Origin of the sequence: Legionella fallonii LLAP-10, assembly GCF_000953135.1 — a bacterium.
Taxonomy (GTDB): domain Bacteria; phylum Pseudomonadota; class Gammaproteobacteria; order Legionellales; family Legionellaceae; genus Legionella; species Legionella fallonii.
This window is the reverse complement of sequence record NZ_LN614827.1, coordinates 1-115,343: the sequence shown is the minus strand read 5'-3', so window position 1 is coordinate 115,343 and position 115,343 is coordinate 1. Positions and strand designations below refer to the sequence as shown.

Sequence of the window (115,343 nt, the reverse complement as noted above, 5' to 3'; positions counted from 1 at the left end):
CTCATTCAATCGTATGACGGAAGAAATTGATACGTTAGAATTAGATGAGCCTGTGAGAGAGATTCATTCAGATCACCAGGAAACTCCTTCATTTTTTCTACTCACTGAAAGCGGTAAACTTTATGCTTTCGGCTGTAATTATGACGGGGAATTAGGGATAGGAAAAAAGGAGCCCTTTGTAACAACACCTCAATTAATCGATGGTGAATCCATAGGTAAAATCATACAAGTGAAATCAGGTAGAGTGCATAGCGTTCTCTTGAATGAACAAGGGGATGTATATGTTGCTGGTAGTAATATGCTTTCCCAATTAGGACGAGCAGGAGATGATACACCTACCTTTGAAAAACTGAATTTAACGAAATTTGGTCGAGTAAAACTCTTGGCGTGTGGTTCTTTTTTTACTATGGCAGTGACTGAGCAAGATCTATTAATTGCATGGGGCCATAGTGGATATGACGTATTCGGATTGGACTCTGTCTATGATCTTGCTACGCCATCTCCTCTGAATTTGCCCCAAGATGCTGATTCAATTTTAGATGTTGTTGCCTCCGATCATGCAACTTATGTCATTACACCAACTCAGGTTTATGGTACGTATGTTGGTGAATTAGGTTCGAATGCCCCTAATACTGGAACAGCGGGATTGCACTCCATACCCCAATTGATGAATCAAAATATTACTAGAATTATGCAAGGGGAAAACTTCTGCATTGCTCAAAATAACCAAGGTCGGTTATTTGGCTGGGATAAACTTAGCCAAACTGTTGAAGAGATGGAGGATATAAAACAATTGCCTCTGCAGTCCAGGGTAATAAAATGTGCAGGAAATGAAATGATGGTACTAACCCAAGATTATCAACTTAAATTCTATGAAGTAGATAGAATAGGAACGATAAACGAGCTTAGTCTACCCAATAATCAAATGAAATTACTCTTGGAACAAGCTGTTATAGACGACTATAGAAAGTCATGCGCACCATTATTAAGAACTCAGTTATATCACTCATTTAAGACAAAGCAATTCGTTGATTTGCTCTTTACGCCATCAACAAAGCGAGAAGAAACAACACCATGTGACACAACCTTGACTCCTTAACCGCGCGGTGCGGCCATTAAGTTAAGGGATTCGAAATCTCTTAACTTAATGGCCGTGACTAGCCACCCAAGTAATGATAAAAAACTATCATTTATTGCTCTAGCATAGATTCATAGACAAACTTTAAGGTAAACTAGGCGACTTGTTGTTTTGCAGGATAAGTCATGCCTTCTATAATAAATCCCTTAACTATTACTACACTACACAGCCAATGTATCATCCAATGGAAAACCGCTGGCATTAAATACCAATATCAAGAATTTCTCCAATTAGTAGAAGAAAACCATGCGTTTAATTTCCAATTGTGGCATGCAGAAGATAGGGCGCGCCGTGAAGATATGGGATATGAATTTGTCTATCATGCTAAGCGTGAAATCGACTCTTGCAATCAACAAAGAAATAATCGTATGGAAGCGATGGATGCATGGCTGTTCAATAGATTAAACCCAGCATCTCCTGAATGCTGTCCGGTGAATTCTGAATCACCAGGGATGATAATAGATCGACTCTCCATTTTATCACTTAAAGCCTACCATATGGCATTACAAACCGAACGTCAGGATGTCACTGAAGAACATAGAAAAACGTGTACCTCCAAATTACACGTTATTCATCAACAGTTAGAGCAATTGACTCTTTGTTTAGAGCAATTCCTTAATGAAATTGAGAATAAAAACCGAACATTTAGAATCTATCATCAGTTTAAAATGTATAATGATCCTAGCCTAAACCCAGAATTGTATTGTCAGAAATAACACGTGATGACAAATCGACATCGCTTGCGGAATGGTGAAGAGGGCGTTTTTTTATAGTATTGTTTTTTGTTTCAAAAAAACCAACTAAGGAACGATTAGAAAATGTATTTGAAGTAGATCGGGAATCAGTCGCTGTTTTCTCCGCAGAAATTGATTCCCCTTCTGCTCTGGTTTGGAATTCAGCCTTATCCGTATCCTCAAGATTAACAGGAGCAGGTTTAGCGTCCTTTTCTAATGGGTTTGGACTAACCGCTAAAGTATTTGCGCCACTTAATGTATCTTTTTCGGCATTAAGATTAGAAGTATCCGCTTTTTTTAATTCCTCTTTTGTAGCACTAGGTTCCTGTCCTGGCGCTGCTCGTCCCAATCCTCGCGCTAGCGCTCTAAAGGCTAAGACACCACCAAAAAAGAGCGCGCTAAATAGGGACAACACATACATTAACGGGGTATCATGATAGTGCCCGGCCTCATCAGCTTCTTGCAAACAATTTCCAGCAAAATCGACAAATTTTTGCCCCTTACCAAAACCAGAAAATAATGATCGCAATACCTCACACCATTCTTGAATGAAGAATTGAGGAGAAGAATCTACTGCCAAACCATCATTTAATGATTCATGAAAAGAGTCTTTTTCCAGAAGCTCATCTACATCGAGACTCAAGCTCATCTTGTTTTTTAAATCAACTAATTGATTGTAAGGACGAGCCTCATTGATGTTTTCTTTTTCTAAATGACAATAATTCATTACTAGAGAATGAATTACAAAATAACCGATAAGCAGTATGCCTAGAATAGCAGTTGCCATTAATAAGGCAGGGGGAAATGCGACACCGCATAAGGCTAATAAGGTGCTGAATAAAAATAAACCACTAGCCAGTGCCCCATAAGCATATAAACCATTTTTTAAACCCAATAGGGCGGCAGACAAATAAGTTCGATTAGATTGTTGACTTAATATTTCTCGGTTAGCATCAAATTGCCCCAGTAAGTTGAATATTTTGGCTTTTAAAAGCTTGATTTCATATACATCATCAAGATTCTTATTTTCTTGCTCTTGCAGGGAAAGTAATTTGGCATAAGTCGTTTCAATTTGCTTGGCAAGAATTTCTAACTTGCATTTAGTTTGCGTAACAAACAATCGGACTTGGAAATCATATTCCTCATAGATGCGAGTAACAATACAAGCTACAGTATAAAAAACACTCATTGCAGCAAGAACAGACAGCATAGGAGAAGAAAGTACCGCCAGGCCTATCACCCCAACATAAAGGTATAAACCATCAATAAATCCTCCGATACCTACAGATAAATAAGAAAGAATACGAGTTGTATCGGTTTGGTACTTAATTTGCCCAAGGTAGTATTTACTTTCCTCTTCCGTCATTGTAAATAATTTCTTTATTTCACTCCTTAATTCTGCATTGGCCGTCATCATGACTTTACGTTCTTCGATCATGCTACGCAGCCAATACCTATTAGCTGCGGCTAAAATCCCTAATACGAATCCAACGGGAGCAATAAGGAAATTAACATCGGCTATGCCCAATAAGTGGAGAGCAACTACCGCGCTACGCCATCCCTTATAAGCGTTTTTCAGACCTTTAATTATGTCACGAAAATAGGGCCAGGCATCGGCTATACGCTTCTTATAATTATCTTCCTTTTCACCATCAAATTTTACCGCTAAAACAGAGAAGCCAACTAGAAATAAGGTTTCTGCGGCGGCGGCAATCATACCGCCGGGCGTCATCATGAAGTCATGCATCGTATCGCTGTTGCTATTGGGGATAAATACGTCAAAGAAATACTTGAACATACTGTAAGAAGAACTGAGAGAATCTAAAACAGCATAAGCGTAATAAACGGAGCGATCTTTATCGAGGTGTTGGGCGACAATACGACATTGCGCGTCTATACGGCCAGCGATTGCTAGAATGAAGACTAATTCTGTCTGCGTTAAAGCTTGATTATCATCACTCTTAAGAGACATGCGGGCACAGATGACTATCAGATAAGATTGGTCGACATTGTATATATATTTGCCCTTGATGTCAATTAAACTTTCAGCCTGAGCCAAAAAAATACAATAAACCTCGCGGATCTACAATTTTAACACACTCGATTCAAAAAAATAGAACGATCCCTTAAAATTTATTTGACTAAAACCTCTCTCAGACTGTGACTTGAGGAGTAAACCTGATACGATACTGCACCAAAATATATAACTCAGGCAAGAGGATTAAATGAGATCAATAATTGCTCTCTTTCTTTTTACATCATTGTTCACTGGATCTCTTATGGCAAAAAACGAAGCTCAGATCTATGGTTATGTTGAAAAAGCTACTTTAGTTGATAAAGACCTTACTTTATCAGCAAAGCTGGATACAGGAGCCAAGTCTGCGTCGTTAAATGCAACGAATATCACTGAAATTAATGTCAAAGGCGTCCCTTATTTGCGCTTTACGGTCCCAACTAAAACTGGGGATTATGTTTTTGAATGCGAATACATTGGCAAAGTTAAAATTAAAGTCCGAGCAGGAGAACATAATGTGGGTACGCAAAAACCAGCCCCATTAAGACGCCCTGTTGTTTTGCTTAATGTTAAATTAGGTGACAAAGTTAGAGCGATTCAGGTTAATTTAACGAATAGAAAGCGATTTATTTATCCTCTACTTTTAGGCCGTGATGCTATTATTGATTTTAATGGAGCAGTAAACCCTGCCCTTACTTTTACCGTAAAATCAGTGGGTCCTAGTAAACAATGAAAAACAATAAACGCCATGTTTATGGTCTGATTCTCACACTATTTTTTGTGGGTTCAAGCATTTTCTTATACAGACATTTCGCTTTAGATGTCCCGTTAACAGATACGGAAACGATCAATAGCTGGATGGTTGAAGCCAATTTGCGTTTTGTTGCTGATAGCAGTACGCCTATTAAAGCGAGTTTTACTATCCCCTACTTACCACCACACTTCGCTATTCTCGATGAATATTTTGTATCGCGAAGTTATGGAGTCACTACAAATTTAAATGGGTATAATAGAGAAACAGTTTGGTCTATAAGACGAAGCCATGGGCCGCAATCGCTCTATTATAGAGCTATTTTCCGTCAGTCAGACAGCGATGAATCGTCCCTACCTAAGCCATCAGGTGTTAAGCTGCAAAATCTTGATGAAAGTCAGAAATCGGCAGTAGAAACAATTACCAACCAAGTAAGGCAATCTTCAGCAGACATTCAAACTTTTGCTCAAAGTACGGTGAAAGAGTTGAATAAAAAAGATGGCAATGCCAAATTATTAGTAGGCAATAAGTTCGATGATGAAGGAATTATCAACGCCACCATTTTAATTCTTAATCAAGCAAAAATTTTTGCTACACCAGTTAAGGGCATCTACCTCAATCAACAAAGTAAAGCTGATTTAAAATCATTCTTGGCCGTTTTTAATGGTAAAAACTGGATCTACATCAATCCTCGTACTGGTGGTGCCGGCTTGCCTAAAGAATTTCTAATATGGCAATACGGTAATGAGTCTTTGTTTGATGTAACTGGCGGTAGTAAGTCGCAATTCTATTTAACAGTGTCTCCTACACCTATTAATGCATTAAGTGTTGCGAAATCCAGAGGACTACAATCTGACTCGCAACTGTTGCGCTTCTCTTTGCTACAGCTACCAGTTAACGTTCAAGCCACCTATAAGATTCTACTCACAGTACCCATTGGGGCATTTATCATTTTGATATTGCGCAATTTCATAGGAATTAAAACGTTCGGCACCTTTATGCCGGTGCTTATTGCCTTAGCATTTAGAGAAACTCATGTCATTTGGGGTATCACTCTATTTGTCATTATTGTATCTTTTGGCTTATTGGCTCGTTTTTATCTGGATCAGTTACGCTTGCTCCTCGTGCCAAGGCTAGCAGCAATTCTAACGGTAGTGATAGTCTTAATGATCTTTATCAGTGTCTTGTGCCAAAACCTCGGATTGGAAGCGGGTATGTCTGTTGCCTTGTTCCCCATGGTTATCTTAACAATGACTATCGAGCGAATGTGTATAACCTGGGATGAGCGCGGTGCCTCAGAAGCCATTAAATCGGGGGTTGGTAGTCTTTTTGCCGCGGTAATCTCATATTGGGCGATGAGTTATGAACCGCTACAATACCTCATTTTTGCCTTCCCAGAACTTCTTTTAGTGCTTTTAGCATTAATCTTATGGTTTGGCCAATATAGAGGCTATCGCTTACTTGAGTTGAAGCGATTTAAAGCATTGGCGAGAAATATAGAATGATTAATCTTTTTCGTCGTCTAAAAAGTCATGGGGTTTTGAGTATTAATCAACGGAACACTGATTTCGTACTCCGTTACAATCCAAGGAAATTATTTCCTTTAGTTGATGACAAACTAAAAACAAAAAAACTGGCATTAAAAGCCGGGATTGCTGTGCCACCTTTATATGACATTATAGAAACAGAACAACAAATAAAAAACATAGAAGAGCACCTTGCTCCTTATGATGATTTTGTAGTTAAACCAGCTCGTGGTTCAGGGGGCGATGGTATTTTAGTTTTTAAAGATAAGGTATATGGTCGTTATCGCCAAATCAATGGCAAACTGACCACCGCCAATGAATTAAGCTATCACTTGTCCTGCTTATTATCTGGAGCTTATAGCCTCGGAGGCTCATCAGATTATGCCATTATTGAAAAAAGAGTCGTTGTGGATCCGGTATTCGCTGAAGTAAGTTATGAAGGAATTCCAGATATCCGCATCATTTCCTTATTAGGCTATCCCGCCATGGCCATGGTCAGACTACCTACCCGCTTATCCGGAGGCAAAGCAAACCTGCATCAAGGAGCAATAGGCGTTGGTGTTGATATGGCCACAGGAAAGACCTTAGGCGGGGTATTTCATAACGACACTATTGATTACCACCCAGATACATTAAATCCCATAGTGGGTATAGAAGTACCCTATTGGAATACTATCCTAGAAATTGCATCCAGTTGTTACGAATTAACCGGTTTGGGTTACCTTGGTGTCGATATTGTCCTTGATAAAGATCATGGGCCTTTAATGCTTGAACTTAATGCTCGCCCTGGTTTGAACATCCAAATCGCTAATAGAGAAGGGGGTTTAAAAAGATATAGAATTATAGAAGCCCATTTTAAAGATCATCCTAATGAATCAACCGCAGAGAAAGTAGCGTTCAGCCGTCACGCTTTTGCTCGTTGATAACATGAAAAAGGCTATACCAATGGCTCGTCCACTCGATTTTATCGCCAAAATACTTAAAGAAAATGGTAGAAACATGACTTTTGAGTGCTCTGTGAGCCGTTAGATGTACAGTCAGGACAGCATGTGAAACTATTTAGGGATGATAATGAAATTTTTTACGCAATTGGCTTAAAAACCCCCAATACAACTAATATGCTCAATTCCTTCTGGTGGATTTTGAATAGACAAGTGTTAGCCTCCCACTATTGGTAATGCTAGAGGTCTAATTACGAATGTTTTAAAAATTGACCTAGTTGCTTTAGTTGAAAAAATAAATCCTGTTTGGGATGATTGATGCAAAGTAATTGCCCTTAATTTGAGCCAATTTCAAACTAATTGCAAGGGCGTAAAAACTCACCTTTTTCACTAACAGAACCTACGCAATTACCGTCATCCACCTGAAGCATGTTGAATAAATAAACGTTTAAGTGGGGTAAGATTATTGCAAATGCTTAAGCCCAAACCACGTATGGCAGTAATTGGAGTAAAGGAATAACCAAATAAGCGCTTAAACCCCTCCATCAGCAAAATAATCCGCCATACCTCATTCTTGCGTTCCCGTTGATAGGCACCCAGGGCTTTCTTGGATACTAGTGCATCATTCGACCTATCCAGGCAGTTAAGCCAACTACGTACATCTGCTAGCCCCACATTCAACCCTAAACCAGCTAAGGGGTGAATAGTATGCGCAGCATCGCCAAGTAATAACCAGCGCTCACCAGTGTAGTTCTTTACATGCCTCATCTGCAATGGAAATTGATGACGCGCGCTCACCAGGCTGACTTGACCTAAGCGATTAGCAAAAGCTTCTGTCAGCTGGGCATTAAATTCTTCGTGCTCAAGAGCCATAAGACATTGAGCCTTTTTAGGATCAGTGGACCAAACAATAGAACAATGGTTGGGATTCGATAAAGGCAAAAAGGCTAAAGGACCTTCCGGATTAAACACTTGATATGCTGTACGCTGATGTTCCTTTTCTGTTGCTACTGTGGCTACGAGCGCGTTCTGATTATATGGCCAAGTTATTAGTTCAACATTTAACTTTTTTCGTATGGGCGAGTTGGCACCATCAGCAATCATTAAAAGTTGACCTTGCCACATTCGCTCGTGACTGCTCAGCTTAATCCCATCTTCCAGGACAGCTACGTCATCAACAAGGCGATGAGGAAATAAACTAATAGTAGGCTCGTCAAATATCTGTTGGAGCAGCGCTTGTTTTAATACCGACTCTTCTATAATGCTACCTAAATTAGGGGCTGCAATAGCTCGCGAATCAAAATCGATATGAGCCCCATTAACCCCATCCCAAACATACATTTTCTCATAGGGGGAAACACGAGCAGCATCTAAATGCGACCACACTCCAAGCTCTAGCAATAAATTTTGTGATGCCTTATTAATTGCATAAACACGTTGGTTAGCTATGGAACTATCTATTTTTAAAGAGCCATTATCAATTAACGCAACAGCATAATCACGCTGTGCCATAGCAAGGGCTGCGGTTAAACCAACAATACCCCCCCCAACTATCAGGACATCAAAATGTTGACTCATTTTATCTCCATTGTACTTAAGCCTTTAAGGTTCATCGCCATTCTTAATTAAGAGCCCGATTACTTCTTTGAAGTTAAAGCAATATCACATACTAAATCGGGAATAATACCGCCAAACCCTTGTGTATAACGAGCCAGGCAATTTTTTAACATCGGAAGAGAGTCAAATGTAACCAACCCAATAGTACGAGCTATCCCCATACCCGGTAGAGTGCTTGTAAAAATTTCAATTAAACCATCAGTTAATTGAGTAATGACTTGTTGATCCTGTCGCCTTAACTGAGAATAATGCTGCAACATCTCCTTATTTAGGCCATATTCACCAATACACTGCGCCAAAGTTGCCGCATCTCTAAGACCCAGATTAAATCCCTGCCCCGCCACTGGATGCAAGGTATGGGCAGCATTGCCCAAAAAAACGACTGGCCATTTTGTTTGTTGAGGCATAAGCACTTGTTTTAAAGGATAGCAATGTCGTTTCCCAACTTTAGCCAATCGTCCTAAGCGATAGCCAAAAGCATATTGTAGTTCTTTTAGAAACACCGTATCAGATACTGCGAGTAATTGTTCCGCTTTTTTGGGGGGCATAGCCCAAACCAAAGACATGCGATTATCCGTCATGGGTAACAGTGCCAAAGGGCCATGAGCAGTAAAGCGTTCATAGGCTCTATGTTCATGGGATTTAACTAAACCAACATTAGCCACTATAGCATGTTGATTGTAGCATTTTATTTTTGCGGGCAACCGGCATAAGCGACGAATGGCAGATTCAGCGCCATCTGCAGCAACGATTAATTGCGCGGCGATACGTAGGTCACCAGCGCTGGTGGTCACCGTTACTGTTTTAGCAGCCAAATCCAGTGCGGTTACTGTTGCAGGAGCTATCAGCTGCTTCGCCGTCAATAACTGTTGCAAAGCCAAATTGATGTGTTGCATTTCAACCACATAACCTAAAGGCTCCTGTTCGCCGCCTTGTAAACGTGATGTACCAAAGCGATGCTGCTCAGAAACATGAATCAGGTTAATTGCCGTTGCATATTGATTAAGAATCGCCCACATTCCCAACTGATTTAAAATGCGCTGGCTTGCTGGCGACAAGGCCAAGGAGCGCGCATCAAAATCAGGATTCACTTTGTCAGTAAACGGTTTTGCTTCAACTAATAGAGTGCTAAACCCTAAGCCCTGCAAAGCAAGCATTAGGGTTGCGCCAGTTAAACCACCACCAATAATTAATATATCAACTTGTTGTTCAGCCACGCATTAACGCCTCAATATCATCAACATGTACAGGTAAAGCCGATGTTAAGACTTCATTTGCCGTTTGAGTCACTAAAACATCATCTTCAATCCGTACACCAATACCCCACCAACGCTTATCCACATCTTCCATACCAGAACTGATATATAACCCAGGTTCTACCGTTAATACCATACCGGGCTGTAAAAGACGCCACTCGCCATCTATCCTATAACTGCCGGCATCATGCACATCCAAACCTAGCCAATGCCCCGAATTATGCATGTAAAATGGCCTGTACGCCTCTTTTGCAATAAGGTCAGCGACAGCTCCTTTTAAAATACCTAATTCGCACAAACCTTCCGTTAAGATTTGAATCATAATTTGTTGCACGCTATTCCACGGAAGTCCAGGTTTAATCGCCGCAATTCCTGCTCTTTGTGCTTTAAGAACCAACTCATAAATAGATTTTTGTTCTGGGCTAAATGTGCCATTAACCGGGAAAGTCCTGGTGATATCTGCAGCATAATTACCAAACTCCCCCCCTGCATCAATAAGAACTAAGTCACCTCGACGCAAAGGTTGGTTATTCTCAGTATAATGAAGAATACAGGCATTTTCCCCACTGCCCACGATGGGATCGTAAGCGACGCTCCGACAGCCTTGGCGGCTAAACTCATAAACCAACTCCGCTTCGAGTTGATGCTCATACTCCATATTCTGACACAGTTGCATGGCACGTTTATGGGCTTCAACAGAGATACGAGCGGCCTGGCGCAGTAAGTCTATTTCTGCCTCACTTTTAAATAGACGCATTTCACCTAAAATAGGCTCCAAATCACTTAAAGACTCAGGAGCTTTAACTCCTCTTCGCACTTGGGCTTTTAACACATTTAAACTATCAATAATCTGTTTTTCTAATTGATTACTGCACCCCAAAGCATAATAGATTGTTGATTTTCCAGCGAATAACTTGGGCAACTCTTCAGCAATAGCCGCCAAAGGAAAAGCGTGATCCATTTGTAATTCTTTTATTGCACCCTCTTGTCCCAAACGTTTACCGGTCCATTGTTCTTCAGTTGGATTCCGTGGACGATTAAACAAAATGCTTTGCACTTCGTTACCATTAATGAGGACCAATAAAGCATCAGGCTCGTTAAAACCAGTTAAATAATAAAAGTTACTATCCTGACGAAAACGATAATGTGAATCGCCATTACGTAACCGTTCACGTCCAGCAGGGATAAGTGCCACACTATTTGCAGGCAATTGTTCCGCCAATTTTTGCCGTCTTGTTTGAAATTCTTTTTGCGTAATCATGTCAACATCCTTTTAGATCAATGGGTCGTTTCAGAACCGCCGAGTTTTCTTTCATTCATTACTAAGTCACTATGCAAGCGAATTACAGCCATGCGGGCGTACTCACTGACTTCCATTAATGCTCGCTCATCTTCCTCATCTACATCCAAAGAATCGCAATCTAATTCAGCAAACTCTGTAAGGTGTTGCAATGCATCTTGCGCCTCTTCCTCATAGAATTGCTCAATCCCTATACCTAGTAAAGATAAACCCTGAGTAAATCCCTTGCACCATTCACTAAATGCCCGCGCTCTATCAATTAAGGGTAGTTCATCCTCAGGCACTAACAGTTCAAATTCAAAATCAAAATTAGCAATTTGCTGTTGGCTAATAGAAAACACCGCAAACATCGCTAAAGTCGCAGTACGACTTAATTGATCTTTTTTATTGCCAGATAAAGCGCGCAAATAGGCCTCTCCCTGACTACCTGCCCCTGCACAAAGATAACCACACATTATCCCATGCAATTCGCTGGCTGAAATATCTAGGGCTAAAGTGGCTATAGATTCATTAAATTCATCATAATCAGGTAGGTGTAAGCGGTGATCTTCTACGGACATAATTAACTCATATATAAAAATAAATTATAATAACCGATTTATAGCCAGTGTTCACCTAATGACGTCAACTTAAGCTCGTGTAACGTGGATTAGACGACATCGTAATCAAGGATTGAAGCTACATTCTCGTATTACGCTGCTAATACGGGCTACGGATAAAAAAGAATCTATCACTATTTGCTGACATCCGGCAAAATTGTTACTATCTTTGCAATGCACCGAGCTAATGCAAAGGATAATAATGACTAACCTAAAATCCTGTAAAGTTAAAATATTAAATAAAACCTATGAACTTAAGTGTCCTGAAGGCGAGGAAGCTAACTTGTTTCAGGCAGCACAAAAGCTTAGTGACCAAATGCAAAGTACTAAAAGTAAGTTCAAAAAGCTTGATGACTATAAAGTACTTTTACTCGCGGCGTTGGATATCAGTCATGAATTAATAATCTGTAAAAATGCTCAAGAGCATCAACGTTTTCAAGTCACTCAGTTTATCACCTCTTTAGAAAGCAAAATAAATAAGACGGTAGGCGGTAGCGAAGGGGACACTATTCCACAAACGGATTAATTAACGAATTTAAACTTTATTAGAGCTCCTGCATAACCAGTGGATGTTGCTTGAGGGGGCGAGGCATAAGTGTTTCGATGAGCGGAGTTTACATCCGAGTAAATGAGCGCCAGAAAAACACTTATAACGCTGCAATCAGGCAAAAGTCGCGATGATGCAAAAGGTCTATTCTTTCAAAAGGAATTATTAATGAGACGCCAATGGTATCTTGGTTTTGCTGTAATGCTAGCCGTATTGCTAGCCCTATTTATAATGCTTCATGATGTGAAATGGTTTGGTTTTTTTCTCATCCCTATTATCGTCTTATGGATTTATGACGTCTTACAAAGAAAGCATACTCTTTTACGTAATTTCCCTGTTATAGGGCATCTACGCTTCTTCCTTGAGTTTATTCGCCCGGAAATTCAACAATATTTTATTGCTACTGACGAAAGCGAGCTTCCCTTCAACAGAGAAATTCGTTCGTTGATATATCAACGAGCCAAAAACGAACGCGATACTATTCCTTTTGGTACAGAGCGCGACATTCTAAGTATTGGTTATACTTGGGCGTTACATTCTTTAGCCCCTAAACATGCATCCGAAGTAGATCGTAGAATTATCGTGGGGGGGCCTGATTGTACAAAACCTTACTCCGCTTCTCGTTTAAATATTTCCGCTATGAGTTTTGGTTCTTTATCAGGCAAAGCCATTATGGCACTAAATAAAGGCGCGCAGATTGGTGGCTTTGCGCATAATACGGGGGAGGGAGGGTTAAGTCCTTATCATTTACAAGGCGGAGACATTATTTTCCAAATTGGTACCGCCTATTTTGGTTGCCGCGATAGTGAAGGTAATTTTAGTGAGCATGAATTTCAAATTGAGTCGGCTCGTGAAGAAGTAAAAATGATAGAAATTAAGCTTTCACAAGGAGCGAAGCCTTCGCACGGAGGTATTTTGCCCGCGGCTAAATTAACCGAAGAAATAGCACGAGTGAGAAAAGTACCCATGGGTAAAGATGTATTGTCCCCCATAGCTCATAGCACTTTTGATACTCCTGTAGGCTTATTGTATTTTGTAAAAAGGTTACGTGAGCTTTCCGGAGGCAAACCTGTAGGCTTTAAATTATGTCTTGGTCGTAGAGACGAATTCCTTGCTATTTGTAAGGCCATGCTGAAGACCAATATTTTACCTGACTTTATCACCGTAGATGGAGCTGAAGGTGGTACCGGCGCAGCTCCTGAAGAGTATACCAATTTTATTGGTACCCCTTTGGAAGCCGGATTAGTGTTCGTTCATAATGCACTAGTTGGTATTAATGTACGCGATAAAATACGCGTGATTTGCAGCGGCAAAATCACTAATGGTTTTGATATACTCAGAAATATTGCCCTCGGTGCTGATATGTGTAATGCCGCCAGAGCGATGATGATGGCAACAGGCTGTGTTCAATCGAAACAGTGTAATGCCAATACCTGCCCCACCGGGATCGCGACACAAAATAAGCGTTTGCAATATGGCTTAGTTGTTGACGAGAAAAAAGTCCGAGTCGCTAATTTTCATAAGAACACAATAAAGAGTTTTTATGAAATGGTCGGTGCCCTGGGATTGAGTAATCCTAGCGATTTAAGGCCATATCATATCATGAGACGTGTAGCCATTGGTGAAGTAAAAACCTTAGACAAAATCTATACTTACTGTACTCCCGGCCAATTTTTAGAAAATAATATCCCTGAGAAATATAAAATCTACTGGGAATTAGCTGATGCAGATAAATTTTAGCGCCAGGGGTCGTAAATCGTTAAGTTTGGTTCATAGCCATCAGACCACTGCCATTAAGTTTAAGTTAAGAAACAACGTCATCCCTCTCGATGCTCGGGATGACGGTTAAAGTGCTTAACTTAATGGTAATGAGCGTCCTGTCCCGCTCTAAATAATCCACTAAAGCTCCTCAGCAATGCCTAATTAAGCGGCTTTTTTTCTACTCAATAAAACCTTAAATTGTGCTGCATCAACAGGGCGAGAAAAATAAGCCCCCTGTCCATAGCAACAACCCAACTCGCTCAAGTGTTTTAAGGTCTCTTCGTCAGTAATCCCCTCTGCTATGATAGCTAATCCTAAGGTTTCTGCTATTTTAGTAATAGCTTTGACAATTTTGGCCTTCTTGACGTCGCCCATCATGTTAAGAATAAATGATTTTTCAATCTTGACCTCATCAATAGGAAAGTTGAGAAGATAGACAAAAGAAGAATATCCACTACAAAAATCGTCTATAGATAATTTAATCCCAATAGCAGACAATTGCTCCAGTACCTCTTTAGTGATCGTCTGCTCTGTCATACAGGCCTTTTCCGTAAACTCCAGTTTTAAATATTCAGGGGATATTTCATAATCATCTAACAATTTGCTTATAAAAATGGGAAGCTCTCTATTAGAAAGATCTTGTGTTGATAAATTCACCGCGGCATAAATTTTAAAGCCCTCATCATGCCAGTTAGTTAATTGTTTTATCACGCTTTTTAGCATCACTGTGGTTAAATTATGAATTAGCGTGGTGCTTGCAATTAAGGGAATGAATTTTTCTGCATTCAATAAACCAAATTGTGGATGCTCAAAACGTACAAAAGACTCTGCACCAATAATAGTCCTTGTTGCTAAATTCACTATGGGCTGAAAATAAACGTTTACTTCATTATTTTCTATAGCGTGCTTCAACGCACTCATAATCATATGATTCTGCGTAAAGTCTTCCTTCATCTCTGTTTGATACACCATATAGGGTAGCCCTTGTTGTCGTGCATGATGCAGAGCTATATTGGCTTGGCTTATCAATATATCGACCTCCTCCCCTTGCGTGGGGTACATAGCAAGCCCTGAGGTGGTGGCTATATTCACATCCATACCATCGATTATCACTTGAGTAGTTGTTGACCGATGTAAGGCCGACAATAGCTCATTGGCATTAAAATCAGGCTTTAATCGAGGAATCAATAAAGCAAACTCTTCTCCATGAAAACGGGCCGCACTACATAAGCCCATGCAGGATTCTAAGAGATAGGGTTCCATTAATATCAATTTCAGCTTATCTGCAAATTGCTTTAACACATTATTTGCGTTAGAAGTACCAAAGTTATAACTGATATTCTTGAACTCATTAATTTCTATAATAATAACCGCTAACTGCCCTTTTGTTCCCAATTGCTCCATTGCCGTAGTGACTAATTCGCTAAACATTCGGCTATTAGATAAGGTCGTTACATTGTCGTGATTACTCTCGTATTTGAGCTCTGACTCCAAATTACCACTTATTTTTAAAAACTGCTCTTTGGTATCTGTTAAAATGGATTGCGCCTTATTGACAACTCCTGCACAAAAAGCTTGCCCCCAATAAACAAACATTAAAGGAGTTAAATCTAAAATCCAAATGGCTGGATTTGACATTTGAGCAGCAACAAAACCATCTAAGTCAACACGCCCGGTTAATTGATAAGAAACAATGAAACTAGCGATCATAATGCTACCAACCGCAATAGCTAATCCCAGAAAGGTATATCTGTGCACATGTTGCTTTAAAATGATAGTACTAGGTATGATTTTATTTTTTATGCCCATTAAGCTATACCGATTCCATTACTGTATTAGCCATGAAGTTAAATTGATTAACTTCCCTTCTTCTATATGATTGCGCACAAAAAGCAAATAAAATGCGGCAGTTAACTTGAGTATAGTCTATGAATATAAGATTGTATGATTTTTGCAAAAGTAGACAATTAGAGTTAATCAATATTGTACAAGGGATAATTAGCAGTACGATGGCCTTTTATTACATCTATTTTGCTATTTCAAATAGCTTTAAGACACAGGTCAATGCTATAATTGAACTAACCCGATAGCGAGTGATTTTCGAACCAACACTCACAATCAGGGGAGCATCCTGAAATTGGTGTTGTGCAAGACCACCCTGTAGTGGGAAGCCTGAACCGATTCATTCGCCCCCCCACTTGAACCTCAGGGTTCCAAATCTGTGTCTGTCGGGTTATGTATTCAGTAATTGCTCTTTCAATAAGAGATACTCATCACGTACTTTAGCCGCCAATTCAAATTCCATATTTTTTGCGTGTAGATACATTTGTTTCTCTAAGGTATTAATCTGTTTCACTAATTCCTGAGGAGACCAATGGGTGTATTCGGGAGTCTTTTCTGCCACAGCCGCTTTGCGTTTACCGAGGTGAGAACCTTCCATGATATCGGCCACCGATTTATTAATGCCTAAGGGTATAATATTGTGCTCCAGATTAAATGCTCTTTGTTTTTCTCGTCGTCTATCCGTTTCATCTAAAGCTCTTTTCATTGAGCCGGTGATTTTATCAGCATAAAGAATAGCGCGGCCTTTTACATTGCGTGCGGCCCGTCCTATAGTCTGGATTAAGGAGCGATCTGAACGTAAGAAACCTTCCTTATCTGCATCAAGAATGGCAACCAGAGCAACCTCTGGCATATCTAACCCTTCACGTAATAAGTTAATACCCACCAAAACATCAAACTCACCCAAACGTAAATCACGAATGATCTCTACTCGCTCGACAGTATCCACGTCAGAATGTAAATAACGCACTTTAATTTTATGTTCCATCAAATAATCAGTTAGGTCTTCCGCCATCCGTTTGGTTAAAGTGGTCACCAGAACTCGTCCACCCTCCTTAATTACCAGATGAATTTCAGACATTAAATCATCAACCTGAGTTCTGACCGGTCTAATTTCTACCTCAGGATCAACCAAACCTGTGGGACGTACGACCTGTTCGGCAACATTATCTGAATTAGCCTGCTCATAAGCCCCAGGGGTCGCAGAAATGTATATCGTTTGTGGCGAGCGCTCTTCGAACTCTTCAAAGCGTAACGGTCTATTATCCAAAGCTGAAGGCAACCTAAAGCCATAATGAACTAAAGTTTCTTTACGTGACCGATCCCCGCGATACATGCCACCAATTTGCGGCACCGTCACATGAGACTCATCGATAACTAATAAGGCTTCCGGGGGCAAATAATCAAATAAAGTCGGTGGCGGCTCTCCTGGTCCTCTCCCCGATAAATAGCGAGAATAATTTTCAATCCCAGAGCAATAACCAAGCTCGAGCATCATCTCAACATCAAAAGAAGTCCGTTGTTCTAGGCGCTGGGCTTCAACCAGCTTATTTTGCGCATTAAACTCAGCCAACCGCCCCTGTAGCTCTTCTTTAACCAGATCGACGGTTTCTAAAATACGCTCACGTGGGGTCACGTAATGCGTTTTAGGAAAAATGGTAACACGAGGAAGGCGCTGAATAACTTCTCCTGTTAAGGGGTCAAAACGAGCAATATTTTCAATTTCTTCATCAAATAGTTCAACGCGTATGGCTTCTTTTTCTGAGTCCGCAGGAAAAATATCCACCACATCACCATGTACTCTAAATTGACCGCGCTCCAATGACATAGTGGTACGAGTGTACTGCATTTCCGCAAGACGTTTTAAAATTTTCCGTTGTCCGCATTGTTCTCCACGGGAAAGATGTAATACCATACGAAGGTAGGAATCGGGATCGCCCAAACCATAAATGGCAGATACTGTTGCAACTATAATCGCGTCTTTGCGCTCAATTAATGCTTTAGTCGCTGATAAACGCATCTGCTCTATGTGCTCGTTAATGGATGAGTCTTTTTCTATAAAGGTATCTGAGGAAGGAACGTAAGCTTCAGGCTGATAATAGTCGTAGTAAGAAACAAAATACTCTACCGCATTATCTGGAAAATAGGTTTTAAATTCACCATACAATTGCGCGGCAAGTGTTTTATTTGGCGCCATAATTAAGGTGGGCCTTTTCATCGCCTGAATGACATGAGCAATAGTAAATGTTTTACCCGAACCAGTAACACCTAGAAGGGTCTGTTTGGCCAATCCAGATTCCAAGCCATCAATTAATGAGGCTATTGCAGTAGGCTGATCACCGGCAGGTTGATAGTTTGCGTAAATTTTAAATAAATCTTTCATAGTTTATATTATAAGCCAAGACGCTTATAAATCACAGGAGCTAACAGATGGACATCGCATTAGCGAGGCGTGTAAAAAAGGTGAAACCTTCCCCCACTTTGGCTGTGGCCGCCAAAGCGGCTCAAATGCAAGCTCAAGGGCTTGATATCATTAACCTAGGAGTCGGTGAACCGGATTTTGATACACCACAAAATATTAAATTTGCAGCCATGTCGGCAATTGAAGCTGGTTTTACCAAATATACTGCTGTTGATGGGATGGTTGAATTAAAAGAAGCCGTTAGAAATAAATTCAAAAAAGATAATGGCCTGGATTATCAATTGAATCAAATTTTGATTTCAGTGGGTGGAAAACAAAGTTGCTATAACCTGTGCCAAGCATTTATCGATGCGGGCGATGAGGTGATTATTCCGGCGCCTTATTGGGTTTCTTATCCTGATATGGTATTGCTGGCCGATGGCGTGCCTGTGATTATCTCTACAACTCCTGCCCAGCGTTATAAAATTAATGCCGAGCAATTAGAAAAGGCTATCACTCCCAAGACTAAAATGATATTCCTCAATAGCCCATCTAACCCATCAGGAGTCGCTTATACCCTAGATGAATTAAAAGCCCTTGGCGAGGTATTAAAAAAACACCCGCAAATACTTATTGCTACAGACGATATGTACGAACACATTGTATGGAGCCAACCCTTTGCTAACATTCTTAATGCCTGCCCAGAGCTCTATGACCAAACCATAGTACTCAATGGTGTTTCCAAGGCCTATGCCATGACCGGATGGCGCATAGGTTATGCAGCAGGCCCTGCCCCTTTAATCAATGCGATGAAAACCATTCAATCACAATCCACCTCTAACCCTTGCTCCATAGCTCAAAGTGCTGCCGTAGAAGCGCTATCAGGTAGCCAAGAAAGTGTACTGGAAATGGTTAATGCCTTCCACCAAAGACATGACTATGTCGTTGATAGATTACATCATATTCCTGGGATAGAGGTAATTCCTGCCGATGGCACGTTTTATATTTTCCCAAGTGTGCAAGCGATTATAGAACGACGCGGCTATGCCAATGACATCGAGTTTTCAGAAAAATTATTACACGAAGTAGGGGTGGCTCTAGTACCAGGCTCCGCATTCGGCAACGAAGGCTGTATCCGCCTATCCTTTGCTACTGGAATAGATACTCTGAAAGACGCACTCAACCGATTACAACGTTTTTGTAATTAATTAAAAAAAATATCATTAAACACTTGACGATTGCGCGGAATCACTTTAAGATTCCGCCTCATTCCCTGGTAGCTCAGTCGGTAGAGCGGATGACTGTTAATCATTAGGTCGGCGGTTCGAGCCCGTCCCAGGGAGCCACTCCCATCAAGCTCGAAGTAAATTTTTAGGCTCTTCCCCGTTTCCCGGGGCACTAATCAAGAACACAAAACTTTAACTCTTAACCTGTAATTTTCAAAGTTTCTAAATCCATAAGCACGTCGTTGAATCAGTTTCATCATCAACATGCGGTTTAATGCTATAAACTGTCATTTATCAACTCTTATTTTTGCGAAAGTTAATGCACAAGAATATATGGGTGTTGCGCCTTATCGAGCCAATGAAGCATCATTAATAAGTGCTTCTTTTCTAAAGCAATACATCCAGCCGTGGGTGAATTTGGCGAACGCCACAAGTGTATAAAAATGGCGCTACCTTTTCCTGCGATTGTGGGATTCATATTGTAGTTTATGACAGCACCATAGATATAGGGCTCAATTAACATCGATTCATAACTTTTCGCATCGGTTGAGCCAGACACCCACGTGTTATAACGTTTATTGTTAATATCATCGATAAATTTGTCATCTGCAGTGATGTATTTATAATCCATTTTAAGTGCCAATGGCTGTGTTCCAAATACCTCTCCGATGGAATATAAGCCTGCGGGTGTTTTTAAATCACCCTCTTTCTTTTTCCCAATCGACGCTATCCCATTCTTTCCAATAACAGCACGAAAGGCGGGTGTAAACATTGGTTTCCATATTGCTCCGTGGCGTTGACATAGGGTCATATGGGCCTTAATGCCACCCAATGACTTAACAATAATAATTTGTGAAGGATAGGGCAGTATTTTTTTTACCTGTTCGGATGTGTTCAGAACTTGGCAAGCGTCCTTAGCCTTATCCGCTGCCATTGAAACAGAGTTTGTTGACATCAATATAGCAAAGATTACTAACGATACATGGCATTTATAACTCATTTACAATCGCCCAAAACTGGCTAATAAATTGACACAATACGCATTTATCGGTATCATGTAACCCTTCTGTTGTGAAGCAGAGTCTTATGAATTATACCATATGTGATAAGCGGCATTTAACGAAATTCATCATTGCACCATTCTTATTCCTCTATTTTTCCGCATGTTTTGCAATGGAAGTACCCATTTATGATTTTCCTATCATATATTCTCAAAATGCAAATGACTATTTGTCTCCAGATGGAGAGGATTACAATAAAAATTTATTAGGCCCTGAATATCAAAACTTACAATTAAAGCAATTTTACAATCATTATTATTCTACTGATGCTCAAGGATTATCACCTTGGAGCGCACAAATGGTAACGTCCGCCTTGCCGTTAATGAAAAAAATTGAGATCGAAATATTAGAAGACTTTAACAATCAAAAAAAATCGAATGAAGACAAACATTATGCAGAGAATTTCAAGGAACACGACCAAACTTGGTGGAGCAGAATAAGAGATAATATGGATTTATATGCACTTGCCTCCAGTGAGTTCAAGGAAGAAAATAGAGCTATTTCAGTTGCAAATACCTATGCACGGGGGTTACCTGATAATGCACCTGATTTTTTTCATGCCAGTCTACCTGGCCAAGGATTCCCTTTTGATAATTTGCAAGAATCGGCAATTTGGGCAGGAACGCCACTCTATATCTTTAGTGTGTCAAAGGACAAAGCTTGGTCATTGGTCTTAACACCTGATGGTTATTTTGCGTGGGTTAAAAGTAATGATATTGCCTATGTTTCATCTGGGTTCATAAACCAGTGGCAAACAGCAGCACAACACAGCCTTATTGCAGTTACTCAAACAGAAGCAAGCATTATCGATGATCAACAGCAATTTCAATTCACTGGATATGTTGGATCTGTATTTCCAATGATTGAGCGTAATAGTCAACAAACCTCCATCTTAATACCCGCTAAAAATAGCCATAATCAAGCTATGATAAAAACTGGCATTATCAATACAAACGCATCGGATATAATGCCTTTAACTGCCTCGCCCAAAAGCCTGGTCAAAATTATTAACCAATTAAAAAATCGACCTTATGGCTGGGGTGGAGCATTCTTCTTTAATGATTGCTCTCAAGAGATGAAAAGTATATTCACACCATTTGGAATTTGGCTCCCCAGAAATTCGGCTCAACAAGCACAGCTAAGTTCAACACTGGACTTATCAAAAAATAATGTTGACGAACGCATAAGCTTGTTAAAAGAAAAAGGCCATCCATTGATGACCATTATTTATATCGGTGGCCATGTAATGTTGTATGTAGGCAAGAAGGATATAAACAATAATAAAGAGGCTGCTATTACCTATCAAAATGTCTGGGGCATGTCTCCTGAGAACAATGACAAACGCTATGTAATTGGTCAATCCTTATTTTTCCCTCTTCTCAAGCACTATCCAGAAAATCCAGATGTTAGCTCACTCGCGGACGAACCTAATTTTAAACTGATCTATCTTGATGAATTAAATTTAAAAGCAGACTCTCCTCACGGTTTTGCTAATAGGTTTTTAGAGCAACGTAATATCCAAAATTAATCATTCAAGTTTATTGAAAGCTGATTAATTTGTAAGTTGTACTCTATTTGCGGGAGTGATTGCTGAATAGCATTGACCAAAATTTATCACTTCCTCTCGCCGTTGAGTTCGGAATATACTTACTAAGGGGAGCCACTCCCATAAGGCATTCAAGCTCGCTCATCTAAATATTAAATTTTCCGGGCTCTACCCAACATGATATTATTTGCCTATGCATTATCGACGTGATTACACTCCAGGCGCGACTTATTTTTTTAGTGTTGTGACCTTTGGGCGCCGCAAACTATTTAACCATCCCGATAGTTGGCATTTTCCGATGACTCGTAGGGGCTCTGATTTAATGCTAAATGTAGTCAATCGTTGGGTTGCAAAAAAACGCAACCCAACCTACGGAGCTAGACTAACTTGATTAAAATGCCCCCTTAATTGCTCTCTTTGCATACGTGTTAAAATTATTGTGTTTAATTTATATTTGGACTGACATCATTAGTGGAAGAGACGGGATCACATTTTTTAAGACTACCGACTGCAAATAAGCCTACTCCCGCAAGGGTAACTGCGGCTCCAATTCCTGCCACCACTAATCCAGCAATACCAAAGGTTGCGGCATTAAGTACAGTAAAGGCAACTGCGACTGCTGCAGCTCCAAGAACAGCCATAAAACCACCTAATATTTGCATGCTTAAATTACAAGAAGAGCTATTGTTTTTCGGAGTAATTGTATTTGCTTTTATAGGAAAAGCTTTTTCTAGGCGTTGAATCTCTTCTAAAACACCCTTCTTATCATTCTCACTCAAATAATCAATATATTGTTCTGCAAGTACTTTTGCATTTGTTGAACATTCCTGTTGTGCTCCATCTTTATAATGAAGTGTAACCTCGTATTGAGCTGGAAAGGATTCTGAAATGGAATCTACACTCACCGATTGGATTTCTTTTTCTATTTTCATTTTCATAATAAAATTCCCTGGTTAACTAAAAAGAACTATTATAAAGACCGTCATTTAAAAGATCAAATTGACAGCAATAAGATCAGAAAGGCATGTGCTTGCGTTGACCTAATTTTTATCACCTGGAGAGTTATGATGAAGAGGTTTCTATTTGTAGCTGCGTAGGTTGGGTTGCATCTTTTCGCAACCCAACATGATATTATTTGCCTATGCATTATCGACGTGATTACACTCCAGGCGCGACTTATTTTTTTACTGTTGTGACCTTTGGGCGCCGCAAACTATTTAACCATCCCGATAAAATTGCTCAATTACGGTTGGCATTTTCCGATGAAATGGCTCGTCGCCCTTTTCATATCGATGCCATCGTCATTATGCCCGACCATCTCCATACCATTTGGACGTTACCGACTGATGACCTGGATTACTCAATTCGGTGGCGTAATATTAAACGCTCATTTACTACAACCGTTCCCCAGGAACAACGCCCCGTTGTTTTGGGTAGTCGACAACGTAAAAATGAACAAGCCATATGGCAGCGAAGATTTTGGGAACACCGTATCCGAGATGAAAATGATTTCAATCAGCATGTCGATTATATTCATTATAACCCCGTTAAACACGGAGTTGCTCTTCGTCCCGTTGATTGGCCATACAGTAGTATTCATCGTTACATTCGCAATGAGCTTATCAGCCCTGATTGGGGTAGCAACCCTATTAACTTATCAGATAAGATTGGTCATGAATGATGCGCCATTACTCGTAGTAAGTTCTGATTTAATGCTATATGTAGGTTAATCGTTGGGTTGCAAAAAAAACGCAACCCAACCTACGGAGCTGATTGGGATAGCAATCCGATTAGCTTATCAGATAAGATTGGCCATGAATGATGCGCCATTACTCGTAGTAAGCTCTGATTTAATGCTAAATGTAGTCAATCGTTGGGTTGCAAAAAAACGCAACCCAACCTACGGAGCTGATTGGGATAGTAACCCGGTTAACTTATCAGATAAGATTGGTCATGAATGATGCGCCATTACTCGTAGTAAGTTCTGATTTAATGCTATATGTAGGTTAATCGTTGGGTTGCAAAAAAAACGCAACCCAACCTACGGAGCTGATTGGGATAGCAATCCGGTTAGCTTATCAGATAAGATTGGCCATGAATGATGCGCCATTACTCGTAGTAAGCTCTGATTTAATGCTATATGTAGCTGCGTAGGTTGGGTTGCATCTTTTCGCAACCCAACATGATATTATTTGCCGATACATTATCGACGTGATTACACTCCAGGTACGACTTATTTTTTTACTGTTGTAACCGTTGGGCACCGCAAACTATTTAACCATCCCGATAAAATTCCTCAATTACACTTGGCATTTTCCGATGACTCGTAGGGGCTCTGGTTTAATGCTAAATGTAGTCAATCGTTGGGTTGCAGAAAAACGCAACCCAACCTACGGGGTTACGTTTTAAATTTTAATGCGCAAAGATAAGCATTAAAGGATAATACAACGACTACATGTTGGTGTTGGCTTATCATCGGCGGCAACCTCTGGTTTGAAGAAGGTAACTTGTGGTGCATGAGCCATGGACAGGACTGGCGCAGGACTTACAGGGGGAGGATTAACCATCGGTTTTGTGTCAAGAATCATACCTGGAAGAGTCACGGCATCCGGAGTTGGTAAAGCAGAAGGCTCCCGGGCTGAAACGTTTGCGGCATCGATTAAGATGGACGAAACTAGACTTAAAGCACCCGCAGGATGTCGCAATGCAGCAGATAGGGCTTTTCGTCTTTGCAATTCATTGAGCACATCATCTTTTTCTACCGCAGCATGAAACGCTTTTTCACCAGCAACACCCCAAATCGCACGTATGAAGGGAACAGCCTCATCTACTTCTCGATGAAAGCTTCCTGATTTACGATTAATCAATAATAGCTCACCATTATGATAATAAACCTCCCCCCCGATAATACGAGCAGCGAGTTTTCCATAAGGCCCTATTAGGAAGGAATGTCCCGTCATTGCTGCATCTTTTTTAAGGAGCACTACAAGTTTTTCGCCCCCTTCACCCTCTAATTTTTTTTGTGTAAAAATGACATAGATGTAATTTTCATTAATTATTTTACAGAAACCATCTCCTACGGGCTCATTATTATCATCAAACTCAAGTGCCAGCACAGGATCAGACAATAACGATTTCCCTCTATATTGATAATAGCTGGAATCTTTTACAAAAAGGAAAAAAGCCACTTTAAGCATGCCCCAAGGAGCGGTGTCTTCAGGTAAATGACCTACGAATTGATAGCCTCTTAGTTTTAAAGCATTTATTTTTTCTTGTGCTTTCGCATAGCTATAAGATTCCGTAGAGCCTTTTTCCTTGGGCATTTTTTATACTCTATAAGCAATAATACATCATTATTACTGTAAAAGTTTAAAAATAGCAAATAGGTGACCCCATGTTTGGAATAGTGCGGGAGTCACCTATAGAAGCAGTGTACGGACTATCCTTGCTGTTGCACTCCAGGAGAAACGAGCTCCAAATGCTCCACTACTTTGTGTTGATCATAAAGAAGCGTTTTATTAGGTGCTAATCCATACCAAGAGCTCCCTTCAATTTTGCTTAACTCATCAAGTAAAAAGGAAGATAAAGAATGACGATGGTAGGCTGTCGAAGGATTCTTTAGCAAATCGTTGAGTATCTCCTCTATATCTGCCCCATCACTTGTAATTTGCGCTACTAAATCGACAGCTCGCTTTTGTCCGGTCGAGCCATGGCGTAACCAGCTAAAGAAGCCATTAGGGCCTCGGTGATTAACATCCCCTCGATACCACTCTTGGTATTTTTTTACTGCATCTCGCACAGCGGATATCGTTAATTGGTTTGCTAAATCAGGCTTATCAATAGGGTGAGTATCGTCAACCGTTTCACTTGATATTTTATCAACCACCTTAGGTGGGAGAGACTGTTTATGAACAGGCCTGGGTGGTTCCTGCTCCAGAGCATGGTGTTGTGCACGCACAGGTTGATTCGCCCGTAACACTATATTTTGATACAACCCAGCGGTTAAATACACCGCATAATAGGAGCCTTCTTGCTTGATTTGCAGCCCCAGATCTTGCCTCTTATCCAATAACGTTTGGGCACTTGCCTGACTTTTGAATGAAATCTTATAGTCAGTCCCATTAGATAAAATCCAAGGATGTTCACTAAGCCCTAAATGGCCTTTGATTGCTAAGGCATTATCCCTGCCCCCCAGCAACTCAGTGTAGGGTGTAGGCTGAGTCACTATCGGTTGCGGTGGAGGTACAATGTGGCTTGAATTGTGCTGGTGCATAGAAGCCGTTTGTTTGGCTTGCTGTAGTACATGTCGATACAACCTAGCGGTTAAATATACCGCATAGTAAGCTCCTTCTTGCTTGATTTGCAGCCCCAGATCTTGCCTCTTATCCAATAACGTTTGGGCGCTTGCCTGACTTTTGAATGAAATCTTATAGTCAGTCCCATTGGATAAAACCCAAGGATGTTCGCTAAGCCCTAAATAACTTTTGATTGCTAAGGCATTGTCCCTGCCCCCCTGCAGCTCAGTGTAGGGTGTAGGCTGAGTCACTATCGGTTGCGGTGAGGGGGTGATGTGGCTTGAATTGTGCTGGTGCACCGGAGCCGCTTGTTTGGCTTGTTGTATTAAATTTTGATACAGGCTAGCAGATAAATAGACTGCCGAATAGCTGCCTTCTTGTATGACGCGCAGATTCAGCCCTTGCCCCTTATTGACTAAGGCCTGAGCGCTTGCCCCGCCTTTGAAAGAAATCTTATAGTCAGTCCCATTAGATAAAACCCAAGGATGCTCATTAACGCCTAAATAGTTTTTAATTGCTAAAGCATTATCATTCGCTCCCGCTAATGGAGTGTATGGTGCCGAGATATGTACTACCGGTGGCTTAGGTTGTGCTATTGACTGTCTACGAGCAACAACTTGTTTCCTAAAATTATCTGCCATTACACTATTGTACTCCGTGTGCAATACCGCAAGATCAGATTGCTGGGTCATTTGCTCTTCCACGGGTAAGCGCTCCATGCTGCCCTTATTTGCTGTATAATGACCACCTACGGTGCGATCGCTTCCCGCATTAAGCAGCACCGCGTCTACATTTTTCGCCAATAGCTCTTGTCCGTACTGCAAGAAATCGGCATGAATAATGGGGCTGATGTATGGGTTACTAAGAACGGAAAGATCTTGCTGTACCCGAACAGGGTCATTTTTAGTATCTTTAGCCCAAACAATCCAATCAACTTGTAATTGATGTTTTTGCGCAGCCATGGCAAAAGCACGATACATCAGATCTCTGGCTTTAATTTGAGATGTTGAATCGATGGTTTTGATATAAAGGCCTACACCAAACGCGGGCATTACCAATCGTTGATGACCATGTTGTTTTGCCGCAGAAACAATAAAGTCAGCTAATTTGTTACATTCTTTTTGATATTCTGTCGCATTAAAAATGCCATTGGGATTAAACCGTGCTGAATCGTAAGGAGATGTTCCCATAAGATTAATGGCACAGGTAGTAATCACTGGGATCTCTGTTGGGCTATCTAGTTGACCACCCAAATAAAAATCAACGGGACCGTAAACTAGGCGCTGACGCGTTAAATGACGATATCCATTCGCCCTATCCTTGTCAGGTGCTAAAAGGGAGATATTAGTCCCATTAGGAGGGACATAGCCTATGCGGGTGGCTAATAATTCATCTCCAGGAGTAATGGCTAAAAAATCATCAGTAAAATGAACCTGTTGTCTCGCCAACTTATTTTTTATTCGTTGAGCTCTAGTTTGTTCCACATGATTTAACGGATGATTTTCTAAGTAGCGAACAAGAAAATCCATTTGTTCTTGGTAATATTGCGTATAATTAAGTTGCCTAGGCATAGGTAATAGTCCCGGTTATATTCTGGTTAAGTAAAATGTAACAATAATTTAATTGTTCAAAGGATAGTACGATTGATAAAAGGGTGTTATCACCTAGCATTAGGAAGATAGCAATATTATACTTTCTTGACCTTTATTTGTCCACTATGTTCTATTGATGAGAGCTCGAAGCAGGACCTTATGGACCTGCAGCCGAGCCTTGACTCATAGAATTGGCATTATAAGCACTAGGTGCTGGTTCTTGTTGTGCAGTAAAAGGATCGCCGCCTAAGTTCTTGATGCGGCTATTTAATTGATTTAATACTTGTAGTTGCTCTTCCGTCGGAGTTTGACCATCCGGCGCAAAAACAATGCTGTTGTTAGGATTGCGCAAATCCAATAACGCTTCAAAAGCCATGTTTATTTTATTTTGACTGACAAAGCCCGCGATGACTATCGCTTGACCTTGTAAATTTTGATAATAATTGATAACGATATCGTCAGGACGAAAGGTAAAAGAGAGCGCGAAATAGTTGCTCATATCGTCTTTTAATTGAGAAGTAATACCAATTATTGCCTCACGGAAGTTACAACGTAATTGTTGTGGGAAACCACTAACCTCAACAAGAAGATCACGCAAAGTATCCGTAGGGAAGTAAACATTCTTGTAAGGAAACGTTTCGATACACGCAGGAGGCGGGGCTGGCTGAGAAACATAATAATTAGTGTAATATTGCGGCGCAACGGCTTCATCCACGAAGAACCATTGAACGACGGGATAAGTAAAATAATTCTCTATGGCATAAAAGGGTCGTACTGGATACCAAAACCCCCCATAAAATCCCAAGTGATACCATGCATTATACCAATTATGGTAATGATTGTTCTGCCAGTAATGACCATAAACGTTAAACCGTTGTACATTATAGTTATAAAATTGTTTATGGTATTGCTGTTGATAGCCGTTAACCTCGTGTACCCATTGGGCGTTATTTGCAGCATGGACAAACTGTTGATTCCACGTCATGGCATGATGCAGGTTTTGTTGCGTCATGGGATTATTTAAGTGGCTGGGCTTGGTATTGACCACCACATGAGCAGGATAAAAATTCCTATTGTTGTTATAAGGATTTATCGGGTGAATTGTTTTATTAGGTGTTGGGGTTATCGGCTTTGGGGTATTAATAGGAGTTACTGTGGGTTGAAGACCATGGTGAATAGGCTTTTGTATAGGTTTTTGTATGGGCTTTACTATTGGTTGTTGTATTACTTTATGCTGTATCTGAGGCACATTAATTTCGTTATGTTGGACTCCATTGGGTCCATGCAAGGGACGTATTACTTCATGAGGTCTTACATTTTGAAATTGCCTATGTTCTCTTGGCACTTGCATAGCGGCGGCATGTGGGTTTGAAAATCCCCGATGAGGCTCATTCGCTATCATCTCGGGATTGGCTGATGCTACTGTCGACAATACAAATAATGCGGCCCTAAAGAGTATACCCATGCCCCCTGTAACTAATTGCATTTTGTCCGATACCATAAATATCCCTGTAACAATAAGAAGCCATTCTATGATAGAAAGAGTATTCCATTTTGCATTTACTTTCATCTAAAACAACCGTCTATTTTCGTTTTCGCTATCAAACAAATCACCATGGTCATTAGACGGCACTTCATGTGCAAATTTAATCCAAGTCTATTTTATCGACTAAACTTAGCTTAATTGCTTTAATTAATTTGGAATGAGTGATCATGATTTATAAGCTATCTGAATTATTTAATCTGAATGAAGAGGTATTTGTTCGTGCATTTACCAAAATCCCTAATGACTGTACCTTTTTAGATCTAAGCTATAATGGTTTGTACAATAAAAGGAACACTGAGTTAAACGCTGCTTTTAAAAATATACCACAAAGCGTAACCTCATTAGATTTGAGTAATAACGACTTTTTCCAGAAAAAAGGGGCTGATTTTGCTAGAGTCCTAAAACGCCTGCCAAAACAAATTAATTCCCTGGATCTAAGTTTTAACTATTTAGGCGCGGAGAAAGGCGAAGAAGACTTAATTAAAATATTTACGGCCATACCTGATCGTATTATCACTCTGGGATTAAGCTGGAATAATCTAAGTCATCAAAGTGGTGATGTATTAGCCAGGGCTTTTGCCGCCATTCCTCAGAGTATTACCTCACTTAGCTTACGCCATAATACCCTCAATAAAATGAATGGCCAGGAATTAGTCCAATTGTTTTCCTCTATTTCAAGAGCGTTAACCTATCTAGATTTAAGTTTTAATCATTTGAATCATCAAGACAAAGACACATTAACTCAAGCTTTTGCAGTACTGCCCCCACATCTCAGTACTCTGATGTTACATGGCAATGGCTTTAACCAATATAAAAAAGCAGAGTTAACTACCATTTTGGGCACTATTTTCTTGGAAATATGTGTAGGCTTGGAATAAAGCTGAAGTTATAACCAGGCTTTAAATCTTTTGATATACCAAGTTTTAACGACTTGTACTAAAGCACAATAAGAAAACAGCGTTAGTATAAGCCAAAAAAAGTAGCTTGCTGGTAGTTCCACTAAATGCAATATGGGTCCCAAGGAGGAATAAGGTAAATAAAGCCCTAGAATCATAATCACCACGGTCATAGTGATTAAAGGCGTTGCGGCCATACTTTGGATAAAGGGTATTTTTTGGGTACGTATCATATGGACAATTAATGTTTGCGATAATAAACCCTCAACAAACCAACCTGATTGAAATAGCGCCTGTGTTTCTGGCGAATTGGCATGAAAAATAAACCACATAATAGCGAAGGTGGTCATATCAAAAATAGAGCTGGTAGGACCAATAAAAATCATAAACCGTGCAATACCGGTAGGCTCCCATTTTCTTGGCGTTTGCAGAAAGTCCTTGTCCATTCTATCCCATGGGAGTGCCAGTTGTGATACATCGTAGCAAAGATTTTGAATTAATAATTGCAATGGCAACATAGGCAAGAAAGGTAAGAAAGCACTGGCAATAAGAACACTAAATACATTGCCGAAATTAGAACTGGCCGTCATTTTGATGTACTTAATAATATTGCCATACACCTCCCTGCCCTTTACAACCCCCTCACTCAAAACCAGTAAGTTTTTCTCTAAGAGAATAATATCAGCGGACTCTCTGGCTATATCTGTTGCTGAATCAACCGAAATACCTACATCAGCATCTCGTAACGCGGCAGCATCATTGATTCCATCACCAAGAAAACCTACCGTATGGCCTTTATTTTGTAATATCTTAATGATGCGCGCTTTTTGCAGCGGAGCAAGCTTGGCAAAAATAGTGGTGGTTTCTACGCGTGCACTTAACTCCCCATCGGACATCTGTTCTATAGCATCACCGAGCAATACCTCATGACAGAATAGCTCTACCTCTTTGCAAACACGCCGAGTAACTATGTCGTTATCACCGGTTAAAATTTTGACTTCCACTCCATGCTTGTTCAATTCCTTGATCGCCTCTGTGATGCTTTCTTTGGGAGGATCTAAAAATGCCATCAATCCGGATAAAATAAGTTGCCTTTCATCCCTCACAGAATAGGGTGTGTCGGTCATGGGTAATTTTTTATAGCCTATAGCAATAACGCGAAATCCTTCTGCATTTAAACTATAAGCTAGATCAATAATCTTGCCCCGCTGCTCCGCACCAAGAGAAGTAATTTCATCACCCAGATGAAAATCAGAACAAATATCAAGCAATTCTTCAACAGCTCCCTTACAAATGAGAAGATGTTGATTTTCCTCTTCACTGACTACCACGGACATCCTGCGTCTTATAAAATCAAAAGGAATTTCATCGATTTTCTTATATCCTGAAGAGAGCTTTATTTGACGTTCAATATCACGATGTTCCAGAATGGCTCTATCGATCATATTTTTGAGCCCGGTTTGATAGAAACTGTTAAGAAACCCATATTCCAGAACTTGCAGACATTCCTGGCCATTAACATCCAGATATTTTTCCAAAATAATTTTGTCTTGCGTTAAGGTGCCTGTTTTATCGGTACAGAGAATATCCATGGCTCCCAGGTTTTGAATGGAGTTGAGACGTTTTACTATTACTTTATGCTTGGACATGGCAACGGCACCACGAGCAAGGTTTGCCGTAACAATCATAGGAAGCATTTCTGGAGTCAAGCCGACCGCGACCGCAATAGAAAACAAAAATGCTTCTTGCCAATCCCCTTTAACGAAGCCATTGATAACAAAAATAATAGGCACCATAACCAAAATGAAACGTATCAATAGCCAGGTCACACTATTCACCCCTTTATCAAAGCTGGTGATGCTACGATGACCAATAATACTTTTTGCAAGAGAGCCAAAAGAAGTGCGATGTCCTGTAGCAATGACAACAGCCTCTCCAGAACCACTAACGATACTGGTTCCCATAAAACAGAGATTATTACGCTCCATAGGGTTAGTACTTGTATCACTCTTCACTTGAATGGATTTTTCCACAACACTAGCAAGAGTATCGTATTTTTCTATAGGCATGGATTCGCCCGTTAAGGCAGATTGACTGATAAATAAATCTTTGGAGTGAATTAGTCTGACATCTGCAGGCACCATATCGCCAGCAGAAAGATAAATAATATCGCCGGGCACTAAGTCTTCAAAAGGAACTTCTATTTTATTTTTATTCTTACCTTTATTTTTGTTGGTGGCCTGCTCATTGTCCTCGACAACCTCTTCACTATGGCGCCTGACGGTAGCTTTGGTGAGTACCATATCTCTTAGCTTTTCTGAGGCTTGTGAAGAGCGGTATTCTTGAATAAAACGCATGATGACACTAAGCAGCACCATAACCGTAACAACTATAGTTCCTCTCATATCATGGGTAATGTAACAAACGACGCCCAATAAAATGAGCACCAAAATGAATGGATTCCTAAAATTATTGAGTAACATCCGGTATCCCGATATAGACTCTTCGCGCGCGACTTGATTCTTGCCATAACGCTCCAATCGCTCCTCGACGTCACGAGGGGACAACCCCTCTTTCGATGTTTTGAGTTCAGCATAGACCTCATCCATCTCCAGATTAGAAATTTTTAGCAAAACTTCCCGGGATTTTAATCCGTTGTTCATTCATACGTTCCTTCGCTCCCTTATCTATCTACTATAGATGGCGATTACAATGTGGGTAAAGGAATTAATAAAATATTTCTTTGACTAAGTTATTTTGATGGCTATCCTATACTTTGTATTTTGATAAACCGTGTTCAAGGAGAACAATATGGTCAAAGCAATACCCGATGGATTTCACACACTTACCCCGTCTTTTACTTTTAAAGATTGCCGACGAGCAATAGAATTTTATAAAAAGGCATTTAACGCTCAATTACTTGATCTCTTTCCCTCTCCCGATGGCAAAGGAGTGATGCATGCGACAATAAAAATTGGCGATTCGATCATCATGATGGGCGATGAAATGCACGGCAGTGAAAATTGTCCCAAAAGTGCAGAAACTATGGGGCATTCGCCAATTAGCTTGTTTGTCTACGTATCTGATGTTGATGCAATGTTTAACCAAGCTATAGCTGCAGGAGGACAAGTCACTATGCCGGTAGCCGATATGTTTTGGGGTGATAGAGCAGGCCACCTTAAAGATCCCTTTGGCTATTCATGGATGATTGCAACACATACTAAAGATCTGACCCAAGAAGAGATCAGCAAAAATGCCGAAGCTTTTTTGGCATCGATGACCAAAAAATAAAATAATCGATAGTTATAGTTGTGATAAAAAAGGCCCTTACCGCCTCGTTATTAACTGGGTATCTAATCAGGGAGATTATTATGCCACGAGAGACATTAATCTTTTTACCGGGAGTTTTATCCGATCAAAAGGTATGGGCCTATCAGGTAAGTCATCTCAGTGAGTTGGCGGCTTGTAGTGTTATCCCTATCACCTCAAGTAATAACACAGCAGACCTACTAGAAATGGTTTTAAAGCAAATTGCAGGCAAATTTTGTTTGGTAGGTCATTCTATGGGAGGACGGCTGGCAATGGAATTGGCTAGACAAGCCCCTGAGCGTGTTTCTAAATTATGCTTAATCAACACTTCTGCACGACCAGATTCGCCAGAAAAACAACAAAACCGAATTGAGATGATCCATGCAGTTGAACAAGGTAAATTTAAAACTGTAGCAACCAATTTAGCCAATTATTATGTGTTTCATAATAAAATAAAAAAAGAAGTAATCTCTATGTTTCTAAGAGTGGGGGAACAGGCCTTTCTCAATCAACAAATAGCGTTATTAACCCGGAAAGAAATTACTTCATTTTTAACACAACTGACTATGCCAACATTAGTCATTCACGCACGCGAAGATAAAAATTTTTCCTTGACTGAGCACGAAGAATTAGCAGATGCAATTCCTCACGCAAAACTAGCTGTTATTGAAGATGCCGGGCATATGTGTCCTATGGAGGCTCCTCAAGCAATAACGACTTTATTACGTTTTTGGCTTAATTATTTTTAGTCTATTATTTACGATGTTGCTCTTAGTACTCATCATCTGCAAGATTAAATGCCTCTTGAATATTCTCCAATTGCTCCTCAACCACATTTAATTTTTCAAAACTAGCAATATGAAATAAGGCTTGTCCCGAGTGAACCAAGGGCAACATATTTTCACCAATAATGATTCCGGAAAGAGGTGATTTCAATTTATATTCTTCCGTACTCGTTGGATTAGCAATAATAGCAATAACCTGCCCTTTAGTGACTTTATCCCCTGCTTTTTTAATATGCCTCAAAATACCGCTGGTTGGAGCGCGCAGCCAATAAGAGTTTCGAGAAATAGTCGGCACACATTTTTTTAAATGGTATTTACCTGGTTTGATCATCTCTAGGGCAAGCATCACACTTAAAATACCATTAATGCCAGTTCTAATAGATAACTCGTGAAAACGTAGTGCCTCTCCAGCTTCATAGACTAGTAGAGGGATTCCTTGCTCATTAGCATACTCCCTCATCGAGCCATCTCTGAAACTGGAATGCAGTATTACTGGGACATTAAAAGCCCGTGCTAAATCTTCTATACCGCTCATATCCAAATTGGCGCGAATCTGCGGCAGATTAAAACGATGATTGGATCCTGTATGCAGATCGATAGCATGTGTGGATTGAGTTAAAATTTCTTTACTAATAATGCCCGCCAAAATTGAGGCAAGTGACCCTTTAGAATTTCCAGGAAAAGAACGATTTAGATCGCGCCTGTCCATTAGATAGCGTTCTTGATATAAAAAGCCGTAAACATTAACTATGGGAATGGCAATGATGTTGCCATTAATTCGTTTCAATCCCTTTTTTTTCAAAAGACGACGTATGATTTCAACGCCGTTTATTTCATCACCGTGAACGGCCGCGGTAATGCATAAAGTAGGCCCCTCTTCCGGACCATTAATAACATGAATAGGTAGGCTTATGGGGGTCCAATCATATAATTTAGGCATGGGGAGGAATATCGTTTTATGTGTTCCCGCTCTGACTTTTTCATCACCGATGATAATACTTTGCTTACTCATCTTTAGCATCCCTGAAAATTACTACTTAAACCAATTAACATAATCCATCTAACTCTCATGGTGAATTATCTTTGCGGCAATAGCAACAGGTTATTTATTTCCTTATAAATTGATGGAGTTTTATGGATATGCTCGTTATATTGCATATGAAGGGAATCATGAACTGACATGATCTTTGGATTTTTCATCAAGAATCAAGGAGTGAGCAGTGAAGCAAATTGAAAAGGAATTGCAAGAAGCAAAAGCAAGACTTGAACGATATGAAACGGAGCAAACAGAATATAATGGTGATCAAGGGCCCGAACGCTATTTGTTTTTCATTTCAATCAAGCAGCTCATTAATGGAACAAAAATAGAAATAAGCACTCTAGAACGGCAATTGAAGAAACAGCAAGAAAGCCCGCCAGAGAGCCGGCCAACTGATTGTGGCTTGTAAATAGATTGGCCTGGAATTTACCTAAAAGCAGTTAACTTGGTTTGAACACCATGAAATATAAGGTAATGAAAGGCAGAATCGTTGCGATGGTGCCAAAAATTGCCCATAAACCTTCGTAAATCCAGTATTGATGTGGTATTGCTGCTGATTCCTGAAAGCGATTTGCCATGAAGTGCAATTTGATTTGTAGAGGAATGAGTATCACTACCCAGATAACCCCGGAAGCAATAAATAAAGATAATCCCCAGAAAATCCAATAAACATGCCAGTAATTGCCATAATTACTGGCTAACAGCATTCCTGTAATGGCAATAAGCACAATACCGAGAAAGGTAAAGCAGATGTCCGTGTAAGTCACTAATCGTTGCGAAAAAGCAACAATGCGCCAATCATGCGATAGATCGGCAAAGACTTTCCAAAAAGCAGTGACTACAATATTCCCAAGGAAAATTACCACACCACAAATATGTAGGGTTTTTAATAATAGATAATGTTGTGACAAAATCATAGTGCATCGTCCATTTGAAAAAGAACATCCCTACTAAAAGCCTAATGATCTCAACCAATAATAGCAATTACCGGATTAAAAAATACTTGTATTAGAGCTCTATCTCCTATTAGAACCGAAGCCCACGGACCTGTCACGGGATTAGAAAAAAGGCTTTAACTCAATTGATAATATTTTTTTATTGCATCAATAGTATATTGAATATCCATGGCAGTAATATCCAGATGAGTTACCAGCCTTATGATGTTTAATGGATTAGGCCTTTTAGGAAAAAGAATATTGTGCTGCCGCAAATGCTCCCATAATCCAGCATATTGATTGGGGGCCTTAATAAAAAGCATATTGGTTTGCAAAGTACCTTTATCAACTTCTAGCTCATCTATTTCAGCTAAACCAAGGGCAAGGGCGTGTGCGTTATCATGATCTTCTTTTAAACGCGAGACATGATGTTCCAAGGCAAAAATTCCTGCGGCAGCAATAATTCCCGCCTGGCGCATTCCACCACCAACAACCTTTCGCCAACGTCTTGCTTTGGTGATTAGTTCTTTTGTCCCACAAAGTACAGAACCTATAGGCGCCCCCAATCCCTTGGACAAACAAATAGAGATAGAATCTACATATTGACTGATCTCGTGTAATTCAACGTTCAGCTTTACTGCAGCATTAAACACCCGTGCTCCATCAAGATGGCAAGATAAATGATGTTGCTGGCAAAAAAGACGAACCTGATTTAAATAGGCAAGAGGCAGTACTTTGCCTTGAGTTGTATTCTCCAGACAAAGTAGTCGAGAACGTACATGGTGATCATCAATAGGTTTAATCGCCATGCTTACTTTGTCTAAATTCAAAGAGCCATCTTGCTCGAAATCCAAGGGCTGAGGTTGCACACTACCTAAAACGGCAGCCCCCCCTCCTTCCCATAAGTAAGTATGAGCAGTTTGGCCAACGATATATTCGTCACCTCGTTCGCAATGCGCCATAATGCCTAGCAAATTAGATTGTGTCCCGCTAGGAGCAAAAAGTGCGGCCTCCATCTCTGCCCGTTCAGCAATCATGGCTTCCAATCGATTTACTGTAGGATCTTCGCCATAAACATCATCCCCTACCTCAGCACGCATCATGACTTCTAACATGGCTTTGCTAGGCTTTGTCACCGTATCACTACGGAAATCTATTATGTTCATCACTCTCTCTTTTCCTGTCGTTTTTAAGCACTATAGCCATGTTGCTAACTGGGGGCAAAGTACAGAAAATCAAGAGCATTAAGTACGAGCAGTAAAAAACTAAAATTTAATATTCCTTATAAAAAATGACAATGAAATCATCTAAAATGATTCGGCGAAAAATCGTCGTCGCTCTCAATTTCTTCATCGTCTGAATCAGGCATTGGATTGACTCTTCTCACGGAGAGCAACTTGGATTGAAACGCATCAGACCAAGTATTAATAGCAAAAAAACGACAAAGCGATTGGGTATGCCGGGGTATCAATTTTCTCGTCATTAATATTTCCAAATGGCCTAAAAACGTCTCAATTTGCTTTGTTGAATATTTGTCTTGCAGATAAGATACCGCCTGTGGCGATAATCCATCTAATAACTCACTAATTACCTTATCATCAAAAAATTGTTTGGGAGAATGCAACATCGTGGGTAATAAAGTTGCTTTAGCAACATTCGTATACATGCTTTCCAATGCATTAAAACCACTTAAATCATAATGCTCTAAATTTTTAAGTTTTCTGGAAAGAGAACGGAGCAACTCTATTGAATAAGATGCGCGCCAATCCTGTAGAGCATTAAAAAAACCAGGTTCGCTCTGTAAAGGGACATTTCTTAATTTCAAATTGGCCACCACAGCAAATAGACCGACAAAGATGCAATTATCAATCAACAAATTAAAGTATGGATTGGTATTGCCATCTAATACATGATCCTTCATATAGGAGCTTAAAAAGTAAGAACTCCCCACTAATAAGGGCAAACTATTAATTCGAAGAGTGGATAAACGCATTAGATCGTTTCTACTCATTGCCCCATCTACTATTTCATAGCCCACCCATATTTTGCAAAAAAATTTGGTTATGTAATCTTCAGGAAGGAACAGATCAACTCCCTCGTTTACTATAATCCCACCGATAAACTCTAATCCTTGTAGTGCTCTATTGAAACTGGAATGGAACGCACCCAAATCATACAGGCGTGCTCGTGGAATGTCGTCGTCCAGACTCCCTTGATTTAATAAAAGTGGCGTTGTAGCTGTAAGTCCTGCTGTTCTTATGCCCCCCCGAATAGCGCGAGAAGTGATAAAAGAAAGAAATAATACATTCACAGCTGCTGCAGTAAGCATTACACCATTGCGATAGACAATAGCCTCTTCAGGAAGATCGTCTTCATACTGAGATAAGCCATCTTGTAAATGACGATTTAAGGAAAAAGCTAAAGCGGCGGGTAAAAAATCGGTGACTGAAATGTGAAATAAAGATTTTGCTATAGTTGTTACCCCATCCGGTAGTAAAGAAGAGGTCGATTGTACTAGTGCTGAAGAAAAGCTCATTAAATTTGCACTGACATGAGTAATGTACTTTCTAAGTTGAGTCAACATCCTATATTCCTAAAAAAGCTTAAGCCGCCTGATTTAAATTAACTATAAGTTGTCGATTATATTGAAGAAAAAAATTATGTACAGAATACACATGGTAGAACCACAAACACGTAATGGCGGCGTAGGTCGAGCAACAAATTGCTCGACGTCAAAGAGGAGAGTTGCACATAGATGGGTAATTGTTAGGGATTATTTATCGCTGTGGAAATTACAAACATAATAAATCCTTAATCTAATCGTTATGGTTGATTAGGTATTACAAACAGCCTGCAATCCCTCATTTCCTAGATTAATTAAATTGATTTGGGTTCCGGCTTCGGCACTTACCGAGATGCTGCTGTTATTTTTTACCGTTACTGTAGTCGCATGACCTGTAGATAAATTTTTGCCATTAATAGTTCCTTTATTTTTTAGAACACTTATTTTAATTTTACCATGGGATCGCTTGCTACCTTGAATAGTACAGGTTGCATTGATAGTCCAAAGGGTATTATTGGCTAGAAGTTTAGTTTCATTAGGGCTCAAGTTAATTGTCTTTTGCGCATGGGCTTGCGAGCATAAAAAGCCAATTAAAAGAACAATTGATAAATGAATGTATTTCGTCATAATTTTTCCTAATAAAATTAATTAAAAGCCAAGATTGATAGCCTAGTTACCCTTGCTGTTTTCATAAAAAACAGAAAAACTGAGCATATTATAACCATTTTTACTTAAGGATTTATTAAGAATTGTGTAATTTAAGATCAAGCCATCAGCTACTAGACAAAAGCAAAATTTACTGTTGCAATAGGGCATAAAATCTGGAATTAAGCTCTATATGACTTAATGCATTTTGATTACAGGGAGTAATAATGCACCACTATGCCGCTAACCGCTTGCTGTCTCTTTTATTATTGTTGTTTACCTTGCCCCTATTTGCCGTGCAAACAGGAAGCTCGCAGATGCGAGGAAAACAATATTGTGAAATTATTGTGTCAAAATTAGTTACTAACTATGCCATTTACAATACTCTGGGAATCAATGACTGTCCAACAACAATGTGGAATAAAGTAACAGAATCCCAAGTTAAAAAAGAGACGGGCTCATCCTTTGTTTATTTAAATGGACCTCGCTATTGGGTAATTGATGGATTTAATAATCCTGCGGCAAATAATGCGGCGAAGAAAACCATTAGTGGCATTAAGATGCAACATGCAGGACAACTTTATATAAAATGGACCAATTTACTCAAAGCGAAATATCCCTATTACAGGCATGAAGTACAACGACAAACAACATGGCTGTTTGAAACAGGTAAACCGGTGTACGAACTGATTGATAATCATGGTGATATCTATGTCATGCTCTCTTATAGCGTGCGTAAAAAAAGCCAAACCGAAGGCTCTCTCGCACAATTGGGTGCGAAACTAACTCTACCTAAAGGTTGGAAATTCAAAACAGGTATACTAAAACAGGCAGAAACGATTAAATCGGCAAATAATGTAGCCATCATTATCCAGGACAACTTTGATAACACCTATCAAAAAGTTAGCCACGATTTTCTTAAAAATGCATAAAACTATCTACTAGGCCACATGCCGCGGCACAGCGAAATTGATGATGGTCAACAACCAATTTAAGCTAATGGGAAGAACACATCCGCTGGAAAATAAAGTCAATCACAACAACGCGGCCTCAATACTCCCTCAATAGACCTCGTTTCAAACTCGTGGTGGAGGGAAAGGGGCCTAATAAATTAAGATGCTATGAGCATTTCATTTTCTATGCCAAAATTCCCTCGCTTTTCCACAGGAATATTGTCTTTAGGACGATAATAGACCGCTTACATAACCGTATGCTTTTGTTTGATGGTTATGGTTATACAAGTGGCCTCATTTAATTAAGGAGGTAATTTGATGTTAGTTAAACGCAGTGCTTTAATAGTGATTCTAAGTCTTTTTAGTATGACAAATCTGTCTTACGCCCAAACAGAAAAAGAACGACTGATCGTTTCCAATTGCATGGTAAAAGCGCTAAAAGATACAGCCAATTTACTAGTACAAAATGATAAATTCAGCATGGTAGAGGTCTCTTTGGATGATAACACCCTTACTACTTTGCAGGAAAATAGAGCCGCCTGTGGTAAATTCCTTAATTTGGACTCTTATTATCAGAATCACTCGTTTGACCAGCGTGATGCCTATCGATTATTAAACCAATTATCATCAAAAAAAGCCACGACTCTAGCGCATACCTATTCGATTAATCATGATAAGCAAGTCATGCAATTATATAGCCTCATTGATGCCAGTAAAATTTGGCAAACGAACCAACACTTAACTAATTATGTCAATCGTTCGGCGACCCAAAGAACAGGAGCTGCCGCAGCCCGATGGTTTAGAAATCAATTTGACACAATGGCCCGTAATTATGGACGCAGTGATGTCGCTAGCTATTTGGTTAAAACAGGCTCCAAGTACAAACAGCCCTCTGTAGTGACAGTAATTGGCAAAGATAAAACTACTGATGCTATCGTCATTGGCGCGCATATTGATACTCTCAATGGCAATATGCCAGGGGCTGATGATGACTCTAGTGGTATTTCTGTGGGCTTAGAAATTGCTCGAGTCCTTTTGTCTTCTGAAGTGGTACTGGACCACCCCGTATACCTCATTGCTTACGCCGCAGAAGAGCGCGGGCTTGTTGGTTCCGGTTATGTAGTGCAATCATTTCTAGACAACAAGATCCCAGTAAAAGCAGTAATGCAGTTAGATCAAACGGGTTATCGTGCTAATCGCAAAGATCCAACTATCTGGCTGATGAAGGATTATGTTGATCCCAACTTGACTCAGTTTACCGCGGAATTACTAACCCACTATGTGAAAATTCCCGTTGCTTATACACAGTGCGATTATGCATGTAGTGATCATGTCAATTGGCATCAACAAGGCTTTAGTGCGTGTTATCCCTCGGCGACCACTTTAGAAAATGATAACCCATACATACACTCCCCTGAAGATAGGTTAGAAATACTTAATTTAGAGCATATGGTTAATTTCACTAAGCTTGGACTAGCATTCGCTGCGGAGCTTGGTCTCAACTAATGACTCTCTCTATAGAGGTTGGGACTATGCGAAGCGCAGCCCAACCTACGATTAAATAGAGGAGATAAATTACTTAAGCAACTCGGCTCATAGGAGTAGCTGTTTGTTCATCATGCTCATGAACCTCATCCTGTTGAACGGCAACAGATGCGAGCAATTGGATCAACCATAGATCTTGAGCATTATGAAGAGGAAAGTTGGTATCAGCAAAGAAACCAAACGCTTGAGCTGCTGTATTTGCTACAGTCTCTTCTTCTGGTTGTTCTTGATGATCATAAGCAACCATCAATTGCCCCTGATCTTCGGCATTTAATTGCTCCTCACTCCATGGTTCTATCTCGTGTACAACAATTTCAGGACGTATGCTATCGAGCATTGAGTCTAATAGGCTATTGAAACCGTTCTGTAAAGAACTGAGTACACTGTGATTACTTAGAATGAAAATCATTTCGTCCAAAAGTTCAAACACTAAATTAAAACTTAATCGAACAGTTAGATTTAATATGCTTTCAAACAAAGCAAATGCTTGTTGAGGAAAAGATATCTCCTCATTGAATACAGAACGGATGAGATTAAATGCAGAAAATAATAGTTTAAAACTGTTAACTAGCACTTGCAGAGATGCTTTCATAGCAATCCAAGCAAATTGAATGCCGAATTGAATCACAATATTGAGAGGAAGAAGCAGAGCAGTTAACAGGGTAAACGGTAGCGCAGCCAAAATCGTAGCTACAGCCCCTTTTTGTTCCCAAATGACTTCCGTAATCGTTTTTGTAGCACTAAAAAACTTGGGTAAACTGGTGGCCGTGAACAATAAGGAAATAAAATACACGCCAGTAATATGTGTCCAAGAAGGAATTGTTGCAACAAAATTAGGCCAAAAATAAACAATGTGCTGCAAGTGATCAATAAAATCATCAGTCAAAAGTTCTTTTAATTCGCTGCCTGTTCCTTGTATCGCCGCGATCAAATCATCAAACTTTTCATTTTCAGTTAATGACTTAGGTAAAATCTCTTTTAATTGCGCCACAATAGCTACAGCATCTAATTCATCAGTAGCCGTTAATCCACTCTTGATTTTATGCAAAAACTCAGCCAAAGAGCTACCATCTATCTCTTGCAAATAAGGTCGCATAGCCGCCAATTGTGCTGAAAAAGTATTAATAAAACGGAAATTCAATTGACCATTGGCAAATGTAGATAGAAGCAAGGTCATGAGGAAATTATTGCTCAGTCGACTTAACCATGGAACAGTATACGAAACGGCCGAAGTACCTACTTTAATGCCATCCAGTATACTTATAACTGTATCAACCCAATTACCCGAATTGACAACCATCGACTCACTATTCTCAACAAAAGCTTTCCCCAGAATGTTATCATCACCATTTAACAAATAATCTCTGGCCAGCACTATATCATTCATCAATATATTGCAGATTTCAGTAGGAATAGGAGGGGCAAAGCGTGTTTGCGCATCAGGATGAAAACGTAGAGCTCGTTTGTGATAAGCTTTCTTAATTTCCGCAGCGCTAAATATTAAACCAGCCCTAGAGACATCTAAATTTAATAGTTGACACATATCATTTTTGGTGATTATGGTAGGACCGTCGAAAATACTGCTGTAGGGGATAGGCATAAACAAACTCCTGACAAGAATCGAGCCCTATGGCTATAATTGGGTCACATTATACAAAACAAGGACTTTTGGATCAAGAGAAAGCAATACTGACAATAAAAATAACACTGATGAACAGCCTCTAATAAAGAATCTATTCATTTAAGGCTTGTTAATTAATTCACTACTATAATAAAAGCAACCGCTGCGCTTGTTTCCTCTGGCGTAGCAAAAGTAACTTCTCAATAACTGCGAGAAATACCACTTAGTTCGGGATGACCTTTTCCCCCGGGGTTATTGAGAAGTAACCAGCAAAGTTTATAAGTTAGTTTCTGTAAGAAATAAAATAACAACAGTTGTAGATTAAACTGTTTTTTACTAGGCGATAGTATATGAAACATAATTTACTAAAAGGACAAATTCCATTATTCATTACCTATTGGATCTTTGGAATTATTCCTTGGATAATTTATGGCCTGATAGGAATGGCGTTGAGTAAGTATTATTTAAGTATCGCCATCATCCCTTATATACAATTTTTATTTTATTTATATTTAATCTTCCCTTTTCTTTATTTCCCACTGATCTATATTGCGATTTGGAACAGCAGCACGTTGTATACTAAAAATAGACTATGGCCCATGCTCGCCAAAATATCGGTGTTTTTAGGTATTGTCTTCCTGAGTATAGGGGCTGTTATCATCATCCAAACGCTTATGCACAGCAACGATATAGAATATCAAATCAAGCGAGCAGTCAATTCGATTAATAAGACTGTCCCAAGAAAGATTGATGAGTCAACTAATATCGAAAAAGTATCGTTTGACAATAAGCTACTGACTTATCACTATAAATTAATTGATAAAAATAAATCAGAAATAAACACGATGTTCTTCTCTTTAGTGCTCAAAGCCCAACTGATTAAGACCGTCTGTAAAAACGCTGATCTAAAATACTATTTGTCTCGAGGTATTGATTTGTCCTACCATTATGTCGATAAAAATGACGAAGAGGTAAGCGATATATTGATTACCAAATATGATTGCAAGTAGACGTTTTATATCGGAATTAACGGGTCACGGCTTGATGAATGACGTCATAAACTACTTGGTTGCTTAATAATAACCGGCTTTCCAGACACTATATGCTCAGACTAACAACCCATTTATCTTAATTAGTTAAATGGCGTGGATATTATTTACAATTATCGTTCTTTTTCTTACTATGCTCAAAATTTATCTAATGGAGCCCTTCATGCCTGGTTTTTTTTCAACTGTTAACTCGCGCTGGCAAGATTATTCTGCTTTACGTGAAAAATATGCCGACGCAGTCCCTGTGCCTCAAGCCAGCTATTTTAAACCGCTGCGCTCTATAGATGCAGCAGCAACTTGTGTGATTCGCCCTATAGAGAAGCCGTTATATCTTGCATTTAATACTTTAGGCTTTCTTATTAAAGCTATTCTTGATTTAGCACTGTCAATCATTTTAGCTCCTTGCGCTCTAGTATTGACTGTCTTTGCGCCCAATTCCGACGTAAAAAGAGAAACTAATGCCGCCTTTGGTCTTGCTGCCGCATCGACTTTAGTGGATCTCGGCATGACGGCAGTTGCTTTATTTTCAACGGTTATGGCTCTCTTTTTTAATCCTTTGAATTTAGTGACTCGTACCGCCGCTACCCTAGTTGACGGCATTAACTCTGCTACTGAATCTTGTTGTGGTTTAACCATTGCCAGATTATGATATTGGACTATTATTAATAAGCAATGCTATTGAAATTGTAAATGGCCTGCATTCCTTGATAAATCCGGAATGCGGGAACATATTAGGCGCATCACTTAAAAAAAATACACATTCAGTCGCATATAAACAACAAGGATAGGTTAATGCAAGTAAAAGCAGCAGTGGCTTTCGCAGCGGGGCAACCGCTTGCCATTGAAACAGTTGATTTAGAAGGACCTCGTCACGGTGAGGTCATGGTAGAGATTAAAGCTACTGGGGTATGTCATACAGACGCCTATACTTTATCTGGCCTAGATCCCGAAGGAATTTTTCCGTCCATCCTAGGACATGAAGGAGCAGGAGTAGTTGTTGAAGTGGGTCCTGGCGTCAGTAGTTTAAAACCCGGGGATCACGTTATTCCCCTTTATACTCCCGAATGTCGTCAGTGCGAATATTGTTTATCGCGTAAAACAAATCTATGCCAAGCGATACGCTCCACCCAAGGACGAGGATTGATGCCCGATGGTACCTCCCGATTCCACTATAAAGGTCAGATGCTCCATCATTACATGGGAACCTCAACTTTTGCTAACTATACTGTTTTACCGGAAATTGCTTTGGCGAAAATTCGCCATGATGCTCCGTTTGATAAGGTATGCTACATAGGTTGTGGTGTGACCACGGGTTTGGGTGCTGTTCTTTTTACAGCAAAAGTTGAAGCAGGGAGTCGCGTTATCGTCTTTGGCTTAGGTGGTATAGGCCTTAACGTGATTCAAGGGGCGCGTATGGTGGGTGCAACTCAAATTGTTGGTGTTGACATTAATCCCAGCCGTAAAAAATTAGCAACCCAAATGGGGATGACTGATTTTGTCAATCCCAAGGAAGTAGGTGATGATTTGGTCGCCCATTTGGTTGAGCTCACTAATGGCGGTGCTGATTATACGTTTGAATGCATAGGAAATGTGCAGCTAATGCGCCAAGCCTTAGAATCGTGTCATAAAGGATGGGGAGTATCGACTATTATTGGCGTTGCCCCTGCTGGCCATGAAATTGCGACACGGCCTTTTCAGCTAGTTACAGGAAGAGTTTGGCAGGGCTCTGCATTTGGAGGAGCTCGAGGACGTACGGATGTTCCTAAAATTGTGGATTGGTATATGGAGGGTCGCATTAATATTGATGATCTGATCACCCATGTACTTCCCATTGAGCAGGTAAATGATGCTTTTGATCTGATGCATCATGGTGAATCGATTCGCACAGTGCTTACATTTTAAAAACATCATCAATAGATTTATGGACGATGGAGCAGGACTATGACTTATAAATTAATAGAAGCACATCAATGTTTTGAGGGAATACAAAGTGTCTATTCTCATTGGTCTGAAGAGACGCAAAGTGACATGCGTTTTGCTATCTATCTTCCACCGGCAGCACAACAAAAAGTGGTGCCTGTACTCTATTGGTTATCCGGTTTAACCTGTTCAGAGCAAAACTTCATTACTAAAGCAGGGGCGCAACGCATAGCGGCTGAACTAGGAATGGCATTGGTTGTTCCCGATACCAGCCCCCGTAATTTAAATCTGGTGGGTGTTGCCCCACAAGAGAATCTTGGTGAAGGTGCCGGGTTTTATGTTGATGCTACCGAAATGCCCTGGGCTGATCATTACCGCATGTACTCCTATATCAGTAATGAATTACCCCGTGTCATTAATGAAAATTTTCCTGTAGATAAGCGACGTTGTGGCCTTTTTGGCCATTCCATGGGTGGCCATGGTGCATTAACCATAGCCTTAAAGAACCATCAATTATTTCGTAGCCTTTCCGCTTTTGCACCAATTTGTGCACCAACCCAATCCACGTGGGGAAAAGATGCCTTTCAGCATTATTTAGGAGATAACCAACGCACCTGGCAGCAATACGATGCCTGTCACTTAATCAGAACCCACGCCTGGCCTCACGGTGAAATTTTGATAGACCAAGGCCTGGCCGATCCCTATCTTGTGGAGCAATTAAAACCAGAGCTATTTGAAGCCGCCTGCATGCAAGCCAACGTCACCTTAAATTTACGCATGCACGACCAATACGACCATGGTTACTATTTTGTTGCTACCTTTATTGAAGATCATTTACGGTTCCATGCCAAGAATTTACTTGGGTAAAAAAATGACCGAATCAAGAATAGCATGGACTCGGAGTAAAAGGATGACAGCCCTGAGCTTATAGCCGTCAAATTAAGGACGAAATGAGGTGCACTTCCCCAGCCTTCTTTCCTACTTCGGTGGGTTTGGAAAGAAAGCCATTTTTCCTACGCCATAAAGCCAAGCATAGACTATACTCTTATTTAAGTGCAGGAGATAAGACCTCAAAGGAGCGAAAGGTGATAGCCTTAGAAAAATTACTATTACTTAAGACGGTCACTCTATTCAAACAAACCCCAGATGACTTATTACTTCATATAGTGACCTCCATTGTTAAGGAAAAAAGAGCCAATGCAGGTGAGCTTCTTCTTGAAAAAGGCGGGGTTAATTCAACCATGTATATAATCGTGTCAGGACGAGTGAAAGTTCATGATGGTGAACGCGTGATCAAAGAGCTAGGTGAACGTGAAGTTTTTGGTGAATTATCTGCGTTGACTGGTGGTGCGCCAGTAAGCTCTGTCTCGATAATAACTGATTGTTTATTATTAACTATCAGCAGCACCGCATTATATGAGCTGATGAATTTTGATGCGGGGATTTCTAAAGGAATCATCCAAGCTCTTTGTAAAAGAACACAAGCGATGTCCATGCAGATCCAGGAGTTACTTAGAGGGTGAATAAAGTAGCTTAATTAAGGATAAACATGTTGCTAAATAATATTTATAATAAATTTCTGCGCAACATTGGCATAAAACGCACAGAACAAAGCAAGCTCTTATGGTCTTTACTGATGGCTTTTATAGCAGGGGGATTACAATGTTATTTCAGCTCCTTCCCTATGGCCTTGTTCTTAACTACCTATAGTAGTGCATCATTGCCAATGATTTACCTTGCCGTGGCAGGATTATCCGTGGTATTTGGCCTAGGCTATACCTTCTTTGAGTATCGTGTCTCCTTTAATCGACTTATTGTAGGTCTTACTGTAACTGTAGGCATCTTATGGACCATCTTAGGTGCTGCCCTAATTGGTATCAGTAACAAATTAATTATTGCCGTACTCATTATTTGGGCCATTTTGGCTTTTGACTTATTGGGACTAGCTATTTGGTCCGTATTCAATAGAATTTTTAGCTTGCAACAAGCTAAAAATACTTTTGGCGTAATCAAAGGTTGTCAAAGTATTGGAGGACTATTAGCCGGTCTATTATCCCCGATCTTACTTTTTTTTGTTAGTCTGAAATACCTCATTGTCGGTATTGGTTTATCCACTTTTGTTTTAGTGCTAGCCATGGTCACCCTGTTACGCAATGTAAAATCCTCCGAACCATTACATGGGATGAATACAGAAAAGCAGGATGAAAACCTTGAAGAGATAAACATTAGAGCTTTATTACACAATAAGTATGTTTTAAAAATATTTGCCCTCATTGCCCTGGGAGTTTTCTCGACTTATATCATTGCTTTAACCTTTAATACCGCAGCAGAAGCCAGATATCCTTCAGAAGCAACTTTGGCTGGATTTTTAGGTGTCTTTTTTGGTCTTGTCGACGGAGTAGATCTATTTTGTAGTGTCTTTTTATATAAGAAGCTATTAAAGCGTTATGGCCTGGCCGCTGCTTTATTTGTTTTACCCGCTCTAGGTATTCTGATCACCTTGCCTATTTTACTCTTTAATAGTATTCCAACACTGGCTTATCTGGTGTTTTGGTTGATTGTTAGTTTGAAACTTTCTGAAGATGGCATCAGAGCATCATTAACCCACATGGGTAATTTGCTGTTATTGCAACCATTTCCACCGAGAATACGTGCTTTTCTGCACTCTAAGAGTGATGTTCTTATTGTCGGTGTCGCCACTGCCGTAATCAGCACCTTATTAATACTCATTGTCAATTTTATCGGTGTCTCCATTGGATTTTTAACAGGTTTTGCATTTCTTTGTTTTGTCATCACCGTATTAATTCTCTGTACTCTTGAGTCCGATTATGTAACCGCTTTGATCAAGGCCATATCCAATCGCTATTTTGAGGGGAGTGAGTTGCTCTACCCAACTAAAGAAGATCTCCAACTATTAAAGAGCTGTCTATCAAGTCAACATTCTGATGAAGTGATTTATGCCTTGACAGTTATCGAGCGCATTGCTCCTGCAGAGCTGCCGACTGTACTGGGGACCATTATAAGATCGCCAGATCTAGCAGTTAGTGGCTATGCATTAGAGAAAATAAAACAATATCATTTGGTTCATTATTTTCCAGAGATTAGTTCCATACTACAGCAACACCATCCTGAAGCACTTAAAGCAAAGGCTTTGATCACCGCAGCTCATCTTGATTACGAGCAAACAGAGCAATTTGCTCGTCTTTTGTTGCATGATGATTTTTTACCGCTGAGCAGTGCCGCCTTAATTATCCTGTATAAGCAGAGCAAAGATCCTACTCTTAAAGCATTGGCTACTGATAAATTACATGAGCTGATGACGGCAACAGAGGAGGTTAAACGGGCTGCAAGTGCTTATATTATAGGGGAAATTGCACAGGAAGAAATAAATAAACTGCTCCATCAACTCATCACGGACAGTAGCGAATTAGTAAGGCGAAAAGCATTTGAGTCGGTGATTCACGCTCGTTACGCACCACTATATAACGATCTAATCCAAAACTTACATCTTTTAGGCATAGGAGATAATATTTCCAATGATTTTTTTAGAGGGAATCATGTTATTTTATCGGTCATAGACAACCATTTTGCCGACTATTCTCACGACGTTAAGACCAAAGCCCTTTATATCGTCAGCCAAATCAATGATAAACAGGCACAAAAATTTATAGAGCATTTTATTTTAAGCGAAGATGACACATTAAAGACTGCTGCATTACATGCATTAAGTCATTTTGATCAGTCTACAGAGCCGCGCATATTAAAAAAATTGTCCAGTGAAATTCTTTTCGAGGCCCAATATCTGCATGAGCAATACCAATATTTATTATCTACTCCTAATGTGACGCTTACAGCGCTATTAAGAGACGCATTACAACGAAAAATCCAGCTCTCTACTGAACGGCTTTTTTTAGCTTTATCTCTTTATTATGACCAAAACTTGATTGATAAGGCCATCAATGGCCTAGAAAAAGTCCGTGAAGAAGAAAAAAGTTATGCTTTGGAATTAATAGACACAACATTAGAAGCACAACATAAAAAGATCATTTCTCCCTTACTGGCCGAACTCTATCTTGCAGAATTACCAATCAATGCCGATTTACATTCTGATGCCTTTCATCGGGTATTGAAAAATAATATTATGCCAGCCGATCAACAATACATCAGTCTATTGACGTCTATGGCTTGTCTCTACGTCATTATTAAAGGCTCCATCCTGGTGTGCCAAACAGAAATTGAGAAATTACAACAATCAAATAATCAATTACTCCATGAAACCATTGAATGGCTATACAACGAGCCCAAAGAGCAATCAACAGAATAAAAATTATCTTAACTACCAGGAGTTTTTCCGTACATCACAGGTCAAAACCTTATTCATCTGGGGAAAACATGATCCCTTCATCATCCAAACAGGTGCTAAAGCATATCAACGTAATAATCCCTAAGCGGAGTTTGAATTAATTGATACCGGCCATTTTGCGCTAGAAACTCATTGCGAGTACATTGCTCATCGCATTATTGCAACGTTTGCTCCTCAAAGATGGATCGGGCTCTCCTAATCAATAAACCTTAAGCTTGCTGATTATAGATTGAGCCTGATATAAAAATTATCACCAGTGAATGAGCATATCAAACACTGGTGCATTTATCTGCTCAAAGCGTCCTGGTAATTTCAGCACACCGCTATAGACCAATTGACGTTGATTGCGAGGATTTATTCAAACTAGGTACAGGCTCTTGACGTCCCGTTTGATGGCCGAAAAGACCTAAGTTATCTAAGGAGGCACTAAGATTCGGCGACTGCACTGTTGCTATAGCCGTAGCCTCTACGCCACTCTCTATCATCGGTCCCTTTATTGAGATAGAAGCTAAACTGCTGCTTTCTACCCTACTTGTTGGGAGACGGTGCTGCAATGTGGCAATGATATCTTGAACAGATGATAATTTTTTACTAGTAAGTGCCTTTCCATGTGTATTCATTATAGTCGTTGCCCGAACATGTAGATCCGCAGCACCCCCAACGTTGTTTGCAGATAACAATTGTTGAGCTTGCGCACACAACGCCTTAATAAGGTTAAATACTATTTTTCCTTGAAGATCCATAGGCCGTTGTTCGGAGGAAAATCTACCCAAAATGACTAAGGCGGTATCTGCGGCAGTAATCGCTTCGGAATACAACCCGTTATGCAGATAGGAAACTGCTAAATTAGAATATAATGGCAGTTCTTTTGAAAGATATTTACCAGAAAAACCCACTAGATTATAGATTTCTAATGCTTTTTTATAGGCATCAACCGCTTGAGGTATCTTCTTATTTTTATATAAAGCATTTCCTGCTTCTTTCCAGCTAGCCGCCAAATATTCTAATAATCCTTGGACCTCATTATGTTCCGCTACAAACGAAGGGGGTAAATTAGCCCTCACTTTTAATAATTCAGCATGGATATTATTAAGCTTTGCAATGACCCCATCCACATTAGTAGAAGTAAGTACAACTTGATGAGAGGAATTATGACACTCAGCAAAAGCTTGGCAAGCTTTTACATAACTTTGACGAGCCTCTATTTCTCTTAGAATTGGAGCAATAACAGTTTGTTGATCTGAACTTGCACTTAACAGCACTTGCCTAAACTTTAATTGAGCGGTATCAAGGGTGCTAATGAATGATTGTTTCAATCTCTCCGCCGCTTGAATAACTTCTTGCTTATGCTCCTTAAGGGGGGTGCTCATTGTTTGCAGATATTCGGCTGAGTCAAAATAATGGATTTCATTATCAAAAATTACTGCATGATCAAATAAAGCATTTATTCGTTCCAATCCATCGTGAATACCGTGTGCCAAAGAATAATCAAAGTCAATTTGGGCATCACCTAGAGCAATTACAGTGGGTAAATTTGTCCCTTTATAGGAAACTTCTTTCAATGCTTGGGCATTAGAAGTAAATGATAAAAATCGTGGTTTAGGTGATGGAGGCAAATGTTCATAGCGGATGGGCTTTGTATAACATTCAAGAACGGTTTGTACCCAATTATCGTAGTTTTCTTTAGCAAGACCATCAGGAGCATGTAAATACAAACACACCTTATCCTTACCAAACTCCCTGCCATAACAACGTGGAAATTTAAACTCCTTCCAACCTAAAGCTCTTAACTTAACAATCGATTGCGCAAAAGACGATGCATCTATAGTTTCTGGGAATTGATTAATGAGCGTGCTATCTCGTTCAAATCGTTCCCAGTCGTCTTTGCTTATTTTTACGTAAGCAAGAAAATGATTACGAACAGGAAGATCCGTGATTGTTGTCAGTTGTAACGGTGATTCAGGAATGGCGCTGTTTACTGCGGCAACGACTTCACGTCGAGCGCCCGTACAATCAAAAACATAATTAGCTTCAACACGCTCTTCTGCCCCATCGTTATCAACAATAACACCAGGATGTATCGCATCCTGATGCATGCGTAAAAAACGTTTTTTTTCGATTGTAATACCTAATCGTTGGGCTTCTTTGTATAACGCTCTTTCTAGATCTTTAATATGGCCTACTTTATCGTCTGGCCAAAATTTAATGCCAAGCCCCTCTTGCGCTCGAGCAAAGACATTGCGATTTAAATGCCCTGGTCGCATATAATTACCAGCACGAGGATCATAAATGACAACGTCCTTAACACCTTCTTTTCGCAATTTAATTGCTGTATACAAACCTGCAGGGCCAGCCCCAATAATTACCTTTTTCATAAAACACCTATGGAATTAATAAAAACTGAATGTTCATCAATTGTTTTTTTGGAAACATAATAAAGCATTAAGATTAAGGGTTTATTAATTGCCCCATATATTAACTTTATTGACCAATAAATTAACATCTATTTCTGATAAGAAAGTCACCGACTTCGGAACCGTTCGTGCAGATTTTCTCTTCCTTATCCGAAATATTAACTTAATGCTAGGCAAACCAAGGGCGAATGGCCCAGCATACATTGTCTGCTCTCAATTTTGACAAAAGTTTCCAGCCAAAGCCATCCTGTGTTATATTTGCTTTTTAATATTTTTTTCGAGGCTATATGATAAAGAAAACAACAATTGCGGCATTGTGCCTAGCGACATCGCTTCCTGCAGCCGCATTCACCTTCGCTACTGACTTGGGGAAAACCAACTATAAAAAAACCTATTGTGGTAACCAAGAATATTTAGGAAACCCGGGATCGAAGCGACCCCACTTACATTGCAACGCCACGTTTATTGCTTATAAAAAACCCAATGGCGATCATTCTAATATTACTGAAATGGGAAATTGCAGCCGAACTAATGACGTTTTTGATCATATTAAAGCGAACAAAAACTCATTTGCAGATTATCAAGCCATCTATAACGCCCTGGTGTCCTACCATCAAGCGGGCTGCCCTAATCAATAATCACGAGCAGCGCCCATTAAAGCTCTTTGTGGGGCGGTAAGCCCCAGACTTATGGCGCAGCTGCCTTATCTACAACTATAATGTAGTCGTGGAAATAGTGGTCATTGATGTTTGAGTATGACAATGATTAATAAACAATGAAACACCACTGTCAGGGGCACAATCTCTGGGACTTTTACTACCATTATCAGGAATATCCACTGAGGCACCTGCCTCTATAAGCATTTTAATCATTGCTCTATCCCCATTGGCTACCGCTTTATGCAAGGGAGTCTTACCGTCTTTATCCTTGATATCCAAGGAAGCTCCGGCTTTCACTAAGGTACGAGCACAGTCTAGATGCTTCTCTTGAGCCGCCCAATGTAATGCAGTGCGTTCGACAGTCCCATCTTTTTTATTTATCTCGTCACTCGTCATAGACTTAATTAGTACTTTTAGCTCGAATAACCGCCCCCAAGCAGCTGCTCGCCTTAATGCCTGATCATGAACTGGGCTACCGCTCTCTCCTGACTTGCGTAGTGAGGCACAAACATGGGCTAGTTGAATCTGATCATTCGTATTGCGCGAACTATTGAGAAAACCCAGGAGTTTAGGAGCTATCTTTCCACTTGCTTGCGCCACAATATCTTGATTTATCCTGGCCAATCTTAAACTTACTGCATCTATTCGCAACAAATCTTGGGTATGCTCCATATCTACTTTACTAAGCGGTTTATCGGCAAAAAGTAACGTGGAGAGCTCTATGAGCATTTGAGGCATACATCCGACTAAAGAAGAATCGCTTGTAACAATTGACTTCACTGCAATTAAATAAGCTGCCACGAAGTGGGTATTACAAGACAGATCCTGATAATAAGTGAGTTTTCCATCTTGCATTGGTTCAAGAGTACTCGTAATCCCTGTTGATAAAACCAAAGAGCCAGTTGTGCCCGCTACTACTTTACGCATTACCAGATTAGGTAATGATTGATGAAATTGAATTGTTGGGGGACTTTTTTTGAGCGTGGTCAAAGTAGTATCCATCGTATATGCCGTTTCGATTTCTTTTTGTTTACCTAAGAAATCGCCTACAAGAATATATTCATCATGACCTGCTAATTTCATATATTGGGCCATTAATTTGTAGTCTTGTGAACCATTTACTGCATTGACATACATAAACCCATAATTGTCTGTTGGCATAGTGAATGTAGAGGATGGTATGGGAGGTAAGTCACTTGTCTTAGCTATGCTAGGTATACCCAACCGATCTGTGCCTAAACCAGCACTGCCGATTAACATGTCACTATCATTAAAAGATTCGTAAACTCCTGGCTGATCACGCTTAACTTGCATGCGATATAAAGTCTGAGCAAAAATGCTTGAATTGTCTGGTTGGTTCACATTACCCACAAATAAAAATTTACTATCAGGAGACAGTACTCTTTTTACAATGTCTGCTGGCGCATGCTTGCACCGATTAGCATCAATAAATGCCACAACAGTATGCTCAACCGCATCAAATGTTTCCAAAGATGACAGACCAATGCTAGTCCCTTCAACACGAATACGTCCATCGACTGCAGAACCGTATATCTTTTCAAATCGACTTACCCCGTCTAGGGTACTGACTAAAATAACATCAATAGCGGATGAGGTAGTCGCTAATTCACGCACAAGATCCTTTGCGATATTTCCAGCAAAAGCAAAATCACCACTTGCTGAAGTATTAACACAATTGGCATGAATAAGAATAACTTTTCCCATTTTAGGTTCTCACTATAACTTAGAATGGAAATTATTATAAAACCTCAATATTAACAAAATATTAACAAAATACACCTAATTTATACTATATGAAAAAACAATAAGATGATTAATTGTTTTTATGACATATAGCTTGATAAAGATGCTCTATAAGCAGATAACAGAACTCTATCCTTTCTCAAAACGGCCGCCTCTTAAGAATTTATAACCCGTTAAGAGGCCTCATGTCGGGATGTTTTCTGAACAGCCAAATTGATCAAGCCATAGATAAATATTGACCATTGAGACATCCTGTAACAACACCTGGAGTGAAACAACTTCACGATTTCCGGTTATTCACAATAGACCTCATCCGGCGAGTTTCGAAAGAGGCCTAATAAAGATAAAATGCAAAAAAAATAGTATACTTTCAGCCACCTTGGGAAAAACACTTAAAGAAATAATATGGAAGAAGTCACTATTTATCACAACCCTCGCTGTTCTAAGTCAAGACAAACCTTGGAGCTACTCCACAATAAAGGGATTAATCCAGTGGTTGTTGAATACCTCAAGACTCCACTAAATATAGAGCAATTGCAGCAATTACGCGCTCATTTTTCCCTTAAAGACTTTGTGCGTACCGATGAAACTACCTTTAAGGAATTGGGGTTGTCTTTGGATAATGAAGAGCGCATTTTACGGGCTATGGTAAAAGAACCTGTGTTAATGCAACGGCCTATTGTCACCTACAAAAATAAGGCGATCATAGGGCGGCCACCAGAGAATGTATTGGCCTTACTTGATTGAGCATTGAATCGTAGGCCTCATAGAGATTTTAAGCCTTAGCCCCACAATCTCTATGAGGCTATTATAGATTAGTGTTTTGTATCATTACCCAATAACCACTCTCTACTCACCTCAAGCTCATCAGCGATTTTTTGCATGGAGTTGCTATCACAAGCAACAACACCATTGAGCAAGGCTTCAATTTGAAATGGGGGTAATTTAAATAATTTAGAGCACACGTGAACACGCTCAGTCATTAAAGCAGGAACACCAAGCGCATCCAGCTCATAGTTTAAGCGTTCAGTTAGTTTTTTATTTGACATGGTTGTCTCCTCTCGGCTTTTTTATTAGTGTAAAACACTAAAGCTTAAGGATTGATTAACATATAAATTTTTTTACAGGAGTTTTTTAAAAATGATTCATAGTCTAATTAATCATTGTTTTCCAACCCTCATATTTCTTTTTTATCTCATTGTTTTTTTCTCTTTAAGTCGGATAGTTTTTCATTTTAAACATAAAACTTCTAAGAATAGGAAGGATGAAAAAACAGCGAGAGCTATTGTGGGAAGTATTAACAGTTTTTACAGCATTTTTTTAGGATTTGCAGTCTATATCTTATGGTCTAACTATCAGAAATCAAATGAGCTTATCGCCGCTGAAGCAACCAAATTATATGTTATTAGTGAAAGCGCCAAAGCGTTTCCAGCTAAGGTTCAGCAAAATATCATGCAGCATTTAACTCAATATGTTTCATCAATTTTAAATGATGAATTAGTTGCTATGTCTCTTGGCAATGAAAGTCCGCGTACCCAAGATGCCACTGACCAATTATATGCAATCCTTTTGCAATTTAAGCCTGAGAGCTCTATTTCCACTTATTACAACAACACCATTACTTCATTGAATCAAGCCGTCGAGTTTCGTAATCTTCGCCTCACGATGCTTCATACAGGAATCCCCGTTGCCTGGTATATCATTATCTTTGTGGGTGCCTTTTTAGTAGTCGGTATCTACGCCCTAGAAACTGATTTCAAGGGTCGTCACTTTCTTGCTATTCTATGCATTTTTCTTGCTTCCTACATGACAGCGATTACCGTTCTAAGTTTCCCATTCTCAGGCTTTACCAAAGTTTCAGATAAACCATTACAGAAGATGTTTAATAGGCTAACCCATACAAGCAATCAACCTAGTACCGCATAGGATGCTAGGTTCATTGCCTTTATAACGTCTTATATTATCTCTAACGCTAAAGCGATGCCTTGACCGCCGCCGATACAAAGAGAAACGACACCACGTTTAAGGCCATCGCGACGCATGGAATAAATTAACCGGGTGGTTAACACTGCCCCTGTTGCGCCAATGGGATGCCCTAAAGCAACCGCCCCACCCTCAACATTGACGAGCTCTGCTGATAAACCGAGTTCTTTGATTACCGCAAGTGGAACTGCGGCATAGGCTTCATTTATTTCCAGACGTTCAACCTCATTTTGTTGCCAATTGGCGCGAGCAAGTGCTTGCTTTATGGCTGGCGCAGGAGCAATACCAAACATTCCGGGTTCAACGGCACTTATCCCATAAGCCACTAGACGTGCCATTGGTTCCAAACCATGGTGTTGAGCCATATCGGGGGTAGTCACTATCATCGCCGCTGCTCCGCTATTAAGGCCAGGAGAGTTACCCGCAGTTAGAGTTCCATCTTTACGAAAGGCAGCGTTCAATTTTGCTAATTTTTCTAGGGTGGTATCTGGCCGGTTCGCCTCATCTTTGTCAAAGAGGAACACCCCACCTTTACCAGAAAGTTCTATGCCAACAATCTCTTGCACAAAATGGCCAGCCTCCTGAGCTTTTGCAAAACGTTGTTGTGAACGCTCTGCCCAACGATCTTGTTCTTCTCGGCTAATGGCATATTTTGCAATTAAGTCTTCTGTGTGCCAGCCGGAATGCTCTCCAGAAAAAGCATCTTTTAAACCATCACGGAGCATACTGTCATAGATCTCCGCATCCCCCATGCGATACCCCCAACGGCCTCCACCAACCAAATAAGGAGCCAGATCCATATTCTCCATCCCGCCGGCAATAGTTACCTTGGCGGCACCCACAGCAACCTCATGTGCCGCATTAACAATAGCCTGAGCCCCAGAACCGCAAACTCGATTAACTGTTAATGCTGGGGTATGGACGGTCAAACCACCGTTGATCGCTGCTTGACGGGCTGGATTCATCCTATTACCCGCTTGCACCACATTGCCCATGACAACTGAGTCTATTGTTTTTGCATCCATTCCCGTGCGACGCATGATCTCACCAATCACCGCAGCCCCTAATTCAACTGCTGGAGTCTGTTTTAAACTGCCGTTATAAGTGCCAATTGCGGTACGAACTGGAGAGCACAACACGATATCTGATTTAAACATAGCTTCACCCTTCCTTAGATTCTGCATTAATCTTTTAAGAATAGTTAGTGGAGCAATAATCGTCAATGTATCTAGATGATATAGCTATTTTTAGCAACAGAGACATTAGGCTCTTTGCTTTGTCTCAATTTGCTGTTGGCGATCAACTATGCCAACGACGTTGAATAACATTCCAGATAATACAGCGGTGATATCATCAAAAGAAATAACACCCATTAACACTTTATTCTCATTAACGACAGGAAGACGCCTAACCCCTTTCACGCGCATCAATTTAAGGCAATTTAATAAACTCTCATCTTCGTGAACCGTCAATAGTGGGCGAGTAATAATATCTTGTACCGTCAAAGAATCAGCATCAATTCCTTTTGCTACAACTTCTATTACTATATCCCTATCGGTAATAATCCCTCTGGGAATATATTGTCCATTGCGTTCGTCCACAAGCACAATATCACCAACATGGTGTCGACGCATTAGTTCAGCAGCCGCTTTAACTGACTCCTCACCATTCATAGTAATTACATCTTGATTACAATATTCTCCGATTCTCATAATGTCTCCCAATTTGCTCAATTCCCTCACGCAGTCTCATTAGAGTATTCAGATAAGACTCTTTGGAAAAGTAACAATTAAATTATACACCAAACCTGTGCTATTATTGTACAGGCATCTAAAATTAATATCTCTCTTAGGAGACTTTCATGTTCCGTAAAGCTGAACGTAGTGATGAGGCAAATATTCTTGTGCATGCTTTAAATAATCTTGATGAGGACGTCAAAGAAGTTATCATCTTGATTGGCTCTGGTCCGCGAGCTGATGATTCATGGTGTCAAAACATAGTTTTTGATTCGCATAATAAGCATTTGATTATCAATATTGATCCACATTTTGCTGCTGATTTAAAAGAAGGCTTAGTCGTTAATACGGCGGAAAAAAAATATATTGCCATGCGTTTTGATGAAGAAGTTGCCTCCACGATAGCGAGCTCAATCTCTAATTTACTTAGTAAAAATATCAAAGTAGTATTCTGCGATTACAGATCACCTGCTGTTTCCCGGGATGTATATCAGTTAATAACAGCTAACGCAGAGCACTATAATAACCCCAATTCGTCTACAGGCAATCTAATATACCTACAAGGCTATATGCCTTGCTACCCATTTTTTTGGCCCACAGAAGAGCATTTATCCAGTATGGCTGAACGATTTCATTCATCCACCTCGATTATGGCTGAATATTCTACATTCCTTAATAAGCTCAGAACGCTCACCAGTGGTAAGTGGCATGACCTAATTAAATATTTCATGGATAAAGAGGAGGTCTCATTCCCTCTTAGCCATTTTATGCCAGAACATGATAATGGAGTGATTTTTTCTTATGAAAAGGCCATGGAAATCAGCCAAACCCTTGCTGAAAATAGAGCCGAGGCAGAAAGAACAGACTCCCCCAGCTCTAGAACCTAGGTTTTTTAAATCCTATTGCTAGGCTCCTGACATCATCGAGCCTAGCTCATATAAGCAATTAAAATAGAATCATTCCCAATAAAAGAAGATCTCTTAACACAGGGGAAAGAATTGGTATGAGATTGAGTTTTTATTAGTTTTCTATTGTTTTTTATTCGCCTCACCTTTTAGTTTTGCTCAAAGCAATTCACAACCACTAACGACAGTTGATGAAAAGTTCCACACTCTAAAAATAGAGTTGATTTATGCTCAGCCAGAGACAACAAGAGAGTTATCAAAACATAGTATTCTCCAGCATCTTCAGTGACGAGGGCTATAGAAGTGTATTACAATCGTCTACGAAGGTATTCTCTAATGAGTTTAACTGCCTTAGGATTGATTGAGAACAGATAATGACAGCCAGAACTACTGCGCTTTTATTTGCTTTTCTTAAGAGAGATTTATCATAAAATTTAAAATAAAAGCTTACCCCTGTTCTATCGAGCTGGGCACATTGATATCCAGTATTTTCTTTGTTTTATTTTGTAGTTATTCATTTTGGTACAAAATAGCTCTTCTAAAGGATTTGTCTGCTGTACATACCTGGCTTATTTTTTTATATCTAGCCACTGCAATCATAGGGTTGCAATGGTTACTGCTACTATTGGTAATCAATCGTTGGACATATAGATGGCTCATGCCACTTTTATTTCTGATTACTTCACTAGCCGTTTATTTTATCTCAACTTTACATATATACATTGATCCCTCAATGGTTGTTAATGTCCTGAATACTGATCAGCAAGAAAGCAAAGAGTTTTTGCAATGGGGTATTGCACCTTATTTTTTATTTTTAGGAGCTCTTCCTTCTTGGATAGTATGGCAAGTGAAAATAATCCCTAGTAGATTTAGTTATCGAATAAGTATGATTTGTTTATCGCTGTGTATGATTTTGGGCGGAGTATGGGCCTGCGTTTATGATTTTGGACCCATTATTCGAGAGCAAAGACATCTTTTATATTTATGCACACCATTAAATGTAATTTATTCTTCAATAAAGACTTGTTGGAAAACACGCCAAATAAGCAAAGATAAAATAAAGATAGGTGAAGACGCCTACCAAGGTTATCGAACAGCAGCCAGCAAACCGCGAATAATTATTCTTGTAATCGGTGAAACAGTACGTGCATCAAATTGGGGATTGAATAACTATATAAGACAAACCACGCCTGCACTTGCTCAACATAAACTAATTAATTTTTCTCAAGTGACTAGTTGTGGCACTAATACCGCAATTTCAGTACCGTGCATGTTCTCCCCTTATGGCATGCATAGTAATCAACAGCTTATTCAAAATAGCGAATCCTTACTGCATGTTCTAAATAAGGCTAAAATTACTGTGCTATGGCGAGATAATCAGTCAGGATGCCAAGGGGTTTGTAATGGCCTGCCTGTTGAGAAAGTAACAGTAGATGCTTTATGTAAACATGGGCGATGTTTGGATGAAGTATTACTACATCAACTTAAAGAACGTATCCAAGCCCAAAAAAATGATCAAATCATTGTATTACACATGTTGGGAAATCATGGTCCAGCTTACTTTGAGCGATACCCAGAACAATTCAAACGCTGGCAACCCATTTGTGAAACAACGGACTTATCTCGTTGCTCACAAAAATCGATTATAAATACCTATGATAATGCAATTCTCTATACTGACTCGATACTAGCTAACGCAATAGATTTGCTGACTACAATTGAATCGCACGATACAGGATTAATTTATTTATCTGATCATGGAGAGTCATTAGGTGAACACGGCTTATTTTTACACGGATTACCCTATTTTTTAGCTCCTGATGAACAAAAAAAGGTGCCAATGGTTCTGTGGTTATCTCAAGGCCTATTACGGCAATTAAGAATACAAAAAAACTGTTTACATAAAAAACAAGCAGATCCGATTTCTCATGATTATTTATTTTCTACTATATTAGGATTACTCGAGGTTAAAACGAACGTTTATAAAGAAGAATTGGACTTGACTGCATCGTGTCGCGCTCTCTCGTAGATCGAGCACTGAGGCCGAAGATATTAAGTGACTTCGTTTTGTGTAAAGGCTTAAGCTACCTATTTTGTATCCGAAACTAGTTCCTATCATGAAGCGGTTGGATCAATCTCAGAATTGGACTCACCTAAATAAATAAAGTTAGCTCTTGCTGTAGCCATTAATTCTTTAACTTGATGTAAATGTCTTTCCGTGGCGGATGGGGATTGTAAAATACATTCCGAAACACAAAGAGCAAAGAGTAACCGCCGTATTTTCCACACCGTATCTTGAAAAATATCAATCTGCTCTTTAGTTTTCCGACTAATTTTGCCTTCTAACTTTAAATTCTCCGAGCTGATTGCAATAGGTGCGAAATGATGAATGATCTGATCACGCATTTTTTCAATAAAAAGAAACGTATTGGTTTTATTCTGCCGCAAGTTACTTATTTCTCGTATTTTCTTGGTAAAAAAACCGTATAACATCAGTTGGTGAAATAAATAAAGCTTATGTGAATAACGATAGCTTTGGAATAAAAAATAATCGGCAACGGTAACGATAAAAATACCAATTAGAGTACAGGTACCGCGATTAATGACCATTTCCAGCGGACCTTGAGGCGAAGTCACCTCTGTAGTTTGAGCTAACAATAAAAAGACGGTTAAAGTTATAAAAAAAACACTAATATCATAGCGTTTAGTATTTAATGCAGTAATGTTGAGTCCAATAATGGTCAAAATAAAAAGCACGGGAATGAGGCGATAATTTAATTGCAGTAAATAGATTAGCGGAATGAGGATTGCCAATGCAGCAAGGGTACCCCCAATACGATGAATAGAGCGTCTGATAATTAATCCGGGCTCAATTCCTGCACTAATTACGAGTACGGTAAGCAAGATCCACCATCTCTCGGGAATGGTCGAAAATAAATAGAGGAACATAGCCACCATAAAAAGGATGGCTAAATGAATAAATCGAGCCCAATCCAGCTTTCTTTTCAGCTTTTGCGTAGCGCGCATAATTTATTCCAATGGATAAAGGCACGACATAAGCACCCCCAGATATAATGTTGTAATTTAGTTGTAGGTACTACGCCTATATCTGCTAAATCACAATGATTGTAAGCCGCCATATTAAGTCGGAGGGTATGCAGATTATTTTTGACTCCAAGCCAAAAAATCTCATTTTTTTCTTCATAATACAAATTATCTAGAGATAGCTGGATAGAGCGAATGTATACCGCAATACGATAGGTTGGTAATATATATTTCCTACCAACAAGTCGCTGATAATGGCGCACCATTTCAAAATGGATAATTTCCTCTCTAATGGGTTTATTGTGATCATGTTTTATGGAGTTTTCTATATCCTCTTCAAAATACAAAATAAATTTCTGTAAGGCTCTATTCCAAATGGTTAAATATTGGTTAGGAAAAATGCGCAAACAAATTAATGCGGTAATGACAGAAAGGGCTATTGAGGAAATAAAGCCATAAGCAACTTGTAAATTAGCAGGAGGCTCTGTACTCAGAACAATAGCCCCTGTTGCAATGACGAGCATCGTCAGATTTTTTAACGCATAGAAATAACGCAATACTAAAAAATATAAACCCGTGAGTACCGCCACAGAGAAAAAGAAAAATATAACTCGAAAAGGATAAACAAGATAGAAAGAAACACTAACAAACATCATACTGCCACCAATAAAAAGCAGTAACTGCTCTTTTTTTTTAAAACTGGATATTCCTGGTATCTCATAAACAGACATAATAAAAAAAGGAGCGGTAAAGGTAGTAAAGCTTACTGGTAAAAATAGCCAATAGACATAGGTTAGTATTGTGGCTAAAAACACGGCCTTATAAAAGGCAATTCGTTGGATGGCATAAGGATCTACGGTATCAAGCCACTGCTTAAACTTTGACATAGACATAGGCACTTGTTCCAACCCGGAGAGGATATTTAGGATCAACATCAGTTACCCGAATAATCACGGGCAGACGTTGTGGTAATAAGATCCACTGATTTTCGTTAATAACATTTTGCAATTGGGTACGCTCATCAACTAGTTGCCTATTCGCCCCCCAATAATCCGATTCAATTTCTCCATGAAAGACTTTCCTGCCCAGGTACATCCTTGGAAATATTAATACTTTTGTGCCCTTACGCACATCACGTAAGTCGGTTTCGTTAAAATTTGCCTGAATATAGATATTATCTGTGTCCACCAAAGAAAACAGCGGCTGATTGATGTTAACCGGTGTTCCTAAAGTAAAAAATAAATTTTGAATAATGCCATTGCCTTGAGCGTACACATCAGTAAGTTCTAAATTAACTTCGGCATTCTTTAATTTAGCCTCTAGTGATTTAATTTCGTTTCCTTGGGCAGCGATCTGATGGGTGTCAATTTCCAATTGTTTTAAAGAGGCTTGCCATTTATCTTTGGCTGCTTGTGTTTCTTGTTGTGAATTTTGCAAGGTAATAAGCGATACCGATTTTAATCGATATGCTTTGCGGTATTTCTCATCGTCTTGAGCCAACTTAACGTACATCCTGTGCTCATTTTCACTAAGTTTTTGGTCCCGCTCATAGGTCATTTTTAAAGCGGCCAGTTGCGCTTGAGCAACAGCCAGGTCAGCGCTTAATTGTTCCACAGTATAAATGTAGGGTTTCTTGAATACGGTAAATAATTTTTGCCCTTTACGCACCACATCGCCGTTTTTAACATAAAGTCCAGTAATATAACCATTGGCCAGAGCCGCTACAGGGCGCACATTATTGACGACAAAAGCATTATCGGTAAATGGAAATAAAAATGAGAAGAGATAAATAATGGCGGTTAGAATACCGATAAAAATGATAGTATTAGCCGGGGTAACATTACGTTTTAAACGCCGGAAAAACTGCTTAATCTTTGTTCGCACCAAGTCAAAATTTATCATATAAGGCTCAAAATAGAATAACAGACGACATCCTCAATTCGCAGCATATCCACCGGCTAAGTCTTGATACAGAAGGACCAGGGACATTGCTAACTCCAATTTGGCCTGATTGCTAGAAAGGGCCAAGTTATCCAAATATATCTTACTTTGTAGTAATTCTTTATATGAGATCAATCCTGTTTTTAATAAACCTTGCTGCAATTTATATTTATTTCTATAGTCGTTTTCTGCTTGTAGATAAGCAAGGAAACGCTCATTCATCCGTTTGTTTGCAGAATAATCGGTGTCGACTTCTTTTAAAATCTGCCTCAGTGTTTTATTAAATGCAGCAACTGAAGCATTATAAGCTCCTTGACTAGCGGAAATAGTGCCTATATTACTTGGATCAATATTTAAATTAGCATAGGCATCGGTAAACTGGCCAAAAACAGTGTGAGGTACGTGTAATCCACCAACAAATTCATCGAGTTGCAACGCGGGGAAAAAATTAGTGTAGGCAATGGTAATCCCTGTTTTTGCTGCTTTTAATGCATATTCCGCCATTTTTAGATCGGGGCGATTATTTAGCACTTGAGTGGGTAAGTTGCCTGGTTTGAAAAGACTGAAATCCAATTGGGCAAAGTTATTTTTGTTTTTTATACGACCAGGATTTTCATTCACTAAATAATGCAGCGCGTTTTCGCTCGCCACAATATTATGTAATACCGGTTTGATCTGAGCAGCAACTATGCGTTCATCGGAGCGAAGTTGGGCTAAGTCAATGTTATTTTGTAAACCAATCTGAATGTCTTGCTCACTTAAAGTAATTAGCGATTTTAAATCTTTGTTTAACTGTTTTAATAAGCGTAATTGTTCCAACTGTGCCATAAGGGTAAAATAAGATCCGGCCACTTGCCCAATAGTCACTAGTCTTATTCCATCAAGTGCTGCTTGATAATACACTACGTTATAGTTCGCTTGTTTCTGTTGGGAATAAAGCTGCATAATATTTAATGTATAATAAGGCCATGCCCCAAAAAATCCGCCGGGAATACCAAACGCAGGATTAGTGGAATACCCTGCCAAAAATTTTAACGTGGGTATCCAACTCAATTTAACTTGCTGCAATTCACCTTGGGCTTGCTGTAAGTTGCCTATAGCCATATGAATGTCCATATTACTTTTCAAGCCAGCGGCAATTAATCGATTGAGTTCGCGATCATGAAATTGCTGCCACCAGGCGATTTCGGGTAAATTGGCAACCGGTTTATATGCATGCGTGCTTGAAGGAAAAGTCTTTGGCGCAGTAGTAATCTGTTGTTCTACTTTTTTATTGCAACCGAATAACCCTCCCATGAGTACAATAAGGCATATTATTTTTTTGACCATGGGCGCATCTTGTTGAAAATTAACAATTAGAGAATCTGATTCATTATGCTATATGAATCAACACAATCATGATAGTTATTTGATAAAACATAATAATGGGCTTCGCTCCATCGCCTCTCCTCGCGCGTCATCCCCCTTAGCCACGGGCAACAACGTCGGGCAATTTGTTGCCCGACCAATACCTACGTACCACGACCTATCCGGTATCCAGGAGAGTCTAGTCGATGAGCAACCACTCCTAATAAAGAACCAACTCTCTTAATAGCGCCGTGGCATAAGAGCCCGCCGGCAGAGTAAAAGCCAACTCAAGCTGTTGCTCTTGTAGGGTATAGTTTAATTGTTTGATGTGTAAAATATTAGCGCGCCAGCTTTCCTCTAAACCTAATCGCTCCAATCCCGCCAACCAAGGCTGCCAATCACGATAAATGTCTTCAATCAGTTGTAAGGCGGCTCCTTTTACCTTATTTTTTGTTTTCCCAGGTAAAGGACTTGCCGGAGAGATGTCATTCTCTTTAATGCGACGAGTTATCTCCTCATCAACTTCATCAATGACAAAAATACTATTTGAACCACTCAATTGCATCACATCACCCAAAAGGGGGCGATTCCAAGTGGATTCATTCACTCGTTTAGCCAGAATTAAGTTATACAACCAAGAGCGCGCGGCAGAGCAGTACATCCCTTTAAGAAAGCGGTCTTTAACTTTCCGTCCGTTCACTAATAGTTCCTCAGCCTTTAATAAATTACCACCTTCTATGCCAAAACGCTGTTCGCCAAAATAATTGGGTACCCCGGTTATTTTGATCTGTTCTATACGTTGAATGACATCCTCTGGGTTAGAAACATCACGTAACCTCATAACAAAATGGTTACCGGTTAAAAAACCAGGCTTGAGCTTTTTATGATGACGGGTACTTTCTAACACCCGCCATCCCGGTGCAGCCAAAGAATCGACGCCTTCAATATGCTCTCCGGGGGCATGAATACTAAGCCATTGGGTAGTCAATGCTTGGCGATCTTTTAAACCCGCATAACTGATGAGCTTAGCCGGTTTATTAATGAGTCGTGCTAAAGATTTCACGACTTCTTCTGTAGTTAATCCCTTTTTTTCAATTTTAAGGACTATGTGCTCTCCCTGCCCACTAAATTGGCTATCAAAAAACTCATAGACCTGAAAATCGTCAGGCACCGATTTAAAACTCGCAGTAGACTTGGGTTGGCTATAAACCCGTGGCCAATCTATTAAATGCATCGCCAAGATCCTTTAATTAACATCAATGAGACAGAATAGACTTCGCTCCAAGCTCGCGGTGGTGAGGAAAGAAATCTAATGGAGCCTATTATGCCTTAATCAGAAGACAATTAGGTAAAAATTTATTGCTGCAAATTGGCCTATTGCCTTGTTTCCCAAGGATTGGGTCGACTCAACCATTAGAGCCAATAGGCGAGAAAGAGGTCTAATATAAAGATTATAGAGAAAGAACATCAATTGTTACTTGGATTGCTTGTTTAAATAAGATAAAAAATGATCGATGCTTAAAGGCTCCGAAAAATACCATCCCTGTACCATATCACAACTCAACGAACGCATGACTCTCAGTTGCTCCTCTGTTTCGATCCCTTCGGCTACCACCCTTAGTTTTAAGGTTTTTGACATAGCGATAATGCTATTAACAAGACTTAAGTCATTACTGTGATTATTAATCCCTTGAATAAAGGTTTTATCAATTTTTAAACTTTTAAAGGGATAAGAGCGTAAAGAATTTAAGGAAGAATACCTCATACCAAAATCGTCTAACGAGCAATGGATATTCATTTCATTAAGTCTATTTAATTGCGACAAGATAAATTTTGTATCATCAATAAAAGCTGATTCTGTAATCTCAAAAATCAATGACTCTGGAGTCACTCCCATTTCCTCGATAATCATTTTTACTTTATTAACAAAGTCCTTCTGCTTTAATTGCATGGTGGAAATATTGACCGCAATTTTCAGCTCGCTGCTAGTCAACATCTGCCACTCTTTAATTTGCTTGCATACTTTGCGCAATATCCAATAACCCAATTGAATGATTATCCCCGTTTCTTCCGCTATAGGGATAAACTGATCAGGAAGAACATCACCCAAAGTAGAACTATGCCAACGCAGCAAGGCCTCGGCTGCAATCAGTACATTATTTTTAATATCCATGATGGGTTGATAACAAAGGTACAACTCATCCCGAGTTAATGCCTTATAGAGTTCTGTTTTGATCCGAATATAATTAGAACCAACTTCATCCATCGCTCGTGTATAGACAGTCCACGGAGCTTGATGGTGTGTTTTATTGTGATACATTGCCATATCCGCGTTACGCATTAAGGTTTTGGCATCTTTTCCATGCTCAGGAAAAATAGCAATGCCAATGCTAGAAGAAACCATAAGCTCCTTTGATTCAATAACGAAAGGCCGCAAACAGACTTCATAACATTTCTTAGCAATCAGCTCCACATCAGCAACATAATTCAAGTTTTCCAAAATCATCATGAATTCATCGCCACCAATACGAGCAATAGTATCCGTTTGTCTAATAATCGATAAGTAACGCTCGGATAATGCTTTTAATAGCACATCCCCCGCTGCGTGTCCCCATGAGTCATTAATTTGCTTGAACTCATTCAGATCTAAAAATAAAACAGCTAATTTATTTTTATTTAAATACGCATTGGCAATGGCATGCTCTAAGCGATTATAGCCATAAAAGCGGTTAGGTAAATTAGTCAAATTATCATAAGTCGCTTGATACTTGAGCATTTCCTCATAGCTCTTTTTCTGTGAAATATCTTCCATCACCGCTAAATAATGAGTAATGCCTTCACCCTCATCCCGCAATGGAGAAATAATTGCTGAGACCCAGAATAACTCCCCTTGTTTGTTTTTATTTAATAACTCACCACGCCATTCTTGTCCTTGATGCAATTGCTTCCACATGAGTTGATAGGTCTCAGCAGGGGTATGGCCTGACTGTAAGATACGTGGATTCTGCCCTAAAAGTTCTTCAGTACCATAACCAGTTTGCTCTAGAACCTTGGCATTAGCATATTCAATTGTTCCCACTTTATCAGTAATCAAAACCAGAACAGGACTTTGCTCTAAAGCTCGAGTCAATTGTCGAATCACCGCTTGAGAGCGCCTTTGCTCCGTGAGATCTCTAACAATCGCAACGACTAATTTTTCATCTGTAGCCGTAAAAAAACCTAAGTGAACATCAACTGGGAACACCGTGCCATCTTTTCGTTTATGCTTACCCTCCACGGTTACCAGTGTATCTTCTTGTAACGTTATCCACAGTTGTTGTAGTTCTTCCTTAGAAGGGCCAACCTCAACATCCCAAACATACAATTGACGTAGCTCTTCGAGGGTATATCCCAAAGATTTACACGCAGCCTTATTAGTCTCGATAAATAAACCATTTAAATCGTGAATAAAAATGGCATCGGAAGCCGCATTCATCAGATTTCTATAACGCTCTTCACTTACTTTTAGCTGATTGAGATGATTTATCTGCTCAGTAATGTCTTGTTTAATAGCAATATGTTGTTTAATTTGCCCGAGCTCATCGTCAACCACGGGAACAATAACCGTTTGCGCTATCCAGTCGCTGCCATCTTTCTTTCTCGATTTTAACTGGCCACGCCAGATATTACCGGCTTTAAGTTCTTGTTTAATATGCTCAAATAAACGGATGTCTTCTTTAGGTGAGCGTAATAGAGACGCCACCGTCTTATTTAAGGCCTCCACCTCTTTATATAAAGTAATTTTTTCAAAGGCAGGATTAACATATTGAATCACGGCGTCTTCATTGGTAATTTCTACAGAGTCTACTGCCTTTTCCAGTATGATTTTTAATAGTTTTGTTTGCTTTTTATTTAATAAACGCCCTAAACACAAATTAAAAACCCCAAAAAAATCCTTTAAAAAAGGGGTTAAAGGAATTAAATCGTCTTCAGACAGATTGCTCCAAAAACTGAAATAAAATAATGCATTGTTTTCTTGTTCGAGGCAGATATCAACTCGACTGGTAATATCGGATATGGAGTGACCTCCAAGGGCTCGATAACGGATAGCTAAGGGTTGCCACTGTTCTATTCTAGTACGTTCATGCAGTTCTTGTTGCCTATCAAGAGGGAAATCATAGGGGGCAATAATATGAATAGAGTTCGCATCACATCGCCAAAAGCTCATTAATTTATTGTTTAAAGCGGGATATTCATTAATAAGAGTTAAGGTATTTACACTAAAGGAATGCACACACTTACACTCGTGATTGTATGCGATTAATCGACTAAGCAATTCACGTTCGAACTCATAGGTACTTATACTATAATTTTTAGTTCTTTTAGGGAGCAAAGATACCAATTTTTTAATGTGCCCTTTTTTATCTAACATAAATTAGCTACATGGATCATAAAATATAATTATGTACCTTTAAGCTTAGGATCGAATCGAGAAATAATCAAAAAACGGACACATTGTCGTTAATAAAACAACGCGTTTATTACTCACTTTACTGAGTCATTAATGAATAAATACCCATGCCTCAATTGCTAAATTAAGTTCGTCCATAGACCGCTAAGGCGGCCTTAATCGCAGGCCTTTCGTTAACATGTTGGTACCACTCCATTAAATGAGAAAACTGTGTTGCATCAATGGACATCTCATAAAAAAATTGATAACAATATATCCAAGGCCATATTGCCATATCCGCAATAGTATACTCAGAGCCACTTATATAAGGATATTGAGTTAATTGGCGCTCCATCACCCCCATTAAACGCATGCATTCATCAGCATATCGTTTCATTGCATAGGGGACTGGTTCAGGGGCATAACGATGAAAATGGCCGAATTGACCAAACATTGGTCCTATATGGGCTGCCTGAAAATAACACCATTGCAAGACTTTGTATTTATCTTTTAACGCTTTGGGGAGAAATTGCTCATGCTTTTCTGCCAAATACTGCAAAATAGCGACACTTTCAAACAGATATAATTCATTAGATTGATCATACAGAGCAGGTATTTTGTTATTAGGCGAAATTTTTAAAAAATCAGGCTCAAATTGCTCACCTTTAGAAATATCTACCATTTGTACGGTATAGGGTTGTTTTAATTCTTCTAGCATTACGGTAGGTTTAATGCCATTAGGGGTACCAAATGAATAGAGCGTATACATTGAATGTCCTTATTCTAAAAATATTCGTCACACCAAAAACCAACAACTTATGTTACTAGTCAATTTGTTTGGCAAACTCTAAGAGCTTGTTCATTTTTAGTGGAATTAATGAACAAGCTCTTAGAAGAGTATAGCCGATTTTTCTTTTTAGTATATGCTTAAAGAGTAGAAGCCAATTAAAGGAGTGGCCATGAGTTTTGGTAAAAAAGTAGCTATCCTTGGCAGTTCGCGTACCCCATTTGTCAAATCGCAAACCCAGTATTTGGGAAAATCAAATCAAGACTTATTAGGGACTGCCTTAGCTAATCTGATTGATAAAACGCATATTCAAGGTCAATTATTAGGTGATTTAGTTGCTGGTGCAGTAATGAATCATCCTTTTGACTGGAACCTTGCTCGAGAGGTGATATTAGGCAGCACCCTATCGCCAGACACACCTGGTTTAACAATTCAACGAGCCTGTGGCACGGGACTAGAGTCCATCAATATCATCGCCTTAAAAATTGCAAGTGGCCAAATTGCTGTAGGGATAGGTGGCGGAACAGATACCAATTCTGACATTCCCCTTATTGGTCAAAGAACACTGACGCATTTTTTAATCAAATACAAACAGGCAAAAGGGTTTAAAGAACGCTTTGCTGTGCTTAAAAAATTTCGTTTCAATATGTTAAAACCATTATTGCCTGAAGTGCGTGAGCCTAGGACTAAGCTGTCTATGGGAGAACATTGTGAGCTCATGGTTAAGGAATGGCAAATTAGTAGGCAGGCTCAAGATGAGCTTGCCCTACATTCTCATCACAATGCTGCCCTAGCTTACGATGAGGGCTTTTACGATGATTTAATTGTTCCCGTTGCAGGCTTAAAACGCGATGGCATTACCCGTAAGGACACAACCTTACAAAAACTTGCTGGATTAAAAACCGTTTTTGATCGCTCTGATAAGGGTAGTTTAACTGCAGGGAACTCAACTCCTTTAACAGATGGTGCAGCATTAGTGCTTTTAGGCTCTCCCCAATGGGCTAAAACCCATAATTTGGATATTCTCGCCTATTTTGTTGATTGTGAGGTAGCTGCTGTGGATTTTGTTCATGGCGCCGGCCTATTAATGGCACCTACTATAGCGGTAAACCGCTTATTAGCAAGAAACAAGCTAAGCCTTCAAGATTTTGATTACTATGAAATTCATGAAGCCTTTGCAGGGCAGGTGCTTTGTACGTTAAAAGCCTGGGAGTCTGCCGATTATTGCCAAAAAGTACTAGGCCGAGATCAACCTTTAGGTAGTATTGATCTACAAAAAATGAACGTTAAAGGAGGCAGCCTTGCTTTAGGACATCCCTTTGCAGCAACAGGGGGGCGTATCATTGGCGCTGCAGCAAAAATTTTAGCGAATAAAGAGAAAGGTCGGTTATTGATCAGTATATGTACTGCCGGGGGTATGGGGGTAGCTGCAATTATTGAGCGTTAATATATTAAATCTCATCCCTACGTCCCGTGGCTTGTCTGCAGGACGTAGGGAAAACGATTAATGATAGTGCCGCTTCTTAAATAACCTACTTTGCTGTGACCTTTAATTCAACATCAACATTACCTCTTATCGCATTAGAATAAGGACAAACATGGTGCGCTTTGTTAACTAAGGCTTCAGCATCAGCCTGATTCAACCCTTCAACAAAGGCATGCAAAGCAACACCCAATCTAAATCCTTTCTCTGGGGTAGGATATAAAGATACAGTAGCAGTCATTGACGCGTCTTTGAGTGCAATTTTTTCCATTTGAGCTACATAGCGCATAGCACTTTCAAAACAAGCAGCATATCCGGAAGCAAACAATTGCTCTGGATTAGCACCACCGCCCTTTCCACCTAACTCTGGAGGCATAGCTAATTCTAGTTTTAATGTTCCGTCGGCTGTTTCTACATGACCGTTGCGTCCACCATGGGTATGGGCTGTAGTCGAATAAAGTGCGTTCATAGTTTCATTCCTTGAATTTAATTAAGGCAGGAGTTAAAGATAGTCACGATTTAAAATGTTGTCAAATTTATTATCTTATGGACGATTGGCAATATCCCCATGTTGACAAACTAGTCATCAAGACGAGGAGTATTCTATTGAGCTTAACGTGATTCAAATTCTCTCATTGACGCAAGAAAATAATTTACACCCTTTTCAAACCATCAACGGAGACATCCTGATGGTAAACATAATGCTTAATAATCTGCTCTGCTTGGGTGCTGGTTAACGGTTTAGTAATAGCCCCCTCCATGAAGTACTGCTCGCAGTCGTATTTAACAACATCTGCTTCATACCCTGTCAATGCGATTATGGGAACATGATGATCTGTATCTTTTTCCATGCTGCGTAATTGTTTCGCCACGACATATCCAGAAGTATCTTCCAAGCCAATATCCATTAATACTAAGTCATATTTTCCTGGATCAAATAACTTCAAGGCTTTATCACCGGTATCCGCGATGTCCACATGGCAATTTAAACCAGTCAACAAAGCTTTTTCGACATTTTGGGCAATGATATTGTCTTCGATCATTAATATGGTAGGTAGACGCCCATTTTTGACTAAATTGTCGTGAAATTGTCTTTCTTGCTGAGGTTCGGGCTTTAAACGTTCCTCCAGTTTTTTTATCGCACCAATATCAGTTAACACCACGACCATGCCAATCACATTTCTCCCTTCATCAAACATAGGAACTCGATTGGATTTAAAATATAAGGTTTTACCTTTTTCATCGATAATAGGCTGCTCTTCAACGTTAGTACGTGCCTCGCCTGAAAAAATTACCTTCATATCATCCAATCTGAATGTCTCAATACGCTGCTCCTGCCAATGAGCACATTTATCCATTTGCTGATAGGGGGTGCCTTTAAAATCACGTAACTCCTGGATTCCTAATAGATTAACAAAATTATTATTACATCCTATTAAATTACAATTAACGTCAACCCAGTAAACAATATCAGCAAGGGCATTAATGATGTCCATATAATGTTGATGAATCACATCGCTATCCCCTGGATACCTCTTTTCGCGTTTGACGGACATGCTTAATCTCCATGTTTCACTTTCATCAAAATTATAGTACATATTGAACCACTCTGTAGCTCGCAACAAACAAAGCGGAAAGCTAATCTGCAAACCATTAACAATGTGTCTTGTTAACTCTCATTTAATATTAATTTGCTATTATTTATTCAATACAATTATGCTGAGACAAATAATGGCGGTTCTTACACTTTATAGCTATGGCACTAATGAAATTCATGGGGTAACAGCTAACATTATTTCTCAGTTTTCTAGCTCCAGTGCTGAAACCACCCCCAATAAAGTACTCATTATGGATGGTCCTGATCTTTTAGGGCGACAAGTTCCTGTTAATGCTCAACTCGGAGCCGATGAAATAATTACCTGGTTAAAGGAACAAGAAAGCGAACAAAATACAATCAATTTAACTGGATTTAGTCGTGGTTCGGTGATCTGTATCCGTATAGCCAATATTCTAAAAGAAAAACAAAAGGACTTAGAGAAACAGCAAACGCTAAACGAAGACGATGAAAAATTATTAAGCTTATTGAAGAATATCGATTTAAATTTATTTTTAATAGACCCTGTCGCCGGACTTACTGATAAGGGCAATCTTTTTGGCAGAATTATTCCAGACAATGTAAATAATTGCGTCACCATATTGCAAAAGGACGAAAGAAGAAGGGATTTCAAACCCCAAGATATGACACGGATTATCATTGCTGATCCACGTAAGACCAAAGTAAGCATGTTACCTATGTACGGTAATCACTCAGACACCACCAAAATAAAAGATACGCAAATGGATAGTGGCCCCAAATTACTTTGGTATGTGCTGTATCATTTTTTAACCCAATATGGCGCAGAATTCCAAAATAATCAGATACCACAAATTATTTCCTGGGAGCATGAAACCAGTGACTTACCCTCTCTCTCTAGCGCTCAGGAGTTATTAAAAATATTTAGTGCTCATCACGCTCAACGGAATTACTATTTTCAATCAGGCCAGGTGGGTAACAGCTTTTTTGACGGACTCCCCGCACCACGAACGGAAAGAACGTTACAGCAACACACAAAATATTATGTCAGAGACCCTGCGTTTTTTATTAATCAACTAGAACGTGAATTATTCAAAATTGCCTATCCTAGAACATTTAATTATCTCTTTGAAAAGAATGTTTTCGATTCTCGCTTTCCTAACGACAGCCATTGCACCCAAGACCAAGTCATTGAGGAATTACAAAGAATAAATATTAATGATCCCTTGTTATTTAATCGCCTAAGTGTCCGCGGTGTAACAAAAAGCGAAGCCGAAGGTATTTCCCTAAACGCCCCTCGTGGCTATAGGACTTTAGAACCTTGCGCGACCACGCAACAAATATTCCCTCACTTGGCACCGATATCTATAAAAATACAGTCAGAGCAAATGAATAAATTAAATTTACTTGAAATGGAAGTTTATCGCCTCTCGTTTCAATATGAGCGAGAAAAATCGGAGTTTAATTTTGCGGGAAAAAGAGCCCAAGCAGCGAGAACACAACAACTACGTGAAGAAATCAATGACATTGTCAATAATAGTCTTTTAAATGAAGAGAGAACAGAAAACAGAGAGGGCAAATACGAACAAATTCTCGATAAACTAGAACAACATTATAAAGAATTAGCCCAGAGTAACTCAGCCTCTGAGCTAACTCTTATGTTAGAACGAACATTAGCCGATCACCATCGTGTCTATAGTGTAAAACAAACATCCCTGCTCAATCAGATTGTGGTAGGTTTTATTCGTAGTTGTTTCACATTACTTAAATTCTCAGCGGGCTTTGTAGGCCATCTGGGATATGCAGGAGGAGCAATTTTATTTGCAATTGGCTCAGCTCTGGAGAGTATTGGAGCACGAGCTAATGAATTGATAGGTGATCTGGAGTGGAATCCATTAAAAATATTGGCAACTATGGTTGCAACAACAATGGAAATAGTTGGTTGGTTGATAAAAAACAGCTTCGGATTAAAACCTTTAACTGATAGCCTCATTTTGGGTATCAGACAGGCCAGAGATTGGATAATCACAACCATAAACACAACGACTATTAACCGACTAGAATCTCAGACAGTCGATGGACTACTCCTTGTTCTTGATGAACTGCAAGAGGATGCAATGCCCCCCCTAATTTTTGATGCAGAAAAAGAGACCAATGAACTTAGTGAGCAATCGCTGTAAATGTAATGATCTCTCACAGAATCAAATTAACTATCTCAATGTCTTCAAACTCATCATTAATCCAGTTAACATAGATTTCTTAATCTCTTTAACAGAGAATTGCTATGCGAACAACAAGTTTTCTTGATACATTAATTGCCGAAGCGGATAATGCCCTTCGTACCTTAATCCCTCCGCAGAGAAGAACATCAACACGTCGCTCTCCAGCGGCTGAAATTAAAGAAGCCTCACTGTCTTCTTCTACTAAAAAGCACATCGCCGGATTAATGAGAGTCAACCATGCGGGAGAGGTGTGCGCCCAAGCCTTATACCAAGGGCAGGCACTAACGGCACAATTAACACAAATAAAACAACAAATGGCTCAAGCCGCAGCAGAAGAGGTGGATCATCTGGCCTGGTGCGAAGAACGCTTAGACGAATTAGGCAGCAAACCCAGCGTATTAAATCCCTTATGGTATAGTGGCTCTCTAATATTAGGAGCACTAGCTGGTTTGGCAGGAGATAAAATCAGCTTAGGATTTGTAGCCGAGACAGAAAAACAAGTCACCGCTCATTTACAAAAACATTTGCAAGACATTCCCATTGAGGATAAAAAAACCCAGGCTATTCTTGAAATGATGCAAGATGATGAGGAGTTTCATGCAACTCAAGCAATACAAGCAGGGGGGATAGAGCTTCCTTATGTCATCAAACAAGTGATGAGTGCTATTTCTAAATTAATGACTAAAAGCAGTTACTACATATAATCAGGAAGATTACGATTGGACAGCAATACTTCATTTATCCTTTTTGTCATTTTTATCGCATTCATTTTTGAGTTCATCAATGGCTTTCATGATGCAGCCAATTCTATCGCTACTATTGTCACCACTGGGGTTTTAACCCCCAGGCAGGCGGTATTGTGGGCCGCTTTTTTTAATTTTATTGCTTTTCTTATTTTTAATTTAATGGTGGCTAAAACTATAGGTAATGGGCTAGTCGATACCAGTCTCGTTGATGCACGGTTTATCTTGGCCGCTCTTATAGGAGCTATTTTTTGGAATTTAATTACCTGGTATTACGGCTTGCCCTCAAGCTCATCTCACGCATTGATCGGCGGCCTGGCTGGGGCAGCCATAGCAAAAGGAGGTTTTTCCTCGCTTAAATTATCCGGTTTTGCCAAAGTAGCTATAGGTATTTTTTTATCACCAACGCTAGGATTAGTTATCGGTTTACTGTTCACCTTTTTTTTAACCAAGTTACTTAGACGATATAGTGAGGAACAGCTCAATAAATTATTTAAAGGCTTTCAATTAGCTTCATCAGCCCTGCTCAGCCTAACGCATGGCGGTAATGATGCACAAAAAACCATGGGTATTATCGCCGTTTTGCTTTTTTCTGCTTCATGGCTTGATGGGCCATTTTATGTTCCATTTTGGGTGGTTATTTCTTGTCATGCGATTATAGCTCTTGGCACTCTGGTTGGCGGATGGCGTATAGTCCATACTATGGGTGTGAAAATAACCAAGTTGAACACAATGAAAGGTTGTGCGGCTGAAACAGGATCGGCGCTGACTATTTTTACAGCAACAGAATGGGGTATTCCTGTTTCAACGACGCACACAGTAACCGGAGCTATTGCTGGCGTAGGTCTACTTAGTGGCATTGACGGAACCCATTGGAAGGTTTTAAGAAGGATTTTTCTCTCTTGGCTATTGACCATCCCTGCAGCAGCAATGGTTTCTGCAGGAATGATGCTGTATTGTATTTAATCGATCACTATCCAAACCCGCTATTGTTTTTTTACACTCGTCCGCCTATCCAAAAACAGTTTACTGTGCTCACGACTAAAGGAAAAATAGATCATAAAGCCTATAAGCATCCAAATCACAAAACGTACCAAGGTTACCCAAGGTAAATGAGCAATTAAATAGACACAACTGAGTATTCCTAAAATAGGAACAAAAGGCATCCCGGGAGTTTTAAAAGGACGATGCATTTCCGGACGCACATAGCGTAAATATAAAACGCCGCTACAAACAATAATAAAGGCAAAAAGAGTTCCTATATTCACTAATTCCGCTAAATCACTAATAGGCACCATGGCGGACAAAGAGGCCATTAACACCCCACAAAGCAGAATAATACGTATTGGCGTCTTAGTATGCTCATTAGTCCTAGAAAAAATCTTTGGCAACAACCCATCTCGTGCCATGGCTAAAAATACCCGAGTTAAACCATAAAACATGACCAGCATCACTGTAGTCAATCCCGCTATAGCACCAACACCAATTAAGCCGGCTGCAGTTCTATACCCCAATGCCAATAGGGAGTGGCTAATAGGAGAAGAAACATTAAGTGTTGGATAATACGCTATAGCCGTTAATAGGCCTGCTACTGTAATGTATAAAATAGTACAAATAATAAGGGAGCTGAGAATTCCTCTAGGCAAATCGCGCTGAGGATTAATTGCCTCCTCTGCTGCAGTGGATATGGCATCGAAACCAATATAAGCAAAAAATATTAATGAAGCTCCCTTAATTACTCCTGACCAACCAAAAGGCATAAAGGGAGACCAATTCTCTATGCGAATTTCAGTCGATGCTATCGCAATAAATAGAAAAACAACGAAAAGTTTTATCATCACTATAACGTTATTAAAGCGAGTACTTGATTTAACCCCCATGATAAGTAACGTTGTCAAAGCAATAATAATCGCAAAAGCCAACAGATTAACAACACCACCATCCAAGGGACCATGTAAAAAATAATTGGGGACATGTATTTTCATGGACAAGAGAAAATCATTAGCATAACCACTCCAGCCAACAGATACTGCAGAAACAGAAATGGCATATTCTAAGATCAAGTCCCAACCAACTATCCAAGCAATTAATTCACCAAATCCAGCATAAGCGTAACCGTAAGCACTGCCGCACCCACCTATGGATGCAGCAAGCTCCGCATAAGATAAAGCAGCAAAAGCACAGGCGATACCCGCCACTACATAAGAAAAGATAACAGCAGGCCCCGCATAAGTAGCCGCAACGATCCCCGTAAGTATAAAGATACCTGCCCCGATGATGGCACCTACCCCTAAAAAGGTCAGATCCAGCACCGTCAGACATTTAGCTAAATGGGATTCACTATCAAATGAGTCAGCAATATCTTTTTTGCGAAAAAAGTCCATGGTAATATACTCACAGGTTTGCGACTTTATATTTCAACGCAGTAAAAAGTCAGATTAACATCCGTTACAAATAAACCTTTCATAATTAAACTCTAGCACTAAATATCCGTCAGAAGAAACCAAGAAGGGTTAAAATTTATATGAAAAGATTAAGGTCTGTTGACAATTCCATTGTTTTGGCCAAAATATCAAATTTTCCAGCGTTACAATACATGAAAACCCAAACATTTCAACCAAAGTTAACGAGCCGTCACCAGCGCTTAATTGCAAGTTCATTACTGTTTGTCTCTTTAAATGCCTTTACTGCAGAAGAGCCTCAAGCATGTAGCCACTGGCTGTCTTTTTTCAAGCCAGCTTGCCAACGCCTACATCAAATATGGACTGAAGGAGACACCGACCTCTATCTTTCTGGTTATGCCTGGCATAACCGCTATATTTATTCACGAGAAAAAATTCGTACTTACAATGAAGCAGCCTGGGGGGGCGGACTGGGTAAAAGCATCTTTGATGAGAAAGGCAATTGGCATGGACTTTATGCCCTTGCGTTCCTTGACTCTCATAAAAACGTAGAGCCTGCCGTTGGTTACGCTTATTCTAAAATACTGCAGGTCAATAAAGACATTAAGGTAGGGATAGGGTATTCCGTATTAGTTACCTCAAGAACGGATATTAATCATAACATACCGTTTCCTGGCGCAGTGCCATGGGCTACCCTATTTTTAGGGAAAGTATCTGTAGCAGCAGCTTATATTCCAGGGAATTCAAAAAATGGTAACGTATTATATATTGTTGGCAAATACACTTTTTAAATGACTCGATGAGACGATTATAACGTTCGACCTCTTTTTAGCTATGCGACTTCGCAACAAGAACTACTTTGGTAGTTCTTGTAATAATGTGCTATGTTTCCATAAGGAACTTATATTCAGGACGTCTAAAATGAAACCATTTGTAGAACAGGCTCAAATGTATGCGGGATATCATCAGAACATCACAACACGATATACCCATTTAGCAGGAGTACCCCTCATTATTCTTTCGATGATGATCCTCTTGGGATTCATTCAAATAATTATGCCTGGAGTTTTTTCCACTACGCTTGCCTGTTTAACTACTTTAGCAGTGTTAATTTATTATTTTCGCTTAAATTGGAAACTTGCTTTAGCATTAACCCCCATTTTGATCATTTTATTATTGTTTTCCAGCCTATTTAGCCATCATGGTCCAACTAAATTAGGTGTATGGGCATTCATTATTACTTTCGTTGTCGGTTGGGGTTTACAACTGTACGGCCATTATATTGAGGGAAAAAAACCTGCTTTTATGGATAATCTATCTCAAGCCCTCATCGCCCCGCTCTTTCTTACCGCCGAACTGTTTTTCATGGCCGGCTACATGAAATCACTAAAAGAGCAGATTTATGGCCCCGATGTAGTAGAGCCTAAGTAACTCATCAACTTAAAGGATGTAGCCTGGGTGAGAGCGTAGCCGTAACCCAGGCTACAATTTTCTCTTAAGTTGGCACCATTAACCGTTCAGGTCATGCCGCTAACATTTAGCCACAAAATGATTGGTTATTAATAAAACGATGCAATAAATCCAATAACCTTTCGGGTTGATCTGCTGGAGCGATATGCCCTGCCCCTCGAATCTTCACCTGAGTTAAACCTTCGGCAGCTTTAGCATAACCAGCGACCTGTCCCGCTGTACGCCAAACGCAGGTAGGAGCATTAGCAAATTGCTTTTTGCCAGGCCAATTAAGTGCCTCAAGCCATAGATCGGCACTAATGAAATTAGAATCTTTTGCATCCTCAAGGCCATTATAAATCAAGACACGAACCCCTGCTGCAAGCAACTGAGGATAAAGAGGCGCGACGGAGTCTTGCTCACCAATCTCAAGAAGGTCAGAGGCCATTTTACTAAACGACTTAAATTTTTTTATTCGTGGATCAACATGTAACGCTTTGCGTACCTCAGGACTATTTAAATACTGAATCATAGCCGAATCATCTAACTCTTTATCCGTTGCAATATTGGCTAAGTTAAGATCACCACTGACTTTTCTAATAAGGTCTTGTATCTTACTACACACTTGATTTGCTTGTCGGCTCGAAGGTGTTGCTTTATCTATTTCCTGCGTGCATTGTTGATAGAGCGCTTCTACTTTCTTGCGCGTGGTTCTATCGATCAAACCATGAGAATAGGCCATTTCCATATTAGCTCGTTGCTGTAATCGTGGGTTTACCCAGCCATCGCCTATGAGTAAACCTTTTAAATGAATTTTTTCGCCTGCCGTATTACCAGCTAAAATGCGTATTGCTAATTGCGGTAAATACTTCCCTGCATAAGATTGGCCTGCCAGATAGAGGTCTTTTGCCGCAAGCTCCGGATGACGCTGAAAAAATAGAGTTAGAGCATGATACAGCTGAGCCATTGCTTCTGCTTCATTAGCATAAGTTGTTGCTGTTCCATAAGAAAATCCGACACCTGCAGGCTGATCAATCATCAAATAATGCGCTTTTTCCGTCCAAGAAAATTTCCTTTTTGTGAGCCTTCCGTCAGTGCTAACACTATAAGGTCCATTTTCCATAAAAAAACCATACAAACTGGCGGCTCCTGGCCCACCATTAAGCCATAAAACGAGAGGAGCATCCTTAGATTTTGTACGGCTTTCAACGAACCAATAAAATAAATTCCCCGTATTAGAAGCACAGTGATCTTTAATACAATCAGGTCCCACAAGCGGCAGATAACCTGCCAGCTCCACATCGCTAATTGCCCCCAGTCCCGGGAGGTAGGAAAGTCTATCCGCTGCTTTTAAAAAGGAAAAAGGCCGAAGACTAAATGCATTCCCCATACATAAGAAGATCATACAAAGAATAAGAGCTTGTGCTTTAATTTGTTGCTTCATCTTCATCGGCGTCTAATTACTTATGTCTGCATAGACTAGTTGTATCCTGGCTGCTTGCAACCAACTAGGGAATGACTACTTACCAGCAAATTGCGGCATCACTATTTTAAAACAACGATGAATTTTAGGATTACGTTTAAAATCCTGATCTATAGTCTGGCTACTAATATCCTCTATCGCATATTTCTCTTCTAATTGAGGATCCATTTTGAATTGACGAAAATTAGTTGAAAAATAAAGAACCCCATCTGGATTAAGTAAACGCATTGCTGCGCTGATCAAAACAGCATGATCTCGTTGAATATCCAAAGTATCTTTCATCCGTTTCGAATTGGAAAAACTGGGGGGATCTAAAAAAATGACATCAAATTTGTCTCTGGTGATTTTCATCCACTCACGACAATCAAACTGAATAAATTGATGTCTGGATAAATCGATATGGTTTAGCCTAAAGTTGTCTTCGCCCCATTGTAAATAAGTATTGGAAAGATCCACATTAGTGGTCAATGCACCAGCTAGTGCAGCATGTACACTAGCACTTGCGGTATAACAAAAACAATTGAGAAAGCGAGTACCAGGCTTCAATTCTGCAAAACGTAAACGCATAGGGCGATGATCTAAAAATAAGCCCGTGTCCAAATAGTCATATAAATTAACCTTCAGCTTCGCGCGCCCCTCGGTAACAGCAATGGTCTGGCGGGTATGAGCCATTTTTTGATATTGCTCTGTACCCTTTTGTTGCTTGCGTTGTTTCATCACTAGTTTATCTACAGTCAAGCCCAAAGCGATGGGGACAACCTGCATCATTTCCAAACTACGCTTCTCTGCTTTATGTATAGGAATACTCGCTGGGGCAGCATATTCCTGTAACACAACATAATCATTATACAGATCAATAGCATAGGCATATTCAGGTATATCAGCATCGTAAACCCTATAGCAGGAAACATTACTTTTTTTAGCCCATTTCTGCAAATGTTTATAATTCTTTTGCACGCGATTCAGTAGCATTTGCGCATGGGAAGATAAGGTGCTTTCTCTTGTGCCTTTTAACTCATTTGCCGCAGATAAAGTAAAACAATAGAGCTTACATTCTAAAGGACCATTATATAGGGTGTATTGCTTATCGGATCGCAGCCCTATTGCCTTAGCCAATACCGGGTTAGATGTTAAAACAGCAGCATGCCAACCTTGATAATGACGGTGCAAAAGGGTTCCTAACTGTTGGTAAATAGGAACTAGCTCTGTAGTCGCGCCCAAACGTTCACCATAGGGTGGATTACACACCAATAAGCCTTTTTCCGCTGGCGCTTTATTATCCTGTACCGCCAAAACATCAAATGTAACTAAGGGTAAAACCCCAGCATGCCCGGCATTAGCATGGGCCAAGCTTATTGCTTTATGGTCGGAATCAGCTCCAGATAGTTTAAGAGAAAGCGGTTTTACTTGTTGTAATGCCTGAGTCCGTAATTTTTCCCATAAAGCACTCTCGTGTTGCGCCCAGTATTGCAATGATTGATCCTGCCTTAATAACCCTGGTGCAATATGAGCGGCCATCATCGCTGCTTCAATAACCAAAGTACCAGATCCACAAAAAGGATCGTGTAGACTATATCCTTGGGCCGCTAACTCAGGCCATTTCGCGCGGATCAGTAAAGCAGCAGCAACATTCTCTTTTATTGGCGCCATTCCCGCTTTATTGCGGTATCCTCGTTGATGCAAACTATATCCAGTGACGTCAAAACTAACGGTCAAAGTATCATTTTTCAAGTGAGCATGAATGCGGATCTGTGGTTTTTCTCTATCAACAGAAGGACGTGCCCCACTTAATCTACGGAAGTGATCGACTATAGCATCTTTTACTACTTGCGCCCCATACATGGTATTGCGTATATGTTCCGATGATCCATGAAACTCTACGGCTATAGATTTATCGTGAGTAAACACGGTTTGCCAATGAAATTGGGTACATAATTGATGTATCGCTTGTTCATTTGCTGCATAACCACTAAATAAAACCAATTGTACTCTGTTGGCTAAGCGTGACCATAAGCAGAGCTGATAAAGCACTGTAATATTGGCGTCACCGTAAACTCCCTGAGGACTGACTCGAGTCACCATAAGTCCCAGGCTTTTGACCTCTTCCTCTAATAAATATTCTAATCCTCTAGGACAGCTTATAAATAATGGATAATTCATTGTATAGTGGACCTTAAATAACGAAAAAGCGCTTTGGCTGCGCCCGAGTTTTTCTCTTTTAGCTGATCATCCACTGCTTTTTTAATCAACTGCCTTAATTGCTGTACGTCTTGCGGTTGATAAAGATCAATAAATTGGGTAAGCGCATCTTTCCCTTCATGAATTAATCGGTCTCGCCAAAGCTCTACTTCATGAAAATCTGCTGTGGCAGCATTGTCTTCTTCTTGCATTTTATGATAAGTCTCAAGAATGGCTTCATAGTCGGCAGCACGCATTAGCTTTCCAATTAATTGAGCCTGGCGTCTTTTTGCTCCGTGACTCTTAATCGATTTAGCATCAATAATTGCTTTACGCAAATTATCAGTAAGCGGCAGCAAGTCTAACTTGGCCAAACTGAGTTCAACAAATGCCACACCTATTTTTTGTAAGGCATCGGCTTCTCTTTTCTTTTGTGATTTACTGACTGGTTCATCCATAGCATGCACTATTATCTGTGGGACTTACGTAAAATTTCAGTTTCGCCACTAAAATCAAATTGTAATGACGAAATAGTACTTTTTTGTAAGTCTTAATCTAAAAATTGAACTGATTATACTATAGAAGCCTAAAGCCTGATACCACAGGCTTTAGAGAAGTTACATTATAAGTAAGCTCCTTCTCACTAATTTAACGTCATTTTCGGATAAGGAACTCAGATTTTACCTTGCCCGTTATCCCTCCTCAAGCCGAACGGATCGAGATAGAGACCGGATCTAATAAGCTTCTTATCCAATACTGACGTTAACTTAATGGCTTAGAATGGCTATAAGGCACAACCCCCGGGTGTTTTATCGTAGAAGTAAATGCAGTCAAACCTGCAGAATCTAAGGCTTCACGCGCCTTTTGCGCAAGATAATAATGAACGCGAGAGGAAGGATGGACATGATCCCAAAATACATATTCTTCACAATTAAGAGGCTTCGCTTTATTTTTTAGAGGCAATAAATGATCGACTCTATATTGGTTGGTCCATTAAGATAATTATTAGCCCCAATCCAAATGGTATATAAGGTGGTTGCCTTTTTACCATACGTATTCCAGTACAAATAGTCACTTACTTCTCTACCGAAGGTAAACGGTAAATTTTGCTTATAAGAAAATACCGCGCCAGTTCCGCCAACCGCGTAGTTTTGGAAACCATCGACATAATCTTGTGGAGAATAAGAGCTATAAAGTTGCTCTATCCATAACGGGCCATTTGAAAAACGGCCTTGATAATAAGGAGGGGAGATAGGTAATTTATTCCACATAAATCGGTATAAATTACCTGTATCAGAGATGCTGTCACCAAAGATAACCATGGTGTCAAAACGGTTATTTGCTACAAACAACAAATAACAATCAGAGAACAATAACTATCATTTTTTTCATACGTCCATCCTTGACTAATAGTGCAACACAGATCTTTATTAAGCCCCGTGCATCACCGAATCCATGGCTTCTTGCAAAAGGTCTATTCCGTCGCTGGAAGAGACCCAGAGACTAAAACAGGTTTCTTTGTTGGCCGCGATTTTAAATAGGTACGACCAATAGCGATTAAATTGTAAGTCAATATACAAAGTAACAGCATGTGCAACCAGGTAACGGTCAATTGAGTAAAAACAGGGATGGTAATTAACACACCGACACATCCAGCAAGACTCAAAATCATTGTTTTCTTTAAAGGGATTTTATTTTTCTGTAAAAAAACCAGCGTCGTTATAGGTTGCTGCATAGCCCCAGCAGTAGTCATAATGGGAAAGGCCACTACAGGAGAAACATTCATCACAAATAAAACACCTTGCACCATCACAAATAAACCCACGCCCACTGAAGTTAAAGCGCCGCAGATGGCTAAAGCAAAAAAGCCAACTACTAATTTCCAAGAATGCAATACCATTAAATCACCACCTACCGGCAACAAGCGAAAATAATGGGAAATCAACAGCAAAATAATTAAAGTAAAAGAGCAAATCATTGCTAGACGAATAGCCTGCTTGCTCATTTGACTCACGATAAATCCACCAACAAGCCCACCAAGGCAGGTGCCAGAAACCAAAGTTAACAAAGTAGTTAAATCGACATCAATCAGGTGCATAAAAAATAAAGACTCAATCGCACCAGGAATGACTTGCGCACCATTATTTACCGCAGGCAATTCATCATCACGAAAGGTGCCTAACAATTTAGCTAAGGTTACATTAACAGCAAAACTGCCCACCCCCAAAGTATCGGCAATAAAAGCAACAATCCCACTAAATATCAATTTGATACACTGAATAAAGGAAAGAGGCTCTGCGGGTTGTCGAGATAGTTTTAAAGCCATCATGGCAACACAAAGAACACTCAGTATTAATATACCTAGAGTAATTAAAAAAATGGTCATTCTATATCCCAATACTAAACCCAAAAAATGACAGGACAGCATTTATCGTCCTCGGACGATAAATGCTCAAAACAGTATATATCAGTTTTTTTGTCTGACGAACATCATTTAGAGTAAAAAAAATCCTGTGTGCATTATACTAACGCAACAAACAACATCCATTTATCTTATGGCGTCAACTTAAGCTTTTGTAACGTAGGTTGAACGCCATGTTGGACCAAAGGATCCAACCTACGTATCTATTCTAAAATAAGGATACTCGTGTTTGTTTTACACCGAACACTGGCTAGTTTCGACACCAACTTGGCCAAAAATATTTTTAACAAGGCCAGTATCTACTGCTAAATCTTTAGCTGCATAGATAACACCACAGGCTCCTGCTTTAAAATCAGTACTTGGAGTCCAATATTTAGTATTAGCAACGATCATCACATGATATGCCGTTTTAATACCAATACTTTGCGACAATAAATAAAATGCCTTATTAAATACGCCACTGGCAGTATGAACTATAAAGCTTTGCTGATCTTGGGGGCTCATAATATTGGCCTTAGCAAAGGCAACAATCTCATCATAACTGATAGCACAATAAGCACCGTTACTTTGAGCCAGTTGTTTATCTAAACAATCCGCAGAACTTCCATCAGAGGAAGGATAATCCATAAAACGTAAGGCCTTACCTACTGAATCACGCACTATAGTCTCACCGATACCCCAAGTGACTACGTTAGGTTGTAAATAAGCTTTACTATACAAAAGTGGTGTTTTTTCTAAAAGATATGATCTGGATGCTTGACCTGCCATATCAGACATGGACTCATTAAGAGCACCAGGTTGATCATGATATTCCAAGCCGGAATGTTGTTCGGTAAAGCCATGAGTGACCTCATGTCCAGCAATATCAAGAGAAACCAAAGGATAGAAGTCTTGACCATCACCGAAAGACATCGATTGACCATCCCAAAAAGCATTATCATAGTTTTGGCCGAAATGAACACGCATTACTAACTTCATCGGCGAACCATTAGCCAATTGTAAGGCATTTAACCCATACCAATCTTTATACATATCGACAATAGTATGACCAAAATAATAGGCGTCATTCGCTGGTGAAAAAGCACCATTGGTGTTTTCAGCCACATTATTATTACAAGGATATTGATGAGGGCTCAACCTACTGTTATTCCAATCCCAAGCAGAACCCACATTAACCAACTTGACTTTAGGATTATCCATAACGCATTGACTACCACTTTGAGTTACCTCAAGCGACGGAAGCCCATCTTTACCATACCAATATTGATGAACTTTTTCATTCCCTCCAGGGCCATGATCTAAATAATTTTTAATATTATTCCACTGTTGTATTACGGTACCAGTTTGTGCATCAATAACAAAAAAAGGCCAAGCCGGTTTACTGTCTCCTTGCACTGTTTTGAATGAAACCAAATAAACCAGTTTTAATTGCTTATCATCAGCAGGCCTGATTTGTAGCTCGCTAGCCTCTTCCTGGATTTCCGCTTGAGGATTAGCACTAAAATAAGATTTTTTAGCTAACTCTATTGCTTGTTGGGCTTTAAAAGAGGGATTAATGTCTATTTGGATGTCATTTAATAGATGTCCATTGGCTAAAGCATCTTTGGAGGCATTAATGCCCTGGTTAGTGCTCTTAGTGATCATAATTTGTGCGCCAACAACAGGAATGCCTTTATATAGTTGTTGATAACGAACTATGGTTTCATTTTCTTCCTGAGTTTGACTCACTTGTTGTAGCGAATTGGCTACCGGAGCACTATTTCTTGCCGCCGGGAAAGCTAACGAACGAGCTTGCTTTGGGGACGCCGGAGCACTCTTTGGAGTCTGCTCTAATTGAAATTGTTTTAAACTACTTACTGGAGTTTGATACAGATCAACCGCCTCTGCAGCTAAAAGCGCTTGAGAAGTAACAGCAAGTGAAAAAATTAAGCTCTTCTTGAACATAAAAATACCTTTATTATGTGCACAATGTGCCCCATGATGCCACAAAATAGAACACAATGCAATTTTTGGCTGCAACATGGCCTCATATTGCCACATCCCTATTTTAAAAAACACGTCTCCTGTTAAGCAAGCAAGCTTATGTATTTTAAGGACTTTTGTAATCGATCACGTCATAGATAACGGAGCCAATTGTCAACAACTCGAATAAGAAATATTATTAGATCTCTTGCATCACCATCAGAGGGTGCTTGGGATGTTCATAAACGAAATCAAGGATGATAATGAATATGTTTTTTAACAAAAAAGCGATAATAGTAGGATTTAGTCTATTAGCTAGTTTATCTACCTCTTTTGCTGGCCCCGTAGCTCTTTATCTGCAAAGACAAATAGAAATGGCTCAACCTTTAGTCGCTACAAAGAGCATCCGACAAGGACAATTTATTCAACTGATAGATCACAATACCCCATCATTAGGAACCTTCTCACAACGTTACTATATCGATGAAACATATAGTAAAGCTAAAAATGATCCTGTATTTTTTTATCTCTGTGGTGAGGCAGAATGTACGAAAAGAGCCCTCAATGGTGCCATTCGTAACTATGCACAAAAATATCATGCTAAATTAGTTGCTTTGGAACATCGATATTACGGCGAAAGTATTCCACTCAATACTTTTTCCACTACCGACTTGCGTTATTTAACTACGGAACAGGCTCTGGATGACCTGGCTTATTTCCAACGTCATTTACAAAAGAGCAACAAGTGGAATGGTAAGTGGATAGCCTTTGGCGGCTCTTATCCAGGCTCCTTATCCGCCTATTACCGTCTGAAATTCCCTTATTTAGTGGTAGGCTCTCTCGCCTCATCGGCGCCAGTGATGGCCAAAGAAGATTTCTTTGAATACGATACTCACGTCACCCACGTTGCCGGATCGCAGTGTGCAATGCAAATACGTCACGTAGTGAGGGAGGTTGAGGCGACATTGAATAATAAAGCCAAATTCAAGCAAATGAAGGCTTTGTTTGACGCATCCGCTGTCAATGACCCTGTAGATTTCTTATATCTTATAGCAGATACGGCAGCTGCTGCCGTACAATATGGCAAAAGAGACATTTTTTGTTCTGCTTTATCCTCTAGTCCAACGCCGCTAGAGGGCTATGCCGAATTTGCTAAAAAGCTGTATCACGAAATGAAGGTATCCGCGGTAGAAATGACCGCTCAAGGGGCAATGAGTGAAGATCCTGGCGATTATAAAAAAGGCGTAGGAATGAGACAATGGTACTATCAATCATGTACGGAATACGGTTATTGGCAAAATGCCAATCCAGATAGGCAACAATCTACGCGCTCAGCCTTAATTGACTTGGCCTATCACCACCAAGTATGCCACCGTTTATTTGGATTAAATGAACCAGCCCAAACAGCCTCGTTAAATAACTCATTCTATTACCCACTGATGGATGCTTTGGTTTCCAATATCTATTTCACCAACGGAGAAAATGATCCCTGGTCGCTTTTATCTTTAGCGGAAAAAAATGGCAATGCCGTTAATGAAAAACTGAACTATTACCTGATTGAGGGAAGTGCCCATTGCGATGATTTGCATTCGCCCGCAGCAACGGATTCAGAATCCTTACAAGAAGCACGTAACACTATGGAGTCGTTAATTGCGGTATGGCTCAAATCCTAAATGTTATAGCAAATTACCGGCGAAAGCCGGTATCCATAACCCAATGGCTGCGAGCCACTTCCTATAATAGCCATGGAGCAATAGGAGAAAACACGATACCCATTAGCAAGTCGTAATGATGCAGGGTTTGCACCGAGATACCAGTTAATTGTGCCAGATCTTTTACGAACCATTGAGTCATTGTATTTCCTCCTTATTGGCAAAGATAAGGTATATAGCAACAATAGAGTCAAGCATTTTATCGGCACTAGGCAAATAGCAACGAACAGTTTTTTTATTAGTCCTTAGCGGATGTAACCAAGCAAATTTGGTTTAATTTAATAACAATTTAAAATAATGTATTTTCCCTTGGTAGCGATTACTTAAGGAGGAATAATACTGGTGCATGGTAATCACGAGGGTATTACAGAATAAACCCCAAAATTGAAAAAGCTAGGCATCTGACCAACCCGTTCGTGCTGAGGAGGGGGTAACCCCATCGCGAAGCATCCACCAAGCCAAAAATCTTGTGCGTATGCTTCGAAAAAAAGCGCCTCCTCAGCACGAACGGCTCCGAAATAGGTGACATTCTTATCCAAAACCGACTTTAATTTAACGATGATGAGAGATAGACTTTTCTCGTTCCTTCCTCAACCTGACAGCTCTGGATCAAAATGGCTCAAGCGATACTCTAAAACACCCGCTCTAATCATCAAAATAAATATCACTAATATCCATAGGATAATATTCATTCCACAATTTGATAATCAAATCATCAAGATAACTAGGAAAAGGATGATATCCAGGCCTTAATTGATTTTCTATGAGCAATTGGGCTCCTAAATTATGAGCATAAAAAATAGGATCAATAAAATGTAATAGCGTAGGGTGTTTTAAGGAAAAATTAATTGCCATTCGCTTACATAATACTTTTTCATCTGTAAAATTAGGGCCAATTTCATCAGCAACGCCCATATTGGCAATAATGGCCTGTGGACAACTATCCGAACTAAGCCATTGCGATAAGATATGGTGCTGCCCTGTTGCTGTTACCAAACAAAAGGCGTTTTTGGCACCATTTCTGATAGCGTCTTTTTGCGCGACATGCAAGGCATTAACTCCCATTTTTCTAGCATGATCTAATTGTTTTTCAGATTGATCCACAACCGTGATATGGGGTGTTTCTTTTAATAGATACTTCACTATTCCCCGTCCCACTTTACCAAAACCAAACACCATAAATGACTCATTTGCGATATCTTGGCCGGTTCTTTCTTTAAAAGCTCTGATAAAGCTCTCGCCCGTGCCATACATCCCTTCTAATTTTTTTAGATTAGAATCATCGACATTGATTACCGGAAAAGAGGTTTTAGTTTTTTTAAAAACCTCTCCGCCGCTTTGCGTGAGTTCAACTAATCCTTTAGTAACCGTTACCTTAGACATATCCATGACTTCGGCACAACAATCCAAGGCAATATCAAACTCTCCGGCAATTTCCTCATGTTGCGGAATATAAGTTACCCCCAATTTATTTAATAAAGCGACGATATTGGCTTCCGGTTGATTCGACACAAATTTAACTTGCGTTACAGTCACATTCGCCCCGGCAGCTAATAAAGACTCCAGCTTAACTAAAGTTTCATAAGTAAGAGGGATGTTATGTAAAATCTTCACTCCGGCTAAAGGCTTTGTTTTAGACCACAACCGCTTTAAATTATCTAATAACCGCGCCTTTATATCCGTAAATACTGCAGAATTATGGTGTTCTAAAAGAGATAGCTGCTCATTGCTTAACATAATACTCGACAAATCCTTTGATAAAAGTGAGCTTATAATATCCTTTTGCTACAAACAAAAAAACTAGCTTTGATGATATTTAATCTTCTTAGTTGTAAACATAAGGCGCCCCACAGAGAAAGGAATAACACGAAAAATAATAGACCTCTTTCCAAACTCGCTGTAGTGAGGAAAGAGGTCTATTTAAAATCGACCACTACGAAAATCATCCATTGCCTGAGCTATCTCTTGTTGCGTATTCATCACAAAAGGACCATAACGCACTATAGGTTCATGAATCTTGGCCGCAGCAATCAGCAGGCAACGACTTTCTTGATCCCCCTTTAATGTCACGACGTCACCGGTACCAAGGTTTGCTAGAACGTGTTGTTGAACCTTACGTCCAGCAATGCTCACTTCTCCCGATAGGACAAATAAAATGGACTGATAGTCCCGAGGAATTCGCTGCTTCGCACGACTACCTGCTGGCAAGCTCATATCAAAAAACAAAGGATGTGTTGCTATATTATTAATAGGGGAACTCGTTCCCTGATCCGTTCGGCCAGCAATAACTTTAATAACGACTCCCGAATCCATCGTTTCAACAGGTAATTGTTCCTGAGCTATTTCTTGATAACGCGGTTCACTCATTTTCTGTGCAGCAGGTAAATTTAACCACATCTGTAATCCTTGTAATCTGCCACTGGAGGAGGAAGGCATTTCAGAATGAATAATTCCCTTACCTGCTGTCATCCACTGCACACCTCCACTATTGATAGCCCCTTTATGACCTTGATTATCTTCATGCGCAATAATTCCATGAATTAAATAAGTGATGGTCTCAAAACCACGATGAGGATGAGGAGGGAAACCCGCTATATAATCTAAAGAATCACTACTATCGAAATAATCAAAAAGCAAAATGGGCTCAAATGCATTAGTCTGCTCTACCCCTATATAACGATGTAACTTAACTCCTGCACCCTCACGCACTAAAGTCCCTTTAACTAATTGCCTTATCCTTATTTCTTGCATATCAACACGCCATTACTATTGTTACTCTAAGCATAGTTCAAAATATCCGTCTTTCCTATTAGACTTCGAGGCAAAACAATCTGGGATACCGCTTAAAACGTGCTAGAATAACAGCCTAAAACCAAGAGGTAGCTATGAAATCTATTATAAAATATGTGTACTTAACTCTGATATTGATGACAATAACATCGATAAGTCAGGCCGATGTTTTATTAAAAGATACCCATGGTCAAAGTACCTCATTTTCAGCGCTCAAAGGAAAATGGGTACTTATTAACTACTGGGCCAGTTGGTGTCAAACCTGCGTTGATGAAATTCCAGAATTTAATCGCTTTTACAAACGTCATAAAGAAGAATCCGTCGCTTTATATGCAGTAAACTTCGATGCATTACCCTTATTTCAACAAAGGAATCTGATTAAGCGATTTAATATCAATTATCCTAATTTACTGAAAGATCCCTCCAACGAATTACGTCTTGGTGACATCACAGGGGTACCAGTAACCTTTATTTTTAACCCTCAAGGACGATTGGTTAAAACCTTATATGGTGGACAAACGGCAAAAACACTGGAGCAAGTGATCGCAGCAAATAGCTGATAAGGTCGGGCAACAAATTGCCCAATGGCGCTACCTTAAGCCTGGATGAGCGCAGCGTAATCCGGGATTTCAGTGCACTGAGCTAGGGTATTCCCGTATTATGCTGCACTAATACGGGCTACGATTTTTTCTTCCTTTTATTAAGGTAGCGCCATTGGGCAATTTGTTGCCCGACGCAGCGGTAAACTACTTGCGGCAATTAGTACTCACATCCTAGAGGTAGACTGTACCAAATCATTTGTGTTCGAAGAGTCACTAGGGGCAGTACTCGAAGAAGCACTCGAAAAACAAGAAGAAATCGTCGAGGCCAATGCAGAAAACCCATTTTTAATGGCATAGCCTATTCCAGATGAAATTGCCCAAAAGCCACCTTGTTTATAACCATAAATTTTAAAATAAAGATCCATTTTTTCTTTATCCAGATGCTCATCAAAAAGAGTAATGTTCTCTTTAATCTTTTCTATTTCCTGAAGCAACACCTCTCCAATGCTTGTATCAATAAGTTCACGTAATTGTTCTGTACTTGTTAATGGTGCTAAGGTAGTTATCATTTCTTGAACAGCGGGAACATTATTAAGTGCATGGTTTCGTTGCTGTTCCACATTAACATCACCAAGAACCCAAAGACAGCTTTTTGATAAATTTTCAAGAGCACTAGAGTGTTCAGCATAGGCATATTGTCTTTGAGCTAATTGATAAGAACCATAAGCAAAACCAGCTATAGCAACTAGAGTAAATGGCAAAAAATACGATAAAAGAAGGGCAGCAATTCCTATTGCAAAACCAGCAGTCATTTTTATATCAATACTTTGTAAATTAGCTAGTCTTTCCTTAACTGATTGAGCACAGGAAGTAATTAACTGAGTATGTAATGGGTCATTGGGATTAAATTTCACTTTTCTAGCGAGATATTCAGCCAAAGTTAACTCATGCTCTATCAAAATGTTCGATGGTTTTGTAAAAAAGTGAGGCATCATTACTCCTTAGTTATTACATAAATCAATAATTCCAGGAATAATACTATATGATCATATTTAAATCTACATGATTTTTTGATGATCATTATGGAGCATAACATTGCCCCCGTTAACTATCGCTGTAAGTCGATGTTAATTCATAAAAAAACAATAAGCCCAATAAAGAACCATATGGGATTTTTTTTAACAACCCAACACTATTTAAAATAGCCTTTCATGTAACGAACCAGTATTTCTCTATAAATAACTACCAATAGAAATAGTCTGAGCAGGAGGCAAATGGAAAAACTCTATACTGAGTTGAGAGTTGCGTAACAAAAGGCTAAAGAGTCTTTTCTGCCAATTAAAAAATCGCGGATACTTTTTTTTGCCCACAGCAAAGTGGATGATTTCAACCAAGAATGTGGCTGAACAAATATTCAAAGGAAAAGGAAAGATTTTATTTTTCACTCCCGCATCAAGCGTGCGAGGAACATTAATAGACTGCATAAAACCATAGTGTAGTGTCAAATTATAATAGCCATCTATTAATGAAGTTAACTCATAACGATTCTGCTCTCTAACAAAGGGGAAATCATCAACAACAACTTTAACAATCAAAGTATTTTTGGGCATAATATGATTTAGCTTCACATAATTTAAGAAGCTACTAGCACTGTTATCATAAGGGTCTGTAACAAAAATCACCGTTAAATCATCTATAGCTTTAAGTTGGGATCTATCCATGCCCTTAATGATTTCGGCTAATGGCGCTTTATTCTTATAAAAATAAGTTCTAACTATCTGCATGCCTCTTTGCCAGGTAATCATCAAAGTACTAATCAGAGCGGCAAAAACTAAAGGAATCCATGCTCCCTCATCAATTTTAGGAATATTTGCTCCAAGAAAAATAAGATCGATGATAATGAGTGGTAAAAAAATTAATCCTATTTTGGTATAAGTCCATTTCCATAACTTTAAGGCGACAAAAAATACCAACACAGCAACAATAAGCATTACCAAATTTACGGCCATGCCAAAGGCTGCAGCTAAACCATCAGAGCTTTCGAATATAACTACAAGCAGTAGTGTACCTAAAGCAATAAAGAAGTTGACTTGGGGAACATAAACTTGCCCAGTCTCTTTTTTAGAGGTATGAATAATGGACAGACGAGGACATATCTCCAATAAGATCCCTTGCCTGGCCATAGAAAAGCTCGCGGAAATCACTGCCTGTGACGCAATAATCGTTGCGAAAGTAGCGATGACTAATAAAGGATAGGCAAACCATGAAGGAGCTAATGAGTAAAATAAGTTTGAAACAGCTTCTGGATGACTTAGAACATTAGCTCCTTGTCCGAAGTAATTAAGTAACAAAGAAGGAAGGGCAATAAAAAACCATCCGATGCGAATAGGATTTTTGCCAAAATGCCCCAGATCAGCATACATTGCCTCCGCACCAGTAATAACTAAAAAGATACCACCCAAGAGCAAGTAAGCATGCCAACCGCCCTGATAAAGAAAATCAACGGCATAAAAAGGATTAATTGCTTTTAAAACCACGGGATTATGGGAAATAGCTATAGCTCCCAAAATAGCAATGGTTATAAACCAACACAACAAGATAGGCCCAAATAAAATGCTGATAGCATTAGTCCCAAAACGTTGACAAAGAAAAAGGATTAAAAGAATAACAAAAGCGATTGGCATAATAAGATGGGAAAAATGCGGTGAAATAACATGTAAACCCTCAATAGCACTAATCACAGAAATAGCTGGGGTAATCATGCCATCGCCGAGAAGCAAGCCCGCACCAATCATCCCCATTAGAAAAAGAATGTGTGGAAATTTTTTGTTTTGTCGTTTTAATAACGATAATAACGCTAAGATGCCACCCTCACCATCATTGTCTGCACGCAAAAAAACGGTCACATAGCCGGTAGAAATCACTAAAATAAGAGACCAAAAGACTAAAGATAACACCCCATAAACATGGAGTGGGGTAACATCGACTTTAGTCAATACTTGCTGCAATGCATATAATGGACTTGTCCCAAGATCACCATAAACGATACCAAGAGCACCTAAAGTTAAGGCTGCAGTCTTTGTGTTATTCTTCATTACTATCCCTGGTCAATAATTTCTTTATTCCTAATTTTGCTCCGCTTCCATGGCAAATAAGCGTTGTTTTTGCGCCTTAGTAATCCTGATCTTTAGCAGCCAGTCCCCTTCTTCAGTGATGGACTCTGTTAGCACTGAACCCAATTGATATAATTGCGATCTTAATTTGGCTTGAGAAGATTTAATTAATACCTCTTCTGTCAGAATCGTCCCATGTAATTGAGCGGCAATGGCTTCTTTCAAAAGATCCAACCCCAGACCAGATGCGGCGGAGATCCATACTTTACAAGCACCCTCAGTATAATCTACCTTCGGCTGCCATCCTTCTTGTAAATCAATTTTGTTAAAGACTTGAATAACAGGAATATCCCTAACCCCTAACTCCTCTAATACTTTTTGTACGGCTAAGACCATGTCTCGCCAGTAAGGATCCGATATGTCGATCACATGTAATAATAAATCGGCCTGTTGTGTTTCTTCTAAAGTAGCACGGAAGGCCTCAACTAAATGATGAGGTAGGTCGCGAATAAATCCTACGGTATCCGCTAGTATGGCGGCAGAAGCACCAGGCAAATCCAATTTACGCATAGTAGGGTCTAGGGTTGCAAATAATTGATTGGCAACGTAAATATCCTCACCCGTCAGAGAGTTAAATAAGGTTGACTTCCCTGCGTTAGTATAGCCGACTAAAGAAACCGTTGATAAATCAGCCTTGCGCCGTGACTGCCGGTTTTGATCCCGACTACTACGAACTTTTTCTAAACGTTTATTGATGGCTCGAATGCGATCGCGTAGCAAACGTCTGTCCGTTTCTAATTGTGTTTCTCCTGGACCACGTAAACCAATTCCCCCCTTTTGTCGTTCTAAGTGAGTCCAACCACGAATAAGGCGAGTCGATAAATGTTGTAATTGAGCCAATTCAACTTGCAGTTTACCTTCAAAGGTACGCGCCCTTTGCGCGAAAATATCTAGAATTAATCCACTGCGATCGACTACACGACATTCGAACAACCGCTCCAGATTTCGTTCTTGTGATGGGGACAACTCATGATTGACCAAAACTAATTCTGCATTATGCGCTTTAACCAACTGGCTAATCTCTTCTGCTTTACCTTTTCCTACATAATACTTTGCATCAGGAGTAGCTCGAGTTCCTAAGACGCAATCCAATACCTCGGCATTCGCTGATAGAGCCAATTCCTCAAATTCAGTCAATGCCTCATCAGCGTCAATGCCTGGTACTGCTAATTGCACTAATATCGCGCGCTCACCACCTTGCGGACGTTCAAACACTATGCTACACCCCAAAAACAAATTAGCTTAGTCTGCCACAGATCCGTCTTCCCCACCAGTCGCATCATCCATAGGTACTTTCACCATACGAGAAGGAACCACTGTAGATATAGCATGCTTATAAACCATTTGCGTTATGGAGTTTTTCAGCATAACTACATACTGATCAAATGAATCAATGACACCATGCAATTTAATACCATTCACTAAGAAAACAGACACAGGCACTTTTTCTTTGCGTAATTCATTTAGGAATGGATCTTGTAATAAATGATTTTTAGACATTGCCTACTCCTTATTGTTATTGTAATTATTTAAGGCAAAAAAGGAATCTATCTACTTATTCGACATCCTCTAATAAAAGTTTAGTACATATTTTAAAAAATTTGTTGTCCTTCGTATGCTCTTACTTTTTAAAGATAATTTCATGACAGTTTAAAGTGAATCCGTTAATATAACTTCGGCCGTATTCTGAAACATCCCCAACAATAAATTTCAGCCATAGCTAAACTTATAAGGAGATTGACATGACGTTCACCTGCGAACAAATAAAGCAATTAGATAATCCATATGAAAAGCTTAATACTGCCGATGTATTAGCAGAACACCATAGTGAACTAGACAAATTATCTCCAAAAGAGATGCATGACTTAGCTGTAAAAATATTAATGGCCTGTCCGGCAGAAGAAATGGAAAATTTTGCTCATGAGGTCGATTCTTTTCAATCCTCGAAGTCAACCTTTAGTGTAGTACTTGCCAGGGCATACGAAACCAAAAAATGCATCCTTGCTTTGTCGAATCCTGAACAAACTAACCCCCACGAATTACTCATGGATGAAGAAACCAATGAAGGAATATTGAATGAATTTGACGATCTGGCTTTAAATTTATTGAGCGGTAATGAAGTGACTATAGCCACAAGACTCGCTATAGCCACCCCGATGAAAAGCCGAAGCGCTCTCTCATTCAACGTTAGCAGAGTATTTACTGAAAGTGAATTTGCCGAAAAAGTAGGAGCTGCTTTAACTTTACGTCGAGAGATAGATCGTTTTCTATTAGGAAATAAACCCCAAGATTTTTTCACCAGCAACGAATTTAATTTAGATTTATGTCATGAGTTTTCAATACTGTTGATGTCACTGTTGGAAGGTCGTGAACAAGAAATAGGGGAAAAATTAGCGCCATTAGAGCATCAGCAACGCCATCAGATTAGCCGTCAGCTAGATCAATTAAAGAACAAAGCTCATGATAAGCACTGTCCTTTTAAATTGATTATTGCAGCAATGAACTCTCCAACGGAATCGCAACAAAAAATCACAGTGGATGAAAGCAGTGTTAGTAATCCATATCGCCAATTTAATACATCACCTAGAGCACGGGCGAAACAACCCGCTGAAACAACTCTTACTGCCGCACGTTCAGATGCAAAAACAAACATAGAATCCGAAGATGAGAAAAAAGAAGAAAGTTGTGCTTCCTCATTCTGTGGCTTATTAAAATGGTAGTTTATTCTCCCTACGCCCTTACTTTGTAAGGGCTAAAACGCATCACCTACATTTTTTATAAAGAATTCACATTAAATAGTTGTTTTCATCTCATTACCCATTAAACTGCGCTAAAAAAATTACACATAAACTACAATTAATGCTAGTACAATACGGGTTTTTTTTGATAATATAGGCTTATTTTTAGTCTAAATTTCAATAAACCGAGAATTTGTTAACTAATATGCAAACAAGTTCTTAAAAACAGGGGAGTTCAGTATTAAGAACTGAACTTAAGTGAGGAAAATCACTTCATAAATATTGTAAATGGGAAAGCTAATGAAACAAAACAAGTTAAAGGTAGGTCTGGTGCAACAACAATGGTATGAAAATGCCGAGGAACACCAGGATAATTTAGCCGCGGGAATAAAGTCTGCTGCCCAGCAAGGCGCTCAACTCGTTTGTTTACAAGAACTGACCCTAAGCCCTTATTTTTGTACCCGACCCGATGTGGATGGTAGCCCATATATGGAAGATATCCATTCGGGACCTACGGCTCAATTCGTTGGACGTGTGGCTAAAGAAAATAATGTGTGTATCACTACATCCCTTTTTGAAAAAGCAGGTTATAACACTGCGGTAGCATTTAATAACCAAGGTGAACTTATTGCTATTACCCGCAAACAACACATTCCGAGCGGGGAAAAATATCATGAAGACTTTTACTTTAAACCAGGGGATTCTGATTATCCGGTTCATTCTATTGCAGGACACAAATTAGGCTTACCAACGTGTTATGACCAATGGTTCCCTGAGTTATCACGCATTTATGGATTAAAGGGTGCGGAACTCTTAGTTTATCCTACAGCCATAGGCGGAGAACCAACTGCACCAGGTTTTGATAGTCAACCGATGTGGCAAAAAGTTATGGTGGCTCAAGGCATTATGAGCAATACTTTTGTTATTGCCATAAATCGCATTGGTTGTGAAGATGACTTACAGTTTTATGGCAGTAGTTTTATTAGTACGCCAACGGGTGAAGTTTTAGTGCAAGCTCCTCGCAATGAACCCGCTGTTTTGGTAGCAGAATTGGATTTTGACCTGCGCGCTTTATGGGGACGATTATTCCCATTTTCCCAACAACGTGAACCGGAAACCTACCAGGAATTGATTAAACCATTTGCATAACGAGTAGATATCTCCTGGACACAAGAGTATGTGTTGCTGTGACGCTTATTTTACTGATGAGTCAATGAGGCGGACATAGAAACACATTCAACATCGCAGGTAGACAAAATACTCGGCAATGTGGGGAGCATTTAAATCAGATTAATCCATTTGGAACAACAGACAATGAACAGCAAAGAATCTACAGACGAAAACTTATATAACATCGAAAATTGGGGTGAAGGCTATTTTAGCATCAATCCCAAAGGAAATATTGAAATCAGCAGAAAAGCTGGAAAAAAAGGGGTTGAGTTACAAGCAATTGTAGAGGCAGCGCAAAGATTGGGATTACATTTGCCCCTTCTAATTCGTTGTAGTGATATTTTACATGATCGCGTACACCGTATTTACCAAGCCTTTACGCAAGCGCAAGAAGATACTGAATATTCTGGTACCTACAAACTGGTTTACCCTATCAAAGTTAACCAGGAACAAAGTGTTGTCAGGGAGTTGTTAAAATCTCCGGAAAATAAAATAGGACTTGAAGCAGGCAGCAAGCCCGAACTCATGGCGGTTATAGGGATGTTAGGAGATCAATGCAGCACTATAGTGTGTAATGGATACAAAGACAGTAGTTACATCCGTACAGCGCTAATAGCCCAGCAAATGGGACATACCGTTTTTATCGTAATTGAAAAGAAATCCGAGCTAGATATCATTTTAAATGAAGCAGCACGTTTACAAGTCAAACCGACGCTTGGTGTGCGTATTCGTTTAGTCAGTAAGAGCGCCGGCAAATGGGAAAATACCGGTGGTGCTAAATCCAAGTTTGGTTTAAATGCCAAACAAGTATTGGAGTTAGTAAATCAATTAAAAGCCCATAATATGCTTGATTGCTTGCAATTAATGCATTGTCATCTAGGTTCACAAATCGCTAACATCCATGATATTCGTCATTGCATGCAAGAAGTTGCTCGCTATTATGTTGAATTACGTCAGTTGAATGCCCCAATAGATACCATAGACGTAGGCGGTGGCCTCAGTGTTGATTATGAAGGTACTCGAGCGAATAAAGGTTGTTCTATGAACTACAACCTCAACGAATATGCTACACATATCTTATTAGCTTTAAAACATTTGTGCCAAGATGCTGACGTTCCTGAACCTAATATTATCTCAGAATCTGGTCGAGCACTAACGGCACATCATGCGGTGCTCATATCAAATATTACTGATATAGAAATAATTGATAAGGCGCCGGTTCTACCAGAAATTGAAGAGGAGGACTCTCACGTCATCCGCGATATTTATGATACCTATCAAGCGATTACCGATAGCTCTCCCTTAGAAATATACAATTATGCAGAACATTCTCTAAATGAAGCTCATTCTTTATTCAAGCATGGAGTGATCAGCTTACAAGATAAAGCTAAAGTTGAGGCCTTCTATACTAATATCTGTATGGAATTAAAAGAACGATTGGATGAAGAGAACCCAACGGAACAAGCGTTGCTATTTAAAATCAATGAAACTATGGCGGCAAAAATCTTTTGCAATGTTTCGTTCTTCCAGTCGATACCCGATGCCTGGGCTATAGGACAAGTTTTCCCTGTAGCACCCATTTCTCAATTGACTGAACAACCCAGCATGCACAGCATTCTGCAAGATTTGACTTGTGACTCTGATGGCACTATAAAATTGTATCCTGGTAGTTCCTGTGTTACATCAACTTTATTGTTACCACCCTATGATGAAAATGATCCTTATGCTATAGGCTTTTTCTTAGTAGGGGCATATCAGGAAATACTTGGTAATTTGCATAATTTATTTGGTGATACCAATTCTTTAGATGTAAAACTTTCTGATGACGGGCAGTTTGAGCTTAATGATTTGGTCAGTGGCGATACGGTAACTAATGTGCTGAATTTAGCTCATTTCGACACGAAAAAACTGATTCAATCTTATGAAAGACAGTTAATTCAAGCCGAACTACCTAAAGAAACCATGCTTTCTTATCTCAATGAATTAAGAAGTATCTTTTCCCAATTAACTTATCTTGATGGACGCAGACCTTAATGAACAATACACCAAAACAAGCAGGATTTTCCATGCCAGCAGAATGGCATACCCATGAGCGATGCTGGATGGCATGGCCTTGCCATCTGGAAACTTGGTCTAAAATAGGGCTGGAACGAGCACGGTCCGCCTATGCGCTCGTTGCCCAATCTATAGCGCAATTTGAACCAGTTACTCTGTTAGTTAATCCAGGGGATGAAAAATCAGCCAGGCAATATTGTAATGACAATATTAATATGGTCGTTCTTCCAATTAATGATTCATGGACAAGAGATACAGGCCCTACTTTTTTATTAGATAATAATCAACAATTGGCTGGCGTTGACTGGATTCACAATGCTTGGGGCGGCAATTACCCAGATTGTGCTTTAGACAATAAAATTGCCTCTGCGGTTATAGAATTGACTCAAGCCAACTATTTCCATGCTCCACTAGTAATGGAAGGTGGTTCTTTTCATGTTGACGGCGAAGGCACGGTTTTAACTAGCAGGGAATGTTTACTCAATCCTAATCGTAACCCTAACTTATCGCAACAAACTATAGAGCAATATCTCTATGATTATTTAGGCTGCGAAAAAATCATTTGGTTAAATCAAGGGTTATTAGGTGATGAAACTGATGGGCATATTGACGAGATAGCCTGTTTTGTTGCTCCAGGCAAAGTATTGTGCCTCATCACTAAAGATCAACACGATCCAAACTATTCTCGATTACTAGAAAACTATGAGATTCTTAAATCAGCTAAAGATGCAAAAGGACGCTCATTAGAAGTCTATACTGTGGAGCAACCACCAGCGACCTATCTTGATGGCGAGCGCCTCACTTTATCTTATATTAATTTTTATCTAGCCAATAAAGGTATCGTTATGCCAGCATTCGGCCATGAGGCCTATGATAAATCAGCCTACCAACTGTTTACCGCAATATTCCCTGGTTATCAGATAACACAAATTGATGCACTTGACGTATTTGCTGGAGGTGGGGGCATTCATTGCATTACCCAACAACAACCGGTAAGCAAATAAATTGTTTACTTAACTAGCGTAGCATAATACGGGAATGCCCTAGCTCCGTGCACTGCAATCCCATATTACGCTGCGCTAATCCTGGCTACAAAAGCTTAAGATAGCACCATTGGGCAACCAATTGCCCGACACAAAATTTGCAACCTGGTATAGCTCCTGCCAGTCCAAAATACCAATGACTAAAAGTTCTTTTATTTTCAATAATTAATAGAAAGAAAATACCCACTGCTCTTTGAGAAATATCTTACAACTCTGTAAGCGATCTACGCAATGACACTGACACCCAAGAGTGTATACTTAAAATACAAAGGGATGACATGGACATGTCTGACAGGACGTCAAACACAGGGACAAGTACAATGGATGTACTTCGCTGCAAGGACGCAGCACTCTTCAACTGGATTCAATCCTTAACTAATCATTTATCATCACCGTAGTAACTGAGTTAAGTTAGTCCTAACTGAGCCACAATTTTACCATACCCTACATTGAGGCGACATGAATGTCTATTCTCTTAGAAAATTATTGATACAGTAAATCCTTAATCAGTTAGTTATAGCCCTACTTCCAACCTACCTCTTAAATTGTTGTTATTGGTTGAACAGTTACTCCCCAAAAGCAACTACTGAAGTACTTCGTACCACTTTTGTCGTGACATATTGATACAAGCAGCATACAATTCACAACCATTTTACTCATCAATTAAATAATATGATTAATGCAAAAACATTTTAATCGATTATGAGCGTGATTAATGTCCTTTTACATACATAATATAGAGGTGTCGCTATATGTTTTTTTCTAATAAGAAGAAACCAGATAATGGTTTCTTTAATGTGGTTCCCAGAGAGGTCACTTATTTAATAATTTCATTAATTTCAGATGATGTAAAATCGTTAAACCACTTAGCTATGGCTAATTCATCTTTTAAAGAATTGGTTTCTCATTTCCCCCATGAAATACACGCTCAAATTGGCAATACATTATTTAAAGGAACCTATGCGCAACTGATGGATCAACAGAAGCAATTGTTAGATTTTCAACATACAGTAGAAGTTGTACGGCAACAAAAAGATGATGAAAGAAATAATATTGCTGAAGAAAGAAAAGTGCTTGAAGCAAAAGCAAAGGAGATAAAAAATACGTGGACTCCTCAAGATGGAAAAGCTTGTTTCCTTCTTAATGAAGAAAAAGGATGCACTGTATGTTGTTGTCTGACAGGAATAATTGGTGGCAGCATTACTTCTTTCTTTATTTCTTGGCCATGTTATGCTGGTGCCTTTCTGGGAGCAACATTAACAACACCTATCCCTATTATTCTGTCACGAGGGACTCAGTGCTGTTGTAATATGTGTGTGCAATGTGGAATTAACGCGGTTAACAGGCGGGAAGACAACTTGGATGCTAAGTTCCCTGAACCTCAATTTATGCTGAAATAGTTGGGACGCAAGCGAGGAGAAGGTCCCTGACCATCGCTTAAAATTCTAGCATCAAACGTTGCTCGTACATAAAAAATATTTAGAATGGAATTTGCATCCTTGGGTAAAGCGATAGAACTGAGTTTCTGCAGACGGAGACCAGATATTCCCCATGGATCAAAGCTCCATTTAACTAATTGCTCATCTTGGTTCACTACTAGAGTAGAGCTTCCACATATCAAGTGTTTGACGGGCTCAAATGCCCCTAAATCTACTTTCTCAAAACCCATTTTATCAAAGAAAAAAATTCATGGTGACGTGAAATATATACTTCGCCCCGCTCATTCAGCCGAAATCATTACTCTCAAAGAGATAGAGTCAGCCACTTACTGTCAGTAGATAACCCGAAATAGTGCCTGTGTCTAATATGGGTACTTTAGGTTTGATATATATAGCAGCAATGGATTCGTCAGCTTTAATTTTCCAATCTTACCTGTTTGCCGATCCACTTGAGTAATCTCATGTTCTTCAGCAAAGATAATGTATTGATCCCTAAAAGCATAGAGCATACTAAGAGCCCTGAAACAAATAACCATTATCTAGAAAATAAATATCAATAACTTTCATTTACTTAAGTGTAAGAATACGGCTTCTCTCACAAACGGTCAGCCCGGGTTGAAGCCAAATACAACCCGGAACATCCCCTAAACATCTATATTTTCAGCATCTAAAGCATTAGACTCAATAAAATCTCTTCTAGGCTCAACATTATCTCCCATTAACGTGGTAAAAATAGCGTCTGCAGCCACGGCATCTTCAATGTTAACTTGCAACATACGTCTTACGGTTGGATCCATAGTAGTTTCCCACAATTGATCAGGATTCATTTCACCAAGACCTTTATAACGCTGAATGGTTTGCCCTTTTTTGGCTTCATCCATGAGCCAATTCAAAGCTTGTTCAAAATTTTCAACTGCTAATACTTTATCTCCGCGTTTAATATAAGCCCCTTCTTCCACAAGATTGGCTAGTTTAGTACCTAGACCAACCATTTCTTTATAATCTTTGGAGTAGAAGAATTCAGCATTCATAGGGATATAATGGTCCATTCCATGCTGAGTAACTATTATTCGTGGAACATAAGTATTCGTGTCGGCTAACGCTTGCACATCAACTTTATATTGTTCTGTTTTCGAAGCAACTTGCTGTAAACTTAGATCTAATTGCTTACACCAGTCTGCAATTTTTTCTTCTTGATTAAAATCATCATTTTGCAACATAGGAAGATAAGCTACGCGTTTTAAAATGTCAGAGGGGTATCTACGCTTATAACGCTTGATAATTTTTTCCACTCGTCTAAATTGTTGTACTAACTCTTCTAATGCAATTGCCATAATAGCTGGCGCATCTTGTGCTGGATAAAAAGCAGCCCCATCCAAGGCACTTTGCGTTAAATAATCAAATAAAGCTTCATCGTCTTTTACATACTGCTCTTGTTTACCGCGCTTCACTTTATATAAAGGTGGCTGAGCAATGTAGATATACCCTCTTTCAACCAGTTCTGGGGTTTGTCTGTAGAAAAAGGTCAATAATAAAGTTCTTATATGGGAACCGTCAACGTCAGCATCCGTCATAATAATAATACGATGATAACGCACTTTATCAGGATCATATTCATCTGGACCAATACCACAACCCAAAGCAGTAATTAACGTGGCTACTTCTTGAGAAGAGAGCATCTTATCAAAGCGAGCTTTTTCCACATTTAAGATCTTACCTTTGAGTGGTAAAATCGCTTGAAACTTCCTGTCTCTTCCTTGCTTTGCAGATCCACCCGCAGAATCTCCCTCTACCAAGTAAAGCTCAGATAATGCAGGATCTTTTTCCTGACAATCAGCTAACTTTCCTGGTAATCCAGCTATATCCAAAGCACCTTTTCTACGTGTCATTTCGCGCGCTCGGCGAGCGGCCTCTCTGGCTCTAGCTGCATCTATAATTTTTGCTACTATAGCCTTAGCTGCAGCAGGATTTTCCATTAGAAAATCATTAAGTTTTTCAGAAACACTAGATTCAACGACTGATTTTACTTCAGAAGAAACTAATTTATCTTTAGTCTGTGAGGAAAATTTTGGGTCCGGCACTTTCACCGAAAGCACAGCAGTCAACCCTTCACGCGCATCATCTCCTGTTGGTGATACTTTTGCTTTTTTGGCATAACCTTCATTTTCTATATAATTATTCAGAGTCCGGGTTAATGCCGCTCTGAAGCCTGCCATATGAGTTCCACCATCTCGCTGTGGAATGTTATTAGTAAAGCAAAACAGCGTTTCCTGATAAGAATCATTCCATTGCATGGACAACTCAACCACTATGTTATCTTTTTCTGCATTCATCGAAAACACAGCTGGATTAATTGCTGTTTTGTTTTTATTTAAGTGCTCAACAAAAGCCTTTATTCCCCCTTCGTAATGAAAAGTATCTTGACGTTGAGTCCTCTCATCAAACAGATGAATACATACCCCGGAATTCAGATAAGATAATTCTCGCAAACGCTTGGCTAAGATATCGTAATGAAATTCTATATTGTTAAAGGTTTCAGCACTGGGTTTAAACCAAATTTGTGTGCCTGTAGTGGTTGCATCGCCAGTTTCTGCTATAGGAGCGTCAGGAACGCCATGCCGATAATGTTGCTCATGGATCTTACCATGACGTCGAATTACTAAATGTAATTCTTCAGACAAGGCATTAACTACGGATACCCCCACCCCATGAAGCCCTCCAGACACTTTGTAAGAGTTATCATCAAATTTACCTCCAGCATGGAGAATAGTCATGATGACCTCTGCAGCAGAGCGTCCTTCTTCTTTATGGATATCAACAGGTATTCCACGTCCATCATCTTTAACAGTAATAGACTCATCCGAATGAATTGTAACAAATATTTCTTTACAATGACCGGCTAACGCTTCGTCGATTGAATTATCAACCACCTCGAATACCATATGATGAAGTCCTGTGCCATCATCAGTATCGCCTATATACATGCCAGGTCTTTTTCTTACCGCATCTAAACCCTTTAGAACTTTAATATTATTTGAATCATAACTGGCGTCAACGCTCATTAGGGACCCTCATTACCTTCATAGTGGTAGTTCAAATGAGGTATTATAACACTATTTACCTTAGGTTTATATCTTCCAGGAAGGCACCACCTCAAAATTGATTTTACCATTTATGAATTATTTTTTTATCATTATAGGCAAGCTAAATATCAGCAATAGAACATATTTTCTTGATTGCTGCCCTTTGTTTTAGATTAATTTGTTTATGAACCTGACCTGATTTTGTATGACAAAGTTAAGGTCAAGGCCTCTTCCCAATACATTCGTGCCGAGGAGACTTTTTTTTGCGCTGTATCGAAGCCTACGCACAAGATCTTTGCTTTGATGGATGCTTCGTGAAGAGTTACCTCAGCGTTTTAGCACGAGTTGTTCCCATGTAGATGACGTTCTTATCCGAAATAGATGTTAACTGAATACTTTCGTTTTGCCCAAAGAATAGATGTTTTCACTAAAATTTATGGGAAAATAGTGTTGCTTTATATTTAGTGAATGTGAGTATAATTATCCAAGTATTGACCTAAGTATGCATTAATATCTTATCACTCTAATCTAGATAATATATTTTCACAGATTTCTCTAAACATTGCTATGTACTGTTTACGAGACTCTTTTCTTCAATAAGGATTGATGTTTCACGTGAAACATTAAATTCTCATCGGTTAATTATAATTAAACAAGAATACTAGTGCCTATTAGCTTTTAATCCTTGAGATCGACGTGTCATTCATTATGAATGATCCTTTAGATGCAACAACACGTAAAATACTCCAATAATCGATGTAGAACATGGAACTTCATTTAATTAAATGAGTTTAGTCCATCATGGCGCGCTAGGAAGCCAGTTGATGTAAAAAGATATCGTATTGGTCAAGGCCTTCCCTAGATTCCGCACATAAAGCTCGGAGCATCAATGTCGCTAAAAACAATGTCAACAACCTATAGATACAGAAAATAACTCGTGCTACGTGCTCGTTGGGAATGAATTGTTTAAGCATCGTGCTAGGCCAAAAATAATAAAAGACTTTAAGCGTTTACATGGCCATTATTAATATGAAACGTAGCTGCGGATTCAGAACTAATTAATTGGTTGGTGGCCAATAAAGAAGTATTTGTTGTTATAAAATATTGGCCCTTGCGACCGAGGAAATATTTTAACAATTTCATTTGATGTATCTCATCAAGTTCGGCAGCAAAATCATCTACTAAATACATACACTCATGATCTAACAATTCCGATTGCGCCAACTTCAAAGCAAATAAGATAATTTTTTGCTGTCCACGGGATAGATAGTGTTTTGCCTTTGTGTGTTCGCAATCAATAATCACATCAGCCTGATGGGCACCATATTGGGTAAATAATCGCTGATTATCTTGTTCAAAATAATTTGCTAATATATCTTTAAGTGAATGACCGCAATTCTTTTTATCCCACCCTTTGTAATAGGTAATTGAACAATTAATATCAGTCAACTCTTGCAATATCCTAGCAAATGATACTTGCCAAAGAGAAAAATAATCTTCTCGTAACAAATTAATTTCATCTGCAAGTGAACTCAATTGATTATCCCATGGGACGAAGTGTGAATACGGAGCGTGCATTTTAAGTAACGCATTACGCTGTTTCAAAACCTTCTTATATTCCTTTAATAATGACAAATAATTAGGTTTCACGTGAAACAATCCCCAGTCGAGAACAGCCCTTCTAACCGAAGGGCCTGCATCGATAATCTGAAAAATATCAGAGTAAAACACCTGACAAGGGAGTGCATAGGCAAGTTGGCTAGTGCTAGTACAATATTGATTGTTTAATTTAATTTGAGTCGGTTCAGAACAGGACTTCTGTATACTGATGGTATCTTGGCTCAAGGATTTAGCAAAAATGGTCAGGGTTGACTCCCCATGAGAAACTATAGGAGAAATTTCACGTGAACGAAAAGAATGGCCACAGCTCAATATATAAAGAGCCTCAAGAATAGATGTTTTACCACTACCATTCGGTCCAACAATAAAATTGAACCGTGAATTAAGTGACAGATGTGTAGAAGAAAGATTACGTAAGTGATGAATTTTTAAATCAGTTAGAATCATATTTTCATAGGCATAATGATGTATTGATAAGAATCATTTTCTAAAGCTTCTATCAATATACTGCTATCAGTATTCGACATAGATAAACGAATCTGCCCCTCACCTAAATGATTTAATACATCAAGTAAATAAGTTGCATTCAGTCCTATTTTTAATTCATCACCGTCCGTTTCTGCAATTAAAGACTCAACTGCTTCTTCTTGTTCATTATTATGTGCAATTAAAGTCAACTGTCCTGATTGCAAATGAAGCAATACTGCCTTTGACTTCTCATGAGCTAAAATAACAATACGAGATAATGAACGCTTCAGAGTCGCACAATCAATAAGAATATGTTTGTCTTGCGCTCTAGGTATCGCTTTAGCATAGGGCGGAAAGCGAGCCTCTATTAGTTTAGATAAGAAAACAAATTGCTTGGTGATCAATTTTACATGAGCCTTGCCAGCAGCAAGCAGTACTTGTTCATCAGGAATACAATTTAATAACCTTAATAATTCTTGCACTCCTTTTTTGGGCAACAACAATTTATTATGAACCAAATTAGAGCAAGAATAACGACAAACAGCCATTCTGTGTCCGTCTGTAGCAACAGCGGATATAACATTAGGCTCAAACTCAAGAAGTAAGCCATTTAAAAAAACGCGGACATCTTGTTGCGACATAGCAAAATGAGTCGATTGCAATAATTGTAATAAATCTAAACGAGGTAAAGTGAGCTCGACATCATTACATTCATCTTCACTAGAAGGGTAATTATCAGCAGGTAAAGTAGTTAGTTTAAAAGAACTACGCCCCTGCTTAATAGTTAAAATACCATTATCAAAAATAAATTTAGGAGTAGGTTGCTCATCAAGAGAGCGGATAATATCAATAAATTTTTTCGCAGGAACAGTGATACTACCAATAGAATTATTTGATTCGCAAATAACCTGAGCAGAAATTTCAATTTCCAAATCAGTCGCAGTAATGAATAACTGACTATCAGATAGCTTTAATAAAAAATGGGACAATATCGCTAAAGATTGCTTTTTATCAACAGCCCCAGCAACAGTAAGCAAAGGAGTCAGTAGATCTTCTTTTTTTATGACAAACTCAAACAAAGGAGCCTCCCAATTAATATACATTTAAGCGTAAGGTAGAATTATTTTTACGCACAAACGAGTCTGTTTAGCTTAGAACTCGTATATATATATTATTCTGTCCATCACGGCAAAGAATAAAAATTACAAGATAACATTTATTTAGTCACATAAAAGATACTTTAACTATCAAACTTAAGTGTATTAAGAAGATAAAATTCGCATCAAATTTTTATAATCTTCTGCAAAATCACTATCATCCTGAATTAATTCCTTAACCTTTCTACACGCATGAATTACCGTAGTATGATCACGGCCACCAAAATGATCCCCAATTTCAGGTAAACTATGATTAGTTAATTCCTTACTTAAAGCCATAGCCATTTGTCGTGGTCTAGCTATAGAACGACTGCGTCGTTTAGAGAGTAAATCAGCCACTTTAACCTTATAGTATTCAGCAACTGTCTTCTGGATATTTTCAATGGTAACTAACTTATCTTGTAGTGCAAGAAGATCACGTAATGCCTCATGAACAAACTCAATGGTAATAGGCTTACCAGTAAAATGGGCATTAGCAATCACTCGTCGCAAAGCGCCTTCAAGTTCTCTCACGTTAGAACGAATACGTTTAGCTATAAAAAAGGCTACTTCATAAGGCAATTCAATATTAGATTGCTCTGCTTTACTGATTAAAATAGCAACACGAGTTTCTAATTCAGGTGGTTCTACAGCGACAGTTAAACCCCAGCCAAAGCGAGATTTAAGTCGCTCTTCCATCCCTTCAATTTCTTTAGGATAGCGATCACTAGTTAAGATAATTTGTTGCTGTCCTTCTAACAAAGCATTAAAAGTATGAAAAAACTCCTCTTGAGAGCGATCTTTTCCAGCAAAAAATTGAATATCATCAATAAGTAACGCATTTAAGGAACGATAAAAACGTTTGAATTCATTAATAGAGTTTGTTTGTAACGCTTTAACCATATCAGCAACAAAACGTTCAGAATGTAAGTAAAGTACTTTAGCTTCAGGGTTATTTTTTAAAATATTGTTACCAATGGCGTGCATGAGATGGGTTTTTCCTAAACCAACCCCTCCATAAATGAATAACGGGTTATAGGCATCTCCTGGCCGTTCAGCTACTTGCATAGACGCAGCACGAGCCAGCTGGTTAGAATTTCCTTCTACAAAACTGTCAAAAACAAATTTTTTATTTAAGTGACTGCTTTTATAATCTACTGTTTTTTTAACACTAGCTTTTACCGCAGGAGCTCCACTAATAGAAACCGTCGTATCAGGAGAAGAACCAGGTGTTGATTCAGAAGGTTTGCTACCAATTTCAATAGAAACGGATTTAATATCATCACCACAAAACTGATTAATTAGTTCCTCAATACGGCTAAAAAAATGCTTTTTTACCCAATCGACAACAAAGCGATTTGGGGCCAGTAAAATTAACCGCTGCTCGTCGGTATGGACTTGCAAAGGGCGCAACCAAGTATTGAATTGCTGAGCAGAATACTCATCTTGCAATAACCCTAAACATTTTTGCCAAACAGTTGCAGACACAACATAACTCCTCATTAAATAAGGGTGGTAAAAAGAATGTAAAAACTAATTATCCACGGCTATAAATATTGCCACTGAAAGTACCTAGACAGCAAGATAATTAAATAGAATAAATTCAAGGATCAAAAAATAGACATAAGAATTAAAAAATTAAAACAGAATACTTACTAATAAATTACTCAAGGTGGTGAATTATACTCAGCTTGAGGTAAAACGCAAAGTTATCCACAAAAAAATATAGCAGAAAGAGTAAAGATCGATGCACAGTGTAAAGAATAATCATTAAAATTACCTATGGATAAATAAGTAGGTAAACAGAGAATAAGTTGAATATAAACCTGGAAACAAAATAATAAATTGAACTATGAACAAACAGATCACAAGCTAAAATCACAGTTACCAACAACATTAAAAACAATCTAACTTATTGAAAATAAAATAAATAATTAACTTACTAACAGCAATAAGCGTTCTATATAATAAGAATAAAGTATTTAAAGAATATATTATATTTATAATTACCGGACACTTTTGTTGTTAATAATTCTTTTTACACGGCTACTAGTGAAAATTAAAAATACACACCAATGACAGGTACGCAAAAATACTTCGGTTAGTTGGTGATAGGCTTGAATTTCATTGG

General features: G+C 39.3%; 92 protein-coding genes, 1 tRNA gene, 1 other RNA gene and 1 pseudogene (1 of these 95 running past the window's edge). 43 read left to right on the top strand and 52 right to left on the bottom strand.

What is annotated here, in order from left to right; all coding sequences use genetic code 11:
- Positions 1-1,099, top strand: the 3' portion of a protein-coding gene (locus tag LFA_RS00470; RefSeq protein WP_045094448.1) for an RCC1 domain-containing protein. It extends 56 nt beyond the left edge of the window; 1,099 of the gene's 1,155 nt are visible here — the last part of the coding sequence; its start codon lies off the left edge, out of view; its stop codon occupies positions 1,097-1,099.
- 164 nt (positions 1,100-1,263) lie between these two features.
- Positions 1,264-1,854: a DUF4254 domain-containing protein gene (locus LFA_RS00465; protein ID WP_045094447.1), complete on the top strand. Its 591-nt coding sequence runs from the start codon at positions 1,264-1,266 to the stop codon at positions 1,852-1,854.
- Here the strand turns inward: LFA_RS00465 and LFA_RS00460 are convergent.
- Positions 1,820-3,844 (bottom strand): hypothetical protein, encoded by a 2,025-nt coding sequence (locus LFA_RS00460; protein ID WP_045094446.1) that lies wholly within the window; start codon positions 3,842-3,844, stop codon positions 1,820-1,822. The genes LFA_RS00465 and LFA_RS00460 overlap by 35 nt on opposite strands.
- 307 nt (positions 3,845-4,151) lie before the next feature.
- Between LFA_RS00460 and LFA_RS00455 the strand changes: the two genes are divergently transcribed.
- Genes LFA_RS00455 through LFA_RS00445 form a run of 3 tightly spaced genes read left to right on the top strand, consistent with a single transcriptional unit; the run spans position 4,152 to position 7,086 of the window.
- Positions 4,152-4,619 carry an ATP-dependent zinc protease family protein gene (locus LFA_RS00455; protein ID WP_231865881.1) on the top strand — a complete coding sequence of 156 codons (468 nt, stop codon included), beginning with the start codon at positions 4,152-4,154 and terminating at the stop codon, positions 4,617-4,619.
- Positions 4,616-6,142, top strand: coding sequence for an inactive transglutaminase family protein (locus LFA_RS00450; RefSeq protein ID WP_045094444.1), 1,527 nt, complete (start codon positions 4,616-4,618; stop codon positions 6,140-6,142). The genes LFA_RS00455 and LFA_RS00450 overlap by 4 nt, the downstream gene beginning before the upstream one ends.
- Positions 6,139-7,086 carry an alpha-L-glutamate ligase-like protein gene (locus tag LFA_RS00445; protein WP_045094443.1) on the top strand — a complete coding sequence of 316 codons (948 nt, stop codon included), beginning with the start codon at positions 6,139-6,141 and terminating at the stop codon, positions 7,084-7,086. Before LFA_RS00450 ends, LFA_RS00445 begins: the two co-directional genes overlap by 4 nt.
- Before the next feature lie 432 nt (positions 7,087-7,518).
- On the opposite strand, the gene LFA_RS00440 is transcribed toward LFA_RS00445, so the two are convergent.
- From LFA_RS00440 to LFA_RS00425, 4 genes are read right to left on the bottom strand one after another with little or no spacing between them, the layout of a single operon-like run.
- Positions 7,519-8,682: an FAD-dependent oxidoreductase gene (locus LFA_RS00440; RefSeq protein WP_045094442.1), complete on the bottom strand. Its 1,164-nt coding sequence runs from the start codon at positions 8,680-8,682 to the stop codon at positions 7,519-7,521.
- Between the two features lie 59 nt (positions 8,683-8,741).
- The gene (gene ubiH, locus LFA_RS00435; protein WP_084602070.1) at positions 8,742-9,938 is read right to left on the bottom strand and encodes a 2-octaprenyl-6-methoxyphenyl hydroxylase; all 1,197 of its coding nucleotides are present in this window, start codon (positions 9,936-9,938) and stop codon (positions 8,742-8,744) included.
- Positions 9,931-11,238: a Xaa-Pro aminopeptidase gene (pepP, locus tag LFA_RS00430; RefSeq protein ID WP_045094441.1), complete on the bottom strand. Its 1,308-nt coding sequence runs from the start codon at positions 11,236-11,238 to the stop codon at positions 9,931-9,933. Before pepP ends, ubiH begins: the two co-directional genes overlap by 8 nt.
- 17 nt (positions 11,239-11,255) lie before the next feature.
- Positions 11,256-11,837, bottom strand: a complete 582-nt coding sequence (locus LFA_RS00425; RefSeq protein ID WP_045094440.1) for a UPF0149 family protein — start codon at positions 11,835-11,837, stop codon at positions 11,256-11,258.
- A 241-nt stretch (positions 11,838-12,078) separates the two neighbouring features.
- Here LFA_RS00425 and LFA_RS00420 point away from each other — a divergent pair, with 241 nt between their 5' ends.
- Together LFA_RS00420 and LFA_RS00415 are read left to right on the top strand one after the other, a co-directional pair.
- A complete protein-coding gene (locus LFA_RS00420) occupies positions 12,079-12,402 on the top strand; it encodes a cell division protein ZapA (protein ID WP_045094439.1) in 324 nt (107 codons plus the stop codon).
- 189 nt (positions 12,403-12,591) lie between these two features.
- On the top strand, positions 12,592-14,163 hold the full coding sequence (locus LFA_RS00415) for an FMN-binding glutamate synthase family protein (protein WP_045097308.1): 1,572 nt from the start codon (positions 12,592-12,594) through the stop codon (positions 14,161-14,163).
- 183 nt (positions 14,164-14,346) lie between these two features.
- Here LFA_RS00415 and LFA_RS00410 read toward each other — a convergent pair whose 3' ends face one another.
- Positions 14,347-15,993, bottom strand: coding sequence for a putative bifunctional diguanylate cyclase/phosphodiesterase (locus tag LFA_RS00410; RefSeq protein WP_045094438.1), 1,647 nt, complete (start codon positions 15,991-15,993; stop codon positions 14,347-14,349).
- Positions 15,994-16,261: 268 nt separating this feature from the next.
- On the opposite strand from LFA_RS00410, the gene ssrS reads away from it, so the two are divergent.
- Positions 16,262-16,423, top strand: a non-coding RNA gene (gene ssrS, locus LFA_RS20695) — 6S RNA.
- Here ssrS and uvrB read toward each other — a convergent pair.
- Entirely contained in the window at positions 16,418-18,409 is a 1,992-nt protein-coding gene (gene uvrB / locus LFA_RS00405) for an excinuclease ABC subunit UvrB (protein ID WP_045094437.1), read from the bottom strand. The two genes, ssrS and uvrB, sit on opposite strands and share 6 nt — an antisense overlap.
- 47 nt (positions 18,410-18,456) lie before the next feature.
- Between uvrB and LFA_RS00400 the strand changes: the two genes are divergently transcribed.
- Both LFA_RS00400 and LFA_RS00395 read left to right on the top strand, forming a co-directional pair.
- Positions 18,457-19,635 carry a pyridoxal phosphate-dependent aminotransferase gene (locus LFA_RS00400; RefSeq protein ID WP_045094436.1) on the top strand — a complete coding sequence of 393 codons (1,179 nt, stop codon included), beginning with the start codon at positions 18,457-18,459 and terminating at the stop codon, positions 19,633-19,635.
- A 62-nt stretch (positions 19,636-19,697) separates the two neighbouring features.
- Positions 19,698-19,773: transfer RNA gene (locus LFA_RS00395), tRNA-Asn, on the top strand.
- A 56-nt stretch (positions 19,774-19,829) separates the two neighbouring features.
- Here the strand turns inward: LFA_RS00395 and LFA_RS20565 are convergent.
- Positions 19,830-19,910: pseudogene (locus LFA_RS20565) on the bottom strand (transposase); the annotation flags it as partial.
- 59 nt (positions 19,911-19,969) lie between these two features.
- Positions 19,970-20,653, bottom strand: coding sequence for a L,D-transpeptidase family protein (locus LFA_RS00390; protein WP_231865880.1), 684 nt, complete (start codon positions 20,651-20,653; stop codon positions 19,970-19,972).
- A gap of 86 nt (positions 20,654-20,739) precedes the next feature.
- Here LFA_RS00390 and LFA_RS00385 point away from each other — a divergent pair, with 86 nt between their 5' ends.
- Positions 20,740-22,242, top strand: coding sequence for an SH3 domain-containing protein (locus tag LFA_RS00385; protein WP_084602069.1), 1,503 nt, complete (start codon positions 20,740-20,742; stop codon positions 22,240-22,242).
- A 461-nt stretch (positions 22,243-22,703) separates the two neighbouring features.
- Here the strand turns inward: LFA_RS00385 and LFA_RS00380 are convergent, their stop codons facing one another.
- Complete coding sequence (locus tag LFA_RS00380; RefSeq protein WP_045094435.1) at positions 22,704-23,198, bottom strand: hypothetical protein; 495 nt, start codon at positions 23,196-23,198, stop codon at positions 22,704-22,706.
- A 203-nt stretch (positions 23,199-23,401) separates the two neighbouring features.
- On the opposite strand from LFA_RS00380, the gene LFA_RS00375 reads away from it, so the two are divergent.
- Both LFA_RS00375 and LFA_RS00370 read left to right on the top strand, forming a co-directional pair.
- Positions 23,402-23,941, top strand: coding sequence for an REP-associated tyrosine transposase (locus LFA_RS00375; RefSeq protein WP_045094434.1), 540 nt, complete (start codon positions 23,402-23,404; stop codon positions 23,939-23,941).
- 52 nt (positions 23,942-23,993) lie between these two features.
- A complete protein-coding gene (locus LFA_RS00370; protein ID WP_045094433.1) occupies positions 23,994-24,221 on the top strand; it encodes a hypothetical protein in 228 nt (75 codons plus the stop codon).
- A gap of 471 nt (positions 24,222-24,692) precedes the next feature.
- On the opposite strand, the gene LFA_RS00365 is transcribed toward LFA_RS00370, so the two are convergent.
- The 3 genes from LFA_RS00365 to LFA_RS00355 form a co-directional block, all read right to left on the bottom strand.
- Positions 24,693-25,583, bottom strand: coding sequence for a hypothetical protein (locus LFA_RS00365; RefSeq protein WP_045094432.1), 891 nt, complete (start codon positions 25,581-25,583; stop codon positions 24,693-24,695).
- A gap of 116 nt (positions 25,584-25,699) precedes the next feature.
- Positions 25,700-28,126 carry a hypothetical protein gene (locus LFA_RS00360; protein WP_045094431.1) on the bottom strand — a complete coding sequence of 809 codons (2,427 nt, stop codon included), beginning with the start codon at positions 28,124-28,126 and terminating at the stop codon, positions 25,700-25,702.
- Between the two features lie 178 nt (positions 28,127-28,304).
- A complete protein-coding gene (locus LFA_RS00355) occupies positions 28,305-29,717 on the bottom strand; it encodes a hypothetical protein (protein WP_045094430.1) in 1,413 nt (470 codons plus the stop codon).
- A 143-nt stretch (positions 29,718-29,860) separates the two neighbouring features.
- On the opposite strand from LFA_RS00355, the gene LFA_RS00350 reads away from it, so the two are divergent.
- Positions 29,861-30,571 (top strand): leucine-rich repeat domain-containing protein, encoded by a 711-nt coding sequence (locus LFA_RS00350; protein ID WP_052673792.1) that lies wholly within the window; start codon positions 29,861-29,863, stop codon positions 30,569-30,571.
- Between the two features lie 8 nt (positions 30,572-30,579).
- Here the strand turns inward: LFA_RS00350 and mgtA are convergent, their stop codons facing one another.
- Positions 30,580-33,252 carry a magnesium-translocating P-type ATPase gene (gene mgtA / locus LFA_RS00345; RefSeq protein WP_045094429.1) on the bottom strand — a complete coding sequence of 891 codons (2,673 nt, stop codon included), beginning with the start codon at positions 33,250-33,252 and terminating at the stop codon, positions 30,580-30,582.
- A 148-nt stretch (positions 33,253-33,400) separates the two neighbouring features.
- On the opposite strand from mgtA, the gene LFA_RS00340 reads away from it, so the two are divergent.
- Positions 33,401-33,880 (top strand): VOC family protein, encoded by a 480-nt coding sequence (locus tag LFA_RS00340; protein ID WP_045094428.1) that lies wholly within the window; start codon positions 33,401-33,403, stop codon positions 33,878-33,880.
- Positions 33,881-33,960: 80 nt separating this feature from the next.
- Positions 33,961-34,647: an alpha/beta fold hydrolase gene (locus LFA_RS00335; RefSeq protein WP_045094427.1), complete on the top strand. Its 687-nt coding sequence runs from the start codon at positions 33,961-33,963 to the stop codon at positions 34,645-34,647.
- Positions 34,648-34,669: 22 nt separating this feature from the next.
- Here the strand turns inward: LFA_RS00335 and LFA_RS00330 are convergent, their stop codons facing one another.
- Entirely contained in the window at positions 34,670-35,695 is a 1,026-nt protein-coding gene (locus tag LFA_RS00330; protein ID WP_045094426.1) for a succinylglutamate desuccinylase/aspartoacylase family protein, read from the bottom strand.
- A 208-nt stretch (positions 35,696-35,903) separates the two neighbouring features.
- Between LFA_RS00330 and LFA_RS00325 the strand changes: the two genes are divergently transcribed.
- A complete protein-coding gene (locus LFA_RS00325) occupies positions 35,904-36,131 on the top strand; it encodes an EMC3/TMCO1 family protein (protein WP_045094425.1) in 228 nt (75 codons plus the stop codon).
- 31 nt (positions 36,132-36,162) lie between these two features.
- Here LFA_RS00325 and LFA_RS00320 read toward each other — a convergent pair whose 3' ends face one another.
- The 4 genes from LFA_RS00320 to LFA_RS00305 form a co-directional block, all read right to left on the bottom strand.
- On the bottom strand, positions 36,163-36,639 hold the full coding sequence (locus LFA_RS00320; protein ID WP_045094424.1) for a DUF2269 family protein: 477 nt from the start codon (positions 36,637-36,639) through the stop codon (positions 36,163-36,165).
- Positions 36,640-36,794: 155 nt separating this feature from the next.
- Positions 36,795-37,823: a low-specificity L-threonine aldolase gene (gene ltaE / locus LFA_RS00315; RefSeq protein WP_045094423.1), complete on the bottom strand. Its 1,029-nt coding sequence runs from the start codon at positions 37,821-37,823 to the stop codon at positions 36,795-36,797.
- 137 nt (positions 37,824-37,960) lie between these two features.
- The gene (locus LFA_RS00310; RefSeq protein WP_045094422.1) at positions 37,961-39,241 is read right to left on the bottom strand and encodes a hypothetical protein; all 1,281 of its coding nucleotides are present in this window, start codon (positions 39,239-39,241) and stop codon (positions 37,961-37,963) included.
- A 249-nt stretch (positions 39,242-39,490) separates the two neighbouring features.
- Positions 39,491-39,847 carry an S-Ena type endospore appendage gene (locus tag LFA_RS00305; RefSeq protein ID WP_045094421.1) on the bottom strand — a complete coding sequence of 119 codons (357 nt, stop codon included), beginning with the start codon at positions 39,845-39,847 and terminating at the stop codon, positions 39,491-39,493.
- Positions 39,848-40,092: 245 nt separating this feature from the next.
- On the opposite strand from LFA_RS00305, the gene LFA_RS00300 reads away from it, so the two are divergent.
- Positions 40,093-40,797: a hypothetical protein gene (locus LFA_RS00300; RefSeq protein WP_045094420.1), complete on the top strand. Its 705-nt coding sequence runs from the start codon at positions 40,093-40,095 to the stop codon at positions 40,795-40,797.
- Between the two features lie 339 nt (positions 40,798-41,136).
- A complete protein-coding gene (locus tag LFA_RS00295) occupies positions 41,137-42,324 on the top strand; it encodes a M20/M25/M40 family metallo-hydrolase (protein ID WP_045094419.1) in 1,188 nt (395 codons plus the stop codon).
- A 73-nt stretch (positions 42,325-42,397) separates the two neighbouring features.
- On the opposite strand, the gene LFA_RS00290 is transcribed toward LFA_RS00295, so the two are convergent.
- Positions 42,398-43,963 carry a J domain-containing protein gene (locus LFA_RS00290; RefSeq protein WP_045094418.1) on the bottom strand — a complete coding sequence of 522 codons (1,566 nt, stop codon included), beginning with the start codon at positions 43,961-43,963 and terminating at the stop codon, positions 42,398-42,400.
- Positions 43,964-44,334: 371 nt separating this feature from the next.
- Here LFA_RS00290 and LFA_RS00285 point away from each other — a divergent pair, with 371 nt between their 5' ends.
- From LFA_RS00285 to LFA_RS00260, 6 genes are all read left to right on the top strand, one after another.
- Entirely contained in the window at positions 44,335-44,994 is a 660-nt protein-coding gene (locus tag LFA_RS00285; protein WP_045094417.1) for a hypothetical protein, read from the top strand.
- A 202-nt stretch (positions 44,995-45,196) separates the two neighbouring features.
- Positions 45,197-45,682, top strand: coding sequence for a hypothetical protein (locus LFA_RS00280; RefSeq protein ID WP_045094416.1), 486 nt, complete (start codon positions 45,197-45,199; stop codon positions 45,680-45,682).
- 143 nt (positions 45,683-45,825) lie between these two features.
- Complete coding sequence (locus tag LFA_RS00275; protein WP_045094415.1) at positions 45,826-46,935, top strand: S-(hydroxymethyl)glutathione dehydrogenase/class III alcohol dehydrogenase; 1,110 nt, start codon at positions 45,826-45,828, stop codon at positions 46,933-46,935.
- A 39-nt stretch (positions 46,936-46,974) separates the two neighbouring features.
- Entirely contained in the window at positions 46,975-47,820 is an 846-nt protein-coding gene (fghA, locus tag LFA_RS00270; RefSeq protein WP_045094414.1) for an S-formylglutathione hydrolase, read from the top strand.
- Between the two features lie 83 nt (positions 47,821-47,903).
- Positions 47,904-48,476: a Crp/Fnr family transcriptional regulator gene (locus LFA_RS00265; protein ID WP_084602068.1), complete on the top strand. Its 573-nt coding sequence runs from the start codon at positions 47,904-47,906 to the stop codon at positions 48,474-48,476.
- A 26-nt stretch (positions 48,477-48,502) separates the two neighbouring features.
- On the top strand, positions 48,503-51,277 hold the full coding sequence (locus LFA_RS00260) for an MFS transporter (RefSeq protein WP_045094412.1): 2,775 nt from the start codon (positions 48,503-48,505) through the stop codon (positions 51,275-51,277).
- Between the two features lie 362 nt (positions 51,278-51,639).
- On the opposite strand, the gene LFA_RS00255 is transcribed toward LFA_RS00260, so the two are convergent.
- A complete protein-coding gene (locus LFA_RS00255; RefSeq protein WP_045094411.1) occupies positions 51,640-53,691 on the bottom strand; it encodes an FAD-dependent monooxygenase in 2,052 nt (683 codons plus the stop codon).
- Positions 53,692-54,017: 326 nt separating this feature from the next.
- Between LFA_RS00255 and LFA_RS00250 the strand changes: the two genes are divergently transcribed.
- Positions 54,018-54,368 (top strand): hypothetical protein, encoded by a 351-nt coding sequence (locus tag LFA_RS00250; protein ID WP_157010235.1) that lies wholly within the window; start codon positions 54,018-54,020, stop codon positions 54,366-54,368.
- 75 nt (positions 54,369-54,443) lie between these two features.
- On the opposite strand, the gene ankY is transcribed toward LFA_RS00250, so the two are convergent.
- Entirely contained in the window at positions 54,444-56,114 is a 1,671-nt protein-coding gene (gene ankY / locus LFA_RS00245; protein WP_045094410.1) for a Dot/Icm T4SS effector AnkY/LegA9, read from the bottom strand.
- Positions 56,115-56,558: 444 nt separating this feature from the next.
- On the opposite strand from ankY, the gene arsC reads away from it, so the two are divergent.
- The gene (arsC, locus tag LFA_RS00240) at positions 56,559-56,900 is read left to right on the top strand and encodes an arsenate reductase (glutaredoxin) (RefSeq protein ID WP_045094409.1); all 342 of its coding nucleotides are present in this window, start codon (positions 56,559-56,561) and stop codon (positions 56,898-56,900) included.
- Positions 56,901-56,968: 68 nt separating this feature from the next.
- On the opposite strand, the gene LFA_RS00235 is transcribed toward arsC, so the two are convergent.
- Positions 56,969-57,202, bottom strand: coding sequence for a hypothetical protein (locus tag LFA_RS00235; protein ID WP_045094408.1), 234 nt, complete (start codon positions 57,200-57,202; stop codon positions 56,969-56,971).
- Between the two features lie 91 nt (positions 57,203-57,293).
- Between LFA_RS00235 and LFA_RS00230 the strand changes: the two genes are divergently transcribed.
- On the top strand, positions 57,294-58,079 hold the full coding sequence (locus LFA_RS00230) for a bestrophin-like domain (protein WP_045094407.1): 786 nt from the start codon (positions 57,294-57,296) through the stop codon (positions 58,077-58,079).
- A 29-nt stretch (positions 58,080-58,108) separates the two neighbouring features.
- Here the strand turns inward: LFA_RS00230 and LFA_RS00225 are convergent, their stop codons facing one another.
- A complete protein-coding gene (locus LFA_RS00225; protein ID WP_045094406.1) occupies positions 58,109-59,293 on the bottom strand; it encodes a thiolase family protein in 1,185 nt (394 codons plus the stop codon).
- 105 nt (positions 59,294-59,398) lie between these two features.
- Entirely contained in the window at positions 59,399-59,848 is a 450-nt protein-coding gene (locus tag LFA_RS00220) for a CBS domain-containing protein (protein WP_045094405.1), read from the bottom strand.
- Between the two features lie 149 nt (positions 59,849-59,997).
- Here LFA_RS00220 and LFA_RS00215 point away from each other — a divergent pair, with 149 nt between their 5' ends.
- The gene (locus tag LFA_RS00215) at positions 59,998-60,759 is read left to right on the top strand and encodes a hypothetical protein (RefSeq protein WP_045094404.1); all 762 of its coding nucleotides are present in this window, start codon (positions 59,998-60,000) and stop codon (positions 60,757-60,759) included.
- A 493-nt stretch (positions 60,760-61,252) separates the two neighbouring features.
- On the top strand, positions 61,253-62,806 hold the full coding sequence (locus tag LFA_RS00210) for a phosphoethanolamine transferase (protein WP_231865879.1): 1,554 nt from the start codon (positions 61,253-61,255) through the stop codon (positions 62,804-62,806).
- Between the two features lie 86 nt (positions 62,807-62,892).
- Here LFA_RS00210 and LFA_RS00205 read toward each other — a convergent pair whose 3' ends face one another.
- The 7 genes from LFA_RS00205 to LFA_RS00175 form a co-directional block, all read right to left on the bottom strand.
- Positions 62,893-63,804 carry an FUSC family protein gene (locus LFA_RS00205; RefSeq protein ID WP_045094402.1) on the bottom strand — a complete coding sequence of 304 codons (912 nt, stop codon included), beginning with the start codon at positions 63,802-63,804 and terminating at the stop codon, positions 62,893-62,895.
- A complete protein-coding gene (locus LFA_RS00200) occupies positions 63,783-64,715 on the bottom strand; it encodes a hypothetical protein (protein WP_045094401.1) in 933 nt (310 codons plus the stop codon). Before LFA_RS00200 ends, LFA_RS00205 begins: the two co-directional genes overlap by 22 nt.
- Positions 64,696-65,724 (bottom strand): HlyD family secretion protein, encoded by a 1,029-nt coding sequence (locus tag LFA_RS00195; RefSeq protein WP_045094400.1) that lies wholly within the window; start codon positions 65,722-65,724, stop codon positions 64,696-64,698. Before LFA_RS00195 ends, LFA_RS00200 begins: the two co-directional genes overlap by 20 nt.
- A 33-nt stretch (positions 65,725-65,757) precedes the next feature.
- Positions 65,758-67,092, bottom strand: coding sequence for a TolC family protein (locus LFA_RS00190; RefSeq protein ID WP_045094399.1), 1,335 nt, complete (start codon positions 67,090-67,092; stop codon positions 65,758-65,760).
- 238 nt (positions 67,093-67,330) lie between these two features.
- The gene (gene truD, locus LFA_RS00185; RefSeq protein ID WP_045094398.1) at positions 67,331-68,344 is read right to left on the bottom strand and encodes a tRNA pseudouridine(13) synthase TruD; all 1,014 of its coding nucleotides are present in this window, start codon (positions 68,342-68,344) and stop codon (positions 67,331-67,333) included.
- A 240-nt stretch (positions 68,345-68,584) separates the two neighbouring features.
- The gene (locus tag LFA_RS00180) at positions 68,585-71,521 is read right to left on the bottom strand and encodes a sensor domain-containing protein (RefSeq protein WP_084602067.1); all 2,937 of its coding nucleotides are present in this window, start codon (positions 71,519-71,521) and stop codon (positions 68,585-68,587) included.
- A gap of 163 nt (positions 71,522-71,684) precedes the next feature.
- Positions 71,685-72,308, bottom strand: coding sequence for a glutathione S-transferase N-terminal domain-containing protein (locus tag LFA_RS00175; RefSeq protein ID WP_045094397.1), 624 nt, complete (start codon positions 72,306-72,308; stop codon positions 71,685-71,687).
- Positions 72,309-72,498: 190 nt separating this feature from the next.
- Here LFA_RS00175 and LFA_RS00170 point away from each other — a divergent pair, with 190 nt between their 5' ends.
- On the top strand, positions 72,499-73,773 hold the full coding sequence (locus LFA_RS00170) for an acetyl-CoA C-acetyltransferase (protein ID WP_045094396.1): 1,275 nt from the start codon (positions 72,499-72,501) through the stop codon (positions 73,771-73,773).
- Between the two features lie 85 nt (positions 73,774-73,858).
- Here LFA_RS00170 and LFA_RS00165 read toward each other — a convergent pair whose 3' ends face one another.
- Together LFA_RS00165 and LFA_RS00160 are read right to left on the bottom strand one after the other, a co-directional pair.
- Positions 73,859-74,278, bottom strand: a complete 420-nt coding sequence (locus LFA_RS00165; protein WP_045094395.1) for an organic hydroperoxide resistance protein — start codon at positions 74,276-74,278, stop codon at positions 73,859-73,861.
- Positions 74,279-74,462: 184 nt separating this feature from the next.
- Positions 74,463-75,365: a response regulator gene (locus LFA_RS00160; RefSeq protein ID WP_045094394.1), complete on the bottom strand. Its 903-nt coding sequence runs from the start codon at positions 75,363-75,365 to the stop codon at positions 74,463-74,465.
- Positions 75,366-75,540: 175 nt separating this feature from the next.
- Between LFA_RS00160 and LFA_RS00155 the strand changes: the two genes are divergently transcribed.
- The 3 genes from LFA_RS00155 (at position 75,541) to LFA_RS00145 (ending at position 79,313) form a co-directional block, all read left to right on the top strand.
- Entirely contained in the window at positions 75,541-77,562 is a 2,022-nt protein-coding gene (locus tag LFA_RS00155) for a DUF5621 domain-containing protein (protein ID WP_045094393.1), read from the top strand.
- 104 nt (positions 77,563-77,666) lie between these two features.
- Entirely contained in the window at positions 77,667-78,308 is a 642-nt protein-coding gene (gene coq7, locus LFA_RS00150) for a 2-polyprenyl-3-methyl-6-methoxy-1,4-benzoquinone monooxygenase (RefSeq protein WP_045094392.1), read from the top strand.
- A 15-nt stretch (positions 78,309-78,323) separates the two neighbouring features.
- A complete protein-coding gene (locus LFA_RS00145; protein ID WP_045094391.1) occupies positions 78,324-79,313 on the top strand; it encodes an inorganic phosphate transporter in 990 nt (329 codons plus the stop codon).
- A 20-nt stretch (positions 79,314-79,333) separates the two neighbouring features.
- On the opposite strand, the gene LFA_RS00140 is transcribed toward LFA_RS00145, so the two are convergent.
- Positions 79,334-80,731 (bottom strand): amino acid permease, encoded by a 1,398-nt coding sequence (locus tag LFA_RS00140; RefSeq protein ID WP_045094390.1) that lies wholly within the window; start codon positions 80,729-80,731, stop codon positions 79,334-79,336.
- 212 nt (positions 80,732-80,943) lie between these two features.
- On the opposite strand from LFA_RS00140, the gene pagP reads away from it, so the two are divergent.
- The gene (pagP, locus tag LFA_RS00135; protein ID WP_045097302.1) at positions 80,944-81,540 is read left to right on the top strand and encodes a lipid IV(A) palmitoyltransferase PagP; all 597 of its coding nucleotides are present in this window, start codon (positions 80,944-80,946) and stop codon (positions 81,538-81,540) included.
- A gap of 130 nt (positions 81,541-81,670) precedes the next feature.
- A complete protein-coding gene (locus LFA_RS00130) occupies positions 81,671-82,180 on the top strand; it encodes an Mpo1 family 2-hydroxy fatty acid dioxygenase (RefSeq protein WP_045094389.1) in 510 nt (169 codons plus the stop codon).
- A gap of 106 nt (positions 82,181-82,286) precedes the next feature.
- Here LFA_RS00130 and LFA_RS00125 read toward each other — a convergent pair whose 3' ends face one another.
- The 7 genes from LFA_RS00125 to LFA_RS00095 form a co-directional block, all read right to left on the bottom strand.
- Entirely contained in the window at positions 82,287-83,648 is a 1,362-nt protein-coding gene (locus tag LFA_RS00125) for a S10 family peptidase (RefSeq protein WP_231865878.1), read from the bottom strand.
- 69 nt (positions 83,649-83,717) lie between these two features.
- The gene (gene rlmKL / locus LFA_RS00120) at positions 83,718-85,841 is read right to left on the bottom strand and encodes a bifunctional 23S rRNA (guanine(2069)-N(7))-methyltransferase RlmK/23S rRNA (guanine(2445)-N(2))-methyltransferase RlmL (protein ID WP_045094387.1); all 2,124 of its coding nucleotides are present in this window, start codon (positions 85,839-85,841) and stop codon (positions 83,718-83,720) included.
- Positions 85,838-86,317 carry a ribosome biogenesis factor YjgA gene (gene yjgA, locus LFA_RS00115; protein WP_045094386.1) on the bottom strand — a complete coding sequence of 160 codons (480 nt, stop codon included), beginning with the start codon at positions 86,315-86,317 and terminating at the stop codon, positions 85,838-85,840. The genes rlmKL and yjgA overlap by 4 nt, the downstream gene beginning before the upstream one ends.
- Before the next feature lie 304 nt (positions 86,318-86,621).
- The gene (locus tag LFA_RS00110) at positions 86,622-86,822 is read right to left on the bottom strand and encodes a hypothetical protein (RefSeq protein WP_045094385.1); all 201 of its coding nucleotides are present in this window, start codon (positions 86,820-86,822) and stop codon (positions 86,622-86,624) included.
- The gene (locus LFA_RS00105) at positions 86,813-87,232 is read right to left on the bottom strand and encodes an SGNH/GDSL hydrolase family protein (protein WP_052673791.1); all 420 of its coding nucleotides are present in this window, start codon (positions 87,230-87,232) and stop codon (positions 86,813-86,815) included. Before LFA_RS00105 ends, LFA_RS00110 begins: the two co-directional genes overlap by 10 nt.
- 101 nt (positions 87,233-87,333) lie before the next feature.
- A complete protein-coding gene (locus LFA_RS00100) occupies positions 87,334-88,245 on the bottom strand; it encodes a sulfite exporter TauE/SafE family protein (RefSeq protein ID WP_045094384.1) in 912 nt (303 codons plus the stop codon).
- 270 nt (positions 88,246-88,515) lie between these two features.
- Positions 88,516-90,225 (bottom strand): M4 family metallopeptidase, encoded by a 1,710-nt coding sequence (locus LFA_RS00095; RefSeq protein ID WP_045097300.1) that lies wholly within the window; start codon positions 90,223-90,225, stop codon positions 88,516-88,518.
- A 281-nt stretch (positions 90,226-90,506) separates the two neighbouring features.
- Between LFA_RS00095 and LFA_RS00090 the strand changes: the two genes are divergently transcribed.
- Positions 90,507-91,916, top strand: coding sequence for a S28 family serine protease (locus tag LFA_RS00090; protein WP_231865877.1), 1,410 nt, complete (start codon positions 90,507-90,509; stop codon positions 91,914-91,916).
- A 684-nt stretch (positions 91,917-92,600) separates the two neighbouring features.
- On the opposite strand, the gene LFA_RS00085 is transcribed toward LFA_RS00090, so the two are convergent.
- Both LFA_RS00085 and LFA_RS00080 read right to left on the bottom strand, forming a co-directional pair.
- Positions 92,601-93,692, bottom strand: a complete 1,092-nt coding sequence (locus tag LFA_RS00085) for an NAD-binding protein (RefSeq protein WP_052673790.1) — start codon at positions 93,690-93,692, stop codon at positions 92,601-92,603.
- A gap of 183 nt (positions 93,693-93,875) precedes the next feature.
- Positions 93,876-94,706, bottom strand: coding sequence for a pirin family protein (locus LFA_RS00080; RefSeq protein WP_045094383.1), 831 nt, complete (start codon positions 94,704-94,706; stop codon positions 93,876-93,878).
- A 134-nt stretch (positions 94,707-94,840) separates the two neighbouring features.
- On the opposite strand from LFA_RS00080, the gene LFA_RS00075 reads away from it, so the two are divergent.
- The gene (locus tag LFA_RS00075; protein WP_045094382.1) at positions 94,841-95,305 is read left to right on the top strand and encodes a TlpA disulfide reductase family protein; all 465 of its coding nucleotides are present in this window, start codon (positions 94,841-94,843) and stop codon (positions 95,303-95,305) included.
- A gap of 206 nt (positions 95,306-95,511) precedes the next feature.
- Here LFA_RS00075 and LFA_RS00070 read toward each other — a convergent pair whose 3' ends face one another.
- From LFA_RS00070 to hfq, 4 genes are all read right to left on the bottom strand, one after another.
- Positions 95,512-96,282 carry a hypothetical protein gene (locus LFA_RS00070; protein WP_157010234.1) on the bottom strand — a complete coding sequence of 257 codons (771 nt, stop codon included), beginning with the start codon at positions 96,280-96,282 and terminating at the stop codon, positions 95,512-95,514.
- Between the two features lie 237 nt (positions 96,283-96,519).
- Complete coding sequence (locus LFA_RS00065) at positions 96,520-98,382, bottom strand: potassium transporter Kup (protein ID WP_045094380.1); 1,863 nt, start codon at positions 98,380-98,382, stop codon at positions 96,520-96,522.
- A gap of 30 nt (positions 98,383-98,412) precedes the next feature.
- Entirely contained in the window at positions 98,413-99,675 is a 1,263-nt protein-coding gene (gene hflX / locus LFA_RS00060) for a ribosome rescue GTPase HflX (protein ID WP_045094379.1), read from the bottom strand.
- A 27-nt stretch (positions 99,676-99,702) separates the two neighbouring features.
- On the bottom strand, positions 99,703-99,960 hold the full coding sequence (hfq, locus tag LFA_RS00055; protein WP_045094378.1) for an RNA chaperone Hfq: 258 nt from the start codon (positions 99,958-99,960) through the stop codon (positions 99,703-99,705).
- 242 nt (positions 99,961-100,202) lie between these two features.
- Here hfq and LFA_RS00050 point away from each other — a divergent pair, with 242 nt between their 5' ends.
- The 5 genes from LFA_RS00050 to LFA_RS00030 all read left to right on the top strand — a co-directional run bounded on the left by LFA_RS00050 (position 100,203) and on the right by LFA_RS00030 (position 106,866).
- Positions 100,203-101,180: a lpg0008 family Dot/Icm T4SS effector gene (locus LFA_RS00050; protein ID WP_045094377.1), complete on the top strand. Its 978-nt coding sequence runs from the start codon at positions 100,203-100,205 to the stop codon at positions 101,178-101,180.
- A gap of 318 nt (positions 101,181-101,498) precedes the next feature.
- Entirely contained in the window at positions 101,499-102,347 is an 849-nt protein-coding gene (locus LFA_RS00045; protein WP_045094376.1) for a carbon-nitrogen hydrolase, read from the top strand.
- Between the two features lie 165 nt (positions 102,348-102,512).
- Complete coding sequence (gene speA, locus LFA_RS00040) at positions 102,513-104,402, top strand: biosynthetic arginine decarboxylase (RefSeq protein ID WP_045094375.1); 1,890 nt, start codon at positions 102,513-102,515, stop codon at positions 104,400-104,402.
- Complete coding sequence (locus LFA_RS00035) at positions 104,402-105,427, top strand: agmatine deiminase family protein (protein WP_045094374.1); 1,026 nt, start codon at positions 104,402-104,404, stop codon at positions 105,425-105,427. The genes speA and LFA_RS00035 overlap by 1 nt, the downstream gene beginning before the upstream one ends.
- A gap of 791 nt (positions 105,428-106,218) precedes the next feature.
- Positions 106,219-106,866, top strand: a complete 648-nt coding sequence (locus LFA_RS00030; RefSeq protein WP_045094373.1) for a hypothetical protein — start codon at positions 106,219-106,221, stop codon at positions 106,864-106,866.
- Between the two features lie 683 nt (positions 106,867-107,549).
- On the opposite strand, the gene gyrB is transcribed toward LFA_RS00030, so the two are convergent.
- From gyrB to dnaA, 4 genes are all read right to left on the bottom strand, one after another.
- Positions 107,550-109,967: a DNA topoisomerase (ATP-hydrolyzing) subunit B gene (gene gyrB / locus LFA_RS00020; RefSeq protein ID WP_045094371.1), complete on the bottom strand. Its 2,418-nt coding sequence runs from the start codon at positions 109,965-109,967 to the stop codon at positions 107,550-107,552.
- Between the two features lie 1,023 nt (positions 109,968-110,990).
- Complete coding sequence (gene recF / locus LFA_RS00015; protein ID WP_045094370.1) at positions 110,991-112,055, bottom strand: DNA replication/repair protein RecF; 1,065 nt, start codon at positions 112,053-112,055, stop codon at positions 110,991-110,993.
- Entirely contained in the window at positions 112,052-113,155 is a 1,104-nt protein-coding gene (gene dnaN / locus LFA_RS00010; RefSeq protein ID WP_052674043.1) for a DNA polymerase III subunit beta, read from the bottom strand. Before dnaN ends, recF begins: the two co-directional genes overlap by 4 nt.
- Positions 113,156-113,338: 183 nt before the next feature.
- Positions 113,339-114,700: a chromosomal replication initiator protein DnaA gene (gene dnaA, locus LFA_RS00005; protein WP_045094368.1), complete on the bottom strand. Its 1,362-nt coding sequence runs from the start codon at positions 114,698-114,700 to the stop codon at positions 113,339-113,341.
- Between the last annotated feature and the right edge of the window lie 643 nt (positions 114,701-115,343).

Coding starts and splice junctions, on each gene's coding strand:
- LFA_RS00465 (WP_045094447.1), top strand. CDS start 1,264: ATGCCTTCTATAATAAATCCCTTAACTATTACTACACTACACAGCCAA.
- LFA_RS00460 (WP_045094446.1), bottom strand. CDS start 3,844: ATGTCTCTTAAGAGTGATGATAATCAAGCTTTAACGCAGACAGAATTA.
- LFA_RS00455 (WP_231865881.1), top strand. CDS start 4,152: ATGGCAAAAAACGAAGCTCAGATCTATGGTTATGTTGAAAAAGCTACT.
- LFA_RS00450 (WP_045094444.1), top strand. CDS start 4,616: ATGAAAAACAATAAACGCCATGTTTATGGTCTGATTCTCACACTATTT.
- LFA_RS00445 (WP_045094443.1), top strand. CDS start 6,139: ATGATTAATCTTTTTCGTCGTCTAAAAAGTCATGGGGTTTTGAGTATT.
- LFA_RS00440 (WP_045094442.1), bottom strand. CDS start 8,682: ATGAGTCAACATTTTGATGTCCTGATAGTTGGGGGGGGTATTGTTGGT.
- pepP (WP_045094441.1), bottom strand. CDS start 11,238: ATGATTACGCAAAAAGAATTTCAAACAAGACGGCAAAAATTGGCGGAA.
- LFA_RS00425 (WP_045094440.1), bottom strand. CDS start 11,837: ATGTCCGTAGAAGATCACCGCTTACACCTACCTGATTATGATGAATTT.
- LFA_RS00420 (WP_045094439.1), top strand. CDS start 12,079: ATGACTAACCTAAAATCCTGTAAAGTTAAAATATTAAATAAAACCTAT.
- LFA_RS00415 (WP_045097308.1), top strand. CDS start 12,592: ATGAGACGCCAATGGTATCTTGGTTTTGCTGTAATGCTAGCCGTATTG.
- LFA_RS00410 (WP_045094438.1), bottom strand. CDS start 15,993: ATGGGCATAAAAAATAAAATCATACCTAGTACTATCATTTTAAAGCAA.
- uvrB (WP_045094437.1), bottom strand. CDS start 18,409: ATGAAAGATTTATTTAAAATTTACGCAAACTATCAACCTGCCGGTGAT.
- LFA_RS00400 (WP_045094436.1), top strand. CDS start 18,457: ATGGACATCGCATTAGCGAGGCGTGTAAAAAAGGTGAAACCTTCCCCC.
- LFA_RS00390 (WP_231865880.1), bottom strand. CDS start 20,653: ATGAGTTATAAATGCCATGTATCGTTAGTAATCTTTGCTATATTGATG.
- LFA_RS00385 (WP_084602069.1), top strand. CDS start 20,740: ATGAATTATACCATATGTGATAAGCGGCATTTAACGAAATTCATCATT.
- LFA_RS00380 (WP_045094435.1), bottom strand. CDS start 23,198: ATGAAAATGAAAATAGAAAAAGAAATCCAATCGGTGAGTGTAGATTCC.
- LFA_RS00375 (WP_045094434.1), top strand. CDS start 23,402: ATGCATTATCGACGTGATTACACTCCAGGCGCGACTTATTTTTTTACT.
- LFA_RS00365 (WP_045094432.1), bottom strand. CDS start 25,583: ATGCCCAAGGAAAAAGGCTCTACGGAATCTTATAGCTATGCGAAAGCA.
- LFA_RS00360 (WP_045094431.1), bottom strand. CDS start 28,126: ATGCCTAGGCAACTTAATTATACGCAATATTACCAAGAACAAATGGAT.
- LFA_RS00355 (WP_045094430.1), bottom strand. CDS start 29,717: ATGAAAGTAAATGCAAAATGGAATACTCTTTCTATCATAGAATGGCTT.
- LFA_RS00350 (WP_052673792.1), top strand. CDS start 29,861: ATGATTTATAAGCTATCTGAATTATTTAATCTGAATGAAGAGGTATTT.
- mgtA (WP_045094429.1), bottom strand. CDS start 33,252: ATGAACAACGGATTAAAATCCCGGGAAGTTTTGCTAAAAATTTCTAAT.
- LFA_RS00340 (WP_045094428.1), top strand. CDS start 33,401: ATGGTCAAAGCAATACCCGATGGATTTCACACACTTACCCCGTCTTTT.
- LFA_RS00335 (WP_045094427.1), top strand. CDS start 33,961: ATGCCACGAGAGACATTAATCTTTTTACCGGGAGTTTTATCCGATCAA.
- LFA_RS00330 (WP_045094426.1), bottom strand. CDS start 35,695: ATGAGTAAGCAAAGTATTATCATCGGTGATGAAAAAGTCAGAGCGGGA.
- LFA_RS00320 (WP_045094424.1), bottom strand. CDS start 36,639: ATGATTTTGTCACAACATTATCTATTATTAAAAACCCTACATATTTGT.
- ltaE (WP_045094423.1), bottom strand. CDS start 37,823: ATGAACATAATAGATTTCCGTAGTGATACGGTGACAAAGCCTAGCAAA.
- LFA_RS00310 (WP_045094422.1), bottom strand. CDS start 39,241: ATGTTGACTCAACTTAGAAAGTACATTACTCATGTCAGTGCAAATTTA.
- LFA_RS00305 (WP_045094421.1), bottom strand. CDS start 39,847: ATGACGAAATACATTCATTTATCAATTGTTCTTTTAATTGGCTTTTTA.
- LFA_RS00300 (WP_045094420.1), top strand. CDS start 40,093: ATGCACCACTATGCCGCTAACCGCTTGCTGTCTCTTTTATTATTGTTG.
- LFA_RS00295 (WP_045094419.1), top strand. CDS start 41,137: ATGTTAGTTAAACGCAGTGCTTTAATAGTGATTCTAAGTCTTTTTAGT.
- LFA_RS00290 (WP_045094418.1), bottom strand. CDS start 43,963: ATGCCTATCCCCTACAGCAGTATTTTCGACGGTCCTACCATAATCACC.
- LFA_RS00285 (WP_045094417.1), top strand. CDS start 44,335: ATGAAACATAATTTACTAAAAGGACAAATTCCATTATTCATTACCTAT.
- LFA_RS00280 (WP_045094416.1), top strand. CDS start 45,197: ATGCCTGGTTTTTTTTCAACTGTTAACTCGCGCTGGCAAGATTATTCT.
- LFA_RS00275 (WP_045094415.1), top strand. CDS start 45,826: ATGCAAGTAAAAGCAGCAGTGGCTTTCGCAGCGGGGCAACCGCTTGCC.
- fghA (WP_045094414.1), top strand. CDS start 46,975: ATGACTTATAAATTAATAGAAGCACATCAATGTTTTGAGGGAATACAA.
- LFA_RS00265 (WP_084602068.1), top strand. CDS start 47,904: ATGAGGTGCACTTCCCCAGCCTTCTTTCCTACTTCGGTGGGTTTGGAA.
- LFA_RS00260 (WP_045094412.1), top strand. CDS start 48,503: ATGTTGCTAAATAATATTTATAATAAATTTCTGCGCAACATTGGCATA.
- LFA_RS00255 (WP_045094411.1), bottom strand. CDS start 53,691: ATGAAAAAGGTAATTATTGGGGCTGGCCCTGCAGGTTTGTATACAGCA.
- LFA_RS00250 (WP_157010235.1), top strand. CDS start 54,018: ATGATAAAGAAAACAACAATTGCGGCATTGTGCCTAGCGACATCGCTT.
- ankY (WP_045094410.1), bottom strand. CDS start 56,114: ATGGGAAAAGTTATTCTTATTCATGCCAATTGTGTTAATACTTCAGCA.
- arsC (WP_045094409.1), top strand. CDS start 56,559: ATGGAAGAAGTCACTATTTATCACAACCCTCGCTGTTCTAAGTCAAGA.
- LFA_RS00235 (WP_045094408.1), bottom strand. CDS start 57,202: ATGTCAAATAAAAAACTAACTGAACGCTTAAACTATGAGCTGGATGCG.
- LFA_RS00230 (WP_045094407.1), top strand. CDS start 57,294: ATGATTCATAGTCTAATTAATCATTGTTTTCCAACCCTCATATTTCTT.
- LFA_RS00225 (WP_045094406.1), bottom strand. CDS start 59,293: ATGTTTAAATCAGATATCGTGTTGTGCTCTCCAGTTCGTACCGCAATT.
- LFA_RS00220 (WP_045094405.1), bottom strand. CDS start 59,848: ATGAGAATCGGAGAATATTGTAATCAAGATGTAATTACTATGAATGGT.
- LFA_RS00215 (WP_045094404.1), top strand. CDS start 59,998: ATGTTCCGTAAAGCTGAACGTAGTGATGAGGCAAATATTCTTGTGCAT.
- LFA_RS00205 (WP_045094402.1), bottom strand. CDS start 63,804: ATGCGCGCTACGCAAAAGCTGAAAAGAAAGCTGGATTGGGCTCGATTT.
- LFA_RS00200 (WP_045094401.1), bottom strand. CDS start 64,715: ATGTCTATGTCAAAGTTTAAGCAGTGGCTTGATACCGTAGATCCTTAT.
- LFA_RS00195 (WP_045094400.1), bottom strand. CDS start 65,724: ATGATAAATTTTGACTTGGTGCGAACAAAGATTAAGCAGTTTTTCCGG.
- LFA_RS00190 (WP_045094399.1), bottom strand. CDS start 67,092: ATGGTCAAAAAAATAATATGCCTTATTGTACTCATGGGAGGGTTATTC.
- truD (WP_045094398.1), bottom strand. CDS start 68,344: ATGCATTTAATAGATTGGCCACGGGTTTATAGCCAACCCAAGTCTACT.
- LFA_RS00180 (WP_084602067.1), bottom strand. CDS start 71,521: ATGTTAGATAAAAAAGGGCACATTAAAAAATTGGTATCTTTGCTCCCT.
- LFA_RS00175 (WP_045094397.1), bottom strand. CDS start 72,308: ATGTATACGCTCTATTCATTTGGTACCCCTAATGGCATTAAACCTACC.
- LFA_RS00170 (WP_045094396.1), top strand. CDS start 72,499: ATGAGTTTTGGTAAAAAAGTAGCTATCCTTGGCAGTTCGCGTACCCCA.
- LFA_RS00165 (WP_045094395.1), bottom strand. CDS start 74,278: ATGAACGCACTTTATTCGACTACAGCCCATACCCATGGTGGACGCAAC.
- LFA_RS00160 (WP_045094394.1), bottom strand. CDS start 75,365: ATGTCCGTCAAACGCGAAAAGAGGTATCCAGGGGATAGCGATGTGATT.
- LFA_RS00155 (WP_045094393.1), top strand. CDS start 75,541: ATGGCGGTTCTTACACTTTATAGCTATGGCACTAATGAAATTCATGGG.
- coq7 (WP_045094392.1), top strand. CDS start 77,667: ATGCGAACAACAAGTTTTCTTGATACATTAATTGCCGAAGCGGATAAT.
- LFA_RS00140 (WP_045094390.1), bottom strand. CDS start 80,731: ATGGACTTTTTTCGCAAAAAAGATATTGCTGACTCATTTGATAGTGAA.
- pagP (WP_045097302.1), top strand. CDS start 80,944: ATGAAAACCCAAACATTTCAACCAAAGTTAACGAGCCGTCACCAGCGC.
- LFA_RS00130 (WP_045094389.1), top strand. CDS start 81,671: ATGAAACCATTTGTAGAACAGGCTCAAATGTATGCGGGATATCATCAG.
- LFA_RS00125 (WP_231865878.1), bottom strand. CDS start 83,648: ATGAAGATGAAGCAACAAATTAAAGCACAAGCTCTTATTCTTTGTATG.
- rlmKL (WP_045094387.1), bottom strand. CDS start 85,841: ATGAATTATCCATTATTTATAAGCTGTCCTAGAGGATTAGAATATTTA.
- yjgA (WP_045094386.1), bottom strand. CDS start 86,317: ATGGATGAACCAGTCAGTAAATCACAAAAGAAAAGAGAAGCCGATGCC.
- LFA_RS00100 (WP_045094384.1), bottom strand. CDS start 88,245: ATGACCATTTTTTTAATTACTCTAGGTATATTAATACTGAGTGTTCTT.
- LFA_RS00095 (WP_045097300.1), bottom strand. CDS start 90,225: ATGTTCAAGAAGAGCTTAATTTTTTCACTTGCTGTTACTTCTCAAGCG.
- LFA_RS00090 (WP_231865877.1), top strand. CDS start 90,507: ATGAATATGTTTTTTAACAAAAAAGCGATAATAGTAGGATTTAGTCTA.
- LFA_RS00085 (WP_052673790.1), bottom strand. CDS start 93,692: ATGTTAAGCAATGAGCAGCTATCTCTTTTAGAACACCATAATTCTGCA.
- LFA_RS00080 (WP_045094383.1), bottom strand. CDS start 94,706: ATGCAAGAAATAAGGATAAGGCAATTAGTTAAAGGGACTTTAGTGCGT.
- LFA_RS00075 (WP_045094382.1), top strand. CDS start 94,841: ATGAAATCTATTATAAAATATGTGTACTTAACTCTGATATTGATGACA.
- LFA_RS00070 (WP_157010234.1), bottom strand. CDS start 96,282: ATGATGCCTCACTTTTTTACAAAACCATCGAACATTTTGATAGAGCAT.
- LFA_RS00065 (WP_045094380.1), bottom strand. CDS start 98,382: ATGAAGAATAACACAAAGACTGCAGCCTTAACTTTAGGTGCTCTTGGT.
- hfq (WP_045094378.1), bottom strand. CDS start 99,960: ATGTCTAAAAATCATTTATTACAAGATCCATTCCTAAATGAATTACGC.
- LFA_RS00050 (WP_045094377.1), top strand. CDS start 100,203: ATGACGTTCACCTGCGAACAAATAAAGCAATTAGATAATCCATATGAA.
- LFA_RS00045 (WP_045094376.1), top strand. CDS start 101,499: ATGAAACAAAACAAGTTAAAGGTAGGTCTGGTGCAACAACAATGGTAT.
- speA (WP_045094375.1), top strand. CDS start 102,513: ATGAACAGCAAAGAATCTACAGACGAAAACTTATATAACATCGAAAAT.
- LFA_RS00035 (WP_045094374.1), top strand. CDS start 104,402: ATGAACAATACACCAAAACAAGCAGGATTTTCCATGCCAGCAGAATGG.
- LFA_RS00030 (WP_045094373.1), top strand. CDS start 106,219: ATGTTTTTTTCTAATAAGAAGAAACCAGATAATGGTTTCTTTAATGTG.
- gyrB (WP_045094371.1), bottom strand. CDS start 109,967: ATGAGCGTTGACGCCAGTTATGATTCAAATAATATTAAAGTTCTAAAG.
- recF (WP_045094370.1), bottom strand. CDS start 112,055: ATGATTCTAACTGATTTAAAAATTCATCACTTACGTAATCTTTCTTCT.